This is a genomic window from Microbacterium sp. ARD31 (assembly GCF_031844425.1).
This window is the reverse complement of sequence record NZ_JAUZVE010000001.1, coordinates 562,992-673,039: the sequence shown is the minus strand read 5'-3', so window position 1 is coordinate 673,039 and position 110,048 is coordinate 562,992. Positions and strand designations below refer to the sequence as shown.

Genomic DNA, 110,048 nt, shown 5'->3' with positions numbered 1-110,048 from the left:
GTCGCCCACCGGCATCCGCCCGTCGGGGTCGAACCCGACGAGAGCCTGCGCGCCTTCGCACTCCGCTCCGGAGCGGAGGAGGTCGACCTCATCGCACGCCTGCTGCGCGAACGGCATGTCCACGACGGCGTCCCCTGGGAGCAGCTGGCGGTCATCGCGCACGACTCCCGACAGGTGACGGCGCTCGAGGCGGAGCTGTCGGCGCGCGACGTCCCGACCGCGGCGGTGGGGCCTGCGCGCGCCCTCGCCGAGACGCCCATCGTCCGGGATCTCCTTCGGGCGGTCGACCTCGCGGCCGTCTCCGCGGAGTCACGCAGCGACGACGAGGTGCTCGACGTGCTCGTCGGCGGCGGTCTCGACCCCGTCGAACTCCGCCGGCTCCGGGCGGCGCTGCGGCACGCGGAGCTGCGCCGCGGCGGCGAGCGGTCCGCGCGCGAGCTGCTCGCGTCGGGGGTGCGTCATCCCGTGGAATTCGACGTGGTGGACACCCCGGAGGCCCGGCGCGCCGCACGACTGTCGCGCACGCTGGCCGAGGTCGCCGAGCAGATCCGGGCCGGCGCGACGGCGCACGAGCTGCTGTGGACCGTGTGGGAGCAGCGCGGGCTGGAGCGGCAGCTGCGCACGCTGGCCGACGGCCAGGGACCGCTGGCCGACCAGGCCCGTCGCGACCTCGACGCCGTCGTGGCGCTCTTCGAAGCGGCCAAGCGGCACGGCGAGCGGGAGGACGGGACCGCGCCGATCGACCACCTGCGCGCGCTGCTGCACTCCGAGGTCGCGGAGGATCGCCTCCGCACCGGCACCGTCGCCAGCGGCGTGCAGATCTCGACGCCTGCCGCGGCGCTCGGCCTCGAGTTCGACACCGTCGTCGTCGCCGGCGTGCAGGACGGCGTCTGGCCGAACCTGCGGCTGCGAGGGAGCCTCCTCGAGACGGCGCGGTTGGCCGAGGAGGACACCGACCTCGACACCGCCGACCGACGTCGCGCGGTGCTGCACGACGAGCTGCGGCTCTTCGCCCGCGCCGTATCGCGCGCCCGCTCCCGGTTGATCGTCACCGCCGTCGACGACGACGACACCGGTCCGAGCGTCCTGTTCGACCTCCTCCCGCCCGCCTCTCCGGCGCCGCGCTCGGCGGAGCACCCCCTCACGCTGCGGGGACTCGTCGCCGCGCACCGCCGCCGGCTCACCGACCCGCGGTCGTCGGAGTCCGACCGGGAGGATGCCGCGGGCCAGCTCGCGCTCCTCGCCGCGGCGGGTGTGCCGGGCGCGCATCCGGCGCAGTGGTACGGCCTCGCGGAACCCACGAGCACCGCGCCGCTGCGGGATCTCGACGTCGCGCCGCTGCGCGTGTCGCCCTCCCGTATCCATGCCCTCGAGCAGTGCCAGCTCGACTGGGCGATCGGCGACCTCGGCGGGGATCCCGGCACGGCCGTCGCCGGGCTCGGGACGCTGCTGCACGGCGCGCTCGAGCACGTCGCGACGGCGGACGAGGAGGCGCTGTGGTCGTACGTCGAGGACGGCTGGTCTCAGCTGGAGTTCGAGGCGCCCTGGATCGATGAGGCGGAGCGCCGTCGCGCGCGGGACCTCGTGACCCGGCTCGCCGCGTACCTGCGCGACACCGAGCGGGCGGGCACGACGCTCGTCGGCGCCGAACCGCACTTCGAGGTCGAGCTCCCGGTGCCGGATGCCGCGCACCCGGCGATCCTCTCGGGGTACATCGACCGCGTCGAACGCACCCGGGACGGACGCGTCGTGATCGTCGACCTGAAGACGGGGCGCAGCGAGGCGACGGGTGAGCGCGCCGCCCTCGAGAACCCGCAGCTCGCGGCCTACCAGCTGGCCTTCGAGCGCGGTGCGATCCCCGCGGCGGCGGGAGCGGAGCCCGGGGGTGCGAAACTCCTCGTCCTGAAGGGCACCCGTCACGGCCCGTACGCCGAGCCGAGGCAGGAGCCTTTCGACGACGAGACGCGGGCCGCGTTCCTGGGACGCGTCGACGAGGCGGTGCGGATCATGCGCGGCACGTCGTTCGTCGCCCCGTTCGAGGAGCACTGCCGTGACGACCACACCCGCGGTCTCTGCCGCATCCACACGATCGGACCGGTGAGCTCCGCGTGACCCCCGCACTCCTGAGTCCCGAGGCCGTCGCGGCGGCCCTCGGGCAGTTCCCGCCGACGGCGGAGCAGTCGGCCGTCATCTCCGCGCCGCTGGCGCCGGCGCTCGTGGTCGCGGGCGCCGGCAGCGGCAAGACCGAGACGATGGCCGGTCGTGTCGTCTGGCTCGTCGCGAACGGTCTCGTGCGCCGGGACGAGGTGCTGGGGCTCACCTTCACGCGCAAGGCCGCCGGCGAACTCGCGGAACGGATCGGTTCGCGGCTGCGTCGCCTCGGGGAGTTCGAGCGGCGCGGCCTGCTCCCGCACCTCGGTCGGCTCCACGCCGAGGGGCGGCTCGCGGTGTTCGGCGAGCTCGAGCGGTCCGGTGCTCCCGAGTCCGCTCGGCGTGCGGCGCTCGACGCCCTCGCACCCGAGTCGCCCGGCGGTGACGGCGCGGACGCCCTGCTCGAGCGGCCGGCGGTGTCGACGTACAACAGCTTCGCCGACGCCATCGTCCGCGAGAACGCCGTCCGCATCGGTCGTGATGCCGAGGCGGTCGTGATGAGCGAGTCGGCGGCGTGGCTGCTCATGCGGCAGGTCGTGCTCTCCTCCGACGACCCCCGTCTGCCCGATCGCGCCGAGCGTCCGTCGACCATCATCGACGCGGCGCTGCGGATCGCCCGCGACAGCGTCGACAACCTCGTCGAGCTGGACGACCTCGACGCGTTCTCGACGGCCTTCCAGGACGTCCTCGAGCGTCCCAGCCAGCGCGCCGGGACCTCCGTCTACGCCGAGGTGCGGACGGCGGCCGAGAAGGTGTCGGGCCTGTCCGTGCTCGTCGCCCTCGCGCGGACGTACGAGGCCGAGAAGCGCCGCCGCGGGCTCATCGACTTCTCCGATCAGGTCGCCGGGGCGCTCCAGGTGGTCCGGTCGCATCCGGCGGTGGCCGCGGAGCTGCGCGAGCGGTACCGGGTCGTCCTGCTGGACGAGTATCAGGACACGTCGGTCGTGCAGACCGACCTGCTCGCGACCCTCTTCCGGAGCACCGCCGTCATGGCCGTCGGCGACCCGCACCAGTCGATCTACGGCTGGCGCGGGGCGAGCGCGGGGAACCTGGGCGACTTCGCCCGTTCGTTCGACCCGGATGCCGCCGGCCGCAGCTACGCGCTCCTCACCAGTTGGCGCAACGGTGTCAACGTCCTGCGCGCCGCGGGTGCGGTGCTCGCTCCGCTGGACGCCCCCGTCGAGGTGGGCTCCCTCCGGCCGCGTCCGGGGGCGCCGGCGGGGCGGGTCGACATCGTGGTGGAGGACGACCTCGACGCCGAGGCGGATGCCGTCGCGGCGTGGTTCGCGGATGTCCGGGACGAGCGTCACCGCGCGGGACGGGCGACGACGGGCGCGGTCCTGCTGCGCAGCAAGAAGCACATGCTGCGCTTCGCGGACGCGCTCGGGCGTCGCGGCATCCCTCACCGCATCCTGGGGCTCGGCGGACTGCTCTCGACCCCGGAGGTCGTCGACGTCGTCTCCGCGCTGCGGGTCATCAGCGATCCGCGGTCCGGCTCCGCGCTCATCCGGCTGCTCGCCGGCCCGCGGTGGTCCGTGGGGCTCGCGGACCTCCGCGAACTCGCGCAGGTCGCGGCGCGGCTGGTGCGGCATGACACCGCCCTGCAGCCGCTGCCGACCGAGCTGGCCGAGATCATCCGCGCCTCCGCCGGCGACGAGGGTGGATCGCTCGTCGCCGCGCTCGATTTCGTCGCGCGGCAGAAGCCCGACCACGGGTGGCTGGCCGGGTTCACGCCCGCCGCCCGGGAGCGGCTGCGCGACGCCGGAGCCGTCTTCGCAGGTCTGCGCCGGGCCGCGGGGCTTCCCATCCCCGAGCTCGTGCGACTCATCGAGAACGAGCTGCGCCTGGACATCGAGCTCGCGGCGAACGAGTCGCGCGGACCCGCGCGTACGGCCTCCGATCAGCTCCGCGCGTTCGTCGACGAGCTGCACGGGTTCTTGCAGACCGACGAGCGCGGCTCGCTGCCCAGCCTGCTCGCCTGGCTCGACCGGGCCGAGCGCATCGACGAGTTCGCGCCCCGGACCGAACCGCCCGAGGACGATGTCGTTCAGCTCCTGACGATCCACGGATCCAAGGGCTTGGAATGGGATGCCGTCGCCGTCGTCCGTGCCGTCGAGGACGAGCTGCCCGCCGCACTTCGGGATGCGCAGGGATGGCTCGGCTTCGGCGTCCTGCCGTACTCCTTCCGCGGCGACCGCGAGTGGCTGCCCGCGTTCCTGTGGTCGGCGCACGACGCGCCGACGCAGCAAGATCTCAAGCGGGAGCACGCGGCGTTCAAGGACGGCATCCGCGAGCGACACCTCGCCGAGGAACGGCGGCTCGCGTACGTCGCGGTGACCCGGGCGCGCGAGCACCTGCTCATCTCGGCGTCCCCCTGGGCGGGGACGAAGAAGCCGCGCGTCGTGAGCCGGTTCGTCCGTGAGATCGCGGACGAACTCGAGGCGCCCCTGCCCGAGTCGGAGACGACGGAGAACCCGTACGAGGGGGCGCGAGCGACCCTCGAGTGGCCGATCGACCCGCTCGGGGCGCGGTCGGCGCGGGTGCGGGATGCGGCGGCGCGGGTGCGGCAGGCGATGGCGGCCGCCCCGGCGACACCCGCGCGCGACCTCGAGCTCCTGCTGGCCGAGCGGGCCGCCCGGGCCGCGGGGCGGGCGCCGCACGCACCGACGCGCATCCCGGCATCCCGATTCAAGGACTTCGTGGCGGACTACGGCGCGGCCGCGATCGCGGCGGCCCGGCCGCTGCCCGAGCGTCCCTACCGTCAGACGCGGCTGGGCACGCTCTTCCACGCGTGGGTCGAGCAGCGTTCCGGACTGGTGGGCCGCGCGCGGTCGGCCGACGACGTCCTCTGGGACGACGACGAGGACGCGACCTCGGCGTCGCCGGCGGACGCCGAGGCGCTCGACCGGCTGCGCGAGGCGTTCCTCGCCTCGGAGTGGGGGGACCTGCAGCCGATCGAGGTCGAGACTGAGATCGACTTCGTCGAACCGGATCCGCTCGGCGACGGCCGGCCGCACGTCGTCATCTGCAAGCTCGACGCCGTCTACCGCCGGGGCGACCGGATCGAGATCGTGGACTGGAAGACCGGGCGCCCGCCCCGCACCGCGGCGGAGCGCACGGAGCGGATGCTGCAGCTCGAGCTCTACCGGCGGGCGTACCACGCGAAGCACGGCGTGCCGATGGAGCGGATCGACGTCGCGCTGTTCTACGTCGCCGACGGCCTCGTCCTGCGCGGCTGAACCGGTGGGCGGTCCGGGGAGGGGTCAGGCCGTGCCCGTCCACCGGCGCAGCGCGTTCTTCGCGGCGTCGTCGGGATCGCTCTCCTCGGCGGGGGGTGCCTCGTCAGTTCCCGGCCAGTCGCTGAACTCGATCGGCTCGGTCTCCTGGTCGACGGTGTCCGACGCTGCCGGCGCGGCCTCGGCGTCCTCGTCGAGGAGCCCGTCGATGAGGCCGGGGTCGTAGGCGTCGGTGTGCATCGAGGTGTCGACGGCCTCGGCCGCGCCGGCGGGGACGCGCCCGAGCGCGGCGATGGCGTCGTCGACGCTGATCGTACCGCTGCCGATCGGCGGTTCGTCGCGGACGCTCTCGTCCAGCGACTCGAGCAGCGCCACGGCATCCGCGGTCACCGTCTCGGAGGCGGAATCGTGTCCGTGGACGAGCCACTTCGCGAACTCGAGCTCGGCGTGCAGGCGGGCCCGCTCGGCGAGCATGGTGTCGGGGGAGCGGCCGGCGGCGGCGCTGTAGGCGACGACGACGTCGGATGCCGCGTCGGGAGCGCTCGCGATCCAGCGTAGGTCCTCGGCCGGGTCCCCGATGCTCAGGCCGCCCCACGTCAGCAGCCCCGAGACCGTCGGCACCCCGTCGACGTCGGTCAGGGTGAAGGCGGACGGGTCGACGCCACCCAGGGTGACGGTGGGCTCGACGTTCCAGAGCGCGTCGAGGGCGACGGCGCGGCTCCAGCGGCGGAGCAGGCCGAACGGCAGACGGCCCGTCGCCTCGGCGCGGTCGAGCAGGCGCTCGGTGTCGGTGCGGACCTGCGCCGCGGTGCGGGCGGGGAGCCCCGCGCCCTGCACGATCGAGGTCGGCAGGTCGTGGATGCCTGCGATCGCCGCCGCGAGGGCGGTCGCCACCCCGCGACCCGGCGGAACGTGCGCGGCATCGACCCGATAGCCCGGCAGGTAGGTCTGTACGCGGGCGGTGCGGGTGCCGAGGCGCGCCTGTCCGACGTGCTCGGGAGCCCGGAAAGGCATCATGGCGCGGACCCCCGCCGTGAGGGCGGCCAGCGCCGTCGTCTCTCGGACGGCCTCGGCTTCGGCCTCGTCGCTATCGGGGACACGCACCACGAGGCGAGAGCCGTCGTCGAGGTGGACGACGGCGCTGTCGAAACGCCCGCCCGCTCCCTCGGTGAGGGCGGCGGCGCCCGTGATGGCCGTGCGCACACCCGTCGCCTGCGAGAGAGCCGCCGTGGCAGCCGCGGCTAGAGTGAGAGGAGAGCGTGCCATGCCCCCCAGGGTAGGCGGGGCACGCCCCCGCGCACCGGCGCCACGCCCGCAAGAGAGGTCCTCGATGACGACGAAGGACGTCCCGCCGCCCCTGGCGCGCGCGGTCATCGACCGCGCGGCGCAGGAGCGACTCGACGACGGTCTGCTCGACCGCATCCGTACCGATGCCGACACCCGCGTTTTGCTGCTGCACGGGGACCGCGCCCCCGTCGGGAGCCCGGCGACGCTGCAGTGGGTCGCCCCCGACGCCGTCCCGGACGGAGCCGTATGGGCCTTCCTCGGCCGCGACGACGCGCACCGCCCCGTCGCCGTCGCAGCGCTCCCGGCATCCGCGGACGAGCCCGTGATCCCGGGCGTCGAGTGGGCGGGGCTCCGCGCGGTGGGCGGCGACCTCGACGCCGACGAGGCCGGACGCTTCGTGCAGGGACTGAGCATCGGGCGGTGGTTGATCGACGCGCCGTTCTGCCCCGCGTGCGGCGGAGAGACGCGCGTCGAGCAGGCCGGCTGGTCCCGACGCTGCCTGCAGTGCGGCCGGCAGCACTTCCCGCGGACGGATCCCGCCGTGATCGTGGCCGTCGCGAGCGCCGACGGCGAGCGTCTGCTGCTCGGCCGGAACGCGGCCTGGGGCGACATCCCCACCTATTCGACGTTCGCCGGGTTCGTCGAGGCCGGCGAATCGCTGGAGACGACCGTCGAGCGCGAGATCGCGGAGGAGGCCGGCGTCCGTCTCGATCGGATCGTGTACCGCGGGTCGCAGGCGTGGCCCTACCCGCGCTCGCTCATGCTCGGCTTCACCGCCCACGCCGTCGCGGATGCGGAGGCCCGCGCCGACGGCGAGGAGATCCTCGACGTCCGCTGGTTCACCCGCGACGAGATCCGCGACGCCCTCGCCGGCCGAGGGGAGATCCGCCTGCCAGGCCGTGCGTCCATCGCGCGCAGCCTCATCCTGCGGTGGGTGGGGGAGTGAGCGTCGACCCCCTCGCGGACCTGGACGAGCGGCAACGCGAAGCGGCGTCGACGCTGCGCGGGCACGTCTGCGTGCTCGCCGGCGCGGGGACCGGCAAGACGCGGGTCATCACCCACCGGATCGCCCACGGCGTCGACACCGGCGCGTACTCGCCGCAGCGCGTCATGGCCGTGACCTTCACGACGAAGGCCGCCGGTGAACTCCGTGGCCGGCTGCGCGCCCTCGGGGTCGATGGCGTGGCCGCGCGCACCTTCCACGCCGCCGCGCTCGCGCAGCTCAACTTCTTCTGGCCGCAGGTGGCGCGCGACACCGCTCCCGCGATCGTCGACAGCAAGGTGCGTCTGCTCTCGCATGCCGCCGACGGGATCGGTCTGCGGCTGGATGCCTCCACCCTCCGCGACGTCGCGTCGCAGATCGAATGGCGCAAGGTCACGATGCGCTCGATCGAGCAGTACGCGGTCGATCGCCCCGGCGGCATCCCGGGTCTGGCCCTGGACCCCCTCATCGCCCTGCAGCGCGCCTACGAGAAGCTGAAGGACGAGCGGCGTCAGCTCGACTTCGAGGACGTGCTGCTCGCGTGCGCGGGCATGATCGAGTCGGAGCCGCGGGTCGCCGCCGCCGTCCACGAGCAGTACCGGCACTTCACGGTCGACGAGTTCCAGGACGTGTCCCCGGTGCAGAACCGGCTGCTGGAGCTGTGGCTCGGCGATCGCCGCGACCTCTGCGTCGTCGGCGACGCGAGCCAGACGATCTACTCCTTCGCCGGCGCCGATCCCCGCTACCTCCTGGACTTCGCCACCCGGGACGACGACGTGACGGTCGTGCGCCTGGAGCGCAACTACCGATCGGATGCCGCGGTCCTCGCGGTCGCCAACGAGCTGATGCGCGGGCGCCCCGGGGCACTGCAGCTCTCGACCCCCGCGCCCGCCGGGCCCGCCCCCGAGGTCACCGCGTACGACGACGACGCCGCGGAGGCGGAGGGTATCGCCGCGCGGATCGCCGCGCAGCTCGCCTCCGGGGTCGACCCGCACGACGTGGCCGTCCTGTACCGGCTGAACGCGCAGTCGGCGCCGCTGCTGGCCGCGCTCTCGGCCCGCGGCATCCCCGCCACCGTCCTCGGCGGCAAGCGGTTCTGGGACCTGCCCGAGGTGCGCCAGGCCCTCCTCGCCCTGCGCGGCGCCTCCGTGGCGCCGCTGTCGGGATCGTTCCTCGCGACCGTCCGCGACGTCCTCCGGTCGCTGGGGCTGACCGACGAGGCGCCGCCGGCGGGCGGGGCGTTGCGCGACGCCTGGGAGGCGCGCGCCGCCGTGCTCCGCCTCGCCGAGGAGGCGCCCGAGGGCACAACGCTCCGCGCGTTCGCCGACGAGCTGACGGCGCGCGCCAAGGCGCAGCACGAGCCGGCGATGCGGACGGTGACCCTCGCGACGCTGCACGCCGCGAAGGGCCTCGAGTGGCCGCACGTGCACCTCATGGGCCTCAGTGAGGGGTTGCTCCCGATCTCGTACGCGACGAGTTTCGAGCAGATCGACGAGGAACGTCGCCTGACCTACGTGGGTGTCACGCGGGCCGCGCGTACGCTGTCGCTCTCGTGGGCTCGACGGTCGGGGAACCGGGAGCGTCAGCGCTCCAGATTCCTTCAGGAGATCGGCAGAGGCACGCTGCGTGAGGGCGGTGCGCGCGGGTCTCGCGCTGTCCGTCCGCCGCGGTGAGGACGACCGACCGTCCCGCGTCGCCCGTGCGCAGCAATCGGGCGGCCAGCGCCGCCGCCTCGACGAGCAGGAGCGGCTCGGTCGCGACGGACGGGCGCGCGAGCAGCTGAGCCGCGACGAGCGGCCAGCCCGCGTCGCGGTCGCGCCGGTCCGCGTGGAGGCACGCGATGCAGGCCGTCCGGCCCGGCACGACGAGCGGGCCGACGACGACACGGTCGCCGGCGAGTTCGATCGGCAGGTGCGGGGTGTCCTCCGCCGTGAGGCGCGCCGCGCGGTGCGGATCGATCAGCTGGGCGGCGACGACCACGACCGGACCCGGCCCGGGCGGCAGCGACCACCGCTCGCACGCGTCGATCTCCAGGCCCGCGGCCGCGAGGCCCGCCACGAGGGTCGTCTCGTCGTCGTGGCCGAGGTCGGCGGGCAGCTCGATGCGGATCGGCGGGACCGGCGCGGCGTCGGCGACCAGGGCGTCCTGGATGCGGCTGAGAAAGGCGTTCGCCTCATCCGGACCCGCGCCCAGTTCCCGCGCGAGCGGCACGAGGCGACCGTCCGGGATGCCGTCGACCAGCGCGTCGAGCAGACGTTCCTGCCAGGGCTGCAGGCCCGTGAGCGGGCGCTCGTCGTCGATGCCGAGTTGCACGCTGGTGGGGGTGCGCCACAGCGGCCGGTGGGAGGGGGCGAGACGCAGCATGCCGCGATTCTGGCCGGGATGCCGTCGCCGTCGGGTGTGCCCTCCACAGACCCGTCGTGCCGAGGGCGCGGGCGGGGGCTGTGGAGGAGGCGCGGGTCAGACGGGGCGCGGCCCGGTGGGACCGTCGTCCCCGCCCGCGGCGTCGCCCGTGGTCGGGTCGTCCTGTCCGCCGGCCTCTTCGTCGAGCAGCGCCTCGAGCGCGTCGTCGAACGCGTCGCGCTCGGGCTCCTCGCCCCGCTGACGCGCCTGCAGTCGCGCGATGAGTCCCGCCGGTTCGTCGATGTCCTCGGCCGTGGGCATCAGGTCGGGGTAGTCCCAGAGACCGTCGCGAGCAGCGGAGCCGACGGCATCCGTCACGGCGCGCCACATGGCCGCGGCCTCCCGGAGACGTCGCGGACGGAGCTCGAGGCCGACGAGCGACGCCATCGCCTGCTCGGCAGGACCTCCGACGGCCCGGCGACGGCGGACCGCCTCGGCGATGCGGTCGGCGGAGGGCACGCGGGTGGTCGCGTCCGCCGTGACGACGTCGACCCAGCCTTCGATGGTCGCGAGCAGGTTCTCGAGCCGGGTCAGGGCCGCGACCTGCGCCTCGGAGCGCTGCGGCAGCAGGGCGCCGCTCTCGATCGCGGCCTTCAGCTCGTCGGGGGAGGACGGGTCGAACCGTGACGCGAGGTCCTCGAGCGCGTCGGTGTCGACGTGGACGCCGCGCGCGAAGTCGGTCACCTGCGAGATGACGTGCAGGCGCAGCCACTTCGCGTGACGGAACAGGCGTGCGTGGGCGAGCTCGCGGGTGGCGAGGACGAGGGCGAGCTGGTCCTCCTCGATCTCGAGGTCGCGTCCGAAGTCGGCGAAGTTCTGCGGCAGGATCGCGGCCTCGCCGGTGGGCATGAGCGGGATGCCGACATCGCCGCCGCTGACCACCTCGAGCGAGAGCTTGCCGATCACCGCGCCCAGCTGGCCGGCGAACAGCGCCCCGCCGACGCGGCGCATCAGGCGGCCGGCGCCCTCGATGGCCGGACGCATCTCCTCCGGGGTCTGCGACTCGAGCGCCGCCATGAGGGCGTCGCTGATCGAGGTCGCCACCGGCTCGGCGAGTTCCTGCCACACGGGGAGCGTCGCCTCGACCCACTGCCCGCGGGTGATCGGGCGGGGCGTCTGGGCCAGCTCGCCGATCGTCGTCGCCTCGCTGAGCCAGAGCGAGGCCAGCGCGAAGGCCTGGTCGAATTCGGTGCGCGCCCCCGCCGTGATCCCGAGTCCGTCGCGGTTGGCGATGTGGAGCGCCTGCGTCTTCGCCGCCGACCAGTCCACGCCGTCGCCTCCCGCCATCGCCGCCTGCAACTGGCGCATGATGCTCTGCATCATCGCCGGGTCGATCCCCATCCCCGACAGCTGCCGCAGCTGGTCGGGGTCGATCCCGCCCTGACCGCCCAGCATCCGGCGGAGCATCTCGGCGAGGTCGTCGTCGCCGGGCAGATCGTCGCCGGTCCGGTCTGCGTCATCGGTCATGTCAGGCGCCTTTCAGCAGGGGGGAGACGTCTCGTTCTACGCTAATGGCAGGTTTTCTCCGCCCGGTCCGAGCGGGAGACATCCCGTGTACGCCGGCCGCGAACGAGCGCCGGAGGAAGGACCCGCGTGTCGCTTTTCGAGGACGCCACCGCCACCCCGTCGCGCTCCACCGACCCGCGGCGCTCCAGCGGGTCACGTCGCTTCTCCGTGGGCGTCTGGGCGCTCGTGATCGCGTTGGTGGCGCTCCTGGTGCTGAGCTTCCTCCCGACCGGGTTCGTCATCCAGCGCCAGGGACCCGTCGTCAACACCCTCGGTTCGGCCGAGAACACCGACGGTGAGGAGGTCCCGCTCATCTCCGTCCGCGGCGCGGAGACCTATCCGACGGCCGGTGCCCTCGACCTCACCACCGTGCAGATCGCCGGCAACCGCGAACGCACCCCGTCGTGGTTCGAGCTGGCGATGGCGTGGTTCGACCCGTCCCAGGCGGTCCTGCCGATCGACCAGGTGTTCCCCGCCGGGACGACCACCGAGCAGCGCAACGAGGAGAACGCCGCCCTGATGGTCGACTCGCAGAAGGAGGCGACGGCGGCGGCGCTCACGCAGCTCGGCTACGAGGTCCGCTCGCACGTCGGCGTCGGCGCCCTCACGGAGGGCTCGCCCTCGATCGGGATCCTCGAGGTCGGCGACGAGATCGTGAGCGCCGACGGGACCCCGATCGGCGACACGGCGCAGCTCCGGTCCGTCATCAACGACGGCGGGGGCGACCCGGTCGAGCTCGTCATCCGTCGCGGTGACGCCGAGCGCACGGTCTCGGTCACCCCGGTGCGCAGCGAGACGGCGGACGGCCCGGTCTGGATCATCGGGATCACGACGGCCCGCGACTTCGACTTCCCGATCGACGTGACGATCCAGCTCGACCGCATCGGCGGTCCGAGCGCCGGTCAGATGTTCGCCCTCGGGATCATCGACACCCTGACCCCCGGCGAGCTCAACGGCGGCGAGCAGGTCGCCGGCACCGGCACGATCGACTCGGCCGGCACGATCGGTCCGATCGGCGGCATCCGTCAGAAGCTCTACGGAGCGCTGGATGCCGGTGCGGACTACTTCCTCGCCCCGCAGCGCAACTGCGACGAGGTCGTCGGGCACATCCCGGGTGACCTGCGCGTCATCCCGGTCGCGACCCTGGACGACTCGCTCGCCGCCCTCGACGCCATCCGCACGGGGGAGGGCGTCGACGACCTGCCCGTGTGCACGGTCGGCTGAGCGCGGCATCCCGCCCCTGCGATTCCGCCCAGAGCGCACCGCGCCCCGGCCGCGCGCCCGATGACCCCCGCCTAGGATGAAAGGGTGACCTCGACACCTGCCGGGCCTGCCACGTCCACCCCTCCGAATCCCGTTCGTCGCACGATCGCCATCACCGTCGGCGTGCTCGTCGTCCTGGTGATCGCGTTCTTCGCGTTCGCGGGCCTGTACACCGACTGGCAGTGGTACCGGCAACTCGGTTTCGACGGCGTCCTGGTGACGCAGTGGACCGCCCGCGTGGTCATGTTCCTCGTCGGCTTCGCCGCGATGGCGCTGCCGGTGTTCGCGGCCATCCAGCTCGCCTACCGTCTCCGTCCGGTCTACGCGCGACTCAGCTCGCAGCTCGACCACTACCAGGAGGTCGTCGAACCGCTGCGACGCCTGGCGATGTGGGGCATCCCGGTCTTCTTCGGCTTCTTCGCCGGGTTCGCGGCCTCCGCGCAGTGGGAGACGGTCTGGCTCTGGGCGAACGGCGTTTCCACCGGCCAGAAGGACCCGCAGTTCGGTCTGGACACCGGGTTCTACCTGTTCCAGATGCCGTTCTACAGCGTCGTCCTCGGGTTCGCCTCGGCCGTCCTGCTCATCTGCCTGCTCGTCACCGTCGTCGTCTCCTACCTCTACGGATCGGTGCGCGTCGGCCAGCGCGAGCTGCGCATCTCGAAGGCCGCCCGCATCCAGCTGGCCATCGTCGCGGCGCTCTACCTCGCCGTGCAGGCCGTGAGCCTGTGGCTCGACCAGTACAAGACCCTCACGACGCAGGGCGAGCGCTTCACCGGCGCGAGCTACGTCGACGTCAACGCGGTCATCCCGGGACTTGCGATCCTCTCCGTCGCCGCCGCCATCGTCGCGGCGCTGTTCATCGTCACCGCGATCATCGGCCGCTGGCGCTTCCCGCTCATCGGCACCGCGCTCCTGATCGTCTCCTCGCTCGTGGTGGGCGTCGCCTACCCGTGGGCGGTGAGCCAGTTCCAGGTGGCGCCGAACCTAGAGACCTACGAAGCGCCCTACGTGGAGCGGAACCTCGAGGCGACGAAGTTCGCCTACGGCATCGATGGGCTCGAGAAGACCCCGTACGAGGCGGTCACGACCGCCGAACAGGGGCAGCTCCGCGCGGACGCCGACACCACGGCGTCGATCCGTATCATGGACCCCGCCATCATCGGTCCGACGGTGCGCCAGCTCGAGCAGTACCGCTCGTACTACCAGTTCCAGAACCCGCTCGACGTCGACCGGTACGAGATCGACGGCAAGACGCAGGATGCCGTCGTCTCGGTGCGCGAGCTCAACCTCGACCAGCTGGGCACCGCGCAGTCCTGGTACAACAACACCCTCGTCTACACGCACGGCTACGGTGTCGTCGCGGCCAAGGGCAACGAGCGCACGGACGACGGCAACCCCGTCTTCCTCGAGCGCGGCATCCCGACCGCGGGCGACCTCACGCAGAACGAGGAGTACGAACCGCGCATCTACTTCGGCGAGTCGTCGCCGCCGTACTCGATCGTCGGAGCCCCCGAGGGCAGCGACCCCGTCGAGCTGGACTACCCCCGCGGTGAGGACGGCGCCGACCAGACCCGTACGACGTTCGCGGGCGACGGCGGCCCGAACATCGGCAACCCCTTCAACCGGTTGCTGTACGCGCTGAAGTTCCAGTCGACCGACATCCTCTTCTCCGACGGCATCAACGAGAAGTCGCAGATCCTCTACGACCGCAACCCGCGCGATCGCGTGCAGAAGGTGGCGCCGTACCTCGAGCTCGACAGCGACCCCTACCCGAGCGTCGTCGACGGTCGTGTCGTGTGGATCATCGACGGCTACACCCTCAGCAACAACTACCCGTACTCCTCGATCGTGAGCCTGCGGGATGCGATCTCGGACACGACCAACACGCAGCCGCGCGTCGCGCTCGACGACGTCAACTACATCCGCAACTCGGTGAAGGCGACCGTCGACGCCTACGACGGTTCGGTGACGCTGTACGCGTGGGACGACCAGGACCCGCTGCTGAAGGCGTGGCAGAAGATCTACCCGTCGACGCTGAAGCCGGTGAGCGAGATGTCCGGCGACCTCATGAGCCACGTGCGCTACCCGACGGACCTGTTCAAGGTGCAGCGAGCCATGCTCGGGACCTACCACGTTGACGACGCGCAGTCCTTCATCCGTCGCGACAACGCCTGGCGCACGCCGCAGGACCCGGTGACGCCGGCGAACCTGCAGCCGCCGTACTACCTGACGATGCAGATGCCGGGGCAGGACAAGCCCTCGTTCTCGATGTTCACCTCGTTCATCCCGGCATCCGTCGGCGACGACGAGCGCAACGTGCTGCTCGGCTACCTCGCGGTCGACTCGAACGCGGGATCCGAGGCCGGCAAGAAGGGCGAGGACTACGGCACGCTCCGCATGCTTGAGATCGGGGCGGACGTGTCCGTTCCCGGTCCCGGACAGGTGCAGAACGAGTTCCGCTCGAACGCGAGCGTCGCCCGCGAGGTCAACCTGCTGCAGCAGGGCCAGTCGGACGTCCTGAACGGCAACCTGCTGACCCTGCCCGTCGGCGGCGGCCTGCTGTACGTGCAGCCGGTCTTCGTGCAGGCCTCCAGCGGAACGCAGTTGCCGCAGCTGCGGAAGATCCTGGTCTCCTTCGGCAAGCAGGTCGCCTTCGAGGACACCCTCCAGCAGGCACTCGACAAGCTCTTCGGCGGCGACTCCGGCGCGACCGCGGGCGACGACGGGACGACCCCGACTCCGTCGGCGACACCCGGCGCGCCCCCGTCGCCGGAGCCGACGGACGGCACCTCCACGCCGCCGGCCGGTGTCGGCGACGAGACCGCCCGCCTGCTGCAGGAGGCGCGCGAGGTCATGCTCGCCCGCGACGACGCGATGCAGAAGGGCGACTGGGCCGCCTACGGCGAGCAGGACGAGCGGCTCACCAACATCATCGACCGGCTCATCCAGCTCGACGGGGAGTGACCCCGACCGACCGGGTGGTGGCGGCTCAGCGCACGAGCAGCCACCACCAGATCAGCAGCAGCGTGACGAGGAACCCGGCGATCTGGTTCAGCCACAGGAAGCGGTCCCAGCCGCGGGTGGCGGCTGCGGCATCCGCGTCACGGATCGACCGGTACGGCCAGACCGTGACGAGATACGGGATGGCGACGATCGCGGCCAGCGGTCCCGGCCATTCCGTGGCGAGCATGAGCGCGCCGGCGGCCGCGTAGGCGACGAGCGAGAACCGCACGGTCCACGCGGCGCCGCGCGCCGTGGCGATCGAGGAGATCGCCGCCTCGCGGTCGGCGACGACGTCCTGCACGGCGCCGAACGCGTGCGACGCCACGCCCCAGAGGGCGAACGCGACGATCACGAGGACGAGCTGCGGCGTCCACATCGCGTCGGTGAGGACGAGCGCGTACACCGCGGGCGAGAAGAAGTGGATGCTGCTGGTGATCGAGTCGGCGAACGGCCGCTCCTTCAGCCGGAGCGGCGGCGCGCTGTAGAAGACGACCGCGAGCAGGCTCAGGCCGAGGACGAGCCAGGATGCCGGGGTCCCCGCGATCACGAGGGCGATGACGAACGGGGCGCAGAGCAGCACGGACGCCCAGAGGACGGCGGGGTGCAGCCGCTTGTCGAGGATGGCTCCGTGCGCGCCGCCCTTGCGGGGGTTGCGGAGGTCGGACTCGTAGTCGAACACGTCGTTGATGCCGTACATCGCAACGTTGTACGGGATCAGGAAGAAGATCGTCCCGATCACCAGCACGAGGTCGATCTCGCGTGCGCTGAGCAGGTACGCCGCGGCGAACGGGTACGCCGTGTTGATCCAGCTCACCGGTCGTGAGGAGACGAACAGCTGACGGACGAACAGCGCCGGGCTCATGCGGCATCCCGCTGCGAACGAAGGCGGGGCGCGGGAAGGAGTGCACCGATCGCGGGCAGCAGGAACGCCGCGCAGATCGGATAGGCGAAGTCTTCGATCGGTGCGAGGCCGATGCGGATGCCGCTGATGTGCTGCTCGGGATAGGTGAACAGGTCGGCCGCGATCATCAGGTTGTCGAACACCGCGGTGAAGGCGATGAGGACGAGCGCGGTCCAGAGGGAGGCCTTCAGGCGCGCCGCAGCACCCGGGCGCCGCGCGGAGACGAGGGTCACGACGACGGTGACGAGCGCGAACGGGACGACGAGGAGCGGATACGTCACGCCGCCTCCCGCCCGGCACGTCGCCGCGCGGCGACACGCAGGGCGATCGCGTGCACTACGAGCGTCAGGTGGCACAGGAAGGCGAGGAAGACCGGTTCCTCGAGCGGGAGGTGCGGGGCGAGGTCCACGCCGAGCAGCAGCGGGCTGTCGCCGCGGACGAAGATGCCGCTCGCGATGCCCGCGAGGTCCCAGACGAGCAGGAAGACCGTGCCGCACGCGATGAGCAGCAGCGTCCTCCCGGGGGCGGCACCGAGGGCGAGGCGATGCCGGAGGTCGACGGCGAGCACCCCGAGCGCCGAGACGATCAGGGCGAGGAGGTACAGTCCCGCCACCGCGCTCAGCCCTTCGCGTGCGCCGGGGTGGGCAGCTGCCCGGTGGAGGTGTCGCCGTCGAGCAGTTTGACGACGAGCTCCGCCGAGATGAGGCACATGGGCAGGCCGACGCCGGGGAGCACGGTCTGGCCGGCGTAGAGCAGTCCGTCGACCTTCGAGCGCAGGCCCGGTCGGAACATCGCCGACTGTCGGAGCGTGTGCGCGAGTCCGAGCGCCCCGCCCCGGAACGAGCCGAAGTCCGCGGCGAAGTCGCCGGGCGTGATCGTGCGACGCACCCGGACGCGGTCGGCGAGGTCGGGGACGCCCGTCCAGTCGGCGATCTGCGCGATGACGGCGTCGGCGGCCGCCTCGATCGGGGGGTCGCCGGCGCCGTCCACGCCGCCGCGGCCGAGCTCGGGAGCGGCGGGCATGGGGACGAGGACGAAGAGGTTCTCGTGCCCGGCCGGCGCGACGTCGTCGTCCGTCGCGCTGGGGCGGCAGACGTAGAGCGACGCGGGGTCCGGGATGCCGTCTGCGGCCCCCTCGCCGAAGATCGCGTCGAAGTTCGCCTTCCAGTCCTTCGTGAACAGGAGGGTGTGGTGCTCGAGCTGGGGGAGTTCGCCCTCGACGCCGAGGAGGATGAGCAGCGCGCCGAACGACGGCGTGCGCTTGTCCCACCATGCGTCGCTGCGCGAGCGCAGCTCCGGCTCGAGGAGGACCGTCTCGGTGTGGTGCATGTCCGCCGTCGAGATGACGTGGTCGGCCGCGACGACGGTGCCGTCGGCCAGGCGGATGCCGGTGGCCCGGCCCCCCTCGGTGAGGATCCGTTCGACCGGGGTGCCGGTGCGGATCTCGGCGCCTCGGCCTTCGGCCAGGCGCGCGATCGCCCGGATCACCTGCACGAGGCCCCCGCGCGGATAGAGCACGCCGTCGTCGAGATCGAGGTGGCTCATGAGGTGGTACAGGCTCGGCGCGTCGTAGGGCGATCCGCCGAGGAAGACGGCCGGGTAACCCAGCACCTGCTGCAGCACGGGGTCGGAGAACTTCTTCTCGACGTGGGTCGAGAGGGGGCGCAGGAGCAGCGGCAGAAGGGTGCCGAGCTTGCGGAGGACGTCGGGGTGGGCGAGGCCCTTGAGGGACACGTACGGGTCGTACAGGAACCGTGAGACGGCGAGGTCGTAGATCTCGCCCGCCGAGTCCAGGTACGTCGCCAGTTCGGCGCCGGCGCCGGGTTCGCGCGCCTCGAAGGCCGCGACGGCGGCATCCCGCCCCGACACGACGTCGAAGGGCTCCCGCTCGCCCTCGTGGTAGACGCGGTAGGCCGGTTCGAGGCGCACCAGGTCCAGTTGTTCCCGGGCGCTCGTGCCCAGGAGGGCGAAGAAGTGGTCGAACACCTCGGGCATGAGGTACCAGCTCGGGCCGGTGTCGAACCGGAAACCGTCTTTCTCCCAGCTCCCGGCACGCCCGCCGACGTCGTCCAACGCCTCGAAGACGGTCACCCGGTCACCGCGGTCGGCGAGCAGCGCCGCGGTCGCCAGGCCTGTGATGCCGCCACCGATGATCGCGATACGCCGGCTCATTCGGGGGTTCTCCGGTTCTGTCGTGTCGTGCGAGGCGTGAGGGGTCGACGGTGCGCGACGGCCGCGCGGGCGGCGATCGCCGCCTTGACCGGCGTGGGCACGCGGACCCGGACGCTGAGGTCCTCGGTGCGGCGCAGCCGTTCGGTGAGTTCGGCGAAGAGGCCGTGCGCGGTGGCGACGGCGACCCGGCAGTCGGCGGGGAGGAGCGGGATAGTCGCGGCCGCGGCATCCAGGTCCCCGTCGATGCGGGCGAGCACCTCGCGGCGGCGCGTCGCGCCGTCGCCGACACCGAGGTAGTCCCGTCCCAGCCGCCCGGCGTCGTCGGCGTGGTCGCGGAGGAAGTTGATGTCCTGGAACGCCGCGCCGAGCCGACGCGCCCCCGTGACCAGGACGGCATCGGGTTCGCGGGGGACTCCCGCGCCGGCGTTCACGAACACCTGCAGGCACATGAGCCCGACGACCTCCGCCGAGCCGTAGACGTAGTCGTCGTGCGACGCCTCGTCGTGCTCGGCGCGCTCGAGGTCGGTGCGCATCGACGCGAAGAAGGGTTCGATGTGGTGCCGCGCGATGCCGCACTCCCGCGCCGTCCGCGCGAACGCGTGGACGATGAGGTTCGCACTGAAGCCGCGCTCGATCGCGGCGTAGGTCTCGGTTTCGAGTGCGTCGAGCACGTCGCGCTGCTCGCCGAGCGGGACTCCCGCGGCGGAGGCTGCGCCGTCGACGATCTCGTCGGCGACGCGGACGAGGGCGTAGACGTTCCGCACATGCGGCCGGACGCGCGGCCCGAGCAGGCTCGTCGCGAGGCCGAACGACGTGGAGTAGGCGCGGATGACGGATGCCGCGGCGGCGACCGCCGTCTCGTCGTAGAGCGTGTCGGTCATCGGGGGATGCGGTCCTCCACGGCGGCAGCGAGTGCGGCGAGGAGGACGACGGCGTCGCGGGGGAGCGCGGCGTCGGCGGCGAGAGTCCGCGCGGAGCGCAGCGTCTGCGCGATCATCTCGACGGTGCGCTCCCGGGCGCCGCTCGCCGTCAGCTCGCGCTGGGCGTGTTCGATCGCGATCGGGCCGGTGGGGGCCATCGCCAGGGCCGAGGCGATCTGGGGCCAGGCCTCGGTCTCGGCCGCCATCGCGATGAGGGGGGTCCGTTTCGAGGCGCGCAGGTCCGCCCCGGGCTCTCGCCCGGCCTCGGCACGGGTGCCGAAAGTGCCGATCAGGTCGTCAGCCAACTGGAACGCCACACCGATGGCGGACCCGGCCGCCTCGAGCGCCGCGCGCTGGTCGTCGTTCGCGCCGGCGAGCAGGGCGCCGGCGGCCAGCGGTGCCTGGAACGAGTAGAAGGCCGTCTTGTCGCGCGCGGTGCGCAGGAGCGTGTCCGTCGGCGGCAGGTCCGCGCCGATGGACTGTTCGACGTCGGCGAGCTCCCCGGCCGCCGAGACGAGGACCGCGTCGTCGAGCAGGACGAAGAGGGCCGCACGCTGGGGCGACGTGACGGGTGCCGTCGCGATCAGCCGGGTCGCTTCGAACAGGAGCAGGTCTCCCGCGAGCACCGCGGCCGCCGACCCGAGCAGTCGTGATTCGTCCTCGTCCCCGCCCCGCACGCGCGCGCGTTCGCGGAAGCGGCCGACGACGTTCGGGATGCCGCGCCGCTCGACGTCGCCGTCGATCAGGTCGTCGTGGACGACGAAGGCGGCGTGGAGCAGTTCGAAGGCGGCCGCGACGCGCCACAGGCCGGGGGAGTGGCCGGCATCACCGCCGAACGCCTCGAAGGCGGCGACGACGAGCGCGGGCCGGAGGCGCTTGCCCCCCGTCGCGGAGGCCGCGGTGGCGTCCCCGAGAGCCGCCGATGCCTCGCCGAGCGCCGCCGAGCGCACCCGGAGCCGCTCGAGCGCCACCTCGAGCGCATCGTCGATCTCCCGCCAGGCGGCGGGGGGCAGGCCGATCACGAGGCCCTCCGTTGCTCGTGCGGGGCGAACAGCTCGAGCTGCTGCGCCTGCAGCACGAGCCACGGGCTGAAGGCCCACGGCGTCGTCGTGAGCGAGGCATCCAGGTCGGCGGGGTCGACCCAGCGGGCCTCGGCGACCTCGTCGGGGTTCAGCCGCGGCTCGTCGTCCGTGTAGGCGACGTAGACGGGGCAGATCTCGTGCTCGACGATGCCCGAGGCATCCGTGGCCCGGTACCGGAAGAGCGGGAGGGCGAGGGAGACGTCGCGGAGGGTGAGGCCGACCTCGAACGCCGCCCGACGGTGGACGGCGTCGAGCACGGGTTCGGCGGGGGCGGGGTGTCCGCAGAAGGAGTTCGTCCAGACGCCCGGCCAGGCGGCCTTGCTGAGCGCGCGTCGAGTGACGAGCAGCTGCCCGCGATCGTTGTAGACGTGGCACGAGAAGGCGAGGTGGAGTGCGGTGTCGGTCCCGTGCACGCTGGCCTTCGGAGCCGTGCCGATGTCGCGTCCGTCGTCGTCCAGCAGAACGACGTATTCGATGTCCGACACGATTCCTCCGTAGTTTGCTAGATTATCTAGCGATCAATCGACATGCTACAGACCGACCGGAAAGGTGTCCAATGGTGGCGGAACCATGGATTCCGGCTAACGAGCGCGACGTCGTTGTGCTCGGCGCCCTCGAGGCGGTGCGGGCCTTCTCGGACGCCTTGGACCGAATGTACGCCTCGATGCGCGGTGACATGGACATGAACACGACCGACCTCGCGGCCCTCCGCATGCTCATCACCCGCGAGCAGCACGGCGAGGTCGTGAAGCCCCACGATCTCGCGACGCACCTCGCGATCTCGACCGCATCGACGACGAAACTGCTCGACCGGCTGACGGCCGACGGCTACCTGGTCCGCAAGCCCCACCCGCACGACCGACGGTCGCGGATCGTCGCGCTCACCGACGAGGCGCGTGCGACGTTCCGGAAGCACTTCGGGGAACGGCTGCGGCGGATGCGGGAGGCGACCGAACCGTACTCCGACGACGAACTGCGCACGATCGTGCGGTTCCTCGCCGACATGGAGCGGGCGATGCTGCCCGAGTGACGGTTCGATCCGTCGTCCGAACGCGAAGAAGGCGCCCCCTCCGGAGAGGGAACGCCTTCTTCTTCTTGTTGCGGGGACAGGATTTGAACCTGCGACCTCTGGGTTATGAGCCCAGCGAGCTACCGAGCTGCTCCACCCCGCGGCACAAGAGAAAACACTAGCACGGGTTTCGCGGGCACGCGAATCGGTCCGAAGATGCGGCCCGTTGTCGGCAGGATGGGACGCATGGTCCGCCGCGACACCGATGCTTCCGCCGACGCACAGCCCGACGGGCGGGACGAGACCCGCGACGAACGGGCCGACCGCAACTGGAACGAGGTGCTGCAGGAGTTGCGTGTGCTGCAGACGGGCACGCAGATCCTCACCGGCTTCCTCCTCGCCCTCGCGTTCCAACCCTCCTTCGGCGACTTGGCGTCCTCGCAGCGGCTCGGGTACCTCGTGCTCGTGGTCCTCTCGGCGCTGAGCGCCGTCGTGGCCCTCGCCCCGGTCTCGGTGCACCGCATCCTGTTCGCCCGTCGCGCCAAGCCCGCCATCGTCCGGTTCGGTCATCTCTGCATGATCGGCGCGCTCGTGTTGGTGTCGGCCCTGCTGGTCGGCGTCGTCGCGTTCGTGTTCGACGTCGTCGTGGGCGGTGCGGCATCCTGGGTGGCGGGAGTCGGCCTGGCCGTCGTGATCGCGGCCCTCTGGCTCATCGTCCCGCTCGTCACGCGCCGTCGCTCGGAAGGCACTCCATGACCGTCACCCCGCTCGGCCTCGCGGTCGCGCAGTTCGCGCCGGCCGCCGATGACGCGGCCAACCTCGACACGATCTCCGACCTCGTCGCGCGCGCCGCCTCGCGCGGGGCGCGGATCGTCCTCTTCCCCGAGTACTCGAGCTACTTCGTCGACCCGTTCGACGCCTCGCTCGCCGCGCACGCGCAGGACCTCGACGGCCCCTTCGTGACGGCGCTCACGGACCTCGCCGCCCGCCACGGCGTCCACATCGTCGCGGGCCTCGTCGAACGGGCCGCGAGCAGCGATCGCGTGCGCAACACCGTCGTCGCCGTGGACGCCGGCGGTGTCGTCGCGCGCTACCGGAAGCTCCACCTCTACGACGCGTTCGGGCAGCGCGAATCGGACTGGGTGGAGCCGGGCGGGATCGAGACACCCGAGACGTTCGAGGTGAACGGCATCCGCTTCGCCCTCATGACCTGCTACGACCTCCGCTTCCCCGAAGTCGCCCGGATCCTCGCCGACACCGGCGCACACGTCGTGCTCGTGGCCGCCGAGTGGGTGCGGGGCCCGCTCAAGGAGGATCACTGGCGGACGCTCCTGCAGGCGCGAGCGATCGAGAACACGCTCTACGTTGCCGGCGCCGATCACCCGCCGCCGCTGGGCGTCGGGCACTCCGTCGTGATCGATCCGCTGGGCGTCCCGGTGGCCTCCATCGGCACCGCCACCGATGTCGCGGTGGCCGCCGTCGACGCCGCGGTGGTCGACCGCGTCCGGCGAGTCAACCCGGCGCTGGCGCTGCGCCGCTACCGCGTCGTGCCGCGGGAGTGAGGTCCCGGACGGGTCTCACCGAGCGGATGCCGCGAGGCGCCGCGCCGCCTCGGCGATGACGTCCGTCCGCTTGCACGCCGCGAACCGCACGAGACTCGCGTAGTCCGCCCGATGGTCCTCGGACACGAAGGCGGTGAGGGGGATGGCGGCAACCCCCACCCGTTCGGGCAGCGTGCGGCAGAACCCGGCCGCATCCTCTCCGGCATCCAGCAGCGGACCGACGTCGGCGACGGTGAAGTACGACCCGGCCGGTGTCGACACGTCGAAGCCGGCGGCGATCAGGCCCTCGCCGAGCAGGTCCCGCCGCTCCCGCTGCGTCGCGGCGAGGTCGTCGAAGTAGGCGTCCGGCAGCCCGAGGCCGACGGCGATCGCGGGTTGGAACGGTGCGCCGTTCACATAGGTCAGATACTGCTTGACCGCGAGGACGGCGTCGACGAGGTCGGCCGGGCCGCTCACCCACCCCACCTTCCATCCAGTCGTGCGGAAGGTCTTGCCGCCCGAGGAGATCGTGAGGGTCCGTTCGGCGGCGCCCGGAAGCGTCGCGATCGGCGTGTGCGTCCCGTCGATCACGAGGTGCTCGTAGACCTCGTCGGTGACGATCAGGGCGTCGTGGTGTGCGGCCAGGCGCACGATCTCGGCGCGCACCTCGGCGGAGAACACCGTTCCGGTCGGGTTGTGCGGGTCGTTGACGAGGATGATCCGGGTCCGGTCGCCGACCGCCGCGCGCAGATCGGCGAGGTCGGGTTCGAGGTCGGGCCGGCGCAGCGGCACCGGGACGAGCCGGGCGCCCGCGAGGGCGATCGCGGCGGCGTAGGAGTCGTAGTAGGGCTCGAAGACGACCACTTCATCGTCCGGTCCGTCGAGCAGGGCCAGGAGGGTCGCCGTCAGCGCCTCGGTCGCTCCCGCCGTGATGAGGATCTGCCGCTCGGGGTCGAGGTCGATGCCGTAGAAGCGGTGCTGGTGATCCGCGACGGCTTCTCGGAGCACCGGCATTCCCCGTCCCGGCGGGTACTGGTTGACGCCGGAACGGATCGCGTCGACGGCAGCGGCGAGCACCTCGGCGGGACCGTCCTCGTCGGGGAAGCCCTGGCCGAGGTTGATCGCGTCGTGGCGGACGGCGGCGGCGGTGATCTCCGCGAAGATCGTCGCCGCGAGCGTCCCGTCGGGGGAGAGGAGGCCGGCGCCGCGGGCTGCGCGTTGCCAGGCACCGGGGATGTGCAGCACCGGCCCAGCGTATCGCCCGGCGCCGGGCGGCTTCCGCGGGCGCGACCCGGGGCGTCATCCACTCCCATAGGCTGATCGGAGGGTCGGCATAGCTGGTCCACAGACTCCGGGAGCACTCTGAAGTCGCCTCGAAGAAGGAGCAGTCCCATGAGCGATTCGAACATCCCCGACCCGAACACGTCCGGCGCCCCCGTGCCGCCGCGTCCGCCGCTGCCCGACTCGGGCGCCGCCGGTCCGTCGGCCGCCGGCCCGCAGGCATCCGGCGCCCCGCACGCGGGCGGTGGTTGGTTCTCGCACGGCTCGCAGGCGAGCGGACAGCACGCACCGGGAACGAGCTTCTCCGGTCAGCCGACCGCACCCCAGTCCGACGCTCACGCGCCCCGTGCGGCCGAGGCCAAGGTCGGCTCCGGCAAGATCGTCGCCGTCCTCGTCGCCGCCGCCATCGTCGGCGCGGTGTCTGGTCTCGGCGGTGCCGCGATCGGCAACGACATGTTCGCTGCGAACAGCAGCACCTCGGTCTCGCGCGGATCGACGACCGTCACGGTCAACGATCCCGACAACGTGAACCAGACGACGGGGATCGCGGCCAAGACCCTGCCGAGCGTCGTGACGATCAGTGCGACGTCGTCGGACGGCGGCGGCACCGGATCGGGCGTGATCCTCAGCTCCGACGGCTACATCGTCACCAACACGCACGTGGTCACCCTCGACGGGGCGAGCTCCGACGCCGCCCTCCGGGTCACCACGTCGGACGGCCGTGTGTACGACGCGAAGATCGTCGGGACCGACCCGATCTACGACCTCGCCGTGATCAAGCTGACGGGGGCGAGCGGGCTGACCCCGATCACCTTCGCCGACTCGAGCAAGCTCAACGTCGGTGACACGACCGTCGCCGTGGGCGCTCCGCTGGGTCTGTCGAACACCGTCACCACCGGTATCGTCAGCGCGCTGAACCGCTCGATCCAGATCGCGTCCTCGGCCGTCCCCGACTCCGGTGAGCAGCAGCAGGACCAGGGCCAGAACGGCGAGTCGCCGTTCCAGTTCGACTTCGGCCAGGGTCAGGAGCGCGGCTCCGGATCCTCGGGCACGATCTCGATCGCCGTCATCCAGACCGACGCGGCCATCAATCCCGGCAACTCCGGCGGTGCGCTCGTCGACGACACCGGCGACCTGATCGGCATCAACGTCGCGATCGCGACGGCGGGCGGCGGCTCGTCCTCCTCGAGCGAGGCGGGATCGATCGGCGTCGGGTTCTCCATCCCGTCGAACATCGTCAAGCGGGTCACGGACGAGATCATCGCGGACGGCTCCGCCAGCCACGGTCTGCTCGGCGCGATGGTCGGCAACGCCGCGGACGCCGAGAACAGCACCGTCGCGGGGGCCCTCATCAGCGACGTCACCTCGGGTGGTGCCGCGGCGCAGGCAGGTCTGAAGGCGGGCGACGTCGTCACCGAGTTCAACGGCGTCCCGGTCCGCGACGCGACCGATCTGACCGCCCAGGTCCGCGCGCTGGCGGCGGGCGCGAAGGCCAGTCTCGTCTACGTCCGCGACGGCAAGACGCAGAGCGCCGATGTCACCCTCGGCGAGCTGACCGAGTAGCCCGTCCGAGTCACGACCCCACCCCGCGATAGGCTCGCGGGGTGGGGTCTTTCTCGTTCGCGTCGGGCAATGCCGCCCAGGTGATGAGGCTTCCGCTCCACGTCCTCGGGCTCGTCCTCACCCGTGTCATCCCGCGCTCCCGGGACCTGTGGGTCTTCGGCTCCGCCGTCGGGATCGGCGAGGGCGCCCTCGCGCTGTGGCACGTAGCGACCGCCGCGGGCGAACGTGCGGTGTGGCTCACCGGGTCGGATGCCGACGCGGATGCCGCGCGCCGAGCGGGCATCCCGTCGGCCCCCAAACGCGGGCTGCGGGGCTTCTGGCTCACCGCGCGCGCTCGCGTCGTGGTCGTCACGCACGGCGCCGGCGACGTGAACCGTTACGCCACGTCCGGGTCCTACCTCGTGCAGCTCTGGCACGGCATCCCGTTGAAGCGACTCGGTCTCGACTCCCCGGTCACGGCGCGCGCCCCCCTCCCGATTCCGGGGCTCGCCCGCCTCCTGCGGACCGCCTACCGGCGGACCCAGCGACGCATCCGTCTGCTCCCGGCCGCCTCGCACCTCGTCCGCGGACGGCTGGAGTCGGCCTTCGGGCTCGGTCACGACCGGGTGCTCGTGACGGGCGAGCCCCGTGTCGACGTGCTCTCGAGCGGGCGCTCCGCCGCCGAGGCCCGGGCGGACGTCGAGGCGCTCGTGGGGCCGCTCGGCGGCGCCCGAGTCGTGCTCTACGCGCCGACGTGGCGCGACGGCGAGCCCGATCCGGCCGTGCCGACCGCGAGCGAGTGGCAGACGATCTCGACCGCGCTCGAGCGCGTCGACGCCGTGCTGCTCGTGCGATCGCATCCGTTGGGGGCGGGGGAGTACCGCGCCGGGGCGGCGGGCGACCGCATCCGTCTGCTCGGGTCCGACCTGCTGCCGGACGTGACCCCGGCCCTCCCGGCCCTCGACGTCCTCATCACGGATTACTCGTCGCTCGTCTACGACACGGCGCTCGTGCCGGTACCCGTGGTGTTCTTCGCGCCGGACGAGGCCCGCTACGCCGCCGAGCGCGGGTTCTACGGTCGCTACCGCGACGTCGCGGGCGAGGACGTCGCCGTCGACTGGACGGGCGTCATGGCGCAGGTCACGGCGGTGCTGGGCGACGACCGCGAGCGCGAGCGCCGCGTCGCGCGTGCCGAGGCGCTGAGCGCACAGGTCCACGCCTACCGCGACGGCCGCAACGCCGAGCGCGTCCACGCCGCCATCCGCCGCGGACTGTCGACCACGCGCCGGGGAAGGGGTCGAGGATGATCCGGGTGTCGCTGGTGGCCGGGGACGCGCTGCAGTTCGAGGATCGCGGCCCCGCTCCCGCCGGGCTCCGTGTCGCAGGGCCTCGAGCCGTCTCCGCCGCGTCGATCTCGGCGACGGATGCCGGCTGGCGCGCCGTCCTCCCGCTGCGGGTGTCGCGGTGGGGAAGACCCGAGCTCGCGCTCCCGAGCGGCACCTACCGCCTCGAGCTCGACGGTCCCGCGCGGGGCTCGGCGGAGATCGCTCCGCTGGCGCGCACGGTGGCGGAGACTCTCGCCGTCGAGGTCCGGGACGGGCAGGTGATCGTCGGCCCGCCGCTGACCGAGGCCGACGCCGCGCCCGCCGGGCAGGCTGCGCTCGAGCGGGCCTACGCCGACCGATCGGACGACCTCGAGAACGCGGTCTTCTTCGAGAGCTTCTACGGCCGCAACGCCAGCTGCAACCCGCGGGCGATCGACGCCGAGATCGCGCGGATCGCCCCGACCGTCGTCCGCTACTGGAGCATCGTCGACCGGTCGGTCGAGGTGCCGCCCGGCGCCGTCGCCGTGGTCGAGGGGTCCCCGGAGTGGTGGCGCGCGCGCGGTGCGGCGCGCCTGCTCGTCGTCAACGACTGGCTGCGCCGTCGGTTCGTCCGGCGTCCCGGCCAACGCGTCCTGCAGACCTGGCACGGCACACCGCTGAAACGGCTCGCCCTCGACCGGCCCGGGTTCGACCCGCGTCGTGCTCTCGCCGTCGTCCGCGAGAGCCGGCGGTGGGACGTGCTGCTCGCGCAGAACCCGTACGCGGCCCGCATCCTCCGCACCGCCTACGCCTTCGGTCGGCGGCCCGTGTGGGTGGAGGGCTATCCCCGCAACGACGTGCTGCTCACCGGGGATCGCGACGCCGTCCGCCGCGCATTGGGCGTCGGGCCGGACGAGCGCGTCCTCCTCTACGCGCCGACGTGGCGTGACGACCGCGAGCAGATGGTCGATTTCCTCGACCTGCAGAAGCTCGCGCAGGATGCCGGGGCCACGGTCCTCGTGCGAGGCCACTCGCGGACCCTCCTCCCCGGCGCGGATGCGACGGGGCCGCGCGTCGTCGACGTCACCGGGTACCCCGACATCTCGGCGCTCCTCCTGGCGGCCGATGCGCTCGTCACGGACTACTCCTCCGTCATGTTCGACTTCACCGCCACCGGCAAACCGGTCCACTTCTTCGTGCCCGACCTCGAGCACTACCGCGGCAGGCTCCGCGGGTTCTACTTCGACCTGGCCGAACGGGCACCGGGGCCGCTCGCGGCGACGCAGGACGAGCTGACGGCGGGACTGAACGACCCGGACGTGCCGGAGCGGTTCGCGGAGCGCTACGCCTCCTGGACGGCGCGGTTCAACGCGCGCGACGACGGTCGCGCCGCCGAGCGTGTCGTCGCGCGCCTCCTCGACCAGGGCATGATCGCGCGCGACTGACGCCTCGCCGCTGCCGTGGCGGCTGTTGTCACGGCAGGGGCGTGTTGCGGTCCAACCGCGACGTGTCGATCGTGTCCTTCGCCCCCCGCACGAGGCCGACGAGGAAACCCGCCCCCCAGGAGAGGTGCATGGTGGGCAGGACCACGGCCAGCCAGGCGCGTTCGCGCAACGACCGCCCGGCGACGACGCTGAAGCCGAGGACGCCGATGACGTAGAGCGCGATCGGCAGGTGGACGACCGAGAGGATCGCCGAGGCGAGACCGCTCACCGCGCCGGTGACCTGCAGCACCGCGATGACGAGGCTCGCCACGACGGCGGCGACCAGCGCGGGCGGTGCGAAGAAGCGGAGCGAGTTCAGACGACCGAATCGGCGGACGAGCTCACCCCGCCAGGTCCCGGTTGCGACGAACTGCCGCGCCAGGCGCGCCCAGCTCTCGCGCGGCCAGTACGTCACGGCCAGCTGGGGGTCGAACCAGACGCGGTAGCCGGCCCGACGGATGCGGAGGTTGAGTTCCCAGTCCTCGCCGCGGCGGATCGACTCGTCGAACAGTCCGACTTCCTCGAGCACCTCGCGTCGCATGACGCCGAGGTAGGCCGATTCGGCCGGGCCCTCCGGCGCCCCGACGTGATACGCCCCGCCACCGAGGCCGGCGGGGGAGTTGTAGGCGATCGCCACCGCGCGTTGGAACGGGGTGCGCCCGTCGGCGCGCATCACGCCACCGACGTTCGCGGCGCGAGCGCGCTCGAGGGTGGCGAGCGCGCGCCGCGTGTACCCCGGGGCGAGTTCGGAGTGCGCGTCGACCCGCACGATCGTGGGATGCCGCGCGGCGCGGATCGCGAGGTTCAGGGCCACCGGGATGTCGGCCTGCGGGTTCTCCACGAGACGGATGCGGGGGTCCGCCGCGGCCAGTCGCCCGGCGAGCTCCGTCGTCCCGTCGCTCGAGGGGCCGAGCGCCAGGATCAGCTCCGCGGGTCCGTCGACGTCCTGCTGGAGGACCGTCTGCACCGCGCGCTCGAGGTAGTCCCGTTCGTTCAGCACAGGCATGACGAACGTGACTCCCGATCCGGGCGCCGGCACAGGGGCGTCGACGGTCACGACGCGCCGGGGGTACGGGGGATGAGAGCGTCGAGCTGGGCGAGCACCTCGGCGGTGTAGGCCGCGACGTCGAGGGATGCCGGTGCCACGCGCCCGGCGAGGAAGTCCGCCATCCCCGCGGCGAGGGCGGTGTCCTCGCGGTCGACGATGTGCATGTCGTCGCCGGGGAGCGCACCGCGGGCGGATCCGAAGGCGGTCGAGATGATCGGGAGGCCCAGCTGCGCTGCCTCGATGAGGACCATGGGCTGGCCCTCGTAGTCGCTCGAGAGGACGAAGCAGTCGCACCGCCGCATGACGGATGCCGGGTCCCGCAGCGGCCCGGTCAGGATGACGCGTCCGGTGAGTCCCGCGTCGCGGACCTGCTGCTCCAGGTCGCGACGGAGGGGCCCTCCGCCGACGAGGAGCAGCTGGGTGTCGGGTTCGGTCGCGGACAGGAGGGCGAAGGCGCGGATCAGGCGCGCGTGGTTCTTCTCGGTCGAGAGTCGTCCGACCGTGACGAACCTGCGGATCCCCGGCACCGCGAGGGCGGCGTCGAGCGTCTCGCCGAGCGCGGCATCCTCCTCCGGCTCCTCGCCTTCCTCGTCGCGCTCGTCGAGTGCGGCCGCGGACACGATGTCGGGCAGGTTCCGCAGGGTGACGAACCGGTCGCCGGGGGCGTACTCCGCCAGCTCGGCGCGGTTGAGGTCGGTGAGGGCGGGCGACACCGAGACGAGCTGGTCGTAGGCCCGGTACATGGCGAACACGCGGCCGAGGGAGCGGCGGAACGGCTGCTTGCCGTTGACCGTGCGGTCGCGATCGGCGGCCATCTCGTTGTGCAGCCAGATGGCGCGGACGGCGCGCGGCGAGTGCAGCATCAGGTGGGCCCAGAACGGGCTGTATCCGCTGAAGTCGGCGACCCAGTCGAACGTGGCGGACCCGAAGATGCGCGTCCACTCGTCGCGCCAGAGCGTGCGGTGGCCGAGTCGCCGGTGGGCTCGCAGCGGGTCGGTGCTGACGTCGGCGACGCGCCGCATGATCTGACGGGCCTTCAGCCCGTTCATGCCGCCGACGCGGAAGACCTGCCGGATGCCCGGGTCGAGCCGCGACTGGTTGTGCGTGGTCGTCGCGCCGCGCGGGAACGCCATGAGCGCCGTCACGTCGTACTTCTCGGTGTCGAGCGAGTTCAGCAGGTTGACGGCTGCGGTCGTGATGCCGTTCAGTCGCATGCCGCCGAGGTAGAACAGCAGGCGCGGACGCCCGTCGCGGCGCACCGGGCGGACCCGGCGCTCGGCGGTGCGTCCCCGGAACACGACGTCGATGACCCGCGACGTGGCTCCGCCGTCCTCGTGGGGTACGAAGCGGCGGGCCCAGTCCGCGTACCGCGGGTGCGCTGGAGCACCGGGGGCAAGGAGCGCGGCCAGGTCGCGCCCGAGCGCCTCGGGGTCGGTGTGCACCGGACCGGGCAGCTCGTCGAGCGGCATGTAGGTGCCGCGCTCGGCGCCGTAGGCGTCGCCGTCGGGCACGAGGAAGCCGATCGGCCGATCGGTCGCGAGGTAGTCGAAGAAGATCGACGAGTAATCGGTCACGAGGGCGTCCGCGAGACCGAGGAGCACGTTGGTCGGCGTCGTGTTGGGGACGAGCAGGCGGCGCAGTGCCGGGATGCCGCTGGCCGCGCGGTGGACCACCTGGTGGGTCTTGAGGAGGACGACGACGTCGTCGCCGAGCTGTCGCTGCAGGCCCGCCGCCTGGTCGGCGAGATGGGCGAGGTCGGCGTCCGGCGCCTGGAACGAACTGCCTCGCCACGTCGGTGCGAACAGGACGATGCGCCGGCCTGTGAGCTCGATGCCCAGACGGCTCCCCAGGTCGGCGATCCGGGCGACGCGTTCCGCCTCGGGCATCCGCTGACGGTCGATGCGGGGGTAGCCCTCTTCGATGATCGCGCCCCGGTAGACGTTGCGCAGCTGATAGGCGTCCTCGTACATGGTCTCGGCCATGAAGGGGTTCGCCGCGAGGAGGTAGTCGGCGTTCAGCAGGTTCCGCAGGGTGTTGGCGGACTCCCGTGCGCCGCCCGGCATGTCGAAGCCCATCAGCTTCAGCGGTGTGCCGTGCCAGGTGTTCAGGTAGACCTGTCCCACCCGCTTGCTGAATGCCGTCGGGAAGGTCGCGTTGTTGATGAGGTACCCCGCGGTCGACACCGCACGCCAATAGGCGCCGCTGCCCCGGGAGACGATCTCGACCCGCCGGTCGCCGGCGAACTCCGCGCGGAGGGTGGCTGCGGCATCCGCGTCACTGATCGCCCAGATGTGCGTCAGGTCGGCGAACTCGGGATCGGCGAGGAGGGCCCGGAAGATCGCCTCGGGATTGCAGAGCGCACCGTTGCCCGCGAAGGACTCGTAGAGGACCGTCCGATGCCGGATCGGCCGCGACCGGGACCAGGCGATGAGTTCGGAGGTCGGCACGCGCTTGGCGCGGGTGAGGGCGGAGCGGATGGCACGGGTGACGGCGGGCGGAAGGGGCGAACGCATGAGGGGTGCTGTGCTCTCGTCGACGGCAGGTCAGGGCGCGACTTCTCCGGCCCGGCGACGCGCTCGCGCCGCAACTGCTCGGTGAACGCGTCGCGCCGCCTTGTGCATTCTAGCTTCGACCGCCTCGTAGAACCCCCAGGCGACCAGGAGGCTGAGGGGGATGCCGAGAAGACCGACGAGCCCCCAGGCCTCGGATCCGAACGCGAAGGCGAGGGTGGCGAGCACCGGCACGTGGACGAGGTAGAGGCTGAAGGAGATCTTGCCGAGCCACTGGATCGGGCGTGTCTCGAAGAGCCGGATCGCCGGCCTCCACGCGAGCGCGACCAGCACGATGCCGGCAGCACCCGGTGCGGCGAACGCCCACAGCAGGTGATTGAGGTCGGTGCCGCTGGGGAAGATCGGGCGCGCCAGCCAGCTGCCGATGAGCATGAGGGCGCTCACCAGGGTGAACAGCGGCATGAACCAGCGCGGGCGGGGGCGTTCCACCCAGGCGAGCAGGTCCGGCATCCGCGCAGCCATGATCGTCCCGATCACGAAGACGGGGAAGTAGAGCAGTTCGCTCTGCTCGAAGAGGCGCCCGACGACGCTCAGGGCGCAGCAGACGATGACCGCCGCGAGCGCGTGCCGCCGCACGAGCAGAGCCAGAGCCGTCGCCAGCGGCAGGACGATCGAGTAGAGCAGTTCCCAGTGGAGCGACCACAACGGGTTGTTGAGGGGATACTGACGCGGAACGAGCGATGCCTGCGCCAGGAACGATCCCGCCGACACGCTGTCCGCGTGCGTCTCCGCCATCCAGGACCCCGGCGGCATACGCGACGGGTCGCGGGGGACCAGGAGGATCAGGATCGCGCTCAGGGCCAGCGAGGCGATGACGGGTCCGTAGAGGCGGACGACGCGGGCCGAGAGGAAACCCATCCAGGAGAAGTTCTCCTTGAAGACCGGCAGGACCACCACGAGTCCCGAGAGCACGAAGAAGACGAGGACCGCTTCGTTGCCGGCCGTGAGGAGTTTGACGGGGGACTGGGAGATGACCGCCCAGCTGACGGTTCCCTCCAGCAGCGGCTCCGCGATCAGCAGCCAGTGGTGCAGGAGCACGACGAGGGCGGCCACTCCGCGAAGTCCGTCCAGGCTCTGGATCCGGCCGGACGGCTGCTGCGAGGGAGTCGTGACCACTCGACAACGCTAGTCAGTCCGCGCGCCGCCTCCACACCACTTGCGCGCGCCGGGCCGGGTGTGCAGCCCCGCGACGGTCAGCTGCCGACGCCGGTGGCGGCCAGGACGCCGACGACGAGGGATGCCGCCGCGAGCAGCAGGGCGACGCCGATGAGGACGGCGTGCACGACGAGGAACCGGGTCGGTCGGCCCTGCGCGTCCCGCGCCCGTGTGTCGCGAGAGACGCGACGGAAGAACGTCGGCCACACGAGCACGTTGAACAGGGCGTTGGCGATCAGAAGGGCCACGAGGGTGGGGAGCACGCGGCCACGCTACCCGCTGAGGGCGGGGTCGTCGCCGTGTCGCTCCCTGCGGGATCGCGGCAGCCGACGCGGAGCGACGGCCGTGAGCTCCGCCGGGAACTCGAGCGGCGGCGGACCGAAGGCGCGCCGGGCTCCGACGATGACCCGTCGGCCGAGGATGTGGTTGCCGCCGCCGCCGATGACCGCACCGATGCCGAAGGGGAGTGCCCGCCCGAGGAGGGACGCGCTGCCCTGGGCGGCGAATCGACGGAGGAAGGCGCCCTTGAGGCGGTCGATGAGGGGACCGACCATCGCTCGCGGCAGCGACGTCGTGATCATCTGGCCCCAGTACGCATCGCGGGCCGGGCCGGTGCCGCTCACCTGGCGGGCGAATTGGCTCACCAGGTCGACACCCTCGCGACCCACCATGAGGGTCAGCACGAGTGCACGGGCTCGGTCGGGATCGTTGACGCGGATGCCGTGCACCTCCGCCAGGGACTGTGCGAACAGGGCTGTCGCCTCGAGGAATCCGACGGTCTCGGCACCGCTGAGCGCGAGCGTCACGCCCGTGCCGATGCCGGGCACGACGGCGGTGGCGCCGACGGCGGCACCGCCGGTCGTGACGGTGGCGAGGTAACGACGCTCGAGGATCCGGCCCATCTCGGCCGGGGTCGCTTCGGGATGCCGCGCGCGGATCGTCCGCAGGTGCGCGAGGACGGCTGGCCGCTGCACCGCGAGCACGCGGTCGAGCAGTCGGATCATCCACGGGTGCTCGGGGGAACCCTCCGGGGGGAGCCCGCCCGCCCAGGGCGCCCCGTCCGGAAGGGAGTGGATGCGGGGGACGTCGCTCATGGTGGATCTCACGATGCGCCGGGACGCATCGTCCGCTGCCTCAGACGTAGAGGTTCGCCCGATCGAGGTCTTCCGCGAAGTCGACCTCGACGGCGTACAGGTCGGAGATGTCGAGGGGCCGCAGCTTCAGGCCGTTCTCGGCGATCGCGAGCTCGAGACCCCGCTCGAAGTAGTCCTGGTTGTCGACGTGGCCCAGCTGAGCGATGAGCGCCGGCTTGTCGGCGCGCGAGATGTAGTTGATCCCGACCGCTTCGCCGAGGCCGCCGACGACGGTCTTCGACAGCTCGGCGATGTTGCCGTCCGCGTCGACGGTGTACTTGACCTCTTCGTCGCTGACCTTCGAGGTGTTCACCGTCACGAAGGACTGGTCCGCCTCGATGAGCCCCAGGGCCCGGCCGAGCACACGCGGATCGAACACGACGTCGCCGTTCATCCAGAGGACACCGGACTTGCCCGTCGCCTTGAGGGCACGCAGCAGGCTCTTGGACGTGTTGGTCTGGTCGTAGCGGTCGTTGTAGACGTAGTCGACGTCGGGGAAGGCCTCGACGATGGTCTCGGCACGGTAGCCGACCACCGTGGTGATGTGGGCCTTGGGCCCGAATGCCGCGCGGATGTTGTCGTGCTGCTGCCCCATGATGCTGCGGCCGTCGCTCAGCGCGGTCAGCGGCTTGGGCAGGCTGCGGCCGAGGCGCGAGCCCATGCCGGCTGCGAGGATGACGATCTTGGTCACGGGGTGCTCCTGACGATGTGGTCACTGTCCGTACATCGGAAAGACACATCTTCGTGCCGCCCTCGATGCTATCGGTGTCACCTGAAAAGGGCCCGTATCCTGGCCCGACGTTGTGCATTCGTGATAGTGCGACCCCCTGTGGCGTGCGCCGGAAGTCGCACCGGTCGGGCTTGCTAAGTTTGAGGGGTGACGCCTCCCAAGACACGACCGCCCCGCAAGAAGGCTCCCGTGTCCGGCGCCGACAACCCGGTTCCGCCGCCTCCGCCCGTACCCGTCGACGAGGTCGCGCAGGCCCTGCCGCCCAAGCCCGAGGTGCCGGCCGCCCTCGCCGCTGCGCGGTTTGAGGAGGCCTCTCGCGACCCGGGTGAGGACCCCGCCGACCAGGACGACGCGACGTCGGAGCCGGTGTCGGAGCAGGAGGTGCTGCCCGAGGCCGAACCCGAGGCTCAGCCCGAGCCCGAGGCTGACGGCGAGCCCGACGGCGAATACGAGTCTCCAGCCGAAACCGAGCACGTCTCCGCATCCGAACCTGAACCCGAGGTCGCACCCTCGGCCGGCGTCGAAACCGAGCCCGAGACCGAACCCGAGATCGAATCCGAGCCCGACGTGGAAGCCGAGCCGGAGACCGTCCTCGAGCTCGAAACCGAGCCCGTGATGGAGCCCGAGGTTGAACCCGAGGTCGAGCCCGCGCCGGAGACCGAGCCGGTCCCGGCTGACGAGACCGCGACGGACGACGACACGGCGACCGACGCCGGCGCGCTCGAGACGGCGACGGCCGTCCTCGACCTCGACGGCGCCGAGGCGGGCCTCGACGCATCCGATCCCGCCCCGGCACTGCGACTGGAGAAGGTCTCGAAGTCGTTCGGTCGGACGCGGGCCGTCGACGCCGTCGACCTCGAGATCCCCGCCGGCACCTTCTACGGGCTGGTCGGGCCCAACGGTGCGGGGAAGACGACGACGCTGTCGATGATCGCCGGTTTGCTGCGGCCCGATGCCGGGACGATCGTCGTCGGCGGGGTCGACCTGCAGCGGGATCCCCGCGCGGCGAAGGCGCTGATGGGGGTCCTGCCCGACCGGCTGCGCACGTTCGACCGCCTCACCGGGCGGCAGTTGCTGCACTACTACGGCGTCCTGCGCGGGCTCCGCCCGGCCGTCGTCGCCGAGCGGACGGAAGACCTTGCCCGCGCCTTCGACCTGACCGCGGCGCTCGTGCGGCCGGTGTCGGACTACTCGGCGGGCATGACGAAGAAGATCATGCTCGCGGGCGCGATGATCCATGCTCCCCGCCTGCTCGTGCTGGACGAACCCTTCGAGGCGGTCGACCCCGTCTCGAGCGAGGTGATTCTCGAGATCCTCACGGCATACGTGGCGCGCGGTGGCACCGTCATCCTCTCGAGCCATGGCATGGAGCTCGTCGAGCGCGTCTGCGACGGCGTCGCCGTGATCGTCGCCGGCCAGGTGCTGGCCCATGGATCCGTCGACGAGGTCCGCGGCGATCACACCCTCGCGGAGCGCTTCGTCCAGCTGTCCGGCGGACTCAGCGACGTGGAAGGCCTCGAGTGGTTGCACACGTACTCCGACTGAGGCTCGCGCTGCTCGCGGGTTCGCTGAACGCCCGCCCCGGCGTGCTCGTCCGCCGCCTGGCCGCCTTCGGGATCCTCGCGGTCGCCGTGGCGGCGGTGTGCGTCGCGCTCGTCCGGCTCGACCGCGTTCCGGATGCGGATGCGGCGACGCTCGTCGTCGTGGGCGGATCGCTCATCGTCGGCGGCTTCCTCCTCGTACCGCTCTTCACGGGGGCCGACGATCCTCTCGACCCTCGGCGGTTCGTCGCGACGGGCGTCGAGCCTCGGATCGTCGCGTGGTCGGTGGTGGCGGCATCCCCCTTCGGACTGCCGGGACTGGTCACGATCGCGGTTGCGGTCGCGATGTCGGTGGCGTGGATCGGTCACGGGGCGTCACCCGCCCTCGCCGTCCTGGCCGCGGTCCTGTTCGTCGCCACGAACGTCCTCGCCGCGCGGTGCGCGATGGCCGTCTCCGTCCTCGCCCTCCGCGAGCGCAGGTCGCCGCAGCTCACGGGCCTGATGGTCACAGCGGCCGCGATCGTCGTCATCCCCGTGGCCGTGTTCGCCTTCTCGCTCGAGTGGTCCGGGGGTCTGCCCTCGCAGCTCGCTGAGGCGGCGCAGGTGCTGGGCGCGACGCCTCTCGGGGCAGCCGTCGCCATCCCGCTGCGCACCGGCGGCGACCTCGTCGTCTCGGTCCTCGTGGCCTTCGTGACCGTGCTCGCGCTGGCGGGTGCGTGGCGGCTGCTCGTCCAGATCATGATGAGCGCGACGGAGCGCGAGGTACCGGTGCGCGAGCGTCGCGGACTCGGCTGGTTCGCCGTCATGCCCGGCACCCCCGGCGGCGCGATCGCCGCGCGCAGCATCGTGTACTGGTCGGGCGACCCTCGGCACCTCGCCAACATCGTGGTCGTTCCCATCGCCTCCGTCCTCATCGTGCTGCCGCTCCTGGTGGTGGGCGTGCCGTTGTCGACCGTCGCGCTGATCCCGCCGCCGATCCTCGCGCTGTTCCTCGGCTGGCTCGTGCACAACGACCTCGCGTACGACTCGACCGGGATCTGGCTGCACATCTCCGCCGGTGTCCGCGGCGTCGCCGACCGGGTGGGGCGCCTCGTCCCCGTTCTGCTCCTCGGGGTGCCGCTCCTGGCGCTCGCCATCACCCTCTCGATCTGGGTCCACGGGCGGTGGGTGGTGCTCCCGGCCCTCGTCGGAGTCTGCGTCTCGCTCTTCGCGACGGGTCTCGGCCTCAGCTCTGTGGCGTCTGCGGCCGCGCCCTACGCGGTCTCGCGTCCCGGAGAAGGACCGTTCGAGCAGCCGCAGCGCACGGGCGGGTCGGTCGCTCAGGCGGCGGTCCTGTTCGGGGCGATCATCCTCTCCGTCCCCGCGCTGTGGTCGGGCTGGCTCGCGCTCGGCGGCGACGAGGGCGCCGCATGGACGTCCTTCTGGGCCGGCATGGGTGTGGGGGTGACGGTTTTGGCGGTTGGGATCGCCGTCGGCGGGGCGGTCTTCGAGCGCCGCACGAGCCGCCTCATGGAGTTCGCCGAAACGCACTGACCCCCGTCCACGAGGGTCCCGCCGGCAGTACACTCGGGGGAATGAGCACGCCGATCGACAGCCCGGATCAGGGCGGCCTCGCCACACTCGACCGTGAGCTCGAGGAGCTCATCCGCGAGGAGTCCATCGAGCCGGGTGACCATGAGCGGTTCTCGCACTACGTCAAGAAGGACAAGATCCTCGAATCGGCGATCACCGGCAAGCCCGTTCGCGCGCTGTGCGGCAAGAAGTGGACGCCGGGGCGCGACCCCGAGAAGTTTCCGGTGTGCCCCACGTGCAAGGAGATCTACGCCTCGCTCACCTCGTAGACCGTCGGCAGCGCCGGATCGGCGCGGCTGAGGGCGAGAGCGGTGACGGGCAGCTCCTCCCGCACGCGCAGGTGATGCGCCCGTGCGGCGGCGACGCCGGCGGGTCCGAGGTGCGCGGCATCCGCTTCGCCCTGCTGGACCAGAGCGACCTGCAGCGGACGGGCATCGGGGTGGGCGGCGGGCGTGTCGAGCTCGTCGAAGCCGGCGGCGACGGCGACCACCTCGCCCGTCGCGACCCCGTCGACGCGGGTGCGGAACGCAGCCTTGCGTCCGCCCACGGACGCCTTCGACGTCGAGGCCTTCGCGACGGAGACCCACCCGCCGTCGGCGCCCTGCCGTGCGACGAGCTTGTAGACCATGCCCGCGGTCGGAGTGCCCGATCCCGTCACGACCGAGGTCCCGACGCCGTAGGCGTCGACGGGGGATGCCGCCAGTGCCGCGATCGCGAACTCGTCGAGGTCGCTCGTCACGGTGATGCGGGTGCCCGTGGCGCCGAGCTCGTCGAGCTGCGCGCGCACCGACGCGGCGACGGTCGGGAGGTCTCCCGAGTCGAGGCGCACGCCTCCGAGGCCCGTGCCCGCCACGCGGATCGCCGTCTCGACGCCCTGGCGGATGTCGTAGGTGTCGACGAGGAGCGTCGTGTCGGTGCCGAGCGCGTCGATCTGGCTGCGGAAGGCGTCCTCCTCGGTGTCGTGGAGCAGTGTCCACGCGTGTGCGGCCGTCCCCATGGTCGGGATGCCCCAGGTGCGCCCGGCCTCGAGGTTGCTCGTCGCGGAGAAGCCCGCGATGTAGGCGGCCCGCGCCGCGGCGACGGCGGAGCGCTCCGCCGCACGGCGCGACCCCATCTCGGCGAGCGGGCGGTCGCCGGCGGCGATGCTCATGCGCGCCGCAGCGGTGGCGACCGCCGAATCGTGGTTGAGGATGCTGAGGGCGAGGGTCTCGAGGATGACGGCCTCGGCGAACGAGCCCTCGACCGTGAGGATCGGCGAGCCGGGGAAGTAGAGCTCTCCCTCGCGGTACCCGCTGATCGTCCCGCGGAAGTGGTAGTCCTCGAGGAAGCGGATGGTCTCGGCGCTGACGATGCGGTGGTCGCGGAGGAAGGCGAGCTCCGCCTCCTCGAACCGGAAGTCGGCGAGTTCCGCGAGCAGTCGCCCGGTTCCCGCGACGACACCGAAGCGGCGTCCGCCCGGGAGGCGGCGGCCGAAGAGTTCGAACACGCAGCGGCGGTCGGCGGTGCCGTCGCGCAGCGCGGCATCCAGCATCGTGAGCTCGTAGCGGTCGGTCAGCAGCGCCGTGGACATGCCCATGCCGTCACTCTAGCCACGCGCGAGCGGACCCCCGCGCGAGACTAGGCTGGACGATCGTGACGGACGCACCGATCGGGATCTTCGACTCCGGAGTGGGCGGCCTCACCGTCGCCCGCGCTGTCTCGCAGCTGCTGCCGCGGGAGTCGGTGCTCTACATCGGCGACACGGCGCACTCCCCGTACGGACCGAAACCGATCGCCGACGTGCGGCGCTACGGCCTCGAGGTGCTCGACGCCCTCGTCGACGAGGGCGTGAAGATGCTCGTGATCGCCTGCAACACCGCGTCGGCGGCACTCCTGCGCGACGCGCGGGAGCGGTACGACGTGCCCGTCGTCGAGGTCATAGGCCCCGCCGTGCGCACCGCCATCTCGACCACGCGCAACGGGCGGATCGGCGTCATCGGCACCGCGGGCACCATCGGCTCGGGCGTGTACCAGGACATGCTCGGCGTCAACGAGCGCCTGAGCGTCTTCGCCCAGGCCTGTCCGCGCTTCGTCGACTTCGTGGAGGCGGGGGTCACGGACACGCCCGACGTCCTGCGCGTCGCCGAGGAGTACCTCGCGCCGCTGCGTCATGCGGGGATCGACACCCTCGTGCTCGGCTGCACCCACTACCCGTTCCTCGAGGGCGCCATCAGCTACGTGATGGGCCCGGACGTGTCGCTCGTCTCGAGCGACACCGAGACCGCGAAGGACGTCTATCGTCAGCTCGTGTCGCGCGACCTGCTGGCCGGACCCGACGCGGAACCGACGCACGTCTACGAGGCGACGGGGGATTCCGCCGAGGACTTCCTCCGCCTCGCCGACCGGCTGATGGGACGCGGTGTGAGCAGTGTCCGCCTCGTCCAGACCGGTGCCATCGACCTACCGAAGGAGACCTCATGACCGAGACCACCCGTGCCGACGGCCGCGCCGTCGACCAGCTGCGCCCCGTCACCATCGAACGCGGCTGGAGCGCCCACGCCGAGGGGTCGGCCCTCATCTCCTTCGGGGGCACGAAGGTGCTGTGCACCGCATCCTTCACCAACGGCGTCCCGCGCTGGCTGACCGGCAAGGGCAAGGGGTGGGTCACCGCCGAGTACGCGATGCTGCCGCGCGCGACCAACTCCCGCAACGACCGCGAGTCCATCAAGGGCAAGGTCGGCGGCCGCACCCACGAGATCTCTCGGCTGATCGGTCGCGCGCTCCGTGCGGTCGTCGACACGAAGGCGCTGGGCGAGAACACGATCGTCATCGACTGCGACGTGCTGCAGGCCGACGGCGGCACCCGCACCGCGGCGATCACGGGCGCCTACGTCGCCCTCGCGGATGCGATCGAGTGGGGCCGGGCGAAGGGGTTCGTTGGGAAGAACGCCAAGGCGCTCCTGGACTCGGTGGCTGCGGTCTCGGTCGGGATCATCGACGGTGAGCCCATGCTCGACCTCGCCTATGTCGAGGACGTCCGCGCCGAGACCGACATGAACGTCGTCGTCACCGGTCGCGGGCTGTTCGTCGAGGTGCAGGGCACCGCCGAGGGGGCGCCCTTCGACAAGCGGGAGCTCGACGCGCTGCTCGACCTCGGTGTGAACGGATGCGGCGACCTCCGCGACATCCAGCTCGCCGCCCTCGCGCAGGAGCGCGCGTGAGCCGCATCGTCCTGGCGACGCACAACGCGCACAAGGTCGAGGAGTTCGGTGCGATCGTCGCCGCGACGCGGCCCGACCTCGAGGTCGTCGGCTACGACGGACCGGAGCCCGTCGAGGACGGCGTGACGTTCGCCGAGAACGCGCTGATCAAGGCGCGCGCGGCGGCCGTCCACACGGGGCTCCCCGCGATGGCCGACGACTCCGGGATCAGCGTCGACGTTCTGGGCGGTTCGCCCGGGGTGTTCTCCGCCTACTGGGCCGGGCACCGCAAGGACGGCGTCGCGAACTACGAGCTGCTGCTCGATCAACTCTCCGACATCGCCGACCCGCATCGGACGGCGCAATTCGTGTCGACGATCGCGCTCGTCGTCCCGGGCGGCGAGGAGCACGTGGTGACGGGGGTCTGGCCGGGCCGGCTGGCGCCGGCTCCCGCGGGTGGGAACGGATTCGGCTACGACCCCGTGTTCCTGCCCGACGACGCCGGCGGGCGCACGGCCGCGGAGTTGTCGGCGGCGGAGAAGAACGCGACGTCGCACCGCGCCCGCGCATTCGAGGCGCTGGCGCCGCTCCTCGCCGCGCTCTGATTCCCGCCGACACGGTTCGCTGAGCCTGAGAATCGGACTCATTCCCGAGTAGGCCGAACCGGGCGGCAGGTCGGCCGCCCCGCCCTACCCTCGAGGTATGCACGATCACGCGCCCACCGGCATCCGCGGCGGACATCCCCGCCGTCTGCTCGCCGTCTCGCTGGGCGTCACCGCGACCGTGCTCGTCGTCCAGCTCGTCGGCGCGATCCTCACGGGATCGCTCGCGCTCCTCGCGGACGCCGGGCACATGTTCACCGACAGCTCGGGTCTCGTCATCGCCCTCATCGCGGCGTCGGTGGCGGCGCGTCCCGCCGATGAACGCCAGACCTACGGCTACCAGCGGGCCGAGGTGTTCGGCGCGCTGCTCAACGCCGTCATCCTGATCGTGCTGGGCGGATGGATCGCGGTCGAGGCGATCTCGCGCCTCGTCGACCCCGCCGAGGCCGAGGTGCAGGGTCTGCCGATGCTCGTGGTCGCGGTCATCGGCCTCGTCGCGAACGGCGTCTCGCTCTACGTCCTGAGCGCCGCTCAACGCACGAGCATCAACGTCCGCGGCGCGTACCTCGAGGTGCTGGGCGACCTGGTGGGCTCCGTCGTCGTCATCCTCGCCGCCGGGGTCATCTGGCTGACGGGATGGATGCCGGCGGACGCCGTGGCCTCCCTCCTCATCGCCGCTCTCATCGTGCCCCGCGCCGTCGCCCTGCTGCGCGAGGTGTTCGCCGTGCTCGGGGAGCGCGCGCCGGCAGGGACGAAGGTCGCCGACATCCGGGATCACATCCTCGGCACCGAGGGCGTCGTCGACGTCCACGACGTCCACGTGTGGCAGCTCACCCGGGGCGCGCCGGTGTTCACCGCCCACGTCGTCGTCGCACCCGATCACTTCGCCGACGATCGCGCCGGTGCCCTCCTGTCGCAGCTGCAGTCCTGCCTGTCCCGGCATTTCGACGTCGCGCACTCCACGTTCCAGCTCGAACCCGCCGGTCACGTCGAACACGACGCCCACGCCTGACGCCGGTCAGTCCTCCATCCTGACCTGGTCCGGGGTCTTGTCGGGTCGCAGACCGCGCCAGCGGGCGTGGCGGAGGGTCCCGTTCGGCGTCGCCTCGGCGTACTCGACCTCGCCGACGAGCTCAGGGCGCACCCAGAGCGCATCGGATGCCTCTTCCCGGCCGACGTCGACGAACGGGTTCTCGTCGGTGCGCAGCGGGGTGAGCGCGGCATCCAATCGTGCGAGGGTCGCGTCGCCGAAGCCGGAGCCGACACGCCCGACGTAGTGCAGCCCGTCGGGCGTCGGGATCCCCATCAGGAGCGACCCGATCCCCCCTGAGCGACCGCCCTTGCCCGGACGGATGCCGCCGATCACGATCTCCTGCATCAGGGTGAGCTTGACCTTGAGCCACTGGTCGCTGCGCTGACCACGTCGGTAGATCGACGACGGGTCCTTGACGACGACACCCTCCAGATCCATCGCGCGCGCCGTGGCGAGGGCGTCGTCGACGTCGTCGGCGATCGGGGGGAGGACGATCGGCTCGTGCGCATCGGCGGCGAGCCGTTCGAGGAGCTCCCTCCGCTGCGCGAGGGGCAGCGGCGCGGCATCCCTTCCGTCGATTTCGAGGACGTCGAACAGCAGGTATTGCACCGGGATCCGCCGCGCCTCGCGTTCGATCTCGGGCGTCTTCGTCAGGTGCATCCGGTGCTGCAGCAGCGAAAAACTCGGTCGACCGCGTCCGTCGAGAGCGACGATCTCGCCGTCCACCACGCAGGAGGCGGGACCGAACGCCGCCGCCGCGGTCACCTCGGGGTAGCGCGCCGTGATGTCGGTGCCGCTGCGGGCCCGCAGCCGCAGCGTCTGTCCCTCCCAGATGCCGAGGGCCCGCACGCCGTCCCATTTGAACTCGACCCAGGCTCCCCATCGCTCCGCCGCCCGGCGCGCCAGGGGAGGGGTGGAGGTCGTCGCGAGCATCGGCGACGGGGGCGGGAGGGGCGTGGCGGGGGAGGGCGGCGACGCGGGTGCCGGAGGAGCGGATGCGGGGGGCGCGGCATCCGTTTTCATCCGGTGCAGCAGCCACTGCGACTTCTCCCCGTCGCCGCTCGTGCGGATGAGAGCGAGGCGCACCGAACCGAGCGGGCCGCCCTCGCGACCGGTCGCGGTGAAGATCACCTCGTCGTCGCGCCACTTCTCCAGCGCGAAGGTGCCGGTGTCCCAGATCGACATCGACCCGGCACCGTACTCGCCCGCCGGGATCTCGCCCGCGAAGCCCAGGTACTCCATCGGGTGCGGCTCGGTCATGACCGCGAGGTGGTTCGTCGAGGGGGAGTCCGGGATGCCGCGCGGCACCGCCCAGCTGACGAGCACGCCGTCGCGTTCGAGACGCAGGTCGTAGTGCAGGCGCCGGGCGTGGTGCTCCTGGATGACGAAGCGCGCGGAGCCGGCGGACGGTGCGCCGGCGGGGGAGTCCGGCACGGGCTCGGGCGTCTTCGCCGCGGAGCGCTTCGCGATGTACGAGGCGAGCGGCCCGGCATCCGTCGGCGCCAGGGCGGCGAACAGGTCGCCGACCTCGCCCAGCCGCTCGAGGACCTCGTCGAAGAGCAGGTGGCGCAGATCGGGGTCGTCGAGCTCGTCCCAGCGGCGCGGCGCAGCGACGGTCGGCCGGTCGCGGCCCCGCAGCGAGTACGGTGCGATCGTCGTCTTCTTGCCGTTGTTCTGGCTCCAGTCGAGGAACACCTTGCCGGGACGGGCGGCCTTCGACATCTGACTGACGACGAGGTCGGGGTGGTCGGCTTCGAGCAGGCGGGCGAGTTCTTTCGCGAAGGCGCTGATCTCGTCGCTCGTGCGGGATCCGTCGAGGGGGGCGTACAGGTGGATGCCCTTGCTGCCGCTCGTGACGGGCACCGGGTCCATCCCGAGGTCGATCAGGATCGCGCGCGCCCAGCGCGCGACCTCCGCGCACTCGGCGAGCCCCGCTCCCGGGCCCGGATCGAGGTCGAGGACGAGTCGGTCGGGGTTCCGTCGTCCCCCGGTGGCGTCGAAGCGCCATTGCGGGACGTGCAGTTCGATCGAGGCGACCTGCGCGAGGTAGACGAGAGTCGGGATCCCGTCGACGAGCGGGTAGTCCTTCGCGCCGGTCGAATGCTCGATGGGCCGCCGCGCGACCCAGGGCGGCGCCCCCGCTTCGAGGTGCTTCGCGAAGAACGAGCCCTCGCCGGTCCCGTCGGGCCAGCGGATGCGGGTGACCGGCCGATCGGCGAGGTGCGGCAGCATCGCCGGCGCGATGCGGGTGAGGTAGTCGATGACCTCGCCCTTGGTCGTCCCCGTCTCCGGGTACATGACCTTGTCGAGATTCGTCAGCCGCAGGCGGCGCCCGTGGACGACGACCTCCTGGGGTGGGGCTGGCATGGGCCCAGAGTAGTGCGCAAGCCCTGTCGCAACGTGCTGTGACGGGTGTCTACTGGTGTGATGCGAGCGATCTGGAAAGGCGCCCTCACCTTCGGCCTGGTGAACGTGCCCGTCAAGGTGTACTCCGCGACCGAGGACCACGACGTGTCGCTGCACCAGGTGCACGCCGCGGACGGCGGCCGCATCCGGTATCAGCGCATCTGCGAGATCGACGGCGAGGTCGTCCCGTACGCCGAGATCGACAAGGCGTACGACGACGGCGAGCGCACCGTCGTCCTGACCTCCGACGATTTCGCGGCCCTGCCGAGCGAACGCAGCCGTGAGATCGAGGTCGTCGAGTTCGTGCCGACCGAGCAGATCGACCTGCTGACGCTCGACAAGGCGTACTACCTCGAGCCCGACTCGAAGAGTCCCAAGGCCTACGTCCTGCTGCGGCAGACGCTGGAGCAGACCGACCGCACCGCCATCGTCCGGTTCGCGCTGCGGCAGAAGACGCGGCTGGCGGCGCTCCGCGTGCGCGGCGACGTGCTCGTGCTGCAGACGCTCCTGTGGGCGGACGAGGTGCGTGAGGCGTCGTTCCCCGTGCTCGACGAGCCGGTGAAGATCTCGAGCAAGGAGCTGGAGCTCTCGGCATCCCTCGTCGACAGCTTCTCGAGCGACTTCGACCCGACCGAATTCACCGACGAGTACCAGCAGGAGCTGCGCACCCTCATCGAGGCGAAGCTCGAGAAGGGCGACGCGTTCGACACGGCCGAGACCTTCGGCGAGAAGACGGATGCCTCCGGCGGCGAGGTCATCGACCTGATGGAGGCCCTGCGGGCGAGCGTCGAGAAGAGCCGCGCCGCGCGCGCTGGCAGCGGGAAGTCGGACGCTGGGAAGAAAGACGCCGCCGCCGACACGAAGCCGGCGGCGGCGAAGAAGAAGCCCGCGAAGAAGAAGGCCTCCTGATCAGGAGCGGCGGCTCTCCCCGTCGGGGCGCTCGTCGAACGCCTCGGGCTCGAGGACGAGCTGCTGCGCCTCGGCTCGGTCGGTGACGCCGTCGGGTCCGGCCGCCATCTCGCGCTTGACCTTGCGCTTCTCGGCGAAGTAGTGCCACACGATGAAGATGATGGTGCCGGCCACCGCCACCAGCAGGATGACGTCGATGTACTCGGCGACGAACTCGCCGACGCCCGGGATGAGGCTCACGAGGTAACCGACGACCGTCAGACCGAAGCCCCAGATCACGGCGCCGATCAGGTTGTAGAGCGAGTACTTGTGCCATGCCATCTTGCCGACGCCGGCGGCGACCGGGGCGAAGGTGCGCACGATCGGCACGAAACGGGCGAGGATGACCGTCACGCCGCCGTAGCGCTCGAAGAACGCATTCGTCCGCTCGACGTTGCTGCGACTGAAGAGGCCGGACTCCTTGCGTTCGAACACGGCGGGTCCGCCCTTGCGACCGATCAGGTATCCGACCTCACCGCCGAGGAACGCCGCGAGGCCGATCAGCAGGCCGACCACCCAGACGTTGATCCCGAAGACGCCGTTCGGGGCGTGGGTGACCGGGTTCGACAGCAGGCCCGCCATGATCAGCAGGGTGTCACCCGGCAGCAGGAAGCCGACGAGCAGGCCGGTCTCGGCGAAGACGATGAAGCAGACCACGACGAGGGCCCACGGGCCGGCCGCGTTGATGATGGTCTCGGGATCGAGCCAGGGGAGCAGTGCGAAGGGAAGCACGGAGGTCCTTCGATTCGCGGCGGTGGGCCCGCCGACGGATGGGCGCAAGGTGTGAGGCACGCGGGTGCCTCGTGCGGAAGGGGGGACTTGAACCCCCACGCCCGAAGGCACAGGAACCTAAATCCTGCGTGTCTGCCGATTTCACCACTCCCGCTGGTGCGTTCAGTCTAGGGCGCGCGGTGGGAGACGCCTGAGAGGGATATCCCGAGGATCGCGCGGCGATGCGGACCTGGTCAGGTCAGCGCGGGATCGTCCAGGAGCGGCGCCCGGAAGTTGGCACCGACATGCGGCCCCTGCGCGAAGTAGTGGCGAAACCCGTAGTACAGCGGTCGCCACGCGTCGGTGTCCACGCGATCCTGCCCCTCCCGCAGGATCCCTTCGTGCGCGTGGACCTGCAGGACCTGCGCCTCCACGGCGACGGCGTCGCCACCGTCGATGCCGACGATCTGCGCCACACGAGCCTCGATCTGCACCGGGCACTCGGCCACGCGGGCCGCCGTCACCTGGTCCGACGGGAGCGGGGTGAAACCCCCGAGGGTCCACTTGTCGGGCTCGTGGCGGTAGGCGGGTCTCTTGGCCTCGGGCACCGGGTTCCGCCCCGTCGTCGGCGCGATCGACTCGACCGCGCCGACGAGGTCGGATGACGGCAGGTTGATCACGAGTTCGCCGATGCGGCCGAGGTTGGCGACCGCCTGGCCGTCGGCGCCGAGCCCCAGCATGTAGCGGTCGCCCAGCGCCCAGGCGGAGGAAATCGGGCTGATGTTCGAGGATCCGTCGGGATTCACCGTGGTGATCAACGCGACCGGGGTCCCGAAGTACAGCACGGGCAGTTCGACACGTCGCGTTTCGTCCATCCTTCGATTCTCGCCTCCCGCCGACAGGGCGTCTGCAGTCCACCTGGAGCCGGTGGCGTGTGGATAACTCCCGCGCCGGGCGGGGTCGGGTTGCGAGGATCCCTGGCCATGAGCATCACGTCCGCCCCGACGTCGACCCGCGGGCTCGCCGCGGTCGCCGAGCGGGTGCGCGAGCGGCTGCGCAGCGAGCAGGTCGACCCGTCGCGAGACCCCGACCGCGCAGCGTTCATCGCTCGCGCCGAGGTGCGTCGCCACAACGACTTCGCCCTCGCGCGAGGCGTGGAGGTCATCGAGGACGAAGCAGGGTCCGTCCGCGACATCCTGTCGACCGTCGCAGGGTACGGCCCCCTGCAGGCGCTCCTCGACGACCCAGAGGTCGAGGAGATCTGGATCAACGCGCCCGACCGCGTCTACGTTGCCCGCGAGGGGCGCAGCGAACGCGCACCGATCGTCCTGACCGACGCGGCCCTGCGCGACCTGGTCGAGCGGATGCTGCACGCCACCGGCCGCCGCGTCGACCTCGGCCAACCGTTCGTCGACGCGTCGCTGCCGGACGGGTCGCGCCTGCACGTCGTCATCCCCGACATCACGCGCCGGCACTGGGCGGTGAACATCCGGAAGTTCCTCACCCGCTTCCGTACCCTGGACGACCTCGTCACCGCCGGGTCCGTCGCCCCCGAGGCGGCAGCGATCCTCCGCACCGCGATGCGCGACGGCACGAGCGTCGTCGTCTCGGGCGCGACGCACGCCGGCAATACCACATGGTGAAGATGACGCCACTATGGAGGGTTGAGATCCGTCACTCGCCACGACATGATCGGAGGCGCGTAGCGGCATGGAATCTTTGCTGGTATATTTTGTGGCATGACGTTGGACGCCTCTGCTGATTCGCTCTCCGAGTTCGTCGGACAGCCCGTGCTGTCGGCGATCGTGACGGCGCGCGACAACTCCGCGACGGACTACGCGAAGTGGCGGAGGGAGTCTCCTTCCGAGATCGCGAGGGCAACGTCACGCGGCCTGGCGAATCGGATCAGCGACAGCTTCGTGGCCCACATGGTGGCGGCCCTCGATGGTGTCGACGATGTTGTGTTCCGCGAGCGCGGCATCTCGCGCTACTTCGTCGTCCGCGACAAGGTCGTGCTGATCTGCAAACGTCACAACGCGAAGGACAAGATCAGCTCCTATCCGACTCGCTCCGCGCTGGATGTGTGGGGTGGCGCCCCCACCTTGGAAGGTATGGGGACTATCAACCTCGCTGCGGGATACCGCTGGGACAAGGACGTGCGCGAGATCGGTGTTCCTGTTCTGTCGTATCGCGAGGGACTGCGCGCAAGTCCGATCTGGGTCGCGGATCTGAGCCGCGGTGAAGGTGGCGCATCCGCGCCTGTTCGGATCGTGCCCCCCGCGGGGCCGAACCTCCCCACGCTCGATCTGTCCGACTTCGGACAGGAGCGCAAGGACGGCAGCCAGCCATGACCTGGAACGGCGACATCCTGCGGATGACTCGCCGTGCCGCAGGGAAGACGCAAGAGGATCTCGTCGAGGCACTCGGCGGACGTATCACTCAAGCTGCCCTGTCACGGTACGAGTCATCTTTGCGCGAGCCAGAGTCGGAAGAGATTCTGGAGGATCTTGCGGCTGCTCTGGGCGTGACCACGCGGTATCTTCGCGCGGGCGAGACCACCTCCCCGATGATCTCCTCCACCGCGCACATGCGTCGGCAGAAGACTGTCAGCCCAGCGGTCTGGAAGGACCTCGAAGCTCAGCTGAACGTTCATCGCGTGCACTGGTCACTTCTGGTCGAAGGGATCGACATCGCCCCGCAGCATCAGATTCCTGCATTTGAAGACCCCTCGGACACGGCCCCAGAGGATGCTGCAACCTTCGTTCGAGAGAAGTGGCGAATGCCGTTGGGTCCCGTCGAGAACCTGGTGGGTTGGCTCGAGGCTGCCGGCGCCATCGTCGTGATCGAGGACTACGGGACCGATCGTGTGGACGGTATGTCGCAATGGGTCGGTCCATGGCCGGTCATCAGCCTGAACTCCCGCGCGCCTGCAGATCGTCGGAGACTCACCGCCGCGCACGAACTCGGTCACCTCGTTCTGCACAACGCCACCCCGTCGCTTGACGCAGAAGACGAGGCCAACCGTTTCGCGGCCGAGTTCCTCATGCCCACGGTGGAGATCCGTCCGCTCCTCAAGACTGGCGGGCTCTCCTTGGGCAGACTGACGGATCTCAAGGTTGAGTGGGGCGTGTCGATGCAGGCAATCTTCGAGCGTGCCTATCGGCTTGGCTTGGCAAACAGCGACGAGCGTCGCCGGTTTTATCAAGCTCTGAATGCGCGGCGTTGGAAGAAGGTCGAACCGTACTCGGAGCACATTCCGGAGGAGAAGCCGCGTTTTGCTCGCCATTTGGTCGATGCGCTGCTTGCCCGCGGCCTGACCCAAGCCGATGTTGCCGAGATGGCCGGCCTTACCGACTTCCACGGCAGCCCGCTTCTCGACGGGCCGGAGGACAGCCGCCCTCGACTGACTCTCGTTTGACTGAGGCCTGAGCGGCCTCAGCTGTGCGGAGGATCGCCGAGCCGGTCGATCGTGGTAGCCGATTCTTGGAGTCCATGATTTTCCAGAGGCTTCACGGGATCACGTCGGCGAACTGACGGTCATCCGCGGCGCCCTTGCGCAGACGTTGCTGTGGCAGTCGCCGGCATTCGCAGAGTATGGGTGCCGGTACAGTCCCGATGAGGTTCGCGACGAGCCTGCGCCCGAACAGGCGTTCGGTGACGTCTACGTCGTGCTCGACTCCGCCCAGGAACGACGTGCCTTTGATGAAGAGGAGGCCCAAGCCGTTTCTGGCATCGTCAGGGCAGCCGTCGCCGACGACGTGAGTGTCCTCGTGTTCTTCCATGGCTTGGACCTAAGCAGTAGTGGGGGACTGTGGCGCAGTGCGATGCGGGCCTCGGCGATGGAGGGATGGCGTGGGCGCTGGCACCAGCTTGGCCTTGAGGCTTTGAGTTACTTGGTGCTCACTGCGACGCTCGTCTACGTCGAATTCGCGCCGGATCTCGATTGGGACCATGCAAAGTTCGAGGGCGTGACGCGGCGGCCAAGCTCTGCGGCTACGCCCTAGCCGAGCCTCAGTGGGAAAGAGGCATGGACGTGGTCGCGGGTTGGGCGTTGCCATCATCGTGCGAGCGTGAGGTTTGCGATGAGGTCCGTGATGCTGCGGTGGGCGGCCACCGGGGCGTTCAGTCGCTTGCTCGATTGGGCGATGAGTCCAGTTGTGTGCCGCTCGGCGACGATGTGGTTCGCATATCCGGCGGCGGCGGACAGGTAGAAGAGATCGTTGAGGTCGTTGTCTTGCCACGTTGTGCGGGGATTGAGGTGCTTGTCAACGAACATCGAGCGGAACATCGCGACCGCAGGGGTGCCGATCATCTCCTTGTTCCAGATGCTCCGCACCCACTGGTCGAATGCGACGGTACTGACGTTGGTGTGCGCCGCAGCTTTGGCCATCTCATGGCTCAGGTCATCGAGTGCGAGGGCGTATGCGATCTGACGCTTCTGAGCTTTCGGTCGATGATCGGCAGCGAGGGCATCCGTCGTTCGTTGTTGCTTGGCGCGCCATCCGTGCGACGCCTCGCGACGAATCGGGGCCGTGTTGAGCAAGAGATCGAAGTAGACGATGGTGGAAAGCGCCGACTGGAAGGCGAATTCTAGATCGGCCGGTAGGCCGGGCTGGGTCGAGTCATCTGGCCCCACCGTGCAGCGCGCTTTGGCATCGTGAATCACCCATGGTTCGAGGGTGAACACCGGGGGAGAGGACGAGGGTTCTGCTCCGGCGTGTGTGGCGATGTCTCGCTGTAGTTCATCCGCCCAAATGGCAAGAGGGTCACGCATCTGCCACCCCTTGCTGAGTCGGAGCATGGTGAGCGCGAGCTGGTAGCGGGAGTCATCGTCCACCCAGTGGCTGGTCTCGCTGTGGTGGCCCGCGGAGATCGGCAGGATGATCTTTCCGGCCTCGGCGAGTGCAATGAGCTCCAGCGCCGCCTTGCGCTCTGCCTCGGGAACTCGATCCGGTGCTCTCGAAGTCTTTGCCAGCGTCGACCAGTGGTTCTGATCCAAGTAGACGACGGGTCGACCACCCACGGGTGCCAGGTTGTGACGGCTAGGCATGACGCCAAGCAGGTGATCGCCGCGATTCGTCTCAAAAACGATGTGGCGGGCGTGCCAGAAGTACACGACGCGGACGATCGCACGTTCCGGATCGTCGTTGAGCGGGGCGGCTGCTTCAAACATCCGGCCGTCCTTCACCCGGATCAAGAAGCGACGCTCGTCGATGTCCCAGATGATGGTGTCGATCTCGCGTCGAAGCCCGACCCGCGGTGTCGTGTCCGTCCGCTTGTCAAGAAAGTCGTCCATCACCATCACCCAATTTCGCCGTCGTCTCGATGCGTCTGAGCGTCCGGACTGGACTCCTTCCCATGTCCATGCTCATTGCGGAACTGACGTCGAGACGCATCGGAAATGCGCCATCATCACGGCTGCGCGAGCCACTCGGGCTGCGTGCCTAACTATCGTCACCACTCTGCGCGGTAGGTCCGGTTGCCAGGCGAAGGATGTGGCTCAGGTGATGCTCCACCTCGGGCGTGCCTTCGGGGACGCCGTCGTCGTAGTCGCAGGTCGTGGCCACCACGTGTGGATACTGGAGCGCAGCGGCGCGGACGATGGCTTGGGTCGGAAACCAAGGCGGCAGTTCACGGTAGGAACGTGCAGCTTGCCGTGACCCATCGGCCCTGCTCTCACGTTCTAGCCAGGGGGCGCAAGTGAGCACGACGTCATCCAGACGCGCGGGTGCGGCGTCCAGCGCATTCGAGAGCGCAGCCTTCACCACCTCAGCTGACATCCAATGCGACCACGGCGTGAATATCTTCGCCCCATGCACGTAGTTCCCGACCCATGCGTCCTCGACCGACCAGTCTTGGGCGGCGAGCTCCTCGAGAAGACTCTCGCGGGCAAGGTCGGCTAGGTCGCCACGTTCGGCGGCGCTCATTTCTCGCCAGAGCTCCACCAACAGCGCCGCTGCAACGACCAACGGCCGACGCGCACGGTCCTCGCCGATGAGTGCCGCCACCTCTTCGTCGGTGGCATTCCGCGCGACCGACGCCGCAAGGCTGGCAACTGAACCCAACGCAAACGTGTAGGTGGACAGCACTTCCGGTATCAGCGTCACCTCGTCGGCTGCCACAACGAGCTCGGAGCGCAGGTCGGGGTCGTACGCCCTTGTATTCACTCGGGCCCACGGCCGGGCCCGCTCCAAGAGGGCGTTGTGGGCCGCCATCGCCTCAGCAAGAGCAGCACGAGCTTCGTCCGCCTGGCTGACAACCGGTTCCGGCACAGCCGGTGGCGGCGGCGGGTTCTCTCCACGAAGCGATGAGGCGAGCCCGCTGACCGCGGCACGCACTTCAGCAGCAGCGTCACTCAACCGGTCAGTGTCTTCGTACGGCGGTTCCCAAGGCCAGGCAGAGGCAGCAGCAAGGAGCTCGTCGACAGCACGTGCCACCCAGTCGCACCACGGAGCTGACCGCACCGACGTGTGACGGGCGGTCGCGATCTTCGCCAGGACGTCTTCGTACATCGGCTCCAACACCGCCCGCACCTCATCCAGCGCCGCAAGCACCGCTCGCTCGTGCTGCTGCCGCTCCATGTTCGACGGCTCGACGAACACACGATTACCCTCGTCGTCGTACGCGAGCATCATCGCGTTCGCCTCGGCGCGCGTTCTCCGCCAGGCCGCCGCAGCAGCTGCCGGCCCAGGTCGGGTGCTCACGGCCCTGAGTGCGTACAACTCTGCAGCCGCGACGACCGACGTCAGCAGCGGCGCCGCGATCGTCGGAGAGTCAAATGAGACCGCCAACACCTCAGCTGCCTCGTCTTCGTTGATCGGCCAACCATGACGACGGTCGAAGTACTCCTGAACCTGGCCGATCCGCCACTCCTGAAGCAACTCTGGCGAGAACCGCGCCTCGTGCTCATCAATCTCGTACGAGTGCGGGATGCACATCAAGAGCAGGTTCTCGACCGACCGGTTATCTTCCGATGACATCCCCGGCTTCCAGCGCGGCCCGCCCGGCTGCCGCGCATGAATGTGCGAGACCCGACTGTTCAGCACCGGTCGCGCAACGCCCGATTCTTGCCGGTACAGCCATTCCGGGCACTCCGGCTGTGCACAGGTGAACGCATGCGAGTACAACTCACGGATCGTCGCCAAAGTCGGCTTCGGGTGAGCAACTTCCTTCGGATCAGGCACACTCCATCCTGGCCCGTAGCCGAACGCAAACGCCAACCTTCACTACGCGCCGAGGTCAGCTTGAACGCATTCATGGGACGGTGGAGCCTCTACGAGCCGAACTAGTCCTCAAGGAGCGGGGACTAAGGCGACGAGCCACTCCAACCGTGCACGAAAGAGGAGCTCAGCGGCCGGCAGATAGGTCTGGATGAGGGTCCGAGTCTCGTATGGCAGTGCCCGAGGTATGCGCCACGGGTATCGCATTTGGTCGGGCCGTCGAGCGCCCAATGAGAACGCGACTTCCGCGGTCCTCCCGACAAGATCGTCGATGTCCGTCGCAACTGTTGCCAGCTCGCCCAGCGCGTCGCGGATGTCGCTCCATGTGTCTGCCTTTGTCGCTTCCGGGTCGGGATTGACGATCATGTTCGTGGCGCTCGTGTACGCGCAGGTGGTGTGGGTTGGCGTGAACCGTGTGGGAGCGACGTAGACGCATTCTTCGAGAAGCGCCCTGGCATCGCACAGAGCTTCGAGTTCCGCATAGGTGTGGCAAATCGGTGCGACGTACCGAACGAGCCCGAGGCCCGCCGTGCGCGTTTCCAGCTCCTCCAGCAGTTCGTGCTGAGGGAGACTGCCAATGTTGTCGGTTCGGTCCACGTGGAAGCGCCAGTAGGGGCCGCCGAGATCACCGAAGTAGGTCGCGTAAGGCCGGTGAAGGTAGTCCGAGCGCTTGAACTGGAGGAAGACATTCAGAGCCTTCGACGTCACGGCCGCTGTCGGGCTGAGATTCGGGTTCCATGCCGGTCTCGAAAGGCCAGGAAGCGGTGCGGAGTGCAGCAGGCCCCACATCGGATGAGCGTGGGGAAGCCATCCGCCCAGATCGAATCCGGCTTTCGCTTCAAGGACCTGACCGATGGGCGCCAGCTCAACGCCTGCAAGGTTTCTGTGCGTGAGGTCGTCCTGGAAGAAGACGGCGAACTGTGACTCCTCGAACTCTGGCCTCATGTCACCCTCCTGATCCCTTGCTGATGTGCTCGGTGTCCGTCTACCCGCCCCACGTGTGGAGTCGGCGGTTGTGCCCGTGAGCCGCGCAGAAGTCGTTGACTTCGTCGACGAGTTGTCGGCGTTCCCGATCGACCTCGTCTGCCGCGGGATGGGGGAGGAAGTTGCACGGCTGGAGGTTCCGCTTGATGATGCTCGCCATGCGACCGACGTGGGTATCGATGTCTTCGAGGATCTGAACGTACGGTGTGTCATAGAGCGAGATCGGCTTCGCCTGGATCCGAGTTCCGCGGACCTGGCCCTGGTTGATGATCTGCTTGACCTGCCGAAGTGCGTCGATCATGTCGTCGAAGTCGCCCTCGACATGGGTCATGTGCCGGATCGCATCGCGGTCGAGTACGCCGAGTACGACGTCGAAGCAGTGTCGGTCAGACTGCTCGGTGAACTGATGCCATGGAATGCTCTTTGCGAGCCGGTCGTCGAGCGCCCACAGTTGGGCCAGGTCGAGGTTCTCGAGATTCAGTAGCTTGCTCTGGGTGAAGAGCTCGGCCCAGGGTGCCAGCTTGCTCGACTTCTTGACGGACTTGATCCCGACGAAGATCAGCTGGTCGTATCGGGCGTCGAGTTTGTGTCGTTGGAAGGTGTCCTGGGTTTCGACGATCTTGTCGGTGTCGCAGGTCACGGTGACCTGGACGGCGAGGCGTCGTCCGACGTCGTGCAGGTCGATGGCGGGGAAATTGCGGTCAGGGAAGTTCGCCGAGGCAAGGTCCCACCCGTGAGTGAGGTTGAGGACCTCTCGGTAGAGCACTTCCAGAGCCGAGGTCACGTCGTTGAGACTGTGTGCGACTCGCCCCGAGACGTGGGATTCCAGCAGGCTCATTCGGTCCACGATCCGAGCCTTGACGACTGTCTCTTCCATACGGGTTCCTTGCTGTCTTCAGCGACCGCCGATCTGCCAGTCCTTAGGACCCGCTCGGTGGGGTCATGCCGCGGTGGTGATTTGCTTAGCGATACCGGCGTTGTTGTGTGTGGGGGTGAACTGCGTGCAGGTTGTGCCCCTCATCATGAGCTGGAGCCGGTCTCGTCTTTGACGGCATGGGCTTCACTCAAGTCGAACAGCGCTCCTTGATCGAGGCCCGAGCTGGTAGCGCTGGACGCTGGTTTAGGGTCGGCGACAGGGGCTGTGATCAAGTCGCTTACGTCGTTGGTGATGCCCTGATAGCTGCGGAGGAAAGCTGCAAGTGTACGGATCGCGACGGTCGTTTCCGGGTCGGCAAGTCGCAGCCGTGATGCTGCGTCGGCGGGCACGGTTCGTCCTCGGGCAAGGCGCTCATAGACGAGCAGGTCGAGTTGACGCGGGAGATCCGCGATGTTTGGGATGCGGCGAAGACGCAAAGCAAGTTCTGCGAGCGAGTCAGCCCAGTCCGGCGGCGATGGTTCAAACGCCCCAATGGCTTGGGCGCGAATAGTCGCTGGCGCGTTCGCAGCTGTCAACACACCGCTGATGTACTTGTCGATGTCGCGAGCGAGCACGCGCATCTTCTGCGCAGGGACAATTCCGTCAGCAAGTCGTTCCCGAAGATATGAGTTGAACGCATCCGAACTCATCGGCCGCACGTGACCGGCAATGGCGACGATGTTATATCCGAGAAGACTGACGGCTTCTGAGATTAGCCACCTCATGGCTAGATGGTCGTCGTCCTTCACGCCTGGTGTCCAGCGCTCCGCGAGCGTGCGGGCGAGCCCGAGAGTCTGCTTCGTGGCCGAGAACACGTCAAGAAACCATACGGTTGAGGTCAGGTATCGGTACGCGGATTCGAGGAATGGGTCGTTACGACTGATTGCCTGAACCGTCTTGCGCAACTGCATGGCACCGGCACCGTGAGCGCCGGTGTCTGCGACAGCTCGTAGATCGATGTCGTCTTCTCGTGCAGTGAGATCGGCGATGGACTGGACTGTCACATTCAGGTGCCGTCCGAGTTCTCGCACGCGAGAAGTCGGCGCTGCCTTGATCGTCAGCTCAGCTTGGTTGGCGCCGACCAGGTTCTGCAAACCACTGAGCCAGACGATACGGTCCAGGGGCTTTGGTGCGCTTCGCCCGCCGCTCTTGGACTCGCCGATGGTCTTGCGGACTTCCAGCGCGGGGCCAAATGCGGAGGCCAGCAGGTCCAAGTCCGTGACCTGGATCAATTCTGCACCGTAGTGGTTGGTCAGATCGATCCCGTATCGGCTGTAGTAGCCCTCCCAGAACCACACCTGTGCGGTTCTGGCCTCCAGCTCATCGCCGGAGGTTAGTTGGCTTGTCTTGGCGGTTGGCACTGCGCACCTCCTCCCGAAGTCTCAAGACGGCTGCTTCGGCGAGTTCGTTCGCTGCGGCATCGTCGGCTGGGTTCGCGCGCTCCTGTTCCGGATTGCTAAAGGTCCCAGGGGACTGAAGCAGTTTGATATCGGGTTCAATGGCGAGCGGTGTGCCGGACGACTTTTGCAACCAGCCGAGTCCTCCCTGGACGATCTCCTCCTTGACCAGCTCAAGGTATGCCCTGCCACCGGCGGTTTCATTCACCTTCACGATGCCGTGTGCCTCGAGCAAGTGGTAGTCCGTGCGGATGTTGCTGGCCGGGCCGACCGTGCCTCGGTTCAGCAGAGCACGCACCAGAACGACCGGGTCCATGATTCGGCCTCCGCCTCGTTCCGCTTTCTCGTGCCCGAAGAGCATGTGCGCGACGAAGAGCTTGCGCTGGTTTAGCGCCTCAGTCGTGACCAACTTGTCGTCATCAGACTCGAGAGCGGGAGAGAACACGTATGTCTGGGACCCGACAGATGCCGTTGATTTGACCGTTGCCGCCTGCACGAGGCCCACCTTCCTCGCCGCGGCGAACATCTGGGGTGATGTCCCGGTGACAGACGGCAGCGCCAAACCCGGAGATGCGGATGCTTGCTCACAGATCCCGATGAGTGCATCACGCTCTGCAGGCGGCAGGCTGCGCAGGAACCCTGCGATCGGAACTTGCCCGGTCTCCCAAACGTAGGGGTTGTAGACCACATACTCATTGAGGTCGGCGGACTTGATTCGCTTGTTCAGTCCGGCTGCGAGAGTGAGCTTGTACCCGGTCGTCGCGTCCCCCTCGGAGAAGCCACGACGGACCAGCTGGTCGAGATGCTGGTGCTCGGTCAAGGGAGCATAGGACGCGAGTTCTACCGAGTGCAGCACAACGAACTCAGCTTGTGAGGGCCGCAACTCCAGCAGCACACGATACGACTGCTCGATGAGGTTCCCTGTAACGCCCAAGTACTCCTGCACCCCGCTGACAAGCCCCTCGCCGTTCAGGGTGTAGTCAGCCACATTTGCAGCTTTCAACGCTGGCAGGACGACGTTATGGAGAGCTTGTCGGCCCAGGCCCGCTTGGTTTGCGAACATCTCGATCGCCGCGGGGGACAATGCCGCAGAAAAGCCGTGAACGCGCGATACGAAGTCCATGGCCGCGCCCGCGACAATCAGAGACTCCAGAGATGGTCTCGCGGTCTCAGGGATCACCCGCTCTGCCTGATGGATGCGCGTAACTGAACGCCCAAGCCTGCGATCCGAAGCGTTGACGGGATCGACGGTTGTCGACACAGGGCCACCTCCTCGCAGCATCAGGGTTTCTCTAACAACTTTAGGGCTGATCAGCCCTCTCCTTCGGCGCTCGCTGCTCTCGAACTTGTCGGGCTCTACTGGTCGCTCAGAGGCGGTGCGGGGAGGTGCGCCTATCGCAGCCACCGCCCGAGCGCACCAGCGTCGGTCGCGGACATGCAGAGTCGCCAGGTCAGGTTCACGTGCGGAGCGGAGTCTGAGTGGTGTCGGCTTGCTCTTCAGTTACCGATGCCGGCATACGAGGGAGAGGCCACAGCGACAAGCGTGTCGGCGACGCTCGAGAATCCGGCCAAAGCGACGCTTGAAAACTAGGCCACCCAGACCAGATTGGGTGGGTGATCTCATTGGAAGATTGGGCGTTGATTCGGCGGCTCGTCGCGGACGGTGTTCCGCAGCGGCAGGTGGCTCGCGATCTCGGGATCGCACGGGACACAGTGGCCGCCGCGGTGCGCTCGGAGCGGCCGCCGAAGTATGAGCGGGCGGCGCTTCCGACGTCGTTCTCGCCGTTTGAGGCGCGGGTGCGATCGTTGTTGGCGGAGCATCCGTCGTTGCCGGCGACGGTGATCGCGGAGCGGGTGGAGTGGTCCGGATCGATCACGTGGTTCCGAGAGAACGTGAGACGCCTGCGGCCTGAGCATCGCCCCGTTGACCCGGCGGATCGATTGACGTGGGCTCCGGGTGATGCGGCGCAGTGTGATCTGTGGTTCCCGCCGCGGAAGATCCCCGTCGAGGACGGCACCGCCGTGATGTTGCCGGTGCTGGTGATCGTCGCGGCGCATTCCCGGTTCGTGACGGCCCGGATGATCCCGACCCGCAAGACGGAGGATCTGCTGCTCGGGCACTGGGAACTCATCCAGCAGCTCGGCGCGGTTCCACGGCGGCTGATCTGGGACAACGAGTCCGGGATCGGGCAGCGCGGCCGCCTCGCCCAAGGAGTCGCGGCGTTCGCGGGGACGCTGGCGACGAAGGTCGTTCAGCTGAAGCCCTACGACCCGGAATCGAAGGGGATCGTCGAGCGCCGCAACGGCTGGTTCGAGACCTCGTTCCTGCCGGGCCGGACGTTCACCTCCCCGGCGGACTTCAACGCACAGCTGCAGGGCTGGCTCGAGAACGCGAACGCCAAGCTGGTCCGGACGATCAAAGCCCGACCCGTCGATCTGATCGGGCACGACCGAGCACGGATGCTGCCCTTGCCGCCGATCCCGCTGCAGCTCGGCTGGCGAGAACGAGTCCGCCTCGGCCGGGACTACTACGTTCGACTCGACGCATCGGACTACTCGGTTGACCCCGCAGCGATCGGACGGATCGTTGACATCACCGCGGACCTCGACCGGGTCCGGGTGAGGCTCGATGGCCGGGTCGTCGCGGACCACGCCCGCGTTTGGGCGCGCGGCTCCACGATCACCGACCCGGCACACGTTGAGGCGGCGAAGCGGTTGCGGCAGCAGTTCCAGGCGCCCCGGACGCCGCCGGTCGATGATCTGAGTCGGGATCTCGCGGACTATGACCGGGCGTTCGGGATCGAGGGAGTCGCCTGATGGCTGCGAAGCAGACCGACGCAACCAAGCAGATCACCTATCTCGCCGGCGCTTTGAAGGCGCCCCGGATCACCGAGGCCGCAACCCGGATGGCGGATCAGGCCAGGGACGCGGGCTGGTCGTTCGAGGACTACCTCGCCGCCGTCCTCGAACGCGAAGTCTCCGCCCGCAACGCTTCCGGCGCGGAACTCCGGATCAAAGCCGCCGGGTTCCCGAGCCGGAAGACCCTCGAGGACTTCGACTGGGACGCACAACCCGCCACCCGCCAACAGATCGCCGCGTTGGCTTCGGGCGGGTTCCTCCTCGAAGCGCAGAACGTCGTGCTCCTCGGCCCTCCCGGGACCGGGAAGACCCACCTCGCGACCGCGCTCGGGATCGTCGCGGCCCGCCACGGCCACCGGGTGTTGTTCGGGACCGCGACTGACTGGGTCACCCGACTCACCGAGTCGCACCGGCAAGGGAATCTGCCCCGCGAACTCGCACGGCTCCGCCGTTACGGGCTGATCATCGTCGACGAAGTCGGCTACCTGCCCTTTGAGCAAGACGCCGCCAACCTCTTCTTCCAGTTGGTGTCATCCCGCTACGAACACGCCTCACTGGTCCTCACCTCGAACCTGCCATTCTCGGGTTGGGGCGGGGTCTTCGGCGACCAAGCCGTCGCCGCCGCAATGATCGACCGCATCGTTCACCACGCCGACGTCCTCACGTTGAAAGGCGCCAGCTACCGGCTCCGCGGCAGAGGCATCGACAGCCTTCCCAGCATCAAGACACAAGATCCGGCAGACTGACAACACGAACAAGTGGCCTAGATTTCGCCCGTCGCTTTGGCCTGAATCTCAACCGTCGTCGACAAAGCGAGCGAGGATCGGGCCCAGAGCTCTCAGCGTCGTGGTCGCGAGGGACTCTGGCGGCCCTGGCAACGGCACGGAGCAAGTGACTGCGCCCGTTCTCAGATAGCCTGCGGATCACCCTGACCACCAAGCCGAAAGCGGGGGCATGCGAATGAGCCCATCAAGCTCGAAGGCGCGACGCTCTGCGCAGGCAGCGAAGGTGACTGCTCGTAGCGCCCAGAGTTCGGGCATCGTCAAGTGCTACGTCGAGCGGTTCGAGAACGCCGTTGGTGCACCGGACCTCCGCCTTCGTGAGAAGTCGACCAAGCGGCTCGTGAGGGTCTTGACGGGCAACCTGACGTTCGGGTTATTTGCACCGCTGTCGAACCTGTTGCAGGACTGCTACGTCCATGGAGGCGGGCTCGTCGAGCCACGGAGTCGCACGGAGTACATCGCCATCTCCGCGCCGATCGTGACGCAAAACGCTCAGGAGATCGCTGTCGCGTTCGAGGGTTTCTCGGTGAAGGTCCACATCGGAGCCGCGGACACCGCATCTCCTCCGACATCCGTGTGGGCATACATCGAGGAGTACCCCGTTGAGGACGGAGGTCTTGGCTTGCGTCTCCGGCAGAAGGTCACTGGTCGGAAGATCGAGATTTACGGCAAGAACCAGGACCATCTGCTCACGTTCCTCAGCAGTCCGCAGTTCACAGGTGCCCACAGCTACATGGCCAACCTTTACCAGAAGGACGGCTTCGCGGACTACGTGCTGGTCTCCGGGGGTACGGCAACAGACTCTTACGACGTGCTGCTCTTCAACGACGGCACCGAACTCACCTACCTCCTTGGCCCAACACCCGACACCGCATACCGGGATGCGTTCCGCGTGCTGACGGAGGAGTCAGCGCCGGAGGCGCACGCGCGTACCGCGCAGACGCACTTCGATAGCGGCCGGTACCGCGAGGCCGTGCTCTCCGCGCGACTCGCTGTCGAGACGGCGTGCGGCGGACGTGGACTCGATGTGAAGCGCCGGCTTGCCGATGCTCCCGCTGACATCACGACCGCGGCTGAAGCCCTGTACGGGAAGCGCCACGTGGCCGTCCATGAGGGCGAGACTCGAGTCGAACAGCCCGATGCCATACAGGCGATTCGCGCTATGCATCGAGTCCTCAGCCACCTGGAGTCGACGCCTTCCTGAGGGGCCGGTCGCTTCTCTGCGCTTGCGCGTCAAGGATGACAATGCGCGTCGGAGGAGCACCGTGTGATGATCGATGAAAAGCCCTGATCCAGAGGCTTATTCCGAGTGATGCATGTAGGGGGTATTGCAGCGAAGACCACGCTGCTCGGAGCCCTCATCGCCGCCGCACCGGCGCACCACCGCATCGTGACGGTCGAGGAGACGTTCGAGTTGAACGCGCAGGCCCCCGACCTCGTCGCGCTGCAGGGCCGTCAGCCCAGCCTCGAAGGGACCGGCGAGGTGTCGCTGCGCCGGCTCGTAAAGGAAGCGCTCCGCATGCGGCCGGACCGCCTCGTCGTCGGCGAGGTCCGCGATGCGGAGGCCCTCGACCTGCTGCTCGCCCTGAACACGGGCGTCCCGGGCGCCGCCACGATCCACGCGAACTCGGCGCCCGACGCGCTCCGCAAGCTCGGCTCGCTCCCGCTGCTGGCCGGGCGGAACATCGACCGTGACTTCCTCCTGCCCGCGATCGCCGCCTCGGTCGGTCTGGTCGTCCACTGCCGGCGGGATGCCGACGGTCGCCGCACCGTCGTCGAGATCGTCGCGCCGACCGGCCGAGTCGTCGACGGCGTGGTCGAGACCCGCACGCGCTTCGGAGGTGGTCCGGCATGACGGTCCTCCTCGGCATCACCCTCGCGGCGGGCATTCTGCTCGCCCTGTCACCGTGGCTCTGGCCACCGCGCGCGGGGGAGCCGGCGCCCGTGCCGCGCGATGCGGCATCCGCTCGTCTCCTGCAGAGCGCGGGATTCGGCCATGCGACGCCCGGGCACCTCGCGGCGGTGTCCTGTGCCGCGGCGGCGCTCTCGGGGGCGATCGTCTGGCTCGTCACCGCCCTGCCCGCGTTCGCGGCCGTCGCAGCCGTGGCGGGATTCTTCGCGCCCGCGGGGTGGCTGCGGGGTCGCACCCGCCGGCGTCAGAAGAGCCGCCGTCAGCTGTGGCCGGACGTGTGCGACCTCCTCGTCGCCTCGGTACGGTCCGGGATGTCGCTTCCCGACGCGGTCTCCGCGCTCGGCGAGGTCGGGCCGCCGCCGCTGCGCCCCGCGTTCGCGGCCTTCGCGTCGGACGTGTCGGCGTCGGGGCACTTCGATTCGAGCGTGTTGCGCCTCAAGGCCCGGCTGGCCGATCCGGTCGCCGACCGCATCATCGAGGCGCTCCGGATGGCCCGTCAGGTCGGCGGGACGGAGCTCACGAGCGTCCTCCGCGCCCTGTCCGCCTCGGTGCGGGCTGACGCGGCGCTGCGCGCCGAGATCGAAGCGCGTCAGTCGTGGATCCGCGGGGCCGCGGTGCTCGGCGTCGTCGCGCCGTGGATCATCCTCGGCCTGCTCGCCCTGCGCCCCGAAGGAGCGACGGCCTACAGCAGCCCCGAGGGCGTCGCGGTGATCCTGCTCGGCGCCGCCGTCTCGGTGGTCGCGTTCCGACTCATGGTCGGCATCGGACGCCTCCCGGAGCCTCGGAGGTGGTTCGCATGAACGCCCTGACGGAGCTCGCGCTCGCGATCGTGCTCGGCGGCGCCTTCGCGGCGGGTGTCGTGCTCGTCGCGACCCGCGTGCCACGGCTGGCGGCGCCCACGCTGTCGCGGCGCATCGCACCCTACCTCCGCGACATCGCCGACCCGCGCGGTCTGACCCCCCTCGAGTCCGCCGGGACGGACTGGCGCACGCGGCGCGATCGGTTCATGGCCGCGTTCGGGGGAGCCGCCCGTCTCGAGCAGCGGCTGCGGCAGGCCGGCTGGACGCAGGATGCGGCCGGGTTCCGTGCGCGGCAACTCACCTGGATCGTGGTGGGTGCGCTGGCGGGAGGGGCCGTCCTGGTCCTCCTGGCCCTCGTCGGCCGGATGAGTCCGGGAGCCGTCCTGCTTCCTCCGGTGGCCGGGGCGGCCGCGGCGGCCGTGCTGGATCTGCGGCTGACGTCGGCGGGGCACCGACGGCGGGCGCGCGTCGAGGAGGAGCTGCCGACGCTCCTCGAGTTCCTCTCGCTCTGTCTCGCCGCGGGCGAAGGCCTGCGCGACGCCCTCCGCCGCGTCGGGGAGAGCGGCTCGGGTGAGTTGACGGCGGAGATCCGCCGCGCCGTCCTCGACAGCGGAACCGGGTCGAACCTGTCGGACGCCCTCGTGGACCTTGGCCGGCGGCTCGACGTGCCGGCACTGTCGCGCGCGCTCGAGCACTTCGTCGCGGCCATCGACCGCGGTGCGCCGTTGGCGGGGGTCCTGCAGGCGCAGGCCGGCGACGCCCGCGAGGACGCAAAACGCTCGCTCATCGAACGCGCCGGCAAGAAGGAGATCGCGATGCTCTTCCCAAACAACATGGGGTTCCCACCTTGCCATACAAGACGAGATGCAACCCCGACTCAGAAGAGAGTTGACCCGGCTTGGGCGACGGCGCGCTGGGCTGCGACGTAGGGCAGGAAGATCGGCGGCAGGTTTGGCTTCTTGCCCGCCAGTAGATCGGCAGCCGTGATGATCTGCAGCCGGGGGTACGACTGGCCGTTGGCGGGGTGCGTCCACGAGCCTGAATGGTTGACCTCGTCCACCATGCCGCGCGTTGGCTCCTGCATGGTGATGAGCACGCCAAGCTCGGCCTTCTGGCGCTCCACGGTGCCGCGTAGGTCGCGCACCATCGCGGGGTTGAGCTGCTTGCCGCCCTTGACCGAAGCCAGCACGCGCCCGACATTCTTGGCGGTGCCATCCAGGGTGAACCGGGCTACACCGTCAATGCCCTTGTCACCGACCTGCTTCTCGTTGGGCTGAGCGTTGATCTGCGACACCGCCCAGCGCTCGAAGTCGAAGGGGTTGCGGTCGAACAGGGCTTGAGCACCGGCCAGGTCGCGCGGGATGCCGTTGACATCTATCTCGTTCATAACGCTCGGCCCGTATGTGTGGACAAGGCGCTTCACGATCAGGTCAATGGCGATGTAGGTAACGTCAATGCCGATCCACTGTCGCCCGAGCTTCTGCGCAGCGTCAACCGTGGTGCCGCAGCCGCAGAATGGGTCAAGCACCACGTCACCCGGCTCGGTGGAGGTCTCGATGATGCGCTCCAGCAGGGCGAGGGGCTTCTGCGTGGGGTAGCCAAGTGCCTCGGCGCTTGCTGCTTGCAGGTTGGGGATGTCATCCCAGAGCGATTGCACCGGGACACCCTTGCCCTCGTCCAGATATTGCTTGCGGTTCGGCACTGTCCCCGGCTTGGTTTGAACCACCATGCCAGCCTCGATCAGCTCGTCCATGCGCGCCTTGGAGTAACGCCAGTACCGGCTGACACCCATCACCTCGTAGTACGGGTTCCCCTTTGCGGCTCCACCTGGTCCGATCATCGAGATAAGCCGGTATCGCCGCCCAGTTTCCGGCTCGGTGAACTTATACGCGGTGTCGATGTACTCCTGCGAGTACGGCTTGAATTGCTGGTTGTAAGCCGATGTTGCAGTCTTGCCGTAGTACAGGATCACGTCGGTATTCGTGCCGTGCGCGCGCTGCCCTTGGCCGTGGTTGCCCTTGACCGTTGTGGCGCGCTTCCAGATGACCTCATTGCGGAAGTTCCGGGCGTCAAAGATCGCATCCAGCAGCACCTTGAGATATGCGCTCATCGTCGGGTCGCAGTGCAGCCAGATCGAGCCGTTGGGCTTGAGCACACGGTGCAGCTCCACCAGCCGGGGGGCCATGTTCACGAGATAGGCAAGGGCGTCGTTCTCACCGAGCAACGTGTGGAAGGCGGTCAGGGCTTCGGCAACCCTGGGCGGCAATGCCCCACTGATGTACTCGTCGTACTCAGCTTCGGTCTGGGGGGTCCACGTCCATGTGTCCTCGAAAGCCTGGATCTGTGCTGCCGCGCCTTGGGGGGTGTTCCCGTGCCTGGCGAAGATGACGTTGTAGTTGCGGGCGCTGTTGAAGGGCGGGTCCAGGTACACGAGATCGACCGACTCGCTGGGCAGCTTGCGCAGGACGTCGAGATTGTCGCCGTAGTACAGGTGATTCTGCTGCTTGTCGGTGCTCACTCTCCGAGCCTATGGGGCAGCGTCGGGCAAGCCGGGGCACCACGCGGGGCACGCTAGCCCGACTGAGTAGCCCCGCACTGGGCGCACCGCCAGACCGGCTCACCGTCCATCACGGCTGCCTCCATGCGGTGCAGACACTCCGGACAGTTCGGCGTGCTCAGTACCTCGTCGCGAAGCTGCCGTAGCTGCCTCTGCCGCGCTAGGTCATCCATCGAGCCAGCGTAAGGCAGCCGCCCAGAGACGCCAGTGCCGACCTGCACGCGGCAGCGCTGCCGAGTTCTGAGCGAGCGGGGTAAGCCATCGCTGCCGGTGCGTCCCACGTGGCAGTATCCATGTATGGGCATCTTCGACTCCATCGCACGCGGCTTCGGTAGCCTCCGCTCGCTATCGGACGCGGAGCTTGAAGAGGAGCGCGAGGCGTTGCGACTGCAGTACGTCGATTGCGGGGACGATATCGCCCGGGCTGACAGGCTCTACAACGAGCTGCACCGCTACGACGAAGAGATGACCCGCCGCGCCAATGAGGCCTACGAGCGCGAGAACCCGGATGCTACGACTCGGCACCGCGAGCACGGCTGGTATTTGCCGAACGACGACTAGACCGGGGAGCAGCGGGGCTACGCGCGGGGGAGCTAGAGCGACCGCTGGCGAGCGAACGGGCCGGGTCTGGCCCAGCATGTCGGGGACCCCCCTACCAGTCGGGCAGAGGGCTACCGGGGGTCGGCAGGCTGGGCTAGTCGTCGATGCGAGCGTAGGCTGCCTGCATCTCAGCCGTGATGTTGGTGCCCCACTGACGCACCTGGCTAAGCGTGGGCTGCCGTGCAGAGACGTGCTCGCTGAGGGCAGCTTCCCCGACGCGGGCAGCAGTCACTTCCCACGCCTCCGCGAGAGCGAAGGTGGCGTCCATGACGATGAAGACAGCCGTGTGAAAGTCGGTACTGCGGAACGCGCTGAACTTGCCCCCAGCCACGGTGCGCACCCCCATCGCCTTGACCTGGATGCGCTGGCCGGTAGGCGTCGTGATGTCGTGCGACTTGGTGCTGGTCGGCTCCAGCACGCCACCACGGGCCAGCCAGACGATGTGCTCGGCAATGTCCCCGAGGGGCTTGTTGTTCGTCCGCACCAGCTCGCGGCGCTGAAGCTCCTTCACAATGCTCGCTTCCAGCAGCAGCAGGCTGCGCACGGGCAGGGCGGTCAGGTCAGGCAGGTCGTTCATGTGGTTCTCCTCAGTGTTCATCATCGGGCCTTGCCGCAGCGGACGCCGCCGACCAGGCGGGGGAGCAGCCTCACGCCTTGGCGGCGACGTTGAGGTGACGGCTGAGTGCGGCCTTGCTGCCGTACGACTGGCCGCAGGTGCAGCCGTTGGCCTTGTTCGGGTCTGCGTCGTGCACGACCGGCACGCTAGCGTCCACGTGGCGCTGCTCGGCGATGACCACGCCTTCCTCGGTGGCGACGGTGCTGCCCTTGCTGGCGCGGGGCTTGCGCTCGGGCTTCGGGGCGCGCTTGGGCGGGGTGACGGTCCAGCCGTTGGGCAGGCTGCCCGCGTTGGCGATGGCCCGCTGGGTGAGCGCCTCCAGATCGCCGGCCTCGATGCTCTCCAGGAGTGCCTGGTAGGCCAGCGCCCGGATGCCCTTGAGTCGGGCACGCTGCACGCTGACACCGAACGTGTCAACGACCTGCTGGATGGCGGCTTCGATGGTCGCCAGGGCCTCGTCGGCAGCGGCCTGCTCAACGGTCTCGACGGGCTTCAGGGACTTGGTAGCGGTGCGCTTAGTAGCCATGATGTGGAACCTTTCGTGGGACTGATGTGCGGAACTTGACTCGAACGTGTGTTCGGTTAGTTGAACCATGCATCACCGTCCCGAGGGCATCCAAGACTGGGCCTCAATATCGTGACTCGGGCACCAGCAGCGGGCAGGCAAGTTCCAGGCGCAAGGCGGAGAGGCGCGTTTCCGGCTGTCCGCAGCGGACGCACAGAGACCCCCAGGCGACTAGCCCAGGGGTCTCTCGGTGGAGGCGTCAGGCGGCTGCTGCTGTGTCTCTGGTGGCCGACTGGTAGGCGCGGCGCACGGTGGACTCGTGCCACTCGGGCAGGCCCGTCGGGGACAGCACCCCGTCACCCATCAGGTCAGCCGCGATGCGCCCGAAGCTGCACCCCTGCTCACGGTCCAGCACGATGCGCCGCAGCACCGGGGCAGGGATGGCCGTGCGCCTGCCCAGCGGCAGCCCTCGGGCCTTGCGCGCTGCCAGTGCCTCCCGTGTGCGCGTGGCGATCAGGTCGCGCTCAAGCTCCGCGAAGGTGGCCAGCATGTTCGCCATCGCCCGTCCGCCAGGCGTGGTCAGGTCAAGCGCGTTGTCCAGGACCACCAGCGCCCAGCCCTGCGTGATCGCGCTGTCGATGATTGCCGACGCATGCCGCACCGAGCGCGCCAGCCTGTCCAGCTTGGCCACCATCAGCCCGTCGAACTGGCCCGCGTGTAGCAGCTCCAGCCCACGGCGCAACTCGGGGTTGACGTGCTTGCCGCTGCACCCCAGGTCCTGGAACAGCTCGTAGGTCCAGCCCCGGCGCATGCACTCGGCGGCGATAGCTGCCTGCTGGGCCTCAACCCCCAGGCCCGAGCGCTGCTGCTCTTCGGTGGACACACGGACGTAGGCCAGCATGTGCTTCCGCTCGCCGGTCATGCTTCCGCCCCTGCCCAGTTGCCCCGGCTGGCCGACCGCAGTCGGTGGCAGTTGGCGCACACCGCCTCGCACTTGGCGATCTCTTCGCGGAGCTGCTGCTCGGTGTAGCTGGCAGGGTTCTGCACCATGACCGACAGTGCTGCCAGCTTGGTGAACTCGGGAAGATGGTCCAGGTCCATGACGATGGTGGGGTACTGCACACCGCAGTCCGCGCACGGGACCGCCTTGGCAGCATCAACGATGCCCCGGTACTTGGCCTTGAGCCCGTCGCTGCGAGTGCGCGTGCACATGATGCACCAGCCGCCCCCCGGCTGCCTGTTGTCCGGCGTCAGCGCGTGGCCCTCAGCGCAGTAGTCCGGACCGTCCCAGGCAGCCGCAGCGGGGTCGTAGGCGATGCCCTTCTTGGTGAGCAGCGTGGCCAGGCTGGCGCGGGACTTGGCCGACCGTGGCATGGCAGCGAACGCGGCAGCCGGTGTGACCGTGCCAGCAGCGACAGCGCCTGCGACCGCGTGCAGGTGCCGCATGCTGTGTCCTGGCAGGTAGTAGCTGATGCCCATCGGCGCACCGCAGCCGCACAAGCACGAACGAGACGCGGGCTGCACTGTGCTCATGATGCTGCCTCCTTGGTCCGGTCGTAGATGTCACCCTCCACGTGCTCCATTCTGGCCCCGGTGCGGGGATGCCGTGCGATGTAGACGTAGCTGCCTTCAACGAAGCGCAGTCCCCAGCCCGCGTCGTGCAGCGCGTCGGCCAGGTCGTCATCGGCACCGCCGGGGAAGAACGCGTCGCCGCTGCTTGGCGGCTCGAACGCGTCCAGGATGGCCTTCAGCTTGGCGAACGTGTCAGGGCGCTCGTGCCGCACGCGGGCCAGGGTGGCGTCGTACTTGGCCCAGTAGTTTTCCAGGCTCATGAGAAGAGCCCCATGCGCTGCTCGATGTGGGCGATGATGCCGCCTGGCTCGTAGTCGTCGTCCAACTCCTGCTGGATGCGCTGGCGGGCCTCGTCGGCGCTGGTGGCCACCACGTCGATCTCTTCGATGCTGTCGGGGTAGCCAGGGTTCGCGAAGCGGATGAAGCCGGTGTATGTACTCATCGCTGGCTTCCCAGGGCGAGGGCCAGCCGCAGCAGCGCCTCGCGGAACGAGGGTTCCGGGGCGGGCTGGATGACGGGCTGTATCTGGCTTGCGACGTGCGTGCTTGCCGGGGCAGGGGTGCTCATGTTGTCTCCTTGGGTTGTGGAACCGGGGCGGATACGTGCGCTAGCGCCTTCCGCCTGGCCAGTACCCTCGCGCGCTGCTCGGGACATTCGCAAGTGTGTTCGATTGAGGGTGCTCGCGCTTGGCTGCTGGTGCTGGCTGATGCAGCGGGGGAGCGCGGGGCGGGTCGTCGGCTAGATCGGGCCTAGACGCCCGTCTGCCCGAACGGCAGGGGCAGGCCGAGAGGGCAGGTCGGCCAAAGACCCCCCGCTCGTGGCAGGGGGTCTAGGGGCGCGGGGTTACCAGGCCCGCACTTGGGCGGCAGGTAGAAAGGAGTCAGGAAAGACCCTGCCGCCCCGTCTGTGGGATTAGCCGTTGGCGTCCGGAGCCTGGTAGGCGGCACCGTTGGCCATGTTGTACCCGACGCCGCTGGTGTAGCCCTCCACCCAGGTCAGCGCCTCGGCGATGCCGCTGGTGTCGGGGTGGGCAGCCTGCCAGGCCTCGGCAGCGTTGATCCAGCCGTTGTTGCGGGCCTTGGTGCCGATCGCGTGGGCCATCGTGTCGTCGCCGGTCGCCACGGCATCGGCCAGCACAGCGAGGGCTTCCTTCTCGTCGGCCACCTTGCGGGCACGGTCGGCAGCGTCACGGCGGAGCATGATGCTGTTCGCGTCCTGCGGAAGGTTGCCACGCAGCTCCTTCGCCAGGCTGGCCTTGAGGCCGTCCACGTAGGACCGCTGCTCACCGAGGATGCCCTGGATCTTGGCGACGGTCTGCTCCAGCAGGCGTGCGGCGTCCTCCTCCTGGGCCTCGGCGCTCAGCCGCGTGTCTTCCATGATGGCCTTGCGACCGTCGTAGTACTCCTGACGGGCTGCACGGGCGCGGCTGTGGAAGGCCTCGTGGCTTGCGATGACGTCGTTCTGCACGGAGAGAGGGGTGCGCTTGCTCATGATGTGTGTTCCTTACTGGTTTGTGATGGGTGCCGGGGAGACCGCCCCGGCGTCGGTGGTCTTGCGGGTGATGCGTGGCGTGCGCCCGTACTTGCGGCCTGCCCAGTAGCCCGCCTGCACCTTGGCGGCCGTGGCGTAGGCGTGACACTGGGCCAGCACGTCGCACGAGGCGCACAAGCTGCCCATCAGGGCGAGGTCATCCGGGGTCAGGCGCTCGTCCGTCGTGTACAGCGGGTCGCCCTTGCAAGGCGGGTCGTACTCCTGCAGAGCGTCGTCCAGGGCTGTCCACGCAGCTTCGGCCGTCATCAGGGCAGCCGGTAGCCGTGCATGCGCTGCACGACCGTGACGTTGGACGCGGCTTCCACGTGGCGCGTGACGGGCACCGAGCGGACCTCGCCCGCCTTGCGTCCGTAGTGCAGCAGCCCCTTGATGACGCGGCGACTGACGCCGGTCTTGTGGACGACCTCGCTGACGGTGAACGTGCCCTTGGCCAGCAGCGCGCTGATCTTGCGCCAGTCGTTGTCCAGCCGGTGCGTGCTGCCGTTGCCCTGGAAGAAGACGAGGTAGGGGTTGTCTTCCGGTGTCGGGTCGGGGGTGGTCATGATGTGTGTCCTTTAGGGTTTTTTCTGGAGGCGCGGCAGGTCACGCTCTCCGGGGCGGGCTGTGCACCGCTGCTGCTGCTTCGGCTCGTCCATGGGTGCTGCTCGGTACTCGGCCGCACAGCCGCAGAGGTTTCGCTCACGACGTCACCCCGTTCAGCCGGGGGCAGGTGTCCGCATGGAAGACGTGCAGGTGGTGAATGCCGTACTCGTCCACTTCCAGGCGCTGGGTGCTGTCGCAGTCGGGGCACCTGTACGAGTTGGCGTACTGCACCGCCTGAGGATCAGTGCGCCCCGCCTTAGCTGCTGCTCGGCGCTGCTGTCGGTTCATCACTGATCACCTCTTGCCTGCCGGTCACCGGCACGGCCATTCACCGTGCACTGGCACCCAAGGGTGTGTGCCGTGTGGCGGCGAAAGGGGGACGGGGAAGTGTTTTTCCTCGGGATTACGCGGTTCTCGGCCACGGCGTTCGGCGGCTGACGACGGTGAACGACCCCGGTGAAGCTGTTCATGACTGCTCCGCCTTCCGGTACTTGGTGCCGTTGCCCTTGCCCGTGCGGACGACCGCGCCCGCGCCGATGAGCTTCTTCATGGCGGTCTCGTAGCGCTCGTCGGACCACGCTCCGGAGGGGTCGTCCCAGCCCTCGGCGAAGTCCGCGCGCTTGTGCTCTTCGCCGTCCGCGAGCACCGCCAGGATGTGCGCCTGGTAGGGGTCGTGTGTCATGGCCAGGCGCACGGCCACCTTCGACGGCCCCACGTCCTCCAGGTGCCAGCCGGGGATCGTCGCGGTCGCAGCGTTGCGCTGCTTGCCCCCACGGCTGAACTCGGTGCTCATGACGAACGTGCTGTTCGGCTCGGTTGCCTCGTCCTTGCGCGGCTTGGACGGCACCAGCATCAGCACCGTGTCAACGTCGGCCCAGAGCGCCTTCGCCCCACGCAGCAGCCCTCCGGCGTTCGCGTGATGCATGATGATGACGGTGCAGCCCGGACGAGCGCGCCGGATGCGCACGGCTGCCTTGACAGCAGTGGCCATCTGCACGTTGTCGTTCTCGTTGAGCAGCCCGCCAAGCTGGCTGAGCGTGTCGATGACGAGCACGTCGATGGCCTTGCGCACGACGGTGACGCACATGCGCTGCACGTCTGCCGGGTCGGACAGGTTGAAGTCCTCGCCGTCGTACACCAGGTAGTCGTGCCTGGGCACGGTGCGCCCGTTGTACTGCTCCCACGCAGCTACGCGGTCAGGGAAGTACTCCGACCCCTCAGCGATCAGGTAGCCCACGCGGCCCTGGACCACGTCGCGCCCCTCCCACGGCAGGCCGAGGGCGATGTGTGCTGTCAGGTCAACGCCGACGAAGGTCTTGCCGATGTTGGTCGGCCCGCCGATGACGCAGACGGAGCTCTCAGAGATGAGGCCTGCGATCTTCCACTTGGGCTTGGGGCGGGCGCGCAGCTTGTCGAGCGTCATCATCGGGTAGCCGGTAGTGGACGGGTCGGCGTCAGGTTCCGCCTCGGCGTGCAGCGTGCTCCACTCCGCCTCCAGCGCGGCTTCCTGCTCCACCTGGCGGCGTGCCCGGTGCTGGCCCCGCAAGAGCGGCAGCATCCGCTGATACTCGCGCTCCTCGGCTTCTTCGGGCGTCTCGGTGCCGTCCTCGGTTGACGGTGCAGGGGTGGTCATGCTGATGCCTTTCTTACGGACTCGACGATGCGTCGGGCCTCCTGTGGTGTGAAGCCGAGGTCTTCCGCCGCCTCGATGAGCTTGCGAAGCTGCCGCTCGGGCACCTGCTGTTCGATGGCCCTACGCACCGCCCAGTGATAGGCGTCGTGCCGCTGGCCCTTGGGCTGCTTGCGCACGTAGCTGATGAGGCCGCCGACGTCCTGGCTGTTGCCGCTCCGGCGCGGGCTGTACACCGTGGGCTGGATCAGGCTGATGACCTGGCGGGGCAGGCGGGCCACGGGCACGTCAGCGCCCCACCTGTACGGCTGGCCGGTGTCGGGGTGGATGCTGGGCGGCATCACGACCTGACCGTTGGACAGCACGTCGATGCCCTCGGGCATGCGCACCTTGGTCGTCTTCGGGAACGGGCGCAGGTAGTGCAGGTGCACGCTGCCGTCACCACGGCCTGAGTAGATGCTCAGCGTCGGGGGCATGCGCACCTTGGCCAAGTCCTCCAGGGCTGCAAGGCTGCCGCCATTGTGCGGGTCGATGTCGATGACGACGTGGTTGTCCGGGATTACCGCGCCGACGTTGAAGTCCTGCTCGGCCCACCACTGGCGGATCGTGGCCTTGTCAGTAGTGGCCAGGTTCATCCAGTCGGTCAGGAAGGGCTTCTTGCCGTTCAGCGGCAGCACGCGCCAGCCCGCAGCAGCCAGCCGCAGCGCAGCACGGACAGGCACGCTCACGGCTGCACCCCGTCTCCAGTGGGCAGGCGGAAGGCGCTAACGGCCCTTTCCGACGGGCGAACACGACGCATGATGTCCTCCACCCAGCTCTGCCCCAGCAGCACGTCAAGCTGAGCGGCCTCGTCCCAGGGGAGGTCCGGGGTTGCCGACAGCTTGGTGTGCACGGCCTTGAGCGCCACGGCAGCCGCCACGCGCACGCGGGCCTCGGCTACGGGGGACCAGGTGGCAGGGTCGCCAGCAGCAGCCAGGGCAGGGTCCATGCGGCGCAGCACGTCAGCCGGGATGGTGCCGTCACCGAGGAGCGCGCGCACCGGCCTACGTGGGGCACTCACGACTCGTCCTCGATGTCAGTCTCGATGACCGCGTACAGCCGGGGCACCGCAGCCGAGTCGGGCACGAAGTACATGACGCTGTCGCAGCGGTCACACTTGGGGAAGGTGGGGTCGGTCTGGATGCCCTCGCCCGTGTGGCGCTCCCACAGCGCCTCCAGGCCAGTGCGCAGTCCTGCCTCGTCGGGCCAGGATGCGAAGTCGTAGTTGAACGACCCGCCGACGCTGTAGATGTGGATGTAGCCCCAGCCCTGGGCCTGGGTGTCGGAAAGGTTCACCCCGCGTGCAGCCCACGGCTCGAACCAGCGCAGCTCGGGACCACGCTTGAGGACGTTGGCAGCCTCGGTCTCGGTGAGCCGCTTCTTGCTGGGGTAGTTGACCTTGACGTGCTTGCTCACCGGGAACCACCCCGCAGCAGTGCAGTCAGCCGGTGGATTTGCTGGTTGTTGAGCGGGGGCGCAGCAGCCAGCGCCTTGTCGATGGCGTCAGCGATCTTGGCTTCGGCCAGGTTGCGCCGGGCGATGGCCTCGCGCTCGGGGTCCTTGAGGCGTACAGCGACGGCCACGGGGCCAGCCGCCTGATGCGGGGTGAGTGGTGTGTCAGCCACGGGAGCATTCCTTCTGCGGAGTAGGTACTCCGGCAGGGAGCTCGACCGTCGGTCTAGGCACCGGGATATATACGCGTCGTAGCGCGTCGTACCGGCTGTGATGCCCTCGTGACCCTGACTTATATGCCGCCGGTCACCAGCGGTGTGAAGTTGTGTGGTGGCTAGACCGTGATGGGCTTGCCGTTGGCAGTCTCCAGCAGGTGCTGAAGCTTGTCGGGGTCGATCCTAACGCGACGGCCGCACGGGCAGGCGAACACCGGGCGAGCCTCCATCTGGATGCCCTTGGGGCCAGCGCTCACGAAGATGTCGGTGCCGTGCCGGTCGGCGCGCTCCCATCCATCCTCGACCCGCTGGTAGCGGGCCAGGCGTCGCTGCTGGTGCGGCTGCTGGGCTGTGCCCCTGCAGACTACCTTGACGACGAATGGGATGTTTGGCATGCCCCTAGCCTGCCACACCTGGCGGGGAGACCGCTATTGGAAACCCCTGGTCAAACGACTATTCCAATAGTCCCCGCAGCGTGGAGAAGGCCAGACCAGTCGGCAAGTTTGCGGGGCAGCAGGTGTGCGCAAACTGCCCCCAAGAAACTTCTGCCCCTCGGCGTGTTGACCGGCTGCCTGCCGACCGCAGCGCCCATCTGCCCGACTGGGGGTGCCGTGGGGTAGCCCAAGGTCGGCGGGGAGCGCCCGGTCGCCCGTGGTCGGGTACAGCTCCGCGCTGCTACGAGCGCCAGTCGATGCGGATCAGGTCGGGGTCGAAGGTGCGCCCGCTACCACTGGGCAGGATCACCACGCTCACCAGCGCCGCGATGATGGCCCGGCGAGTGTCAATGTGCAGCCCCGCCCAGGTCTCGCGGGCAAGTGGCCCCACCACGTCGACCGGCACGCGCGCAGGCATGGATTCAGCGATGACGCGCTCGTGCCCTGCACGGTCAGCCCGCAGCTTCTCAGTGATGCGCCGTAGCTGGTCGCCGGTGAGCACTCCGTCAGCGAACTGATCGGCAGCCGTAGCCAGGCGGGCATCAATCGCGTCCATGGCGTCGCGCGCCTGCTTGGCGGCACCGGCATCGCCTCGGCTGAATAGCTGGGCTGCATCGGGCTGCTCCAGACGGCGCAGGATCACCTCGGTCACGAACTCGTCCACCTGCTGCTGCTTGCGCCGCACGCGGTGACACGCCACGCACACGTAGCTCGGTGGCTGGCGCTTAGTGCCGCCCGACTTGGTGGTCGTCATCCGGCCGGGGGCACGCACCATGCGCCCACCACACAGCACCGGCTCACCAGCAGCGTCAACGGTGCCGTCGCACCGGCCACACACCGCCAAGCCCGACAGCAGATGGACAGGCGTGCGGCCCCCGGTGCCCTGGGCGCGGCTCGGGTCCGATAGCAGCGCCTCCAGGCGAGCGTGCGTGTCTTCGTCCAGGATCGGCGGATGCATCTCGGGGTTGAACCTGCCGATCACCTTGCCCCGGTGCGTGCGCAGCCCCGCCAGCGACGGACGCCGCACAAGCTGCCGCAGCGTGACGCCCTGCCAGGGGATCGGCGGGGGTGGGGGAGTGCCCGTCTTCTCGGCCTGCCGTGCTTGCTCGCCAGTGCGCGGCGAGGTGATGCCCCGATTGTTGAAGTCGGTAGCGATGCTTCGCAGCGAGTGGCCGTCGAGCACGCGGCGCGCTGCCTCGCGGATGATCGCAGCTTCGGCCTCCACGACCACGTCTCGCCCATCCTTGCGCCGGTAGCCGTAGCCAGGGCGCACGGTGGGCATGCCGTCAGCCGCGCGGGCATCGCTGGCGGCACGCTGACGCCGCGCCTTGCGCTTGGACTCAATGCGGCCCATTGCAGCCCGGATCGTGGACATGAACTCGCCGCTATCGGTGGCTGGGTCCACGTACCCATCACGCGCCGTGTCCCACACGACACCGGCTACCTCGCACGCGGCATGCAGCTCCAGCTTCTCCTCAACGTTGCGGGCAAGGCGCTCCTCTTCCGTGGCCACGATCACCTGGAACACCCCAGCCTCAGCGTCGGCCAGCATGCGCTCAAAGTCCGGCCGCACCTTGTGGCCCAGCGCACTGATGCCGTCGTCGGTGTACCTAGCGACAATGCGATAGCCCCGTGCAGCCGCGTGGGCCTCGTTCTGTACGTGCTGGTCAGCCACCTTGTCGCGGGCGCTGACCTTCTCGCTAATGCGCGCGTAGCTGGCTGCTGGTTTGGAAGGCATGCGGAAAGGTTACTACCCGTTGCTGTGTCCGATCGTCTTCCTGCTGCTGCCGATGAGCGTCCTCTTCGCCGTCTTCCCCGGCATCGTCATGCTGCGGCTCGGGGTCGGCTGATACCTGACCGAAAGGAGAACATCATGATCCGTTCCACTCTGTCCCGTTTGCGCACCGCCTGGGGTGCCGTGCTCGGGGACGTCCGCGACGACGATCGGGGCGACGTGCCCGGCTGGGTGCTGATCACCCTCATGACCGCCGGACTGCAAGAAAAAACATAGATAGGGTCTTTCTCGTCCGAGCTCCGGGACCGCGCGTTCAGAGATAGAAGCCAGAGGGCCCTCGTGCGAGGCCTAAGCGCCGTGCTTCTCGCTCGATTGCAGCGCCGAGCTCGGCGCTGAGCGCATAAACCCAGGCCACGGAATCCTCACGGGCGATGTAGTCGGTGAGGAACGGGTGCGGGAACTCGGTTTGTGGGTGGAAGGTCTTATTGCGGAACAGCTCAAGGGGCCGTCGCCACTCGTCAAGAAGTTCGGGTCGCAGGTTGATCTCGATGTCGAGGTCCCGGCATCCCTCGAGCACCACTTGCACGGTCGAGTACCAGAGGCTCATCCAGGCGAAGAACTCCGGATCCTCGGGATCACCGCGACCTTGCCGCTCTGGGTCGACGTGAGTGTCCCAGTGGTGGTGGAACGCTTTCCGCACGAGGTGAGCGTTGAGTCGGTATCGCTCAAGCGATCGAATCTGTCCTGCGGTGGGTTGGGCGGTCATGGACGTGAACCTAGCGCTGTCGTTCGGTTTCGTCGATCGCGCCGATCCATACCCAGCAGCGGTGCTCCTGCCCGTCGACGGTGAAGGTGATTCCGACAGCAGACGGTGTCCAGCGTGCGGCGACGGCATCCACGCGCACGGGCGTTTCACCGAATCGCACCCACGCCTTCACCCTTCGGCGCGGCTTCGGGTCGACGGTGAGCGGCACCTCGGCGAGGCGAAGCTCGTCAGGCGTGAGCGACTGCAGGGGTGCGGTCCGCTGGATCACTGCGCCCCCGGCTGCCTCACCTCGAGGTAGTCGGGGGCTGTTCCGCGTTACCCGTCGAATCACCGCTTCGTCAGTATGCTTCCGTCATGAAACACGGGGGCCTGGCCATCACAACTCTCGCCATCGCGAGCATCGCACTCACCGGCTGCACAAGCGACGACACACTCGCCACAGCATGCGAAGAGAATACCGACATCACCCTCGAGATCACCGGGCTCATGGGGGACGTGGGGGCAGTCGACGCCGGCGCGGAGATCGCTGGCGCACGACTGGGTGAGCTCGCCGACGAACTCCGCGACATCACCGGCCCCGCAGAGTTCAAGCAGCTCAATGACGAGATGGCTGACATCATCTCAGGGTTCGGCAACGTGTACATCGATGCGGGCAAGGCAGTGGCTGCGAAAGACACCGACGGGATGACAGAGGCCGCGGACTCGATGGGTGATCTGCGCGCGCGCTTCGCTGTCCTCAGCCCGAAGCTCATCGAGGCTTGCGGAGGGTAACCCTGAAGACCTCTTGCGGCCATCGGAGCGGGGGACGCAGGCAGTGATCCAGCCCTCGGCTGGCATCTTCGGGTGCTGGTCGAGGGCTGTTCCGCGTTTCACGTCGCCACTAGGCTCGGCTCACATCGAGGGGGAGACGCATGGCTTTGAAGAGGAAGATCACCGACCGCGCCTGGGAGTCGATCGAGGTGGGCCGCAACATCACCCTGATCGCTCGAGCGGATCAGTTCGCGCCGAGGCTGGACCTCGGCGGCAGCCCTGCCGCCGAGGGCGAGGTCATGAACGGCAACGTGATCCACAAGCGAGCCGAGTACATCGTGCTTGAGGACGTTCACTCGTTCGTGGTGCAGCGCGACGAAGTGCACAAGGTCGTGCTGCACTAGCAGCCCGCTGTACCCCGCTCGTGGCACGATCGGCGCATGAGCGACTGGCATCCGATGCTCGCTGCGGAGGAAGGCCCTCCCGGCACCTGGGTCATGGTCGCCCCGTTCGGGGAACAGTACGGGCGTGTGGAGATCCGCCGGCAGGGTGACCGTGTCTTCTACCGCGCCTTACACCGCGACCGTGAACTCATCGAGTGCAGCACGCTCCGGGCGGCGACGATGCTCATCCACCGCGCGTACATCGCAACCCTGTCCCCAGGCCCACCACCAGGCGGGATCTACCCAGACCTGAAGGGCATCATTGACGGGTGACCAGTGACGAGTTCGACGACGCCACTCAGCCGTCGTGCCCACTCTGCGGGACCGTCCTCCGCGAGGTCGACGGTGGGTACGAGTGCGGGTGGGACGGGAAACGCATCGACGTTCCCTGGGTTGAACGGCCGACCAGCGGAGACGACCTACGCGGGATCCACGGGTGACGCCGGCGGAACCACCGCCGCACCGACAACCCGCTTCAGAAGGTGCATGACACCGTCGAGGACGATCGCACCCACCGACGCCACGATGCCCACGATCATCAGGATGTCAGCCCACGCACCGAGCCCCACCTTCAGCGCGATATCGGAGTCACGTGAGTACTCCCAGATGTCGATGTTCCCCGACCACACCGCGAAGATGATCGCCGCGATCAGGGACAGGCCGCCGACGATCCCCAGGAATACCAGCTGCGGTACGGGCGCGTCGATATCAGTGGGACGGGCGGGTGGTTGGCCGCTGTCGAAGTAGCTCATGTCGGCAACATAGCGCGTCCAACCACCTGATCAGAGGGACGACCCCTACCCCTCGACGAGGTCGCCGACGCGGTCCTCACCCACCCGATAGGCGCGCAGCCCGCCGCCCTGATCCCGCGCCATCCCGCTCGGCCAGACGTCGGCCTGCGCACCGACGACGCCGATGCGCCAGCCCCGCGGCTCGAGGTGCTCGCGAACCCGGCACAGAGCCTCGAAGGCGTCATCGGCGACCTCTTCGATCGTCTCGACGGCGTCGGAGGACAGCGAGACGGCGTAGCGCCACCCCTCCCGGCGCCAGGTGAGGCTCGCGCGGACCGTGAGGTCGCCCCGACGCATCGCGATCGCCGTCGTGTCGCTGGTCATGGGCGGCGGTCCACGTGCGGCAGGAAACGCGGCAACCAGCGCACGAAGGCGACGGCACCCAGCAAGCCGATCAGACCGACCGCCCCGGCGGCGAACGACAGGGACGAGATCGCGGTGATGCCGGTCACGATCAGCGGGGTCGTGGCACCACCGGCATCCGTCAACGTCCGCCAGGACCCGAGGAAGGGAGCGGGATCGTCCTTGGGAGCGAGGTCCGCACCGATGGTGAGGAGGATGCCGCTGGACAACCCGTTCCCGACGCCGAGGACGGCGGCGAACATCGCGAACCACATCTCGGCGGACGCTCCGTCGTGGGTGACGGAGAGGGCGAGGAAGCCGCTGCCCATCAGGATCATCGCCGGCAGCGCGGCCCAGAGGCGTCCGAAGCGGTCCATGACCTGGCCGCTCGCATAGAAGAGGGCGAAGTCGAGCGCCCCGGAGATGCCGACGACGAGCGCGATCGTCTGCGCGTCGAGGCCGATCGACACGCCCCACAGGGGCAGCACCACCTGACGGGCCGACCGCACGGCCGACAGGCACGCCGCTGCGAGTCCCACGCGCGAGAGCACCCCCCGGTGCCGCCACATCGTCCGGAACACGCCGATGCGCTCGGCCACCGGGATCGATCCCGTCACCGGCTCGCCCGAGTCCTCGGCGTCGAGGCTGTGCACGGGCTGCGCGACGAACTGCTTCTCCGGATCGGGACCGACCGTGACGAGGACGATGAGGGCCGCGAGGCAGACGGCGAAGAACCAGATGGTCGCCCGCTCGTCGCCGAACAATCCGATGAGCGCGGCGGCGATGAACGGGCCGGTGAACATGCCGAGCCGGAACGTGCCGCCCAGCAGCGAGAGGGCGCGAGCGCGGAACAGCACCGGCACACGCGTCGTCATGAAGGAGTGCCGCGCCAAACCGAACGCCGCGGCGCAGAACCCGATGAGGAAGACGGCGCCGGCGAACACGGGCAGCGACGGCAGGAGCGCGGCCGTCAGGGAGACCACGAGGGCGAGGGCTCCCGCGGCGATCATCGTGGCCCGTTCGCCGACGCGCGCGACGGCCCAGCCGGCGGGGAGGTTCCCGATGAGCTGGCCCACGACGAGCATCGACGCGATCAGCGCCGAGAGGGCGACGTCGGCGCCGAGGGAGCCGGCGAGACTCGGGATGAGGGGGAGGACCGCACCCTCGCCGATGGCGAACAGGACGGTCGGTGCATAGACCATGGGGCCGAATCGCCAGAGCACATCTCGAACAGCGGGGGAGTCGGGGCGGTCGGTCATCCCCATCCACGTTACTCTGGAGTGTCATGCTTGAATTCGATCCGTCTGCGGACATCCAGGCCCTCCGTTCCACCTTCGGTGAGATCAAGGCGGTCGTCGACGTCGACGCTCTCTCCGCCGAGATCGCCCGTCTGTCCGAAGAGGCGGGCGCCCCCGACCTCTGGGACGACGTCGAGAAAGCACAGAAGGTCACCAGCGCCCTCAGCCACCGCCAGTCCGAGCTCAAGCGCGTCACCGAGGTGGAGCAGCGGCTCGACGACCTCGAGGTGCTCGTCGAGCTCGCGCAGGAGATGGACGACGAGGACTCCGCCGAGGAGGCCCGTCGGGAGATCGCCGACCTCGAGAAGGTCATCAGCCAGCTCGAGGTGCAGACGCTCCTCGACGGCGAGTACGACGACCGTGGGGCGGTCGTCACGATCCGCTCCGGCGCCGGCGGCGACGATGCCACCGACTTCGCCGAGATGCTCATGCGCATGTACCTGCGCTGGGCCGAACGCCACAAGTACCCCGTCAAGGTGATGGACACGTCCTACGCCGAGGGCGCCGGGATCAAGTCCGCCACCTTCGAAGTGGATGCGCCGTACGCGTATGGCACGCTCTCGGTCGAGGCGGGCACCCACCGCCTCGCGCGGATCAGCCCCTTCGGCTCGGCCGACAAGCGCCAGACGAGCTTCGCCGCCGTCGAGGTGATCCCCGTCATGGAGGAGGCCCAGGAGGTCGACATCCCCGAGGGCGACATCCGCGTCGACGTGTTCCGGTCGTCGGGGCCCGGCGGACAGTCGGTCAACACGACCGACTCGGCCGTGCGACTGACCCACATCCCGACGGGCATCGTCGTCTCGATGCAGAACGAGAAGAGCCAGATCCAGAACCGTGCGGCCGCGATGCGCGTCCTGCAGACCCGACTCATGCTGCTGCAGAAGGAGGAGGAGGCGGCGAAGAAGAAGGAGCTCGCCGGCACCATCACCGCGAGCTGGGGCGACCAGATGCGCTCGTACTTCCTCTACGGTCAGCAACTCGTGAAGGACCTGCGTACGGGACACGAGGTGGGCAACCCCGCGGTCGTGTTCGACGGCGACCTCGACGGCTTCATCGCGGCCGGCATCCGCTGGCGCAAGCGCAAGGACGACGACGACTGAGTCGACGCGGAGGAATCTCTTCGAGATTTTTTCATCCACCTGCATCCACAGTCGGTGGACCGCGGGAATACCTCTGTGAAAGCGCGAACACCTCGCGCCGAATCAGAAGGAGTTCCCATGCGCAAGACACTCTCTGCGGGCGTCGCCCTCGGTGCCGCCGTGGCATTCGCTGCATTCGCCCCCGCATCCGCTGCCACGTCGGACACGGCCGACCTCGCGGTGCTCCACGCGATCCCGGACACCCCCGTCGACGTGTACGTCAACGGCGACCTGACGATCGACGACTTCCAGCCGGGTGACCTCGGCGGTCCGCTCGAGCTTCCTGGCGGAACCTACTCGGTCGCGCTGACCGCCGCGGACGCCACCGACGACTCCGACCCGGTCCTCGGCCCCATCGACCTCACCCTCGAGGCCGGCATGAACTACACCGCGGTCGCGCACCTCGACGCCGAGGGCACCCCCACTGCGAACCTGTTCACGAACGACACCTCCGAGACCGCTGCCGGTGAGGGTCGTCTGACGGTGCGCCACGTGGCCGCCGCTCCGGCGGTCGACGTGCTCGCCGGCGGCGAAGCGGTCATCACCGGCCTCACCAACCCCAACGAGGAGTCGCTCGACCTGCCCGCCGGCACGGTGAGCGCGGCCGTCGCGCTCGAGGGCACGACCGACCCGGTCATCGGCCCGGCCGACGTCGAGGTCCAGGAGGGCGTCCTGACGATCGCCTACGCGTGGGGCTCGGCCGAGGACGGCAACCTCGCCCTGGCCACGCAGACCATCGACGGTCTGCACTCCGGCCCCGACGGTGTCAACACCGGTTCGGCGGGCCTCGTCGCCGAGAACGGCCCGAACGGCTGGCTCATCGCCGGTGGTGCCGCCCTCATCGCCGGCCTCGTCGCCGGTGGTGTGCTCGTCACCCGTACCTCGGCTGCGCGCCGCTGAGGTCCTGACATGCGCCGCCTGTCGATCATCGCCGTCACGCTGACGGCCCTGATGCTGGCGGCCTGTGCACCGGTGTCGGAGGTGGGATCACCCCCCTCCGACACCGGTTCGGGCGCGACCGGGACGATCTCCCCTCGACCGGCGGCTCCCACGCCGCAGGTCTCCGTCCCGGTCGCTCCCGCCACTCCGCAGGCCGTCGTGCGCGCTCCGGCACCGGAGCGGCTCGCCATCTCGTCGCTGGACGTCGACATGCCGGTGGAGGCGGTCGGGGTGCAGGACACCGGCGAGATGGAGATCCCGGAACGTCCGTCGATCGCGGGGTGGTACCGCTTCGGCAAGGCCCCCGCCGACGCCGAAGGCACGACCGTGATCGCCGCCCACGTGGACGACCGGGAGTACGGTGTGGGACCGCTCGCCAGACTGCGTGAGGCGAAGGAGGGCGACGAGGTGACGGTGACGGACGCCGACGGCACGGTCACCACCTACGTCACCGAGTCGGTCACGTACATCCCCCGCGCGGAGCTCCCCGTGGACGAGCTGTTCACCCGTGAGGGTCCGCGGACCCTCGCCGTCATCACCTGCGGTGGTGATTTCGATCAGCAGACCCGCACCTACAGCGATAACGTGGTGCTCATAGCGAAGGCGCAGTCGTGACCATCACGGCCCCGCCTCGGCTCGCCGCACGGAAGGAGCAGGCCGTCGACGACGACACCCACCTCGCTGAGCGATTCGCGGCCGGTGACGAGACCGCGGTAAAGGCGATGTACGACCGGTGGTCGCGCATCGTGTACACCCTCGCCGTCCGCTCGCTCGGCGACACGACCGAGGCGGAGGACGTCACACAGCGCACGTTCGTCTCGGCGTGGACCTCCCGGTCGTCGTACCGCGTGGACGGGGCGCCTCTCGGCGCGTGGCTCATCACGATCGCGCGTCGCCGCATCGCCGACGCCCACGAGGCCCGTGCCCGCGCAGCACGTCTCGAGGAGGCGTTGAAGGCGGTCGTCCCCGACGAGGTCGTCGAACACGACGTTTCCGACGCGATGCTCGTGGCCGACGAGGTCGCCCAGCTCGAGCCCGACGCCCGTGCCGTCCTGGCGCTGGCGTTCTACGAGGATCTGACCCACCAGCAGATCTCCAACAGACTGGGGATGCCGCTCGGCACCGTCAAAAGCCACATCCGACGAAGTCTCACCCGCCTGCGAACCCGATTGGAGGCGCACCATGTCACATCTTGACCCCGAGGTCGCCGCCCTCCTGGCGATGGGGGAGCAGCCGTCCGCCGACGAGCTCTACCACCTCGATTCCTGCGCGGACTGCACGGCCGAAGTCGCCTCGTTCGCGCGCGCGGTCGCCGCAGGCCGGGCGACCCGCACCGGCGAGGAGCTCCTGACGCCCCCCGACCGCGTCTGGGAGTCCATCCGCAGCGAACTCGCTCTACCGTCGGAGCCGTCGACCGCACCGGAGTCGACGCCCGACGAGCCGGCATCCCGTCCCTCCGAGGCGCCGTCGACCGGGGCCCGGCACGTGGCACGTCGCCGGCGGGTCAGTCGTCGCCCGGTGTTCTTCGTGATGGCGGGAGCCGCCGCCGCCGTCGTGGCGATCGTGGCAGGCGTCTGGACGGCCGGGGGCATCGCCCCGCGTCCCGAGATCATCTCCGAGGCCCGGCTCGACGGCTTCCCGACCTGGGCGGGCGCCCAGGGCGAGGCGATGCTCGAGCGCGTCGACGGTCACGACCGCGTCGTGGTCGACCTGACGGCATCCGTCCCCGACGACGGCTACCGCGAGGTGTGGCTGCTCACGTCGGACGCCAGCGACCTGATCAGCCTCGGCGTGCTCGACGGAAGCTCGGGCTCCTTCGACATCCCCGACGACGTCGACCTGTCGCGGTTCACCGTGGTCGACATCTCGCAGGAGGACGTCGACGGGGATCCGGGTCACTCGGGCGACTCGATCGTCCGGGGAACCCTGTCAGCCCCCTGAGCGCGCGGGAGTGTCGCTGACGGATGCGGCGGCCCCGCCGCTTAGGCTCGTCTGGCCATGATCCGCTTCGAAAAGGTCTCCAAGAAGTACCGCGGCACCAGCAAACCCGCCCTCAGCGACGTCGAGTTCGACGTCCAGCGCGGGGAGTTCGTGTTCCTCGTCGGCGCGTCGGGCTCGGGGAAGTCGTCGTGCCTGCGCCTCATCCTCCGCGAGGACACCGCCTCCGACGGTCGCGTCGTCGTCCTCGGACGCGATGTGCGCGGTCTGAGCACGCGCAAGGTCCCCTACTTCCGTCGTCACATCGGGTCGGTCTTCCAGGACTTCCGTCTGCTGCCGAACAAGACCGTCTTCCAGAACGTCGCGTTCTCGCTGCAGGTCATCGGGTCGAGTCGCGCGTTCATCCAGCAGTCCGTCCCCGAAGCCCTCGCCCTGGTGGGCCTGGCGGGCAAGGAGAAGCGCCTGCCGCACGAGCTCTCAGGCGGTGAGCAGCAGCGTGTCGCGATCGCGCGCGCCATCGTCAACCGGCCGCAGATCCTGCTCGCCGACGAGCCGACCGGAAACCTCGACCCGGGAACTTCCATCGACATCATGCAGTTGCTGGCCCGCATCAACGCCGGCGGTACGACCGTCGTGATGGCGACCCACGAGGCGGGCTTCGTCGACCAGATGCAGCGCCGCGTCATCGAGCTGCGCGGTGGCGTGGTCGTGCGTGACGAGCGCCACGGCGGCTACGGCGACACATCGGGCCTGCCCGTCCTCACGCCCGAGACGGTCAAGGGCGCGGCGGCCACGGCGGCGCTCACGGCCGTCCTCGAACTGCAGAAGCAGATCGCGACCGGCGACACGGGGGCGGTCGAGCCCCTCCCGGACCCGATCGAGCCTCCGGCCCCGCAGCCCGAGACGGTGCTGCCCGCCGTCCCCGTCGTGCAGGACCCGCCCCCGGTGACCGAGGTGCAGACGGATGCCGCGGCCCGGGCAGTGGCGTCCGAGCCGGACACGGGCACCAGAGGCATCCCGATCGCCCCCGCCGACATCGACCTCGGCGACATCGACGGGCTCGGGGCAGCGGACCGTCTGGGTCTCGGGCACCGCGACGACGACGAAGTGGGGCCGACCGCATGAGAGTCCGTCTGGTCCTCGGCGAGGCCCTCACGGGTCTTCGTCGCAACGCGTCGATGGTGATCTCCGTCATCCTCGTCACCTTCGTGTCGCTCACGTTCGTGGGCGCCGCCCTACTCATGCAGATGCAGATCGCCAAGATGCAGGGGTACTGGGCCGAGCGCGCCCAGGTCGCGATCTTCATGTGCCGCGACGGGTCTACGGAGACCACCTGCAGCGACGGCGAGGCGACGGACGAACAACTCGCCTCGGTCAAGGAGAAGCTCGAGAGCCCGGCACTCGAGGGCATCGTCCGCAGCGTCCGGTTCGAAACACGCGAGGAGGCCTACCAGAACGTCCTCGACCTCATGGGCGAGGACTACAAGGACTTCATCACCCCGGCCCAGTTGAACGAGACGTACTGGGTCAACCTCGTGGATCCCACGCAGACGGATGTCATCGACGAGGCGTTCTCGGGAACGCAGGGCGTCGAGGGGGTGACCGACCAGATGGAGTATCTGCAGCCGCTGTTCTCGGCGCTCACGATCGCGACCTACTTCGCGGTGGGGATCGCCGGGCTCATGCTCGTGGCGGCCGTGCTCCTCATCGCCACCACCATCCGGCTCTCGGCCTACGCGCGGCGCAAGGAACTCGGCATCATGCGTCTCGTCGGGGCATCCAACCGGTTCATCCAGACGCCGTTCGTCCTCGAGGGCGTCTTCGCCGCCTTCATCGGCTCGGCACTGGCCAGCGTCGCCGTCTGGCTCGGCGTGCAGTACGGCGTGCACGGGTTCCTCGTCGACGAGATCGACTTCGTGACGACGTGGATCGACGGACGGGATGCGCTGCTGGTCATCCCGCTGATCGTGGTTCTCGGTCTCGTGCTGGCGGCGCTGTCGGCCAGCTTCGCCATCCGCCGATGGCTGCGCACCTGAGCGTACGCCTCCGTTAGACTGGCAGGCCGGTCGCGCGCGGAGCGCGGCCGCGTCGAGGAGTCATCATGCCCAGGGAACGCGGGGAACAGGTCATCGCGACCAACCGTCGCGCGCGCCACGAGTACGCCATCGAGAAGACCTACGAGGCCGGTCTCGTGCTGACCGGCACGGAGGTGAAGTCGCTGCGTCAGGGGCGCGCGAACCTGAGCGACGGCTACGCGTTCATCGACGGCGGCCAGGCCTGGCTCGACGCCGTGCACATCCCGGAGTACTCGCAGGGTCACTGGACGAACCACGCCGCCAAGCGCACGCGCAAGCTGCTCCTGCACAAGGACGAGATCGTCAAGCTCTCCCACGCGGTCGCCGCCGGCGGCTACACGCTCATCCCGCTCAAGCTGTACTTCTCAGACGGGCGGGCGAAGGTCGAGATCGCCGTCGCGAAGGGTAAGCGCGAGTACGAGAAGCGTCAGACGATCCGCGAACGCGAAGACAAGCGCGAGGCCGAGCGAGCCATGCGCAGCCGCAACCGTCTGGGGGAGTGACCCTCAGGCCGGTGGCCGCCGTGGCTGCGGTTCCGGGGGCGGTGGGACCGCCTTGGCGGCGATGACCGCCGTGCGGCCGATGCGTTCGAGCCCGCGCTTGCCGTCGACGACGATCACGTCGGGATCGACCGACACGAGCTCGCCGAGGGCGTCCGTCGCCCGCCCGTCGGGCAGGAGATAGCGCACCACCACGCGGGTCCCGGGAGCGGGGAACGGGATCACCAGCGGCCCGGCGCGTAATCCTTGAGGAAGACGCCGAAGACGTCCTCGCCGGCTTCGCCACGCACGATGGGGTCGTAGACGCGAGCGGCGCCGTCGACGAGGTCCAGCGGGGCGTGGAACCCCTCCTCCGCGAGGCGCACCTTCGTGGGGTGCGGCCGCTCGTCCGTGATCCATCCGGTGTCGACGCTCGTCATGAGGATGCCGTCGCTCTCGAACATCTCGCGGGCGCTCGTCCGGGTCAGCATGTTGACGGCGGCTTTCGCCATGTTCGTGTGCGGATGCCCGGGGCCCTTGTACCCGCGTTCGAAGACACCCTCCATCGCGCTGACGTTGACGATGTAGGTCCGCCGGGCGGGGCTCGCGGCGAGCGAGGGCCGGAGCTTGGACACGAGGAGGAACGGCGCCGTCGTGTTCGCGAGCTGGACCTCGAGCATCTCGAGCGGATCGACCTCCTCGACGCGCTGCACCCAGGAGTTCGTGTGATCGAGGTCGGGGATCAGACCGCCGGCGTCGATCGCCGTCCCTGCGGCGAGACGGTCGAGCGACGTCGACCCGGCGGCCATCGCCTCCCGCGTGAGCACGTCGGCGCGATCGGCCGCCGCGGCGAGGATCGGGTGCGCGCTCACCGACCGCTCGAGGGCCTCGGGGTGCCGGTCGTTGGTGTGCCCGAAGGTGACGAGTTCGGGCAGCGGGCCGTCGGGGAGCGGTGCGAGTTCGGCGTCGACGAGCGGTTGGTAGGCGCCGGGGGAGCGGCGCACCGTCTGCGTCGCGTTGTTGATGAGCACGTCGAGCGGGCCCGCAGCGGCGACGTCGTCGGCGAGGGCGATCACCTGCGCCGGGTCGCGCAGATCGATGCCGACGATCTTCAACCGGTCGATCCACTCGGCCGAGTCCGGCAGTGCGCGGAACCGGCGCACGGCATCCCGCGGGAACCGCGTCGTGATGGTGGTGTGGGCGCCGTCGCGCAGCAGGCGCAGCGCGATGTACATGCCGATCTTCGCGCGCCCACCCGTGAGGAGCGCCCGTCGGCCGGTGAGGTCGGTCCGGGCATCCCGCTTCTCGTGGCTGAGGGCCGCGCAGTCGGGGCAGAGCTGATGATAGAAGGCGTCGACGATCGTGTACGGCTGCTTGCAGATGTAGCAGCCGCGCGCCTTCTTGAGGACGCCCGCGATGGGGGCGGCGGTGCGGGCAGCGATGGGGATGCCGCGTGTCTCGTCGTCGATGCGGTCCGGCGCTCCCGTCGCCGTCGCGTGGACGACCTCGCGGTCGGCGGTCGCGACGGCCTCACGGATCTCGCGGCGGCGTTCCTTCTTCGCCGCCTTGAACATCGCCGCGCTCGCTTGCCGGACGGCGATGAAGTCGGGGTGCGTCCGGGGGAGGGAGGGTAGGGCCGCGAGCACCCGGAGAGTGGTGGCGAGATCAGCGGGATCGATCGCCGTGTCGGACGAGAGAGTGTCGGGAAGCACACGAGATTGTACGTCGAGTCGGATGCCGAGCCTGTTAGCGTTCAGGCGTGACCGCCTCCGACGACGCCTCCGACCGCTCGATCCGGGTCTCGGCCGCCGTCATCCGCGACGCCTCCGGACGGCTCCTGCTGGTCCGCAAGACGGGCACGACGGCCTTCATGCAGCCCGGCGGAAAGCCCGAGACGGGGGAGGGCCCGGCCGAGACGCTCGTCCGCGAGCTGCGCGAGGAACTCGGCGTGGACGTCGCCGTCGACGACCTCCGATCCCGGGGTGTCTTCCGGGCGGCGGCAGCGAACGAGGCCGGGCACACGGTGGTCGCGGACGTGTTCGACGTTCCGCTCGGTCGCCAGGAGCCGCGCGCCGCGGCGGAGATCGCCGAACTCCGATGGGTCGGCGAGGCGGAGGCGCAGGCGCTGGAGGTCGCGCCGCTCGCGCGCGACTACTTCCTCGTCGACTGAGCCGGCCGTCCGGGTGGTAGTCTGGGATGCTCGGACGCTCCGGCATCCGAGACAGAAGAACTCCACAGTGTGACAACGGTCCACACGCCGTCAGGCGTCCCGGGGATGATCGGTTTCGACATCGCCTGTGACTCTGCGGGAAGCGGGCCGAGGATGCAGGGTTATCTCGTTAACGATCTCTGCGAACCAATAACTGCCGAAAAGAAGCAGTCCGACTTCGCCCTCGCTGCGTAAGCAGCGAGCCCGAGTCCGTCAGTCCGTGAGTGATCCCCTCGCGGTCCCTGGCGTCATCTAAGGGATCTCGCTGCGTGACGTCGCCTGAGCGTCACGTGGGACTTTCTTCAGGCTGGGCTCGTCGACTTATGTGTCTGTACTGAAGGTCGGAGCCGAGCAGAACGCCTTTTACAGACTGCGCCCGGAGAAGACGCCGTCTCTCAGCGATGGACGGGGGTTCGATTCCCCCCATCTCCACGAACCGTTGTCACGGAGTGAAGCCCCCGGTGTCCGTACGGATGCCGGGGGCTTCGTCGTGGGTCAGCCGAGCTCGATGAGATCCAGGCCCTGCCGGGTGTCCGAGACCTTCACCCAGCCGTCGCCGAAGAGGTAGGTGACGCCGTACCCCTGCTCGTCCACGCGGAGCGCCGCATCCGGGTCCTCGGTGATGATCACGCCGGCGTCGTCGTCCTCGCGGAGCCACCCCTCCGCCTCGAGCGCCGCCTTGGTCGCGTCGGCATCGGCCTGGGAGATCGGGGACCACCCGAAGAGGACGAGGTCGTCGTTGGTGGGGGAGCTGAAGTCGCCCCAGGTGCACGCCGTGCCGTCGGGGAGCTCGAGGTCCAGGATCACGAACGGATCCTCGCGGACCGTCCACCCCGTCGCCGTGAACGCGTCGACGGTCTCGGGCGAGAGCATGTTCTCGCACGTCACGTCGGCGGGATCGATGGTCGGTGGGGCGGATGCCGCGGGTGCGGAGGCGCCCGGGACGGGAGCCGCCGCCGTCCCCCCGGCCTGTCCCGGCGTGGGACTGCACGCCGTGGCGAGGAGCACCGTGAGGCCGCTCGCCGCCACCGCGGCGGCGAGGCGCGTCCCGTGTCGCGCGGACCTCACGCGCCGAGCATCCCGAGGAACTCGTCGTGGAGGATGCCGTTGGTCGCCAGCGACGACAGCGCATCGAGTCGTTCGGCCCCGTGGATGTCGGTGAAGCGGCCGCCCGACTCGAGGATGATCGGCACGTGCGCGGCGATGTCGTACTCGCGGACCCCGAACTCGGCGACGAACTCCAGACGGCCCTCGGCGAGCAGCATGTAGGGCCAGGCGTCGCCGTAGCCGCGATCGCGCCACACGGCGCGCGAGAGGCGCAGGAGGTCGTCCGCGCGACCCTCGGCATCCCACTGCGCGATGCTCTGGAAGCTGATGCTCGCGTCGGAGAGCGACGCGACGTCGGAGGTGCGGATGCGGCGGGTCTCACCGTCGGCGGAACGGGTCCACGCACCGGCGCCCGTGGCGCCCCACCAGCGACGCGAGATGGCCGGCTGGCTGACCACGCCGACCCGCGGCACGCCGTCCACGACGAGCGAGATCAGGGTCGCCCACATCGGGATGCCCTTCAGGTAGTTCGCCGTGCCGTCGATCGGGTCGATGATCCAGAGCCGCGATCCGTCGCCGCTCGTGCCGAACTCCTCGCCGAAGACACCGTCAACGGGGCGTTCCGCCGCGAGCAGGTCGCGGATGGCGCGCTCCGTGGCCAGGTCCGCCTCGGTGACATGCGTCGCGTCGGCCTTCGTGCGGACGTCGAGGTCCGGCGCGTCGAAACGCTCCATCGCGACGCGGTCCGCGGCATCCGCGAGGCGCAGAGCGAGAGCGAGATCATCCGTCAGGTCGCCCTCGAAGGGGGCGGTCCAGTCCGTCGCGGAGGGCAGAGGCGTCACGGCTCCAGGATACGTGCTGCGCCTGGCGCCCTCATGGGTGCCGAGGGCGTCTCGATTGGCGGAGCAGCCGATCGTGATGCTAGTGTTGACCCTCGGTTCGAGTTCTTCGAATCACGCACCTCTAGCTCAATCGGCAGAGCAACTGACTCTTAATCAGTGGGTTCTGGGTTCGAGTCCCAGGGGGTGCACGGACGGCCCCGGTCACTCTCGCCAGTGACCGGGGCCTTCTGCTTCTGCAGTGTCGGATGTCCCGGTCAGAGCCACTTCTTGCGCTTGAAGACCGCATAGAGCACGACCGAGCTCGCGACCATCATGCCCAGGGCCATGGGGTACCCGAAGGTCCAGTGCAACTCGGGCATGTGATCGAAGTTCATCCCGTAGACCGTGCCGACCAGGGTCGGCCCGAACAGGATCGCCGCCCACCCCGAGATCTTCTTGACCTGCTCGTTCTGTTCGAGCGAGGTGTCGGTCTGCCGCTGGGTGACGAGCGTCGAATGGACGGTCAGGGCGTTGTCGAGGATCGAGCGGAACGCCACGATGCGCTCGTTGAGGCGGATGACGTGGTCCAGGACGTCTCGCAGCGAGCGCTGCAACTCGATGTCGACCTTGTACTTCTCGGACCCCTGCAGCAGCCGCTGCAGCATGTCGTCGAGCGGGAGCGTCGACTTGTGCAGGGCGATCACCTCGCGCGCCAGCGTGTAGATGCGCTGCGACAGCCCGGCATCCGATCCGCTGAACAGCGTCTCCTCGATCTCGTCGATGTCGTTCTCGACCCCGGCGAGCACCGGGGAGTACTCGTCCACCACCTGATCGAGGATGGCGTACAGGACCGCCTCCGGACCCATGCGCAGCAGTTCCGGCTGGTGCTCCATCCTCGCCCGCACCTGTGTGAGGTCCGGCGAGTCCGCGTGCCGGATCGTCACCACGAACTCGGGACCGACGAAGACGTGCAGCTCCCCGAAGTCCACCGAATCCGTCGTGCCGTCGTACCGCGCCGGTCGCAGCACTGTGAACAGCACGTCGCCGTACCGCTCGAGCTTGGCGCGCTGATGCCCGGCGAGGGCGTCCTCGACGGCGAGCGGGTGCAAGGAGAACTCCGTGGCGACGGCGGCGACTTCCTCCTCGGTCGGGCGGTAGAGGCCGATCCACGCCATGCCGTGGTGGTCGCGCATGTGCTCGAAGGTCTCGCTGAGGTTCACCGGATTCTGGATCCGGCGGCCGTCCACGTACACGGCGTTGTCGACGATGGGCATGGGTCGATTCTCCGCGGTCGAGGAGGGAGGATGCCGCGCCGCGCCGCGCCGCGGTGCGCGGACGGGCCGGGAGTCAGCCGAGGTTCGGCTTGAGCTCCTGCCGTATCGCCTCGACGTTGTCGGGGGTCACCTTCCATCGCATCGGGTCGGTGTCCTCGACCGTGATCTCGTACGCCTTGGCGTCGCGGTCGAACTGCAGCAGGAACTTCGCGGGCAGCTCGGCGCCCTCGGGGTAGCGGTCGGCGAGGTAGGCGTCGACGGCGGGCTTGATCTGCGAGGGGCGTGAGGCGACCGCCGAGACGGTTCCGTCCGGGGAGTAGGCGTAGCCCGACGTCTCGCTCAGTCGCCCCCCGCCGAGGCTGATCACCATCGCCAGTGACTTCCAGTCGTCGCGCGCGCCCTGCATGTTCGTGACGATCGCACGGATGAGTTCCGTCGTCGGATCAGTGGACATGACTCTCCTTCGGCTCACGAGATCGGGGGCATCTCCGCGCTGGGGACACGGGTGAAGACCTGACCGGGTTGGTTGTAGAAGGAGGGGTAACCCTGCGCACCTCGTCCTCGTCGGTGTCCGGCCACTCGAAGCCGAGCTTCTCCATGACCCACCCGAGGCACTTCGGCGACATCATGCCCATCGCGCCCCCTCCTGGTCCGAGGATAGGAATCGCCCGAGGGCCGGTCCATGGGGAGAACTCCCCGCCGGCTCCGCCTCAGGAGGAGAGCTTCGACAGCGCGGAGCCCTTGTGCGCGGCCTTCGCCCCGGTCTTCTCGGACTCCACGATGTAGGCGGGCTCGTCGCTGGACGCGGTGAAGTCCTGCCCGTCGAAGGTGAAGTCCTTCGTCTTCCGCTCGACGATCGTGCCGTGGGTGCGTCCCTGGGAGGTGTTCCAGCTGACCCGGTCGCCCTTCTTCAACGCTGCCATGATGCGTCCTTCCTGTCCGCCGCGCGATTCGCGGCTCGGTCGATGCGGATCCGTGCGAGGACGAGCCCCATCAGGAGGGCGCCCGTCCCTCCCACGGCCATGTCCCCGATGGTGTCCGGGTAGGTGACGAAGATCTCGGAGTCCACGAACGTCTTCCCGAGCCACTCGACCATCTCCCAGATCGCACTGATGGCGAGCCCGACGGTCGGCAGGAGGACGATCGCGGTGCGCCGCCGGGGCCGGTCTGGGAGGACGCCGGATCGCTGCAGGGCGACGTACCCGACTGACGCGATGACCCCCGTCGCCACGAAGTGCACGACGAGGTCCCACCACGCGATAGACCGGTACAGGTCGAGGACGTTGCTCCACGCGGCGACGCTGACGGTCACTCCGTAGAGGACGTCGAACCACGGAAGCACACCGAGCAGGCGCGGGACGAGGAGGGCGGGCAGTGCGAGTGCGAGGATCCCGGCATCCGTCAAAGTCCACCAGACGAAGGCGGCCAGGACGCTGGCCAGGCCGAGGAGACGGATGCCGTCGGCCGCCCATTCCGCCGGCGACGCCGGCGGGCGCAGGAAGTCCTCCCTCATCGCGGCACCTCGAGAGCGGCATGGACGGCCAGGTGGTCGCTCGGCGCGATCCCGTCCTCGGTTCGCGCGTCTATCCCGACCCGTTCGACCTCGATGTCCGACGTTGCGAGGATCACGTCGATCCGCTTGCCGTCGCGGACGGGTGCGCGGTAGCCCGCGTACGTGCCCCAGGCGGAGGTCACCCTCTCCGCGGCGACCGTCCACGTGTCCGTCAGCAGATCGCCGGCGCGCAGGGCGCGGAGTGCATCGGACTCCGCGCTGGTGTTCATGTCGCCGAAGACGAGGGTCGGGAGCCCGGTGCCGCGCACCTCAGTGCGGATGGCGTCGACCCCGCGCATCCGGGACCGCGCAGAGAAGGGGTCGAGGTGCGTGTTGACGACGGCGAAGCGCGCACCGGTGGTGCGGTCGCGGAAGGCGCCGACCGTGATGATGCGGGGCACGAGGTTGCCCCAGGACCGGGTGCCGAGGACGTCGGGTGTGTCCGACAGGGCACGTTGGCGGTGGTGGAGCAGTTCGAGCCGGTCTCGATCGAAGAACACGGGACAGCCCTCCCCGCGCCCGCCTCGTCGACGCCCTACGCCGATCCGCGCGAACGACGGTCCGAGGGCGGCGGCGATCTCCGCCGCGGGACCGGGGAGGACCTCCTGGGTGCACAGGATGCTGGGGCTCTCCCGCCGGAGCATCGACACGAGGGCGGGGCGGCGGCGTGCCCAGCGATCCGACGGCGAAGAGAGCAGCGAGGGCATCGGACGACGCACGTTCAGCGTCATCATGTGGAGGAGCGGAGCCTCCACGGCGCCGAGGAGGCGGTTCACCGGGTCACCCGCCGAGCGACCGCGGAGCCCGCGCGTCGCATCGCGAGACGCGCCCAGCGGACCGGCGGGAAGCTCGCGGGCCAGTGGATCACGACGGTGCGGACGCCGCGGCGCACCCGCCGACGGAACGCGGATGCGGAGGTGAAGGGCCGCATCGAGATCCCCATCGCGGCGCCGGGGACGAGGCGGATGCGGTGGTGCTCGCCGAGGTGGAACGACAGGTCGAGGTCGTCGTGCACCTCGGGATCGTCCCGGTGGACGCTGCTGCTGACGCGCCGCCAGGCGTCGCGCCGCAGACCGAGGTTGGAGCCGAACAGCGGGACGTGGCCGAGGACGGGGAGCAGGACGATCGCGTACGCGCCGAGGTAGACGCTCGCCAGCGGCGTCCGCAGCGGGCGGGGTCCGTCCACGAACCGCGCGCCCCCGGCGAACACGGAGGCCTCGGGGTGCGCGTCGGCCGCGCTGCTCATGGCAGCGACCCACGACCCCGCCGGAACGCAGTCCGCGTCCAGTCGGAGGATGAGGTCGGCCGACGCCGCGTCGTAGCCGGCGGCTGCCGCAGCCGGTATGCCGGGCCGGTCGCAGTGGATCACGTCGGCGCCCGCCGAGCGGGCGACCTCTGCGGACTCATCGGAGGACATGTTGTCCACGACGATGATCTGATCGGGCCGCTTCGTCTGCAGAGCGAGGGCCCGCAGGCAGCGTCGCAGCTCGTCCGCGTCGTCCTTCACAGGAATGACGACGGAGACGGATGCGGCGGCCCGCGGGCCCTCGGTGCGCACGGATCAGCTCAGGTTGTCGGCGATCCAGTCCTTCGCGATGTCCTCGGTGTTCCGCTGGTCGACGGAGGACTCGACGTTCATCGCGACGAGCTCCTCGGGCGACATCGCGGCGCTGACCTCGTTGATCACGTCGGCGATCTCGTCCGCGATGTCCGAGCTCGCGATCGGCACGACGTTGGACGCGAGGAAGAGGCCTTTCGGGTCTTCGAGGGTCACGAGGTCATCGGTCTTGATGCGCGGGTCGGCGCTGAACACGTTGGCGACCTGGATGTTGCCGGCGACGAGCTCGTCGACGGTGGTGTCGGCGGTCGCCTCGAAAGCGACATCCACGCCGTAGACGTCCTTGAGCCCGGTGGGGCCGTAGGGACGCTGTTCCAGCTCAGGCGCGCCGCCGAGCTTCAGCCCGTCGATGCCGGCGAGGTCGCCGATCTCGGTGAGGTCGTTCTCGGAGGCGAAGGCCGCGGTCACGTTGTACGAGTCCTGGTCGGTCGCCGGCGAGTAGTCGAGCGCGGTCAGACCGTCCGGGAGGGCGTCCTGCAGCGCGGCGTAGACATCGTCGGGCGTCGTCGCCGTGGCGTCCTTGTCGAAGTACTGCAGCAGGTTGCCGGTGTACTCCGGGAAGAGGTTGATCGATCCGTCCTCGAGCGAGGGCATGTAGGCGTCGCGCTGGCCGATGGAGAAGTTGCGCTCGACGGTGAAGTCGGCGGCTTCGAGAGCCTGGGCGTAGATCTCGGCGATGATCTCGTTCGAGTAGTACTGCTGCGAACCGATCACGATCGTCGACGACTCCTCGCCTCCGCCGTTGCCGCCCGATCCGCCGCCTTGCAGGGACTCGCTCGACCCGCAGGCCGAGAGTGCGAGGGCGGCGACGGCGGCGAGGCCGAGGGCGGGCAGGATGCGTGTGCGGGTGATGGACATGGGTGCCTCCGGGTGGGATAGGGGTCGTGCTGCTGTGAGTCAGGCGGGTTGGGGGGACGGGCGAGGCCGCAGGCGGCGCGGCGCGGATCGCTGGACGGCGACGCCGCGGGGGACGAGGATGCGCTGGAGCAGCGCGAACACGCCGTCCAGCACGAGGGCGAGGACCACGACGACGATCGACGCCCCGAGGATCTGCGCCGGATTCCGGGTCTGGATGCCCTGGATCAGGGCGAAGCCGAGTCCGCCGAGGCCGACGTAGGCCGCGATGGTGACCGTCGCGACGACCTGCAGCACAGCGGAGCGGATGCCGCCGATCAGCAGCGGCAGTCCGAGGGGGATCTCGATCTTCCACAGGACCTGCATCGGCGTCATCCCGACGGCGCGCCCCGCCTCGATCGTCGTGCGCTCGATCGCCTCGATCCCCGCGTAGGCCCCCGCGAGGATCGAGGGGATGGCGAGGAGAACGAAGGAGACGACGGCGGCCTGCTCCTTGAAGTTCACGCCGATTAGGAGGTAGAGCAGGACGACGAGGCCGAGGGAGGGCAGCGACCGGGCGGCGCCGGAGAGGAAGACGGCGATCTCGCGTCCGCGACCGGTGTGCCCGATGGCCCATCCGGCGGGTACGGCGACGAGCGCAGCGAGGGCGACCGAGCCGAAGGTGAAGCCGAGGTGCTGGAGGATCGCCTCGCCGAGGGGGAGGTATCCCGTCGTGCGATCCGGCGAGAAGATCCAGGCGAAGGCGTCGAGGAAGACGTTCATGCGGCGACCTCCCGCATCCGTGCCCGCGACCGCGGGGGCGAGGTTCGCCGGGTCCACGGCATCAGCGCGCGTCCGGCCAGCAGGAGGAGCGCGTCGATGACGAGGGCGATGATCACCACGGCGAGCACGCCCGCGAAGACCTCGGGGAGGATCCTCCGCTGCGATCCGTTCGTGAACAGGTACCCGAGGTTCTGCACGCCGATCAGAGCGCCGACGGTGGCGAGCGAGATCGTCGAGACGGCCGTCACCCTCAGGCCCGCCAGCATGACGGGGCCCGCCAGCGGGAAGTCGACCGTCCAGAAGCGCCGCCACGGACCGAAGCCGACTGCGATCGCGGCGTTGCGGACGCTGGACTCGACCGACGCGAGTCCATCCGTGACCGACCGGGTCATGATCGCGACCGCGTAGATGGTCAGCGCGACGACGAGGTTGGTCTCGGACAGCAGAGGGATGCCGCTGATCGCGCTGATGAGCGCGAACAGGCCGAACGACGGGATCGTGTAGAGGATGCCGACCGCACCCAGCACCGTGCCGCGCAGCCGCGTGTAGCGGAAGGCCGCCCAACCGATCGGCACCGCGACGGCGAACCCGACGAGGATCGCGATCGTGCTCTGTCGGAGGTGGGCGACGGTCAGGCGACCGATCAGGTCCAGGTTGTCGAGGACCCAGTTCATGGGGAGGTCACCTCGGATCCTCGGCCGTATCCGATACGAGCACTCCCTGCGTGCGTCCCGCGCCGTCCACGAGGACGGTACCGCGAGGGGTCTGCTTGGCGCGGAACGCGCGCGCTCCGCGGTCGGTGCCGATGAAAGTCGCGACGAAGTCGTCGGCCGGGGATTCGATGATCTCCGAGGGCGTGCCGCGCTGGGCGATGTGTGCGCCCTTCTGCAGGATCACGACCTGGTCGCCCAGGAGGAAGGCCTCGTCGATGTCATGCGTGACGAAGACGATGGTCTTGTCGAGTTCTCGCTGCAGCCGGATGACCTCGGCCTGCAGTTCTTTGCGGACGATGGGGTCGACGGCGCCGAAGGGCTCGTCCATGAGGAGGATGTTGGGGTCCGCGGCGAGGGCGCGCGCGACGCCGACGCGCTGCTGCTGACCGCCGGAGAGCTGCGCGGGATACCTGTCGGCGAAGGCGGCGTCGAGGCCGACGACCTCCATCAGCTCGAGCGCGCGACGCCGTGCGGCCGCCTTCGTCTGTCCGGTGAGCACGGGCACCGTCGCGATGTTGTCCGCCACCGTGTAGTGGGGGAGCAGGCCGGCGTTCTGGAGGACGTACCCGATGCTCCGCCGCAGCTGGACGGCGTCCTTGGCGTGGATCGACTCGCCGTCGATCGTGATGTCGCCCGACGTCGGTTCGATGAGGCGGTTGATCATGCGCAGGAGCGTCGTCTTGCCGCACCCCGACGACCCCACCAAGACCGTCGTCTTGCGGGCCGGCATCTCGAGGGTGACATCGTCGACCGCGGCGGGTCCATCGCCGAAGCGCTTGGTGACGGATCGGAACTCGATCGCCATGGAGGGGTCCTTTCGGCCGGTGTTTCAGCCAACCACACGCCCCCGACATCCCGGCAATCCTCCGCGACCATTGACGTCACATGGCGGGTATGGCAGACGGAGCGCCCGTTCCGGCCCCGGGCGGGCCTGGTGTCACTAGCGTGAGGGCATGAGCACACGCGAATACGACCTCATCGTCATCGGAGCAGGACCCGTCGGTGAGAACGTCGCCGACCGCGCGATACGAGGTGGTCTCACCGCTGCGATCGTCGAGAGCGAACTCGTCGGAGGCGAGTGCTCCTACTGGGCGTGCATGCCGTCGAAGGCTTTGCTGCGTGCGCCCGCCGCGCTTCGCGCGGCCCGCGACGTCGCGGGCGCCGCGGAGGCGGTGACCGGCGGGGTCGACGTCGCCGCCGTGCTCGCGCGCCGGGACCGCATCGTGCACGACTATCAGGACACGTCGCAGGTCGAGTGGCTGCAGGGTGCGGGGATCGACCTGGTGCGCGGCCACGGGCGCCTCGCCGGGGAGCGGGAGGTGACCGTCACCGCGGCCGACGGCGAGACGACGACGCTTCGGGCTCGGCACGCGGTCGCCGTCTGCACCGGCTCCGCAGCGCTGATCCCGGACATCCCCGGATTGCAGGATGCCGCACCCTGGACCAGTCGCGAGGCGACGGGGGTCCGCACCGTGCCGTCCTCGCTGATCATCCTGGGCGGCGGCGTCGTCGGGCTCGAGATGGCGACGGCTTTCACGGCCCTCGGCTCGGACGTGACCGTGATCGCCCGGTCCACCCTCCTCGGCGGACTCGAGGACTTCGCGGGCGAGGCCGTGGGCGCCGCCCTGACGGGCGCGGGCGCGACCGTCCTCACCGGGCGCGGTGTCGAGCACGTCGCCCGTTCCTCCGACGGGGTGAGTGTCACTCTGGATGACGGCTCCGTCGTCCGAGCGGAGGAGATCCTGGTGGCGACGGGTCGTGTGCCCCGCACCGAAGACCTCGGCCTCGAACACGTCGGACTCGAGGCGGGATCGTGGATCCGGGTAGACGACACGATGCGCGTCCCCGGGAACGACTGGCTGTACGCGGTGGGCGATGTCAATCACCGGGCCCTGCTGACCCACCAGGGCAAATACCAGGCCCGTGTCGCCGGCGACGTCATCGCGCGGCGCGCCGCGTCGAACGACGTGGACACGTCGGCCTGGAGCGCGCTGGCGGCCACCGCCGACCACAGCGCCGTTCCCCAGGTCGTGTTCACCGAGCCCGAAGTCGCCGCCGTCGGACACACCGAGGCATCCGCTCGTGACGCCGGCATCGACGTGAAGGTCGTCGACTACGACCTGTCCTGGGTGGCGGGGGCGAGCACCCACTCCGACCGGTACGAAGGGCGCTCACGGGCCGTCATCGACGCGGAGCGCGGCGTGCTGGTCGGGGCGACGTTCGTGGGACCCGATGTCGCCGAGCTGCTCCATGCCGCGACGATCGCCATCGTCGGCGAGGTCCCGCTGCACCGCCTCTGGCACGCCGTCCCCGCGTACCCGACCGTCAGCGAGGTGTGGCTGCGCTGGCTCGAGACCGCGGGGTTGTGACCGCCGCCGTCGTCATCGACGGCGGACGGACTGGATGCGGGTCGTCAATTGGTGCGCGTGCGCGAGCAGCAGACGCCCCAACTCGGGGAGGCGGTCCGGGCCGAAGCGGAACTCGACGCCGGTGAGGCTGAGGGCCCAGGCGGGCCGCCCCTCCTGATCGAACACGGCTGCCCCGAGCCCCCACGATCCCGGGACGATGAGCCCCGGATTCACCGCGTAACCGCGGTCCCGGGTCTCCCCGATGCGTGCGCGCAGGGGATCCGCATCGTGGACATCACCCCACCGCGCGGCGAGGTCGGTATGGCGGCCGAGGTAGGCGTCGACCTCGGGCTGCGGCAGGAACGAGAGGATCGCGAGCCCCGCGGACGCGACGCCCAACGGGAAGCGGATTCCTTCGCTGAGCACGAACGACCGGATCGGGAACGACCCCTCCTCGCGCATGAGGCAGACGGTCTCATCGCCGCGCCGGACGGACAGGAACGCGCTCTCCTCGGTCTTCACCGCGAGCGATCGGACGATGTCGCCGGCGACGTGCGTGATGTCGTAGCGGGGCGCGGCGGCCGCGCCCATGAGGAAGAGTTCCGGTCCGGCCAGCCATCGTGCCGTGCGCTCGTCCTGATCGACCAGGCCCTCGGCGCGCAGGGCGGTCAACAGGCGGTGCGCCGTCGACCGGGAGAGGGATGCCTCGTGGGCGAGTTCGCGCACACCGCGGCCTTCCGCGCCGGCGGCGCTGACGAGCCGGAGTAGGCGCGCCGCCCGCGCGATGGCCTGCGCTCCCGGGACGGTCGACGAGGGGTGTTCCACATCGTGGACCCTAGGCGCGGAGCGTCCCACATCGCAACCGACCGCTCGCGGTCCGGGCCCCCGACGTCGATGCTGGGAGCAACGACACGAAGGAGTGCACCGTGATCGACAAGACGGTTCCCTCGGCGGCCGACGCCGTCGCCGACATCCCCGACGGCGCGAGCATCGCCGTCGGCGGCTTCGGCCTCTCCGGAAACCCGATCGCCCTCATCGACGCCCTTCTCGCACAGGGGACGACGGACCTCTCCGTCGTCTCCAACAACTGCGGGGTGGACGACTGGGGTCTCGGTGTCCTGTTGCGAGCGCGCCGCATCCGCAAGATGACCTCGTCGTACGTGGGCGAGAACAAGGAGTTCGAGCGCCAGTTCCTCTCCGGCGAGTTGGAGCTCGAGCTCACGCCGCAGGGCACCCTCGCCGAGAAGCTGCGCGCCGGCGGGGCCGGCATCGCCGCCTTCTACACGCAGACGGGTGTCGGCACGCAGGTCGCGGAGGGTGGTTTGCCGCGTCGGTACGACGGCGCCGGCGGCGTGGCCGTGGCATCCCCGCCGAAGGACGTCCGCCGCTTCGACGTCCGCGGTGAAGCCCGGGAGTTCGTCCTCGAGGAGGCCATCGCGACGGACTTCTCCCTCGTCCACGCGCTGCGCGGCGACCGGCACGGCAACCTCGTCTTCAACAAGGCGGCCCGCAACTTCAACCCGCTGGCCGCCATGGCCGGCCGCATCTGCATCGCGCAGGTCGAGGAGCTCGTCGAACCCGGCGAACTGGACCCGGATGCGGTGCACCTGCCCGGCGTCTATGTGCACCGCATCGTCGAGGTGGGCACGGGGATCGAGAAGCGCATCGAGCGACGCACCGTCGCGACGGAGGGGGAGTGAGATGGCGTTGACACGGACGCAGATGGCGGCGCGTGCGGCGTCCGAGCTGCCGGACGGCGCCTACGTGAATCTGGGGATCGGGCTCCCGACGCTGGTCCCCAACCACATCCCCGAGGGCGTGACCGTCGTGCTCCAGTCGGAGAACGGCATCCTCGGCGTCGGCCCGTACCCGGGGGAGGACCAGGTGGACCCCGACCTCATCAACGCGGGCAAGGAGACGGTGACCACCCTTCCGGGGGCGGCTTTCTTCGACTCCGCGCTCAGCTTCGGGATGATCCGCGGCGGCAAGATCGACGCTGCGATCCTCGGCGCGATGCAGGTGTCGGCCCGGGGCGACCTCGCGAACTGGATGATCCCGGGGAAGATGGTGAAGGGTCCGGGCGGTGCGATGGACCTCGTCCACGGCGCCGCGAAGGTGATCGTGCTCATGGAGCACACGGCCCGCGACGGGTCGCCGAAGATCGTGACGGATTGCTCGCTGCCGCTCACCGGTCGCGGGGTCGTCGACCGGATCATCACCGATCTCGCCGTCATCGACGTGACGTCCAAGGGGCTGGTGCTGGTCGAGACCGCTCCGGGGGTCACCGTGCAGGACGTGAAGGATGCGACCGAGCCCGAGCTCGTGGTCGCGCAGGATGTGAAGGTGGGAGCATGACCGAAGACATCGTGATCGTGGCGGCGGCGCGGACCCCGCAGGGCCGGTTGAAGGGGCAGCTCGCCCCGTTCACCGCACCGCAACTGGGCGCCTTTGCGATCCGCGGCGCCCTCGAGCGCGGCGGCGTCGCCCCGGCATCCGTCGACGCGGTCATCCTGGGGCAGGTGCTCGCCGCCGGTTCGGGGCAGAATCCCGCACGTCAGGCCGCGGTCGGCGCCGGGCTCGGCTGGGACGTCCCCGCCACGTCGGTCAACAAGGTGTGTCTGTCGGGGCTGACGGCGATCATCGACGCGAAGCGGATGATCGCCGTGGGCGATGCCTCGGTGGTCGTCGCCGGCGGGATGGAATCGATGACGCGCGCCCCTCACCTGCTGATGGGGTCTCGCGACGGCTGGACGTACGGCTCCGTCGAGGTCCTCGACCACATGGCCGTCGACGGGCTCACTGACGCCTACGACGGCGTGTCGATGGGGTTGTCGACGGAGCGCCGCAACCCCGGGCTCGGACTCTCCCGCGCGGACCAGGACCACGTCGCCGCGTTGTCTCACCAGCGGGCGGCCGCTGCGGTGGAGGCGGGCGTCTTCGACGCGGAGATCGTCGAGGTCGAGGTGCCGCAGCGCAAGGGCGATCCGCTCCGGCTCACGCGGGACGAGGGCATCCGCCCCGAGACGACCGTCGAGACCCTCGCGCGCCTGCGCCCCGCGTTCTCGCCCGACGGCGACATCACGGCCGGCAACGCGTCGCCGATCTCCGACGGTGCCGCGGCGGTCGTGGTGACGACCCGCTCCCGGGCGGATGCCGAGGGGTGGACCGTCCTCGCGGTGATCGGCTCGGCCGGTCAGGTCGCCGGCCCCGACAACTCGCTCCACTCGCAACCGGCGCGGGCACTGGCGCAGGCGCTGGGGCGGCAGGGTATGGCCGCCGCCGACCTCGACCTCATCGAGATCAACGAGGCCTTCGGCGCCGTCGTCGCCCAGTCCCGAGGCGAGCTCGGCGTCGATGATGCGGTCGTCAACGTCCACGGCGGCGGGATCGCGATCGGACACCCGATCGGCGCGTCCGGCGCGCGGTTGGTCGTGCACGCCGTGCACGAGCTGGCCCGCCGCGGGGGCGGGTCGGCCGGTGTGGCGCTGTGCGGCGGCGGCGGTCAGGGCGAAGCGCTGATCCTCACCCGGTGAGGCCCACGCCGTGAGCGTCCTCGGCGTCAGCGCCGGCGCGACACGCGCTTCTTCAAGAGCTTCTTCTTGTCGTCGGCGCGCGGCGAGTCGAGCGGGATGAGCTTCCCGCGGGATGCGCGGCGCGTGTCGACGACAGACCCGACGGCGAGGGCCATCGTGATACCCCAGCTGAGCCACGCCAGAGCGGTGCGCCAGGTGAACTTCTCCTCGCTCCGTGCAGAGCGCAGCAGGGTGACGCCTCCGGTGAGTGCCGACAGGAGCCCGGTGCCGAAGAGGTATTTGCGCATACCACCCACGGTAGTCGGGTGAGTCCCCGTCGCGGCGGTTGTTAGCCTGAAGTCATCCGTCGAGAGGAACTCCGTGACCGTGGCTTCAGACTTCGTCGTCGTGTCCAACCGCCTTCCGGTAGATCGGACGGATGACGAGAACGAGCCGTGGCGGCGGTCCCCGGGCGGACTGGTCACCGCGGTCGATCCGGTGATGCGCCGCAACAACGGTGCCTGGATCGGGTGGCCGGGACAGCCCGGCGTGGAGCTCGATCCGTTCGAGTTCGACGGGCTCCAGCTCGTGCCCGTCACCCTCACCGCGGACGATGTGCAGTTGTACTACGAGGGCTTCTCGAACGACACCATCTGGCCGCTGTACCACGACGTGATCGCAGCCCCGACCTACCACCGCGCGTGGTGGGACGCCTACGTCAAGGTGAATCGCAGGTTCGCGGAGGCTGCTTCCGCGCATGCCGCCGACGGCGCGACGGTATGGGTCCACGACTATCAGTTGCAGCTCGTCCCGAAGATGCTCCGCGAACTCCGACCTGATCTCACGATCGGGTATTTCCACCACATTCCGTTCCCCGCATACGGCCTGTACGCCCAGCTGCCGTGGCGCCGGCAGGTCCTCGAGGGCCTCCTCGGCGCCGACGTCATCGGGTTCCAGCGGGTGGCTGATGCCGGCAACTTCGCCCGTGCCGTGCGTCGGCAGCTGGGGTTCGACACCAAGGCCGGTGCGATCTCGGTGCCCACCGCCGACGGGGGAGTGCGCAAGGCCGTGGCGCGGGCGTATCCCATCTCGATCGACGCCGCCGAGTACGAGGAGCTCGCGAATCGGCCGGACATCCAGGCGCGCGCCGCCGAGATCCGCTCGAGCCTCGGCAATCCGAAGGTCATCCTCCTCGGGGTCGACCGGCTCGACTACACGAAGGGCATCCGCCACCGCCTGAAGGCTTACGGCGAACTGCTCGCCGACGGCCGCCTCTCCGTGCACGACGTGACCCTCGTGCAGGTCGCGAGCCCCAGCCGCGAACGCGTGCAGACCTACATGGAGCTACGCGACGAGATCGAGCTCACCGTCGGTCGCATCAACGGCGACGCCGACGAGCTCGGCTACACCGCGATCCAGTACCTCCACAATTCCTATCCGCGCGAGGAGATGGTCGCCCTCTTCCTCGCGGCGGACGTCATGCTCGTGACGGCCCTCCGCGACGGCATGAACCTCGTCGCGAAGGAATACGTCGCCAGCCGCGTCGACGGCGGCGGTGCCCTCGTGCTGAGCGAGTTCACCGGGGCCGCGGACGAGCTGACCCAGGCGATCAAGGTCAACCCGCACGACATCTCCGGATTGAAGGACGCGATCATGCAGGCGATCGAGATGCCCGAGCGCGAGCGCGAGCGGCGGATGCGGGCGCTGCGGCGTCGGGTGCGGGAGAACGACGTCGCGAAGTGGTCGCAGCGCTTCCTGGCGGACCTCGGCCAGTCGCGCGAGGAGCGGGCGTGACCGGTGTCACCGCGGTCGCCGCGGCCGAGCGCCTGCTCGTCGCCCTCGACTTCGACGGCACCGTGTCCCCGCTGGTCGACGAACCGATGACGGCGCGGATGACCCCTGCCGCGCGCGGGGCCGTCGACGCCCTCCTGACGACGCCCGATACGTTCGTGGCGTTCGTCTCCGGCCGGACCCTCGCCGACCTGCGGGTCATCGCCGAGCACGAGGACGACTCGCCGATCCTGCTCGCCGGCTCGCACGGGGCCGAGTACTGGATTCCCGGTTCGCCGTCCGGGGGCGACGTCGACGCCGCGGACATCGCGCTGCGCGATCGCCTGCGCGCTGACGCGGAGCGTCTCGCAAGCGGCGTCTCCGGCGCCTGGATCGAGCCGAAGGCGTTCGGGTTCGGGGTGCACCTGCGCACCGTCGCCGACGCCGACGAGGCCGCCGCGCTGCGCTCGGGCGTCGACGCGATGATGGCGGACGCCGCGCCGCACTGGCGCCGGCGCCAGGGCCACGACATCGTCGAGTACGCCTTCACCGATGCGGGGAAGGATGCGGCCGTCGCCCACCTGCGCGAGGTCGTCGGGGCCACGGCGGTCGTGTTCGCCGGAGACGACGTGACGGATGAGGACGCCCTCCGGTCGCTCGAGCCGCAGGACCTCGGGATCCGCGTCGGCGCGGGGGAGACTGCGGCATCCGTGCGTGTGCGCGACATCGAAGAACTGGCCGGTTTGCTGTCGACTCTCGCACGCGAGCGGGTCGCCGCTCGGCAATAGACTTCGAGAATGCCTTCACCCGACGAGACGATCGACATCAAGCCCCGCAGCCGCGCGGTGACCGACGGCATCGAAGCCACCACGTCACGCGGCATGCTCCGCGCCGTGGGCATGGGCGACGAGGACTGGGACAAGCCCCAGATCGGCATCGCATCCAGCTGGAACGAGATCACGCCCTGCAACCTCAGCCTCGATCGGCTGGCGCAGGGGGCCAAGGAGGGTGTGCACGCCGGCGGCGGCTACCCGCTCCAGTTCGGCACGATCTCGGTCTCGGACGGCATCTCGATGGGTCACGAAGGGATGCACTTCTCCCTCGTGAGCCGCGAGGTCATCGCCGACTCCGTCGAGACGGTCATGATGGCCGAGCGTCTCGACGGGTCGGTCCTGCTCGCCGGCTGCGACAAGTCGATCCCCGGCATGCTCATGGCGTCCGCCCGGCTCGACCTCTCGAGCGTCTTCCTCTACGCCGGGTCGATCGCCCCCGGCTGGGTGAAGCTCAGCGACGGCACCGAGAAGGACGTCACGATCATCGACTCGTTCGAAGCGGTCGGCGCGTGCCTGGCCGGCAAGATGAGCGAGGCCGACCTCAAGCGCATCGAGTGCGCGATCGCCCCGGGCGAAGGCGCCTGCGGCGGCATGTACACCGCCAACACGATGGCTTCCGTCGCCGAGGCGCTCGGTCTGAGCCTCCCCGGTTCCGCCGCGCCGCCGTCCGCCGACCGCCGCCGGGACTACTTCGCGCACCGCTCCGGCGAGGCCGTCGTGAACCTCCTCCGTCAGGGGATCACGACGCGCGACATCCTCACGAAGGAGTCCTTCGAGAACGCGATCGCCCTCGCGATGGCGCTCGGTGGCTCGACGAACGTCGTCCTCCACCTCCTGGCCATCGCCCGCGAGGCCGACGTCGACCTCACGCTGCACGACTTCAACCGCATCGGCGACAAAGTGCCGCACGTGGCCGACATGAAGCCGTTCGGGAAGTACGTCATGAACGACGTCGATCGGCACGGCGGCATCCCCGTCATCATGAAGGCGATGCTCGACGAGGGGCTCCTCCACGGCGACGCGCTCACCGTGACCGGCAAGACGCTCGCCGAGAACCTCCGCGAGCTCGACCCGGACCCGATCGACGGCACCGTCATCCACACCTTCGACGACCCGATCCACGCGACCGGCGGCATCACGATCCTGCACGGCTCCATGGCGCCCGAGGGTGCCGTCGTGAAGACGGCCGGCTTCGACGCCGCCGTGTTCGAAGGCCCCGCACGCGTCTTCGAGCGCGAGCGCGCCGCGATGGACGCGCTCGAGGAGGGTCGCATCGCCGCCGGCGACGTCGTCGTCATCCGTTACGAGGGCCCGAAGGGCGGCCCCGGCATGCGCGAGATGCTCGCCGTGACGGCCGCCATCAAGGGCGCAGGCCTCGGAAAAGATGTACTACTCTTGACGGACGGACGATTCTCAGGCGGCACAACCGGCCTGTGCATCGGCCACATAGCACCCGAAGCGGTGGACGCTGGTCCCATCGCCTTCGTGCGCGATGGTGATCTGATACGGGTCGATATCGCGGCTCGCTCTCTCGACCTACTCGTCGATGAGGCTGAGCTGAACTCCCGCCGCGACGGCTGGGAGCCCCTTCCCCCGCGCTATACCCGTGGCGTGCTGGCCAAGTACTCGAAGCTCGTGCGCTCCGCCGCGGAGGGCGCGACGACGGGCTAGGCCCCACACACTCCGTCATCCATCACCGCAGAGGTATCACTCATGTCTTC

General features: G+C 69.6%; 117 protein-coding genes, 3 tRNA genes and 1 other RNA gene (2 of these 121 cut by a window edge). 53 read left to right on the top strand and 68 right to left on the bottom strand.

The features are described 5' to 3' along the window. On the top strand, positions 1-2,112 hold the 3' portion of the coding sequence (locus tag Q9S36_RS03450) for an ATP-dependent DNA helicase (RefSeq protein WP_311283946.1). The gene continues 966 nt to the left of window position 1, outside the view; the window shows 2,112 of its 3,078 coding nt (coding positions 967-3,078); its start codon lies off the left edge, out of view; it ends in the stop codon at positions 2,110-2,112. Next, the gene (locus Q9S36_RS03445; protein WP_311283945.1) at positions 2,109-5,390 is read left to right on the top strand and encodes an ATP-dependent DNA helicase; all 3,282 of its coding nucleotides are present in this window, start codon (positions 2,109-2,111) and stop codon (positions 5,388-5,390) included. Before Q9S36_RS03450 ends, Q9S36_RS03445 begins: the two co-directional genes overlap by 4 nt. Positions 5,391-5,414: 24 nt before the next feature. Here Q9S36_RS03445 and Q9S36_RS03440 read toward each other — a convergent pair whose 3' ends face one another. Continuing rightward, the gene (locus Q9S36_RS03440) at positions 5,415-6,653 is read right to left on the bottom strand and encodes a phosphotransferase (protein ID WP_311283944.1); all 1,239 of its coding nucleotides are present in this window, start codon (positions 6,651-6,653) and stop codon (positions 5,415-5,417) included. A 64-nt stretch (positions 6,654-6,717) separates the two neighbouring features. Between Q9S36_RS03440 and nudC the strand changes: the two genes are divergently transcribed. Both nudC and Q9S36_RS03430 read left to right on the top strand, forming a co-directional pair. Beyond that, on the top strand, positions 6,718-7,620 hold the full coding sequence (gene nudC, locus Q9S36_RS03435; RefSeq protein WP_311283943.1) for an NAD(+) diphosphatase: 903 nt from the start codon (positions 6,718-6,720) through the stop codon (positions 7,618-7,620). Further along, positions 7,617-9,329: an ATP-dependent helicase gene (locus Q9S36_RS03430; RefSeq protein WP_311283942.1), complete on the top strand. Its 1,713-nt coding sequence runs from the start codon at positions 7,617-7,619 to the stop codon at positions 9,327-9,329. The genes nudC and Q9S36_RS03430 overlap by 4 nt, the downstream gene beginning before the upstream one ends. A 787-nt stretch (positions 9,330-10,116) precedes the next feature. Here the strand turns inward: Q9S36_RS03430 and Q9S36_RS03425 are convergent. Next, positions 10,117-11,526 carry a zinc-dependent metalloprotease gene (locus Q9S36_RS03425; RefSeq protein WP_311283941.1) on the bottom strand — a complete coding sequence of 470 codons (1,410 nt, stop codon included), beginning with the start codon at positions 11,524-11,526 and terminating at the stop codon, positions 10,117-10,119. 126 nt (positions 11,527-11,652) lie between these two features. Between Q9S36_RS03425 and Q9S36_RS03420 the strand changes: the two genes are divergently transcribed. Next, a complete protein-coding gene (locus tag Q9S36_RS03420; protein WP_311283940.1) occupies positions 11,653-12,789 on the top strand; it encodes a S16 family serine protease in 1,137 nt (378 codons plus the stop codon). 84 nt (positions 12,790-12,873) lie between these two features. Further along, on the top strand, positions 12,874-15,792 hold the full coding sequence (locus Q9S36_RS03415) for a UPF0182 family protein (RefSeq protein WP_311283939.1): 2,919 nt from the start codon (positions 12,874-12,876) through the stop codon (positions 15,790-15,792). A gap of 25 nt (positions 15,793-15,817) precedes the next feature. Here the strand turns inward: Q9S36_RS03415 and Q9S36_RS03410 are convergent, their stop codons facing one another. The 7 genes from Q9S36_RS03410 to idi are packed head-to-tail and all read right to left on the bottom strand — an operon-like array spanning position 15,818 to position 21,391. Continuing rightward, on the bottom strand, positions 15,818-16,693 hold the full coding sequence (locus Q9S36_RS03410) for a prenyltransferase (RefSeq protein WP_311283938.1): 876 nt from the start codon (positions 16,691-16,693) through the stop codon (positions 15,818-15,820). Then, positions 16,690-17,013, bottom strand: coding sequence for a lycopene cyclase domain-containing protein (locus tag Q9S36_RS03405; protein ID WP_253034177.1), 324 nt, complete (start codon positions 17,011-17,013; stop codon positions 16,690-16,692). The genes Q9S36_RS03410 and Q9S36_RS03405 overlap by 4 nt, the downstream gene beginning before the upstream one ends. Next, on the bottom strand, positions 17,010-17,345 hold the full coding sequence (locus tag Q9S36_RS03400; protein ID WP_311283937.1) for a lycopene cyclase domain-containing protein: 336 nt from the start codon (positions 17,343-17,345) through the stop codon (positions 17,010-17,012). Before Q9S36_RS03400 ends, Q9S36_RS03405 begins: the two co-directional genes overlap by 4 nt. 5 nt (positions 17,346-17,350) lie before the next feature. After that, entirely contained in the window at positions 17,351-18,904 is a 1,554-nt protein-coding gene (gene crtI, locus Q9S36_RS03395) for a phytoene desaturase family protein (RefSeq protein WP_311283936.1), read from the bottom strand. Further along, positions 18,901-19,785 carry a phytoene/squalene synthase family protein gene (locus Q9S36_RS03390; RefSeq protein ID WP_311283935.1) on the bottom strand — a complete coding sequence of 295 codons (885 nt, stop codon included), beginning with the start codon at positions 19,783-19,785 and terminating at the stop codon, positions 18,901-18,903. Before Q9S36_RS03390 ends, crtI begins: the two co-directional genes overlap by 4 nt. Further along, positions 19,782-20,846 (bottom strand): polyprenyl synthetase family protein, encoded by a 1,065-nt coding sequence (locus Q9S36_RS03385; protein ID WP_311283934.1) that lies wholly within the window; start codon positions 20,844-20,846, stop codon positions 19,782-19,784. The genes Q9S36_RS03390 and Q9S36_RS03385 overlap by 4 nt, the downstream gene beginning before the upstream one ends. Beyond that, positions 20,843-21,391: an isopentenyl-diphosphate Delta-isomerase gene (gene idi / locus Q9S36_RS03380; RefSeq protein ID WP_064001841.1), complete on the bottom strand. Its 549-nt coding sequence runs from the start codon at positions 21,389-21,391 to the stop codon at positions 20,843-20,845. Before idi ends, Q9S36_RS03385 begins: the two co-directional genes overlap by 4 nt. A gap of 71 nt (positions 21,392-21,462) precedes the next feature. Between idi and Q9S36_RS03375 the strand changes: the two genes are divergently transcribed. Continuing rightward, the gene (locus tag Q9S36_RS03375) at positions 21,463-21,936 is read left to right on the top strand and encodes a MarR family transcriptional regulator (protein ID WP_311283933.1); all 474 of its coding nucleotides are present in this window, start codon (positions 21,463-21,465) and stop codon (positions 21,934-21,936) included. Between the two features lie 68 nt (positions 21,937-22,004). Here the strand turns inward: Q9S36_RS03375 and Q9S36_RS03370 are convergent. Further along, positions 22,005-22,078: transfer RNA gene (locus Q9S36_RS03370), tRNA-Met, on the bottom strand. An 83-nt stretch (positions 22,079-22,161) separates the two neighbouring features. On the opposite strand from Q9S36_RS03370, the gene Q9S36_RS03365 reads away from it, so the two are divergent. Beyond that, the gene (locus tag Q9S36_RS03365; RefSeq protein ID WP_311283932.1) at positions 22,162-22,671 is read left to right on the top strand and encodes a DUF6328 family protein; all 510 of its coding nucleotides are present in this window, start codon (positions 22,162-22,164) and stop codon (positions 22,669-22,671) included. Further along, positions 22,668-23,477: a carbon-nitrogen hydrolase family protein gene (locus Q9S36_RS03360; RefSeq protein ID WP_217530197.1), complete on the top strand. Its 810-nt coding sequence runs from the start codon at positions 22,668-22,670 to the stop codon at positions 23,475-23,477. The genes Q9S36_RS03365 and Q9S36_RS03360 overlap by 4 nt, the downstream gene beginning before the upstream one ends. Positions 23,478-23,492: 15 nt before the next feature. Here Q9S36_RS03360 and Q9S36_RS03355 read toward each other — a convergent pair whose 3' ends face one another. Then, positions 23,493-24,701 carry an aminotransferase class I/II-fold pyridoxal phosphate-dependent enzyme gene (locus tag Q9S36_RS03355; RefSeq protein ID WP_311283931.1) on the bottom strand — a complete coding sequence of 403 codons (1,209 nt, stop codon included), beginning with the start codon at positions 24,699-24,701 and terminating at the stop codon, positions 23,493-23,495. Between the two features lie 147 nt (positions 24,702-24,848). Here Q9S36_RS03355 and Q9S36_RS03350 point away from each other — a divergent pair, with 147 nt between their 5' ends. The 3 genes from Q9S36_RS03350 to Q9S36_RS03340 are packed head-to-tail and all read left to right on the top strand — an operon-like array spanning position 24,849 to position 29,028. Continuing rightward, positions 24,849-26,300 (top strand): trypsin-like peptidase domain-containing protein, encoded by a 1,452-nt coding sequence (locus Q9S36_RS03350; RefSeq protein ID WP_311283930.1) that lies wholly within the window; start codon positions 24,849-24,851, stop codon positions 26,298-26,300. Between the two features lie 41 nt (positions 26,301-26,341). Continuing rightward, a complete protein-coding gene (locus tag Q9S36_RS03345; RefSeq protein WP_311283929.1) occupies positions 26,342-27,586 on the top strand; it encodes a CDP-glycerol glycerophosphotransferase family protein in 1,245 nt (414 codons plus the stop codon). Continuing rightward, entirely contained in the window at positions 27,583-29,028 is a 1,446-nt protein-coding gene (locus Q9S36_RS03340) for a CDP-glycerol glycerophosphotransferase family protein (protein WP_311283928.1), read from the top strand. The genes Q9S36_RS03345 and Q9S36_RS03340 overlap by 4 nt, the downstream gene beginning before the upstream one ends. Before the next feature lie 28 nt (positions 29,029-29,056). Here Q9S36_RS03340 and Q9S36_RS03335 read toward each other — a convergent pair whose 3' ends face one another. The 6 genes from Q9S36_RS03335 to Q9S36_RS03310 form a co-directional block, all read right to left on the bottom strand. Beyond that, positions 29,057-30,073: a glycosyltransferase family 2 protein gene (locus tag Q9S36_RS03335; RefSeq protein WP_311283927.1), complete on the bottom strand. Its 1,017-nt coding sequence runs from the start codon at positions 30,071-30,073 to the stop codon at positions 29,057-29,059. A gap of 47 nt (positions 30,074-30,120) precedes the next feature. Next, positions 30,121-32,628 (bottom strand): glycosyltransferase, encoded by a 2,508-nt coding sequence (locus tag Q9S36_RS03330; RefSeq protein WP_311283926.1) that lies wholly within the window; start codon positions 32,626-32,628, stop codon positions 30,121-30,123. 30 nt (positions 32,629-32,658) lie between these two features. Beyond that, on the bottom strand, positions 32,659-33,801 hold the full coding sequence (locus Q9S36_RS03325; RefSeq protein ID WP_311283925.1) for an acyltransferase: 1,143 nt from the start codon (positions 33,799-33,801) through the stop codon (positions 32,659-32,661). A 77-nt stretch (positions 33,802-33,878) separates the two neighbouring features. Then, on the bottom strand, positions 33,879-34,103 hold the full coding sequence (locus Q9S36_RS03320) for an SCO4848 family membrane protein (RefSeq protein ID WP_253034191.1): 225 nt from the start codon (positions 34,101-34,103) through the stop codon (positions 33,879-33,881). Between the two features lie 9 nt (positions 34,104-34,112). After that, positions 34,113-34,934 (bottom strand): hypothetical protein, encoded by an 822-nt coding sequence (locus tag Q9S36_RS03315; RefSeq protein ID WP_311283924.1) that lies wholly within the window; start codon positions 34,932-34,934, stop codon positions 34,113-34,115. A 40-nt stretch (positions 34,935-34,974) separates the two neighbouring features. Further along, on the bottom strand, positions 34,975-35,664 hold the full coding sequence (locus Q9S36_RS03310) for a phosphocholine cytidylyltransferase family protein (protein ID WP_311283923.1): 690 nt from the start codon (positions 35,662-35,664) through the stop codon (positions 34,975-34,977). A 228-nt stretch (positions 35,665-35,892) separates the two neighbouring features. Here Q9S36_RS03310 and Q9S36_RS03305 point away from each other — a divergent pair, with 228 nt between their 5' ends. Genes Q9S36_RS03305 through Q9S36_RS03295 form a run of 3 tightly spaced genes read left to right on the top strand, consistent with a single transcriptional unit; the run spans position 35,893 to position 39,085 of the window. Then, entirely contained in the window at positions 35,893-37,248 is a 1,356-nt protein-coding gene (locus Q9S36_RS03305) for an ATP-binding cassette domain-containing protein (protein WP_311283922.1), read from the top strand. Further along, on the top strand, positions 37,224-38,777 hold the full coding sequence (locus tag Q9S36_RS03300) for a hypothetical protein (protein ID WP_311283921.1): 1,554 nt from the start codon (positions 37,224-37,226) through the stop codon (positions 38,775-38,777). The genes Q9S36_RS03305 and Q9S36_RS03300 overlap by 25 nt, the downstream gene beginning before the upstream one ends. 41 nt (positions 38,778-38,818) lie before the next feature. Further along, on the top strand, positions 38,819-39,085 hold the full coding sequence (locus Q9S36_RS03295) for a DUF3039 domain-containing protein (RefSeq protein WP_064001855.1): 267 nt from the start codon (positions 38,819-38,821) through the stop codon (positions 39,083-39,085). Here Q9S36_RS03295 and Q9S36_RS03290 read toward each other — a convergent pair. After that, positions 39,064-40,392, bottom strand: a complete 1,329-nt coding sequence (locus Q9S36_RS03290; RefSeq protein WP_311283920.1) for a nicotinate phosphoribosyltransferase — start codon at positions 40,390-40,392, stop codon at positions 39,064-39,066. The two genes, Q9S36_RS03295 and Q9S36_RS03290, sit on opposite strands and share 22 nt — an antisense overlap. A 56-nt stretch (positions 40,393-40,448) precedes the next feature. On the opposite strand from Q9S36_RS03290, the gene murI reads away from it, so the two are divergent. The 4 genes from murI (at position 40,449) to Q9S36_RS03270 (ending at position 43,609) form a co-directional block, all read left to right on the top strand. Further along, entirely contained in the window at positions 40,449-41,276 is an 828-nt protein-coding gene (gene murI, locus Q9S36_RS03285) for a glutamate racemase (protein ID WP_064001857.1), read from the top strand. Then, the gene (gene rph, locus Q9S36_RS03280; protein WP_064001858.1) at positions 41,273-42,016 is read left to right on the top strand and encodes a ribonuclease PH; all 744 of its coding nucleotides are present in this window, start codon (positions 41,273-41,275) and stop codon (positions 42,014-42,016) included. The genes murI and rph overlap by 4 nt, the downstream gene beginning before the upstream one ends. Continuing rightward, positions 41,962-42,600 (top strand): RdgB/HAM1 family non-canonical purine NTP pyrophosphatase, encoded by a 639-nt coding sequence (gene rdgB, locus Q9S36_RS03275; RefSeq protein WP_253034197.1) that lies wholly within the window; start codon positions 41,962-41,964, stop codon positions 42,598-42,600. Before rph ends, rdgB begins: the two co-directional genes overlap by 55 nt. A 97-nt stretch (positions 42,601-42,697) precedes the next feature. Further along, positions 42,698-43,609 carry a cation diffusion facilitator family transporter gene (locus Q9S36_RS03270; RefSeq protein WP_311283919.1) on the top strand — a complete coding sequence of 304 codons (912 nt, stop codon included), beginning with the start codon at positions 42,698-42,700 and terminating at the stop codon, positions 43,607-43,609. 6 nt (positions 43,610-43,615) lie between these two features. Here Q9S36_RS03270 and Q9S36_RS03265 read toward each other — a convergent pair whose 3' ends face one another. Next, entirely contained in the window at positions 43,616-45,997 is a 2,382-nt protein-coding gene (locus Q9S36_RS03265) for an ATP-dependent DNA ligase (protein WP_311283918.1), read from the bottom strand. Between the two features lie 60 nt (positions 45,998-46,057). Here Q9S36_RS03265 and Q9S36_RS03260 point away from each other — a divergent pair, with 60 nt between their 5' ends. Beyond that, positions 46,058-46,945 (top strand): Ku protein, encoded by an 888-nt coding sequence (locus Q9S36_RS03260; protein WP_311283917.1) that lies wholly within the window; start codon positions 46,058-46,060, stop codon positions 46,943-46,945. Here the strand turns inward: Q9S36_RS03260 and Q9S36_RS03255 are convergent, their stop codons facing one another. The 3 genes from Q9S36_RS03255 to Q9S36_RS03245 all read right to left on the bottom strand — a co-directional run bounded on the left by Q9S36_RS03255 (position 46,946) and on the right by Q9S36_RS03245 (position 48,570). Beyond that, positions 46,946-47,716, bottom strand: coding sequence for a VTT domain-containing protein (locus Q9S36_RS03255; protein ID WP_311283916.1), 771 nt, complete (start codon positions 47,714-47,716; stop codon positions 46,946-46,948). 72 nt (positions 47,717-47,788) lie between these two features. Then, positions 47,789-47,870: transfer RNA gene (locus Q9S36_RS03250), tRNA-Leu, on the bottom strand. Between the two features lie 79 nt (positions 47,871-47,949). Next, the gene (locus tag Q9S36_RS03245; protein ID WP_311283915.1) at positions 47,950-48,570 is read right to left on the bottom strand and encodes a flavin reductase family protein; all 621 of its coding nucleotides are present in this window, start codon (positions 48,568-48,570) and stop codon (positions 47,950-47,952) included. A 108-nt stretch (positions 48,571-48,678) separates the two neighbouring features. Here Q9S36_RS03245 and Q9S36_RS03240 point away from each other — a divergent pair, with 108 nt between their 5' ends. The 3 genes from Q9S36_RS03240 (at position 48,679) to Q9S36_RS03230 (ending at position 51,113) form a co-directional block, all read left to right on the top strand. Next, positions 48,679-49,338, top strand: coding sequence for an ATPase, T2SS/T4P/T4SS family (locus Q9S36_RS03240; RefSeq protein WP_311283913.1), 660 nt, complete (start codon positions 48,679-48,681; stop codon positions 49,336-49,338). Between the two features lie 96 nt (positions 49,339-49,434). Next, entirely contained in the window at positions 49,435-50,046 is a 612-nt protein-coding gene (locus Q9S36_RS03235; protein ID WP_311283912.1) for a hypothetical protein, read from the top strand. Beyond that, the gene (locus tag Q9S36_RS03230) at positions 50,043-51,113 is read left to right on the top strand and encodes an XRE family transcriptional regulator (RefSeq protein WP_243567740.1); all 1,071 of its coding nucleotides are present in this window, start codon (positions 50,043-50,045) and stop codon (positions 51,111-51,113) included. Before Q9S36_RS03235 ends, Q9S36_RS03230 begins: the two co-directional genes overlap by 4 nt. A 91-nt stretch (positions 51,114-51,204) precedes the next feature. Here Q9S36_RS03230 and Q9S36_RS03225 read toward each other — a convergent pair whose 3' ends face one another. The 7 genes from Q9S36_RS03225 to Q9S36_RS03195 all read right to left on the bottom strand — a co-directional run bounded on the left by Q9S36_RS03225 (position 51,205) and on the right by Q9S36_RS03195 (position 59,473). Continuing rightward, complete coding sequence (locus Q9S36_RS03225) at positions 51,205-51,477, bottom strand: hypothetical protein (RefSeq protein WP_311283911.1); 273 nt, start codon at positions 51,475-51,477, stop codon at positions 51,205-51,207. 275 nt (positions 51,478-51,752) lie between these two features. Then, positions 51,753-52,997, bottom strand: coding sequence for a hypothetical protein (locus Q9S36_RS03220; protein WP_311283910.1), 1,245 nt, complete (start codon positions 52,995-52,997; stop codon positions 51,753-51,755). Positions 52,998-53,139: 142 nt separating this feature from the next. After that, complete coding sequence (locus Q9S36_RS03215; protein ID WP_311283909.1) at positions 53,140-54,879, bottom strand: hypothetical protein; 1,740 nt, start codon at positions 54,877-54,879, stop codon at positions 53,140-53,142. A 108-nt stretch (positions 54,880-54,987) separates the two neighbouring features. After that, positions 54,988-55,860, bottom strand: a complete 873-nt coding sequence (locus Q9S36_RS03210; protein WP_311283908.1) for a hypothetical protein — start codon at positions 55,858-55,860, stop codon at positions 54,988-54,990. Positions 55,861-55,900: 40 nt separating this feature from the next. After that, the gene (locus Q9S36_RS03205; protein ID WP_311283906.1) at positions 55,901-56,776 is read right to left on the bottom strand and encodes an SMEK domain-containing protein; all 876 of its coding nucleotides are present in this window, start codon (positions 56,774-56,776) and stop codon (positions 55,901-55,903) included. A gap of 143 nt (positions 56,777-56,919) precedes the next feature. Further along, on the bottom strand, positions 56,920-58,176 hold the full coding sequence (locus Q9S36_RS03200; RefSeq protein ID WP_311283905.1) for a hypothetical protein: 1,257 nt from the start codon (positions 58,174-58,176) through the stop codon (positions 56,920-56,922). After that, positions 58,136-59,473 (bottom strand): hypothetical protein, encoded by a 1,338-nt coding sequence (locus Q9S36_RS03195; RefSeq protein ID WP_311283904.1) that lies wholly within the window; start codon positions 59,471-59,473, stop codon positions 58,136-58,138. Before Q9S36_RS03195 ends, Q9S36_RS03200 begins: the two co-directional genes overlap by 41 nt. Before the next feature lie 353 nt (positions 59,474-59,826). Between Q9S36_RS03195 and istA the strand changes: the two genes are divergently transcribed. The 6 genes from istA to Q9S36_RS03165 all read left to right on the top strand — a co-directional run bounded on the left by istA (position 59,827) and on the right by Q9S36_RS03165 (position 65,494). Then, positions 59,827-61,029 carry an IS21 family transposase gene (gene istA, locus Q9S36_RS03190; protein ID WP_311283903.1) on the top strand — a complete coding sequence of 401 codons (1,203 nt, stop codon included), beginning with the start codon at positions 59,827-59,829 and terminating at the stop codon, positions 61,027-61,029. Then, on the top strand, positions 61,029-61,817 hold the full coding sequence (istB, locus tag Q9S36_RS03185) for an IS21-like element helper ATPase IstB (RefSeq protein WP_311283902.1): 789 nt from the start codon (positions 61,029-61,031) through the stop codon (positions 61,815-61,817). The genes istA and istB overlap by 1 nt, the downstream gene beginning before the upstream one ends. 262 nt (positions 61,818-62,079) lie before the next feature. Beyond that, positions 62,080-63,057: a hypothetical protein gene (locus tag Q9S36_RS03180; RefSeq protein WP_311283901.1), complete on the top strand. Its 978-nt coding sequence runs from the start codon at positions 62,080-62,082 to the stop codon at positions 63,055-63,057. A 108-nt stretch (positions 63,058-63,165) separates the two neighbouring features. Continuing rightward, positions 63,166-63,708 (top strand): ATPase, T2SS/T4P/T4SS family, encoded by a 543-nt coding sequence (locus Q9S36_RS03175; protein WP_311284442.1) that lies wholly within the window; start codon positions 63,166-63,168, stop codon positions 63,706-63,708. After that, entirely contained in the window at positions 63,705-64,565 is an 861-nt protein-coding gene (locus Q9S36_RS03170) for a type II secretion system F family protein (RefSeq protein ID WP_311283900.1), read from the top strand. Before Q9S36_RS03175 ends, Q9S36_RS03170 begins: the two co-directional genes overlap by 4 nt. Beyond that, positions 64,562-65,494, top strand: a complete 933-nt coding sequence (locus Q9S36_RS03165; protein WP_311283899.1) for a type II secretion system F family protein — start codon at positions 64,562-64,564, stop codon at positions 65,492-65,494. The genes Q9S36_RS03170 and Q9S36_RS03165 overlap by 4 nt, the downstream gene beginning before the upstream one ends. On the opposite strand, the gene Q9S36_RS03160 is transcribed toward Q9S36_RS03165, so the two are convergent. Further along, positions 65,443-67,083 (bottom strand): DNA methyltransferase, encoded by a 1,641-nt coding sequence (locus Q9S36_RS03160; protein ID WP_311283898.1) that lies wholly within the window; start codon positions 67,081-67,083, stop codon positions 65,443-65,445. The two genes, Q9S36_RS03165 and Q9S36_RS03160, sit on opposite strands and share 52 nt — an antisense overlap. Positions 67,084-67,419: 336 nt before the next feature. Here Q9S36_RS03160 and Q9S36_RS03155 point away from each other — a divergent pair, with 336 nt between their 5' ends. Next, on the top strand, positions 67,420-67,683 hold the full coding sequence (locus Q9S36_RS03155; protein ID WP_311283897.1) for a hypothetical protein: 264 nt from the start codon (positions 67,420-67,422) through the stop codon (positions 67,681-67,683). A gap of 133 nt (positions 67,684-67,816) precedes the next feature. On the opposite strand, the gene Q9S36_RS03150 is transcribed toward Q9S36_RS03155, so the two are convergent. From Q9S36_RS03150 to Q9S36_RS03070, 17 genes are all read right to left on the bottom strand, one after another. Beyond that, complete coding sequence (locus Q9S36_RS03150; protein WP_311283896.1) at positions 67,817-68,299, bottom strand: DUF6998 domain-containing protein; 483 nt, start codon at positions 68,297-68,299, stop codon at positions 67,817-67,819. Positions 68,300-68,369: 70 nt separating this feature from the next. Beyond that, a complete protein-coding gene (locus Q9S36_RS03145; protein ID WP_311283895.1) occupies positions 68,370-68,864 on the bottom strand; it encodes a hypothetical protein in 495 nt (164 codons plus the stop codon). A gap of 238 nt (positions 68,865-69,102) precedes the next feature. Beyond that, the gene (locus tag Q9S36_RS03140; protein ID WP_311283894.1) at positions 69,103-69,765 is read right to left on the bottom strand and encodes a recombinase family protein; all 663 of its coding nucleotides are present in this window, start codon (positions 69,763-69,765) and stop codon (positions 69,103-69,105) included. After that, positions 69,762-70,376 carry a hypothetical protein gene (locus Q9S36_RS03135; protein WP_311283893.1) on the bottom strand — a complete coding sequence of 205 codons (615 nt, stop codon included), beginning with the start codon at positions 70,374-70,376 and terminating at the stop codon, positions 69,762-69,764. The genes Q9S36_RS03140 and Q9S36_RS03135 overlap by 4 nt, the downstream gene beginning before the upstream one ends. After that, positions 70,373-70,675: a hypothetical protein gene (locus Q9S36_RS03130; RefSeq protein WP_311283892.1), complete on the bottom strand. Its 303-nt coding sequence runs from the start codon at positions 70,673-70,675 to the stop codon at positions 70,373-70,375. Before Q9S36_RS03130 ends, Q9S36_RS03135 begins: the two co-directional genes overlap by 4 nt. Further along, positions 70,672-70,857 carry a hypothetical protein gene (locus tag Q9S36_RS03125; protein ID WP_311283891.1) on the bottom strand — a complete coding sequence of 62 codons (186 nt, stop codon included), beginning with the start codon at positions 70,855-70,857 and terminating at the stop codon, positions 70,672-70,674. Before Q9S36_RS03125 ends, Q9S36_RS03130 begins: the two co-directional genes overlap by 4 nt. After that, positions 70,854-70,982, bottom strand: a complete 129-nt coding sequence (locus Q9S36_RS03120; protein WP_311283890.1) for a hypothetical protein — start codon at positions 70,980-70,982, stop codon at positions 70,854-70,856. The genes Q9S36_RS03125 and Q9S36_RS03120 overlap by 4 nt, the downstream gene beginning before the upstream one ends. A 345-nt stretch (positions 70,983-71,327) precedes the next feature. After that, positions 71,328-71,906 (bottom strand): hypothetical protein, encoded by a 579-nt coding sequence (locus tag Q9S36_RS03115; RefSeq protein WP_311283889.1) that lies wholly within the window; start codon positions 71,904-71,906, stop codon positions 71,328-71,330. Between the two features lie 12 nt (positions 71,907-71,918). After that, a complete protein-coding gene (locus Q9S36_RS03110; protein WP_311283888.1) occupies positions 71,919-72,212 on the bottom strand; it encodes a WhiB family transcriptional regulator in 294 nt (97 codons plus the stop codon). Next, positions 72,212-72,508, bottom strand: a complete 297-nt coding sequence (locus Q9S36_RS03105; RefSeq protein WP_311283887.1) for a hypothetical protein — start codon at positions 72,506-72,508, stop codon at positions 72,212-72,214. The genes Q9S36_RS03110 and Q9S36_RS03105 overlap by 1 nt, the downstream gene beginning before the upstream one ends. Positions 72,509-73,014: 506 nt before the next feature. Further along, on the bottom strand, positions 73,015-74,181 hold the full coding sequence (locus tag Q9S36_RS03100) for an AAA family ATPase (RefSeq protein WP_311283886.1): 1,167 nt from the start codon (positions 74,179-74,181) through the stop codon (positions 73,015-73,017). Further along, positions 74,178-74,906, bottom strand: a complete 729-nt coding sequence (locus Q9S36_RS03095) for a bifunctional DNA primase/polymerase (RefSeq protein WP_311283885.1) — start codon at positions 74,904-74,906, stop codon at positions 74,178-74,180. The genes Q9S36_RS03100 and Q9S36_RS03095 overlap by 4 nt, the downstream gene beginning before the upstream one ends. Beyond that, complete coding sequence (locus Q9S36_RS03090) at positions 74,903-75,217, bottom strand: hypothetical protein (RefSeq protein WP_311283884.1); 315 nt, start codon at positions 75,215-75,217, stop codon at positions 74,903-74,905. Before Q9S36_RS03090 ends, Q9S36_RS03095 begins: the two co-directional genes overlap by 4 nt. A gap of 17 nt (positions 75,218-75,234) precedes the next feature. Further along, complete coding sequence (locus Q9S36_RS03085) at positions 75,235-75,633, bottom strand: hypothetical protein (protein ID WP_311283883.1); 399 nt, start codon at positions 75,631-75,633, stop codon at positions 75,235-75,237. Beyond that, positions 75,630-75,842, bottom strand: coding sequence for a hypothetical protein (locus Q9S36_RS03080; protein ID WP_311283882.1), 213 nt, complete (start codon positions 75,840-75,842; stop codon positions 75,630-75,632). The genes Q9S36_RS03085 and Q9S36_RS03080 overlap by 4 nt, the downstream gene beginning before the upstream one ends. 161 nt (positions 75,843-76,003) lie before the next feature. Then, positions 76,004-76,279, bottom strand: a complete 276-nt coding sequence (locus tag Q9S36_RS03075; RefSeq protein ID WP_311283881.1) for a hypothetical protein — start codon at positions 76,277-76,279, stop codon at positions 76,004-76,006. Between the two features lie 280 nt (positions 76,280-76,559). Further along, entirely contained in the window at positions 76,560-78,056 is a 1,497-nt protein-coding gene (locus Q9S36_RS03070; protein WP_311283880.1) for a recombinase family protein, read from the bottom strand. Between the two features lie 135 nt (positions 78,057-78,191). Between Q9S36_RS03070 and Q9S36_RS03065 the strand changes: the two genes are divergently transcribed. Continuing rightward, positions 78,192-78,329, top strand: a complete 138-nt coding sequence (locus Q9S36_RS03065; protein ID WP_311284466.1) for a hypothetical protein — start codon at positions 78,192-78,194, stop codon at positions 78,327-78,329. A gap of 37 nt (positions 78,330-78,366) precedes the next feature. On the opposite strand, the gene Q9S36_RS03060 is transcribed toward Q9S36_RS03065, so the two are convergent. Continuing rightward, positions 78,367-78,819 (bottom strand): hypothetical protein, encoded by a 453-nt coding sequence (locus Q9S36_RS03060; RefSeq protein WP_311283879.1) that lies wholly within the window; start codon positions 78,817-78,819, stop codon positions 78,367-78,369. A 10-nt stretch (positions 78,820-78,829) separates the two neighbouring features. Continuing rightward, positions 78,830-79,027, bottom strand: coding sequence for a hypothetical protein (locus tag Q9S36_RS03055; protein WP_311283878.1), 198 nt, complete (start codon positions 79,025-79,027; stop codon positions 78,830-78,832). Between the two features lie 146 nt (positions 79,028-79,173). Here Q9S36_RS03055 and Q9S36_RS03050 point away from each other — a divergent pair, with 146 nt between their 5' ends. From Q9S36_RS03050 to Q9S36_RS03040, 3 genes are all read left to right on the top strand, one after another. Then, positions 79,174-79,590 (top strand): hypothetical protein, encoded by a 417-nt coding sequence (locus Q9S36_RS03050; RefSeq protein ID WP_311283877.1) that lies wholly within the window; start codon positions 79,174-79,176, stop codon positions 79,588-79,590. A gap of 140 nt (positions 79,591-79,730) precedes the next feature. Then, positions 79,731-79,973 carry a hypothetical protein gene (locus Q9S36_RS03045; RefSeq protein WP_311283876.1) on the top strand — a complete coding sequence of 81 codons (243 nt, stop codon included), beginning with the start codon at positions 79,731-79,733 and terminating at the stop codon, positions 79,971-79,973. Positions 79,974-80,009: 36 nt separating this feature from the next. Then, the gene (locus Q9S36_RS03040) at positions 80,010-80,285 is read left to right on the top strand and encodes a hypothetical protein (RefSeq protein ID WP_311283875.1); all 276 of its coding nucleotides are present in this window, start codon (positions 80,010-80,012) and stop codon (positions 80,283-80,285) included. A gap of 146 nt (positions 80,286-80,431) precedes the next feature. Here Q9S36_RS03040 and Q9S36_RS03035 read toward each other — a convergent pair whose 3' ends face one another. The 3 genes from Q9S36_RS03035 to Q9S36_RS03025 are packed head-to-tail and all read right to left on the bottom strand — an operon-like array spanning position 80,432 to position 82,404. Then, positions 80,432-80,764, bottom strand: a complete 333-nt coding sequence (locus Q9S36_RS03035; protein WP_311283874.1) for a hypothetical protein — start codon at positions 80,762-80,764, stop codon at positions 80,432-80,434. 45 nt (positions 80,765-80,809) lie between these two features. Continuing rightward, a complete protein-coding gene (locus Q9S36_RS03030; RefSeq protein WP_311283873.1) occupies positions 80,810-81,127 on the bottom strand; it encodes a hypothetical protein in 318 nt (105 codons plus the stop codon). Next, positions 81,124-82,404 (bottom strand): MFS transporter, encoded by a 1,281-nt coding sequence (locus tag Q9S36_RS03025; protein ID WP_311283872.1) that lies wholly within the window; start codon positions 82,402-82,404, stop codon positions 81,124-81,126. Before Q9S36_RS03025 ends, Q9S36_RS03030 begins: the two co-directional genes overlap by 4 nt. Positions 82,405-82,430: 26 nt before the next feature. Between Q9S36_RS03025 and prfB the strand changes: the two genes are divergently transcribed. The 8 genes from prfB to smpB all read left to right on the top strand — a co-directional run bounded on the left by prfB (position 82,431) and on the right by smpB (position 89,037). Further along, the gene (prfB, locus tag Q9S36_RS03020; protein ID WP_064001880.1) at positions 82,431-83,543 is read left to right on the top strand and encodes a peptide chain release factor 2; all 1,113 of its coding nucleotides are present in this window, start codon (positions 82,431-82,433) and stop codon (positions 83,541-83,543) included. Between the two features lie 117 nt (positions 83,544-83,660). Beyond that, positions 83,661-84,482 (top strand): DUF4397 domain-containing protein, encoded by an 822-nt coding sequence (locus Q9S36_RS03015; RefSeq protein ID WP_311283871.1) that lies wholly within the window; start codon positions 83,661-83,663, stop codon positions 84,480-84,482. A gap of 9 nt (positions 84,483-84,491) precedes the next feature. Then, a complete protein-coding gene (locus Q9S36_RS03010) occupies positions 84,492-85,136 on the top strand; it encodes a class F sortase (RefSeq protein WP_311283870.1) in 645 nt (214 codons plus the stop codon). 2 nt (positions 85,137-85,138) lie between these two features. Then, complete coding sequence (locus Q9S36_RS03005) at positions 85,139-85,717, top strand: RNA polymerase sigma factor (RefSeq protein WP_396653721.1); 579 nt, start codon at positions 85,139-85,141, stop codon at positions 85,715-85,717. Next, positions 85,704-86,462, top strand: coding sequence for an anti-sigma factor (locus Q9S36_RS03000; protein ID WP_311283868.1), 759 nt, complete (start codon positions 85,704-85,706; stop codon positions 86,460-86,462). Before Q9S36_RS03005 ends, Q9S36_RS03000 begins: the two co-directional genes overlap by 14 nt. Positions 86,463-86,519: 57 nt before the next feature. Beyond that, entirely contained in the window at positions 86,520-87,584 is a 1,065-nt protein-coding gene (gene ftsE / locus Q9S36_RS02995) for a cell division ATP-binding protein FtsE (protein ID WP_311283867.1), read from the top strand. Next, the gene (ftsX, locus tag Q9S36_RS02990; RefSeq protein ID WP_311283866.1) at positions 87,581-88,495 is read left to right on the top strand and encodes a permease-like cell division protein FtsX; all 915 of its coding nucleotides are present in this window, start codon (positions 87,581-87,583) and stop codon (positions 88,493-88,495) included. The genes ftsE and ftsX overlap by 4 nt, the downstream gene beginning before the upstream one ends. Before the next feature lie 65 nt (positions 88,496-88,560). Continuing rightward, on the top strand, positions 88,561-89,037 hold the full coding sequence (gene smpB, locus Q9S36_RS02985; RefSeq protein WP_064001887.1) for an SsrA-binding protein SmpB: 477 nt from the start codon (positions 88,561-88,563) through the stop codon (positions 89,035-89,037). Between the two features lie 3 nt (positions 89,038-89,040). Here smpB and Q9S36_RS02980 read toward each other — a convergent pair whose 3' ends face one another. Together Q9S36_RS02980 and Q9S36_RS02975 are read right to left on the bottom strand one after the other, a co-directional pair. Continuing rightward, complete coding sequence (locus Q9S36_RS02980) at positions 89,041-89,259, bottom strand: hypothetical protein (protein WP_311283865.1); 219 nt, start codon at positions 89,257-89,259, stop codon at positions 89,041-89,043. After that, complete coding sequence (locus Q9S36_RS02975) at positions 89,256-90,725, bottom strand: SDR family NAD(P)-dependent oxidoreductase (protein ID WP_311283864.1); 1,470 nt, start codon at positions 90,723-90,725, stop codon at positions 89,256-89,258. Before Q9S36_RS02975 ends, Q9S36_RS02980 begins: the two co-directional genes overlap by 4 nt. Positions 90,726-90,772: 47 nt before the next feature. Here Q9S36_RS02975 and Q9S36_RS02970 point away from each other — a divergent pair, with 47 nt between their 5' ends. Then, the gene (locus Q9S36_RS02970; RefSeq protein WP_217530127.1) at positions 90,773-91,183 is read left to right on the top strand and encodes an NUDIX domain-containing protein; all 411 of its coding nucleotides are present in this window, start codon (positions 90,773-90,775) and stop codon (positions 91,181-91,183) included. Positions 91,184-91,284: 101 nt separating this feature from the next. Further along, positions 91,285-91,657, top strand: a transfer-messenger RNA (tmRNA) gene (gene ssrA, locus Q9S36_RS02965). A 60-nt stretch (positions 91,658-91,717) separates the two neighbouring features. Here ssrA and Q9S36_RS02960 read toward each other — a convergent pair. Continuing rightward, entirely contained in the window at positions 91,718-92,290 is a 573-nt protein-coding gene (locus Q9S36_RS02960) for a hypothetical protein (RefSeq protein ID WP_311283862.1), read from the bottom strand. Next, positions 92,287-93,111 carry an inositol monophosphatase family protein gene (locus tag Q9S36_RS02955; protein WP_311283861.1) on the bottom strand — a complete coding sequence of 275 codons (825 nt, stop codon included), beginning with the start codon at positions 93,109-93,111 and terminating at the stop codon, positions 92,287-92,289. The genes Q9S36_RS02960 and Q9S36_RS02955 overlap by 4 nt, the downstream gene beginning before the upstream one ends. A 115-nt stretch (positions 93,112-93,226) precedes the next feature. Between Q9S36_RS02955 and Q9S36_RS02950 the strand changes: the two genes are divergently transcribed. Continuing rightward, positions 93,227-93,299, top strand: a tRNA-Lys gene (locus Q9S36_RS02950). Between the two features lie 66 nt (positions 93,300-93,365). On the opposite strand, the gene corA is transcribed toward Q9S36_RS02950, so the two are convergent. The 10 genes from corA to Q9S36_RS02900 all read right to left on the bottom strand — a co-directional run bounded on the left by corA (position 93,366) and on the right by Q9S36_RS02900 (position 100,669). Further along, on the bottom strand, positions 93,366-94,364 hold the full coding sequence (corA, locus tag Q9S36_RS02945) for a magnesium/cobalt transporter CorA (protein ID WP_311283860.1): 999 nt from the start codon (positions 94,362-94,364) through the stop codon (positions 93,366-93,368). Between the two features lie 73 nt (positions 94,365-94,437). Next, on the bottom strand, positions 94,438-94,818 hold the full coding sequence (locus Q9S36_RS02940; protein ID WP_311283859.1) for a hypothetical protein: 381 nt from the start codon (positions 94,816-94,818) through the stop codon (positions 94,438-94,440). A gap of 256 nt (positions 94,819-95,074) precedes the next feature. Next, positions 95,075-95,287 carry a DUF2945 domain-containing protein gene (locus Q9S36_RS02935; protein ID WP_064001895.1) on the bottom strand — a complete coding sequence of 71 codons (213 nt, stop codon included), beginning with the start codon at positions 95,285-95,287 and terminating at the stop codon, positions 95,075-95,077. Next, entirely contained in the window at positions 95,275-95,877 is a 603-nt protein-coding gene (locus Q9S36_RS02930) for a hypothetical protein (protein ID WP_311283858.1), read from the bottom strand. Before Q9S36_RS02930 ends, Q9S36_RS02935 begins: the two co-directional genes overlap by 13 nt. Next, positions 95,874-96,692 (bottom strand): endonuclease/exonuclease/phosphatase family protein, encoded by an 819-nt coding sequence (locus tag Q9S36_RS02925; protein WP_311283857.1) that lies wholly within the window; start codon positions 96,690-96,692, stop codon positions 95,874-95,876. The genes Q9S36_RS02930 and Q9S36_RS02925 overlap by 4 nt, the downstream gene beginning before the upstream one ends. Continuing rightward, positions 96,689-97,474, bottom strand: coding sequence for a glycosyltransferase family A protein (locus tag Q9S36_RS02920; protein ID WP_253034225.1), 786 nt, complete (start codon positions 97,472-97,474; stop codon positions 96,689-96,691). The genes Q9S36_RS02925 and Q9S36_RS02920 overlap by 4 nt, the downstream gene beginning before the upstream one ends. A 3-nt stretch (positions 97,475-97,477) precedes the next feature. Then, the gene (locus Q9S36_RS02915; protein WP_311283856.1) at positions 97,478-98,392 is read right to left on the bottom strand and encodes an ABC transporter substrate-binding protein; all 915 of its coding nucleotides are present in this window, start codon (positions 98,390-98,392) and stop codon (positions 97,478-97,480) included. A 39-nt stretch (positions 98,393-98,431) separates the two neighbouring features. Further along, the gene (locus Q9S36_RS02910) at positions 98,432-99,151 is read right to left on the bottom strand and encodes an ABC transporter permease (protein WP_253034249.1); all 720 of its coding nucleotides are present in this window, start codon (positions 99,149-99,151) and stop codon (positions 98,432-98,434) included. After that, positions 99,148-99,825 carry an ABC transporter permease gene (locus tag Q9S36_RS02905; protein ID WP_217530112.1) on the bottom strand — a complete coding sequence of 226 codons (678 nt, stop codon included), beginning with the start codon at positions 99,823-99,825 and terminating at the stop codon, positions 99,148-99,150. The genes Q9S36_RS02910 and Q9S36_RS02905 overlap by 4 nt, the downstream gene beginning before the upstream one ends. 7 nt (positions 99,826-99,832) lie before the next feature. After that, positions 99,833-100,669 (bottom strand): ABC transporter ATP-binding protein, encoded by an 837-nt coding sequence (locus tag Q9S36_RS02900; protein ID WP_253034227.1) that lies wholly within the window; start codon positions 100,667-100,669, stop codon positions 99,833-99,835. A gap of 148 nt (positions 100,670-100,817) precedes the next feature. On the opposite strand from Q9S36_RS02900, the gene Q9S36_RS02895 reads away from it, so the two are divergent. After that, the gene (locus Q9S36_RS02895) at positions 100,818-102,233 is read left to right on the top strand and encodes an NAD(P)/FAD-dependent oxidoreductase (protein WP_311283855.1); all 1,416 of its coding nucleotides are present in this window, start codon (positions 100,818-100,820) and stop codon (positions 102,231-102,233) included. Positions 102,234-102,245: 12 nt separating this feature from the next. Here the strand turns inward: Q9S36_RS02895 and Q9S36_RS02890 are convergent, their stop codons facing one another. After that, positions 102,246-103,037 carry an IclR family transcriptional regulator gene (locus Q9S36_RS02890; RefSeq protein ID WP_311283854.1) on the bottom strand — a complete coding sequence of 264 codons (792 nt, stop codon included), beginning with the start codon at positions 103,035-103,037 and terminating at the stop codon, positions 102,246-102,248. A 101-nt stretch (positions 103,038-103,138) separates the two neighbouring features. Here Q9S36_RS02890 and Q9S36_RS02885 point away from each other — a divergent pair, with 101 nt between their 5' ends. The 3 genes from Q9S36_RS02885 to Q9S36_RS02875 are packed head-to-tail and all read left to right on the top strand — an operon-like array spanning position 103,139 to position 105,745. Next, a complete protein-coding gene (locus tag Q9S36_RS02885; RefSeq protein WP_064001903.1) occupies positions 103,139-103,912 on the top strand; it encodes a CoA transferase subunit A in 774 nt (257 codons plus the stop codon). A gap of 1 nt (position 103,913) precedes the next feature. Next, complete coding sequence (locus Q9S36_RS02880; RefSeq protein ID WP_311283853.1) at positions 103,914-104,567, top strand: CoA transferase subunit B; 654 nt, start codon at positions 103,914-103,916, stop codon at positions 104,565-104,567. Beyond that, positions 104,564-105,745, top strand: coding sequence for an acetyl-CoA C-acetyltransferase (locus Q9S36_RS02875; protein ID WP_311283852.1), 1,182 nt, complete (start codon positions 104,564-104,566; stop codon positions 105,743-105,745). The genes Q9S36_RS02880 and Q9S36_RS02875 overlap by 4 nt, the downstream gene beginning before the upstream one ends. 26 nt (positions 105,746-105,771) lie before the next feature. On the opposite strand, the gene Q9S36_RS02870 is transcribed toward Q9S36_RS02875, so the two are convergent. After that, entirely contained in the window at positions 105,772-106,032 is a 261-nt protein-coding gene (locus Q9S36_RS02870; protein ID WP_064001906.1) for a hypothetical protein, read from the bottom strand. Between the two features lie 73 nt (positions 106,033-106,105). On the opposite strand from Q9S36_RS02870, the gene Q9S36_RS02865 reads away from it, so the two are divergent. The 4 genes in view from Q9S36_RS02865 to Q9S36_RS02850 are tightly spaced (at most 42 nt apart) and all read left to right on the top strand, a layout consistent with a single transcriptional unit that may run on beyond the window. Continuing rightward, positions 106,106-107,518, top strand: a complete 1,413-nt coding sequence (locus tag Q9S36_RS02865; protein ID WP_311283851.1) for a trehalose-6-phosphate synthase — start codon at positions 106,106-106,108, stop codon at positions 107,516-107,518. Further along, a complete protein-coding gene (otsB, locus tag Q9S36_RS02860) occupies positions 107,515-108,282 on the top strand; it encodes a trehalose-phosphatase (RefSeq protein ID WP_311283850.1) in 768 nt (255 codons plus the stop codon). The genes Q9S36_RS02865 and otsB overlap by 4 nt, the downstream gene beginning before the upstream one ends. A 9-nt stretch (positions 108,283-108,291) precedes the next feature. Then, a complete protein-coding gene (gene ilvD / locus Q9S36_RS02855) occupies positions 108,292-109,998 on the top strand; it encodes a dihydroxy-acid dehydratase (RefSeq protein WP_253034235.1) in 1,707 nt (568 codons plus the stop codon). A 42-nt stretch (positions 109,999-110,040) separates the two neighbouring features. Beyond that, positions 110,041-110,048, top strand: partial view of an acetolactate synthase large subunit gene (locus Q9S36_RS02850; RefSeq protein ID WP_064001910.1) — the 5' portion only. Its footprint extends 1,786 nt past the window's final position; 8 of the gene's 1,794 nt are visible here — the first part of the coding sequence; its start codon is at positions 110,041-110,043; the stop codon falls past the right edge of the window.

Coding starts and splice junctions, on each gene's coding strand:
- Q9S36_RS03440 (WP_311283944.1), bottom strand. CDS start 6,653: ATGGCACGCTCTCCTCTCACTCTAGCCGCGGCTGCCACGGCGGCTCTC.
- nudC (WP_311283943.1), top strand. CDS start 6,718: ATGACGACGAAGGACGTCCCGCCGCCCCTGGCGCGCGCGGTCATCGAC.
- Q9S36_RS03425 (WP_311283941.1), bottom strand. CDS start 11,526: ATGACCGATGACGCAGACCGGACCGGCGACGATCTGCCCGGCGACGAC.
- Q9S36_RS03410 (WP_311283938.1), bottom strand. CDS start 16,693: ATGAGCCCGGCGCTGTTCGTCCGTCAGCTGTTCGTCTCCTCACGACCG.
- crtI (WP_311283936.1), bottom strand. CDS start 18,904: ATGAGCCGGCGTATCGCGATCATCGGTGGCGGCATCACAGGCCTGGCG.
- Q9S36_RS03390 (WP_311283935.1), bottom strand. CDS start 19,785: ATGACCGACACGCTCTACGACGAGACGGCGGTCGCCGCCGCGGCATCC.
- Q9S36_RS03375 (WP_311283933.1), top strand. CDS start 21,463: ATGGTGGCGGAACCATGGATTCCGGCTAACGAGCGCGACGTCGTTGTG.
- Q9S36_RS03365 (WP_311283932.1), top strand. CDS start 22,162: ATGGTCCGCCGCGACACCGATGCTTCCGCCGACGCACAGCCCGACGGG.
- Q9S36_RS03360 (WP_217530197.1), top strand. CDS start 22,668: ATGACCGTCACCCCGCTCGGCCTCGCGGTCGCGCAGTTCGCGCCGGCC.
- Q9S36_RS03350 (WP_311283930.1), top strand. CDS start 24,849: ATGAGCGATTCGAACATCCCCGACCCGAACACGTCCGGCGCCCCCGTG.
- Q9S36_RS03340 (WP_311283928.1), top strand. CDS start 27,583: ATGATCCGGGTGTCGCTGGTGGCCGGGGACGCGCTGCAGTTCGAGGAT.
- Q9S36_RS03335 (WP_311283927.1), bottom strand. CDS start 30,073: ATGCCTGTGCTGAACGAACGGGACTACCTCGAGCGCGCGGTGCAGACG.
- Q9S36_RS03330 (WP_311283926.1), bottom strand. CDS start 32,628: ATGCGTTCGCCCCTTCCGCCCGCCGTCACCCGTGCCATCCGCTCCGCC.
- Q9S36_RS03315 (WP_311283924.1), bottom strand. CDS start 34,934: ATGAGCGACGTCCCCCGCATCCACTCCCTTCCGGACGGGGCGCCCTGG.
- Q9S36_RS03295 (WP_064001855.1), top strand. CDS start 38,819: ATGAGCACGCCGATCGACAGCCCGGATCAGGGCGGCCTCGCCACACTC.
- Q9S36_RS03290 (WP_311283920.1), bottom strand. CDS start 40,392: ATGGGCATGTCCACGGCGCTGCTGACCGACCGCTACGAGCTCACGATG.
- rph (WP_064001858.1), top strand. CDS start 41,273: ATGACCGAGACCACCCGTGCCGACGGCCGCGCCGTCGACCAGCTGCGC.
- rdgB (WP_253034197.1), top strand. CDS start 41,962: ATGCGGCGACCTCCGCGACATCCAGCTCGCCGCCCTCGCGCAGGAGCG.
- Q9S36_RS03270 (WP_311283919.1), top strand. CDS start 42,698: ATGCACGATCACGCGCCCACCGGCATCCGCGGCGGACATCCCCGCCGT.
- Q9S36_RS03265 (WP_311283918.1), bottom strand. CDS start 45,997: ATGCCAGCCCCACCCCAGGAGGTCGTCGTCCACGGGCGCCGCCTGCGG.
- Q9S36_RS03260 (WP_311283917.1), top strand. CDS start 46,058: ATGCGAGCGATCTGGAAAGGCGCCCTCACCTTCGGCCTGGTGAACGTG.
- Q9S36_RS03245 (WP_311283915.1), bottom strand. CDS start 48,570: ATGGACGAAACGCGACGTGTCGAACTGCCCGTGCTGTACTTCGGGACC.
- Q9S36_RS03240 (WP_311283913.1), top strand. CDS start 48,679: ATGAGCATCACGTCCGCCCCGACGTCGACCCGCGGGCTCGCCGCGGTC.
- Q9S36_RS03235 (WP_311283912.1), top strand. CDS start 49,435: ATGACGTTGGACGCCTCTGCTGATTCGCTCTCCGAGTTCGTCGGACAG.
- Q9S36_RS03230 (WP_243567740.1), top strand. CDS start 50,043: ATGACCTGGAACGGCGACATCCTGCGGATGACTCGCCGTGCCGCAGGG.
- Q9S36_RS03225 (WP_311283911.1), bottom strand. CDS start 51,477: ATGGAAGAACACGAGGACACTCACGTCGTCGGCGACGGCTGCCCTGAC.
- Q9S36_RS03220 (WP_311283910.1), bottom strand. CDS start 52,997: ATGGTGATGGACGACTTTCTTGACAAGCGGACGGACACGACACCGCGG.
- Q9S36_RS03210 (WP_311283908.1), bottom strand. CDS start 55,860: ATGAGGCCAGAGTTCGAGGAGTCACAGTTCGCCGTCTTCTTCCAGGAC.
- Q9S36_RS03205 (WP_311283906.1), bottom strand. CDS start 56,776: ATGGAAGAGACAGTCGTCAAGGCTCGGATCGTGGACCGAATGAGCCTG.
- istB (WP_311283902.1), top strand. CDS start 61,029: ATGGCTGCGAAGCAGACCGACGCAACCAAGCAGATCACCTATCTCGCC.
- Q9S36_RS03175 (WP_311284442.1), top strand. CDS start 63,166: ATGCATGTAGGGGGTATTGCAGCGAAGACCACGCTGCTCGGAGCCCTC.
- Q9S36_RS03170 (WP_311283900.1), top strand. CDS start 63,705: ATGACGGTCCTCCTCGGCATCACCCTCGCGGCGGGCATTCTGCTCGCC.
- Q9S36_RS03165 (WP_311283899.1), top strand. CDS start 64,562: ATGAACGCCCTGACGGAGCTCGCGCTCGCGATCGTGCTCGGCGGCGCC.
- Q9S36_RS03155 (WP_311283897.1), top strand. CDS start 67,420: ATGGGCATCTTCGACTCCATCGCACGCGGCTTCGGTAGCCTCCGCTCG.
- Q9S36_RS03150 (WP_311283896.1), bottom strand. CDS start 68,299: ATGAACGACCTGCCTGACCTGACCGCCCTGCCCGTGCGCAGCCTGCTG.
- Q9S36_RS03145 (WP_311283895.1), bottom strand. CDS start 68,864: ATGGCTACTAAGCGCACCGCTACCAAGTCCCTGAAGCCCGTCGAGACC.
- Q9S36_RS03140 (WP_311283894.1), bottom strand. CDS start 69,765: ATGACCGGCGAGCGGAAGCACATGCTGGCCTACGTCCGTGTGTCCACC.
- Q9S36_RS03135 (WP_311283893.1), bottom strand. CDS start 70,376: ATGAGCACAGTGCAGCCCGCGTCTCGTTCGTGCTTGTGCGGCTGCGGT.
- Q9S36_RS03130 (WP_311283892.1), bottom strand. CDS start 70,675: ATGAGCCTGGAAAACTACTGGGCCAAGTACGACGCCACCCTGGCCCGC.
- Q9S36_RS03125 (WP_311283891.1), bottom strand. CDS start 70,857: ATGAGTACATACACCGGCTTCATCCGCTTCGCGAACCCTGGCTACCCC.
- Q9S36_RS03120 (WP_311283890.1), bottom strand. CDS start 70,982: ATGAGCACCCCTGCCCCGGCAAGCACGCACGTCGCAAGCCAGATACAG.
- Q9S36_RS03115 (WP_311283889.1), bottom strand. CDS start 71,906: ATGAGCAAGCGCACCCCTCTCTCCGTGCAGAACGACGTCATCGCAAGC.
- Q9S36_RS03110 (WP_311283888.1), bottom strand. CDS start 72,212: ATGACGGCCGAAGCTGCGTGGACAGCCCTGGACGACGCTCTGCAGGAG.
- Q9S36_RS03105 (WP_311283887.1), bottom strand. CDS start 72,508: ATGACCACCCCCGACCCGACACCGGAAGACAACCCCTACCTCGTCTTC.
- Q9S36_RS03100 (WP_311283886.1), bottom strand. CDS start 74,181: ATGACCACCCCTGCACCGTCAACCGAGGACGGCACCGAGACGCCCGAA.
- Q9S36_RS03075 (WP_311283881.1), bottom strand. CDS start 76,279: ATGCCAAACATCCCATTCGTCGTCAAGGTAGTCTGCAGGGGCACAGCC.
- Q9S36_RS03070 (WP_311283880.1), bottom strand. CDS start 78,056: ATGCCTTCCAAACCAGCAGCCAGCTACGCGCGCATTAGCGAGAAGGTC.
- Q9S36_RS03065 (WP_311284466.1), top strand. CDS start 78,192: ATGATCCGTTCCACTCTGTCCCGTTTGCGCACCGCCTGGGGTGCCGTG.
- Q9S36_RS03060 (WP_311283879.1), bottom strand. CDS start 78,819: ATGACCGCCCAACCCACCGCAGGACAGATTCGATCGCTTGAGCGATAC.
- Q9S36_RS03050 (WP_311283877.1), top strand. CDS start 79,174: ATGAAACACGGGGGCCTGGCCATCACAACTCTCGCCATCGCGAGCATC.
- Q9S36_RS03045 (WP_311283876.1), top strand. CDS start 79,731: ATGGCTTTGAAGAGGAAGATCACCGACCGCGCCTGGGAGTCGATCGAG.
- Q9S36_RS03040 (WP_311283875.1), top strand. CDS start 80,010: ATGAGCGACTGGCATCCGATGCTCGCTGCGGAGGAAGGCCCTCCCGGC.
- Q9S36_RS03035 (WP_311283874.1), bottom strand. CDS start 80,764: ATGAGCTACTTCGACAGCGGCCAACCACCCGCCCGTCCCACTGATATC.
- Q9S36_RS03030 (WP_311283873.1), bottom strand. CDS start 81,127: ATGACCAGCGACACGACGGCGATCGCGATGCGTCGGGGCGACCTCACG.
- Q9S36_RS03025 (WP_311283872.1), bottom strand. CDS start 82,404: ATGACCGACCGCCCCGACTCCCCCGCTGTTCGAGATGTGCTCTGGCGA.
- prfB (WP_064001880.1), top strand. CDS start 82,431: ATGCTTGAATTCGATCCGTCTGCGGACATCCAGGCCCTCCGTTCCACC.
- Q9S36_RS03015 (WP_311283871.1), top strand. CDS start 83,661: ATGCGCAAGACACTCTCTGCGGGCGTCGCCCTCGGTGCCGCCGTGGCA.
- Q9S36_RS03010 (WP_311283870.1), top strand. CDS start 84,492: ATGCGCCGCCTGTCGATCATCGCCGTCACGCTGACGGCCCTGATGCTG.
- Q9S36_RS03000 (WP_311283868.1), top strand. CDS start 85,704: ATGTCACATCTTGACCCCGAGGTCGCCGCCCTCCTGGCGATGGGGGAG.
- ftsE (WP_311283867.1), top strand. CDS start 86,520: ATGATCCGCTTCGAAAAGGTCTCCAAGAAGTACCGCGGCACCAGCAAA.
- ftsX (WP_311283866.1), top strand. CDS start 87,581: ATGAGAGTCCGTCTGGTCCTCGGCGAGGCCCTCACGGGTCTTCGTCGC.
- smpB (WP_064001887.1), top strand. CDS start 88,561: ATGCCCAGGGAACGCGGGGAACAGGTCATCGCGACCAACCGTCGCGCG.
- corA (WP_311283860.1), bottom strand. CDS start 94,364: ATGCCCATCGTCGACAACGCCGTGTACGTGGACGGCCGCCGGATCCAG.
- Q9S36_RS02940 (WP_311283859.1), bottom strand. CDS start 94,818: ATGTCCACTGATCCGACGACGGAACTCATCCGTGCGATCGTCACGAAC.
- Q9S36_RS02935 (WP_064001895.1), bottom strand. CDS start 95,287: ATGGCAGCGTTGAAGAAGGGCGACCGGGTCAGCTGGAACACCTCCCAG.
- Q9S36_RS02930 (WP_311283858.1), bottom strand. CDS start 95,877: ATGAGGGAGGACTTCCTGCGCCCGCCGGCGTCGCCGGCGGAATGGGCG.
- Q9S36_RS02915 (WP_311283856.1), bottom strand. CDS start 98,392: ATGTCCATCACCCGCACACGCATCCTGCCCGCCCTCGGCCTCGCCGCC.
- Q9S36_RS02910 (WP_253034249.1), bottom strand. CDS start 99,151: ATGAACGTCTTCCTCGACGCCTTCGCCTGGATCTTCTCGCCGGATCGC.
- Q9S36_RS02905 (WP_217530112.1), bottom strand. CDS start 99,825: ATGAACTGGGTCCTCGACAACCTGGACCTGATCGGTCGCCTGACCGTC.
- Q9S36_RS02900 (WP_253034227.1), bottom strand. CDS start 100,669: ATGGCGATCGAGTTCCGATCCGTCACCAAGCGCTTCGGCGATGGACCC.
- Q9S36_RS02895 (WP_311283855.1), top strand. CDS start 100,818: ATGAGCACACGCGAATACGACCTCATCGTCATCGGAGCAGGACCCGTC.
- Q9S36_RS02880 (WP_311283853.1), top strand. CDS start 103,914: ATGGCGTTGACACGGACGCAGATGGCGGCGCGTGCGGCGTCCGAGCTG.
- Q9S36_RS02875 (WP_311283852.1), top strand. CDS start 104,564: ATGACCGAAGACATCGTGATCGTGGCGGCGGCGCGGACCCCGCAGGGC.
- Q9S36_RS02870 (WP_064001906.1), bottom strand. CDS start 106,032: ATGCGCAAATACCTCTTCGGCACCGGGCTCCTGTCGGCACTCACCGGA.
- ilvD (WP_253034235.1), top strand. CDS start 108,292: ATGCCTTCACCCGACGAGACGATCGACATCAAGCCCCGCAGCCGCGCG.